The organism is Glutamicibacter sp. NPDC087673 (genome assembly GCF_044743255.1).
In the GTDB taxonomy this organism is placed as follows: Bacteria; Actinomycetota; Actinomycetes; order Actinomycetales; family Micrococcaceae; genus Glutamicibacter.
The window spans coordinates 55,947-169,291 of record NZ_JBIUWB010000002.1 but is presented as its reverse complement, the minus strand read 5'-3'; the positions used below and the strand labels follow the sequence as shown (position 1 = coordinate 169,291).

Annotated in this window: 109 protein-coding genes, 1 tRNA gene and 1 riboswitch (2 of these 111 cut by a window edge); of the genes, 48 read left to right on the top strand and 62 right to left on the bottom strand. The window is 61.3% G+C overall.

What is annotated here, in order from left to right; genetic code table 11:
* Positions 1-98, top strand: the 3' portion of a protein-coding gene (locus ACIOTL_RS05105; RefSeq protein ID WP_400342000.1) for a LuxR C-terminal-related transcriptional regulator. Its footprint begins 727 nt before the window's first position; the window shows 98 of its 825 coding nt (coding positions 728-825); the start codon falls outside the window, past its left edge; its stop codon occupies positions 96-98.
* A 59-nt stretch (positions 99-157) separates the two neighbouring features.
* Here the strand turns inward: ACIOTL_RS05105 and ACIOTL_RS05100 are convergent, their stop codons facing one another.
* From ACIOTL_RS05100 to ACIOTL_RS05090, 3 genes are read right to left on the bottom strand one after another with little or no spacing between them, the layout of a single operon-like run.
* The gene (locus ACIOTL_RS05100) at positions 158-1,030 is read right to left on the bottom strand and encodes a 3-hydroxyacyl-CoA dehydrogenase family protein (RefSeq protein WP_133833586.1); all 873 of its coding nucleotides are present in this window, start codon (positions 1,028-1,030) and stop codon (positions 158-160) included.
* 2 nt (positions 1,031-1,032) lie between these two features.
* The gene (locus tag ACIOTL_RS05095) at positions 1,033-1,827 is read right to left on the bottom strand and encodes an enoyl-CoA hydratase/isomerase family protein (RefSeq protein WP_388022861.1); all 795 of its coding nucleotides are present in this window, start codon (positions 1,825-1,827) and stop codon (positions 1,033-1,035) included.
* A gap of 2 nt (positions 1,828-1,829) precedes the next feature.
* Positions 1,830-3,053: an acetyl-CoA C-acyltransferase gene (locus tag ACIOTL_RS05090; protein ID WP_105656942.1), complete on the bottom strand. Its 1,224-nt coding sequence runs from the start codon at positions 3,051-3,053 to the stop codon at positions 1,830-1,832.
* A gap of 336 nt (positions 3,054-3,389) precedes the next feature.
* Between ACIOTL_RS05090 and ACIOTL_RS05085 the strand changes: the two genes are divergently transcribed.
* The gene (locus ACIOTL_RS05085; protein ID WP_332728231.1) at positions 3,390-4,817 is read left to right on the top strand and encodes an MFS transporter; all 1,428 of its coding nucleotides are present in this window, start codon (positions 3,390-3,392) and stop codon (positions 4,815-4,817) included.
* Positions 4,818-4,889: 72 nt separating this feature from the next.
* On the opposite strand, the gene ACIOTL_RS05080 is transcribed toward ACIOTL_RS05085, so the two are convergent.
* Positions 4,890-6,329, bottom strand: a complete 1,440-nt coding sequence (locus tag ACIOTL_RS05080; protein ID WP_105656944.1) for an amino acid permease — start codon at positions 6,327-6,329, stop codon at positions 4,890-4,892.
* Between the two features lie 185 nt (positions 6,330-6,514).
* Here ACIOTL_RS05080 and ACIOTL_RS05075 point away from each other — a divergent pair, with 185 nt between their 5' ends.
* From ACIOTL_RS05075 to ACIOTL_RS05065, 3 genes are all read left to right on the top strand, one after another.
* Positions 6,515-7,477 carry a 1,4-dihydroxy-2-naphthoyl-CoA synthase gene (locus ACIOTL_RS05075; RefSeq protein WP_181148809.1) on the top strand — a complete coding sequence of 321 codons (963 nt, stop codon included), beginning with the start codon at positions 6,515-6,517 and terminating at the stop codon, positions 7,475-7,477.
* 27 nt (positions 7,478-7,504) lie between these two features.
* The gene (locus ACIOTL_RS05070) at positions 7,505-8,632 is read left to right on the top strand and encodes an AMP-binding protein (protein WP_105656945.1); all 1,128 of its coding nucleotides are present in this window, start codon (positions 7,505-7,507) and stop codon (positions 8,630-8,632) included.
* A 75-nt stretch (positions 8,633-8,707) separates the two neighbouring features.
* Positions 8,708-9,592 (top strand): 1,4-dihydroxy-2-naphthoate polyprenyltransferase, encoded by an 885-nt coding sequence (locus ACIOTL_RS05065; RefSeq protein ID WP_332485940.1) that lies wholly within the window; start codon positions 8,708-8,710, stop codon positions 9,590-9,592.
* Between the two features lie 133 nt (positions 9,593-9,725).
* Here the strand turns inward: ACIOTL_RS05065 and ACIOTL_RS05060 are convergent, their stop codons facing one another.
* Positions 9,726-10,016 (bottom strand): DUF4229 domain-containing protein, encoded by a 291-nt coding sequence (locus ACIOTL_RS05060; RefSeq protein WP_105656947.1) that lies wholly within the window; start codon positions 10,014-10,016, stop codon positions 9,726-9,728.
* A gap of 53 nt (positions 10,017-10,069) precedes the next feature.
* Here ACIOTL_RS05060 and ACIOTL_RS05055 point away from each other — a divergent pair, with 53 nt between their 5' ends.
* Complete coding sequence (locus ACIOTL_RS05055; protein ID WP_105656948.1) at positions 10,070-10,513, top strand: PLD nuclease N-terminal domain-containing protein; 444 nt, start codon at positions 10,070-10,072, stop codon at positions 10,511-10,513.
* Between the two features lie 265 nt (positions 10,514-10,778).
* On the opposite strand, the gene ccsB is transcribed toward ACIOTL_RS05055, so the two are convergent.
* The 5 genes from ccsB to ACIOTL_RS05030 are packed head-to-tail and all read right to left on the bottom strand — an operon-like array spanning position 10,779 to position 15,520.
* Complete coding sequence (gene ccsB / locus ACIOTL_RS05050; protein WP_400341996.1) at positions 10,779-11,843, bottom strand: c-type cytochrome biogenesis protein CcsB; 1,065 nt, start codon at positions 11,841-11,843, stop codon at positions 10,779-10,781.
* Positions 11,836-13,464: a cytochrome c biogenesis protein ResB gene (locus ACIOTL_RS05045; RefSeq protein ID WP_133833583.1), complete on the bottom strand. Its 1,629-nt coding sequence runs from the start codon at positions 13,462-13,464 to the stop codon at positions 11,836-11,838. The genes ccsB and ACIOTL_RS05045 overlap by 8 nt, the downstream gene beginning before the upstream one ends.
* Positions 13,464-14,219, bottom strand: coding sequence for a cytochrome c biogenesis CcdA family protein (locus tag ACIOTL_RS05040; RefSeq protein WP_105656951.1), 756 nt, complete (start codon positions 14,217-14,219; stop codon positions 13,464-13,466). Before ACIOTL_RS05040 ends, ACIOTL_RS05045 begins: the two co-directional genes overlap by 1 nt.
* A gap of 8 nt (positions 14,220-14,227) precedes the next feature.
* Entirely contained in the window at positions 14,228-14,821 is a 594-nt protein-coding gene (locus tag ACIOTL_RS05035) for a TlpA disulfide reductase family protein (protein ID WP_332485937.1), read from the bottom strand.
* Positions 14,822-14,857: 36 nt separating this feature from the next.
* Complete coding sequence (locus tag ACIOTL_RS05030) at positions 14,858-15,520, bottom strand: histidine phosphatase family protein (RefSeq protein WP_105656953.1); 663 nt, start codon at positions 15,518-15,520, stop codon at positions 14,858-14,860.
* A gap of 173 nt (positions 15,521-15,693) precedes the next feature.
* On the opposite strand from ACIOTL_RS05030, the gene ACIOTL_RS05025 reads away from it, so the two are divergent.
* Positions 15,694-16,470 carry a DUF3824 domain-containing protein gene (locus ACIOTL_RS05025; protein WP_105656954.1) on the top strand — a complete coding sequence of 259 codons (777 nt, stop codon included), beginning with the start codon at positions 15,694-15,696 and terminating at the stop codon, positions 16,468-16,470.
* 106 nt (positions 16,471-16,576) lie between these two features.
* Here the strand turns inward: ACIOTL_RS05025 and ACIOTL_RS05020 are convergent, their stop codons facing one another.
* Together ACIOTL_RS05020 and ACIOTL_RS05015 are read right to left on the bottom strand one after the other, a co-directional pair.
* Positions 16,577-17,251, bottom strand: coding sequence for a redox-sensing transcriptional repressor Rex (locus ACIOTL_RS05020; protein WP_286134124.1), 675 nt, complete (start codon positions 17,249-17,251; stop codon positions 16,577-16,579).
* A gap of 27 nt (positions 17,252-17,278) precedes the next feature.
* Positions 17,279-17,524 (bottom strand): glutaredoxin family protein, encoded by a 246-nt coding sequence (locus ACIOTL_RS05015; protein ID WP_332485935.1) that lies wholly within the window; start codon positions 17,522-17,524, stop codon positions 17,279-17,281.
* A 62-nt stretch (positions 17,525-17,586) separates the two neighbouring features.
* Between ACIOTL_RS05015 and ACIOTL_RS05010 the strand changes: the two genes are divergently transcribed.
* A complete protein-coding gene (locus ACIOTL_RS05010; protein ID WP_105656956.1) occupies positions 17,587-18,393 on the top strand; it encodes an HAD family phosphatase in 807 nt (268 codons plus the stop codon).
* 102 nt (positions 18,394-18,495) lie between these two features.
* Here the strand turns inward: ACIOTL_RS05010 and ACIOTL_RS05005 are convergent, their stop codons facing one another.
* From ACIOTL_RS05005 to ACIOTL_RS04985, 5 genes are all read right to left on the bottom strand, one after another.
* Entirely contained in the window at positions 18,496-18,594 is a 99-nt protein-coding gene (locus tag ACIOTL_RS05005) for a 30S ribosomal protein bS22 (RefSeq protein WP_005504750.1), read from the bottom strand.
* 139 nt (positions 18,595-18,733) lie between these two features.
* The gene (locus ACIOTL_RS05000) at positions 18,734-18,958 is read right to left on the bottom strand and encodes a helix-turn-helix domain-containing protein (protein WP_013349804.1); all 225 of its coding nucleotides are present in this window, start codon (positions 18,956-18,958) and stop codon (positions 18,734-18,736) included.
* 256 nt (positions 18,959-19,214) lie between these two features.
* Entirely contained in the window at positions 19,215-20,558 is a 1,344-nt protein-coding gene (gene gdhA / locus ACIOTL_RS04995) for an NADP-specific glutamate dehydrogenase (RefSeq protein WP_105656957.1), read from the bottom strand.
* A gap of 190 nt (positions 20,559-20,748) precedes the next feature.
* Complete coding sequence (locus ACIOTL_RS04990; RefSeq protein WP_332485934.1) at positions 20,749-21,186, bottom strand: metalloregulator ArsR/SmtB family transcription factor; 438 nt, start codon at positions 21,184-21,186, stop codon at positions 20,749-20,751.
* Positions 21,187-21,287: 101 nt separating this feature from the next.
* A complete protein-coding gene (locus ACIOTL_RS04985; RefSeq protein ID WP_181148815.1) occupies positions 21,288-22,457 on the bottom strand; it encodes an acetoin utilization protein AcuC in 1,170 nt (389 codons plus the stop codon).
* 205 nt (positions 22,458-22,662) lie between these two features.
* Here ACIOTL_RS04985 and ACIOTL_RS04980 point away from each other — a divergent pair, with 205 nt between their 5' ends.
* Together ACIOTL_RS04980 and ACIOTL_RS04975 are read left to right on the top strand one after the other, a co-directional pair.
* Entirely contained in the window at positions 22,663-24,096 is a 1,434-nt protein-coding gene (locus ACIOTL_RS04980; RefSeq protein WP_105656958.1) for a TrkH family potassium uptake protein, read from the top strand.
* Between the two features lie 25 nt (positions 24,097-24,121).
* Entirely contained in the window at positions 24,122-24,760 is a 639-nt protein-coding gene (locus tag ACIOTL_RS04975; RefSeq protein ID WP_105657082.1) for a TrkA family potassium uptake protein, read from the top strand.
* 75 nt (positions 24,761-24,835) lie between these two features.
* Here the strand turns inward: ACIOTL_RS04975 and proC are convergent, their stop codons facing one another.
* The 6 genes from proC to ACIOTL_RS04945 form a co-directional block, all read right to left on the bottom strand.
* The gene (gene proC, locus ACIOTL_RS04970) at positions 24,836-25,678 is read right to left on the bottom strand and encodes a pyrroline-5-carboxylate reductase (protein WP_105656959.1); all 843 of its coding nucleotides are present in this window, start codon (positions 25,676-25,678) and stop codon (positions 24,836-24,838) included.
* A gap of 4 nt (positions 25,679-25,682) precedes the next feature.
* Positions 25,683-26,507, bottom strand: coding sequence for a sugar phosphate isomerase/epimerase (locus ACIOTL_RS04965; protein ID WP_332485932.1), 825 nt, complete (start codon positions 26,505-26,507; stop codon positions 25,683-25,685).
* A gap of 54 nt (positions 26,508-26,561) precedes the next feature.
* A complete protein-coding gene (locus ACIOTL_RS04960) occupies positions 26,562-27,581 on the bottom strand; it encodes a Ppx/GppA phosphatase family protein (RefSeq protein WP_105656961.1) in 1,020 nt (339 codons plus the stop codon).
* Between the two features lie 32 nt (positions 27,582-27,613).
* Positions 27,614-30,403, bottom strand: a complete 2,790-nt coding sequence (topA, locus tag ACIOTL_RS04955) for a type I DNA topoisomerase (RefSeq protein WP_133833581.1) — start codon at positions 30,401-30,403, stop codon at positions 27,614-27,616.
* Positions 30,404-30,552: 149 nt separating this feature from the next.
* The gene (locus tag ACIOTL_RS04950) at positions 30,553-31,203 is read right to left on the bottom strand and encodes a helix-turn-helix transcriptional regulator (RefSeq protein ID WP_105657083.1); all 651 of its coding nucleotides are present in this window, start codon (positions 31,201-31,203) and stop codon (positions 30,553-30,555) included.
* 23 nt (positions 31,204-31,226) lie between these two features.
* Positions 31,227-32,579, bottom strand: coding sequence for a methyltransferase (locus ACIOTL_RS04945; RefSeq protein ID WP_400341992.1), 1,353 nt, complete (start codon positions 32,577-32,579; stop codon positions 31,227-31,229).
* 310 nt (positions 32,580-32,889) lie between these two features.
* On the opposite strand from ACIOTL_RS04945, the gene ACIOTL_RS04940 reads away from it, so the two are divergent.
* The gene (locus tag ACIOTL_RS04940; protein WP_105656964.1) at positions 32,890-33,468 is read left to right on the top strand and encodes a GNAT family N-acetyltransferase; all 579 of its coding nucleotides are present in this window, start codon (positions 32,890-32,892) and stop codon (positions 33,466-33,468) included.
* A gap of 54 nt (positions 33,469-33,522) precedes the next feature.
* Here ACIOTL_RS04940 and ACIOTL_RS04935 read toward each other — a convergent pair whose 3' ends face one another.
* Complete coding sequence (locus tag ACIOTL_RS04935; RefSeq protein WP_105656965.1) at positions 33,523-34,422, bottom strand: rhodanese-related sulfurtransferase; 900 nt, start codon at positions 34,420-34,422, stop codon at positions 33,523-33,525.
* 165 nt (positions 34,423-34,587) lie between these two features.
* Between ACIOTL_RS04935 and ACIOTL_RS04930 the strand changes: the two genes are divergently transcribed.
* A complete protein-coding gene (locus tag ACIOTL_RS04930; protein ID WP_105656966.1) occupies positions 34,588-35,244 on the top strand; it encodes a GNAT family N-acetyltransferase in 657 nt (218 codons plus the stop codon).
* 98 nt (positions 35,245-35,342) lie between these two features.
* Positions 35,343-37,673 carry a DEAD/DEAH box helicase gene (locus ACIOTL_RS04925; protein WP_133833579.1) on the top strand — a complete coding sequence of 777 codons (2,331 nt, stop codon included), beginning with the start codon at positions 35,343-35,345 and terminating at the stop codon, positions 37,671-37,673.
* Positions 37,674-37,688: 15 nt separating this feature from the next.
* Here the strand turns inward: ACIOTL_RS04925 and ACIOTL_RS04920 are convergent, their stop codons facing one another.
* The 7 genes from ACIOTL_RS04920 to ACIOTL_RS04890 form a co-directional block, all read right to left on the bottom strand.
* Positions 37,689-38,084, bottom strand: a complete 396-nt coding sequence (locus tag ACIOTL_RS04920) for an Rv3654c family TadE-like protein (RefSeq protein ID WP_133833578.1) — start codon at positions 38,082-38,084, stop codon at positions 37,689-37,691.
* On the bottom strand, positions 38,081-38,416 hold the full coding sequence (locus tag ACIOTL_RS04915) for a TadE family type IV pilus minor pilin (protein ID WP_105656969.1): 336 nt from the start codon (positions 38,414-38,416) through the stop codon (positions 38,081-38,083). The genes ACIOTL_RS04920 and ACIOTL_RS04915 overlap by 4 nt, the downstream gene beginning before the upstream one ends.
* 3 nt (positions 38,417-38,419) lie before the next feature.
* A complete protein-coding gene (locus ACIOTL_RS04910) occupies positions 38,420-38,602 on the bottom strand; it encodes a DUF4244 domain-containing protein (RefSeq protein ID WP_105656970.1) in 183 nt (60 codons plus the stop codon).
* Positions 38,603-38,728: 126 nt separating this feature from the next.
* Complete coding sequence (locus ACIOTL_RS04905) at positions 38,729-39,265, bottom strand: type II secretion system F family protein (protein WP_133833577.1); 537 nt, start codon at positions 39,263-39,265, stop codon at positions 38,729-38,731.
* Positions 39,262-39,942 (bottom strand): type II secretion system F family protein, encoded by a 681-nt coding sequence (locus ACIOTL_RS04900; RefSeq protein WP_133833576.1) that lies wholly within the window; start codon positions 39,940-39,942, stop codon positions 39,262-39,264. The genes ACIOTL_RS04905 and ACIOTL_RS04900 overlap by 4 nt, the downstream gene beginning before the upstream one ends.
* Before the next feature lie 3 nt (positions 39,943-39,945).
* Positions 39,946-41,187 carry a TadA family conjugal transfer-associated ATPase gene (locus ACIOTL_RS04895; RefSeq protein ID WP_400341989.1) on the bottom strand — a complete coding sequence of 414 codons (1,242 nt, stop codon included), beginning with the start codon at positions 41,185-41,187 and terminating at the stop codon, positions 39,946-39,948.
* Complete coding sequence (locus tag ACIOTL_RS04890; protein WP_133833574.1) at positions 41,184-42,308, bottom strand: hypothetical protein; 1,125 nt, start codon at positions 42,306-42,308, stop codon at positions 41,184-41,186. The genes ACIOTL_RS04895 and ACIOTL_RS04890 overlap by 4 nt, the downstream gene beginning before the upstream one ends.
* Positions 42,309-42,395: 87 nt before the next feature.
* Between ACIOTL_RS04890 and ACIOTL_RS04885 the strand changes: the two genes are divergently transcribed.
* The gene (locus ACIOTL_RS04885; RefSeq protein ID WP_400341987.1) at positions 42,396-44,045 is read left to right on the top strand and encodes a bifunctional 3'-5' exonuclease/DNA polymerase; all 1,650 of its coding nucleotides are present in this window, start codon (positions 42,396-42,398) and stop codon (positions 44,043-44,045) included.
* A gap of 6 nt (positions 44,046-44,051) precedes the next feature.
* On the opposite strand, the gene ACIOTL_RS04880 is transcribed toward ACIOTL_RS04885, so the two are convergent.
* Both ACIOTL_RS04880 and nth read right to left on the bottom strand, forming a co-directional pair.
* Entirely contained in the window at positions 44,052-44,729 is a 678-nt protein-coding gene (locus ACIOTL_RS04880) for a CoA pyrophosphatase (RefSeq protein ID WP_105656976.1), read from the bottom strand.
* Positions 44,726-45,520 carry an endonuclease III gene (gene nth / locus ACIOTL_RS04875; protein ID WP_105656977.1) on the bottom strand — a complete coding sequence of 265 codons (795 nt, stop codon included), beginning with the start codon at positions 45,518-45,520 and terminating at the stop codon, positions 44,726-44,728. Before nth ends, ACIOTL_RS04880 begins: the two co-directional genes overlap by 4 nt.
* A gap of 203 nt (positions 45,521-45,723) precedes the next feature.
* Between nth and acs the strand changes: the two genes are divergently transcribed.
* Positions 45,724-47,700 (top strand): acetate--CoA ligase, encoded by a 1,977-nt coding sequence (gene acs, locus ACIOTL_RS04870; RefSeq protein ID WP_105656978.1) that lies wholly within the window; start codon positions 45,724-45,726, stop codon positions 47,698-47,700.
* 130 nt (positions 47,701-47,830) lie between these two features.
* On the top strand, positions 47,831-48,283 hold the full coding sequence (gene aroQ, locus ACIOTL_RS04865; protein ID WP_105656979.1) for a type II 3-dehydroquinate dehydratase: 453 nt from the start codon (positions 47,831-47,833) through the stop codon (positions 48,281-48,283).
* Between the two features lie 9 nt (positions 48,284-48,292).
* Here aroQ and ACIOTL_RS04860 read toward each other — a convergent pair whose 3' ends face one another.
* On the bottom strand, positions 48,293-49,483 hold the full coding sequence (locus ACIOTL_RS04860; protein ID WP_286134139.1) for a MarP family serine protease: 1,191 nt from the start codon (positions 49,481-49,483) through the stop codon (positions 48,293-48,295).
* A 204-nt stretch (positions 49,484-49,687) separates the two neighbouring features.
* On the opposite strand from ACIOTL_RS04860, the gene ACIOTL_RS04855 reads away from it, so the two are divergent.
* Positions 49,688-50,365 (top strand): Crp/Fnr family transcriptional regulator, encoded by a 678-nt coding sequence (locus ACIOTL_RS04855; protein WP_022874282.1) that lies wholly within the window; start codon positions 49,688-49,690, stop codon positions 50,363-50,365.
* Positions 50,366-50,433: 68 nt separating this feature from the next.
* On the opposite strand, the gene ACIOTL_RS04850 is transcribed toward ACIOTL_RS04855, so the two are convergent.
* From ACIOTL_RS04850 to ACIOTL_RS04840, 3 genes are all read right to left on the bottom strand, one after another.
* Positions 50,434-51,348: an NUDIX hydrolase gene (locus ACIOTL_RS04850; protein WP_105656981.1), complete on the bottom strand. Its 915-nt coding sequence runs from the start codon at positions 51,346-51,348 to the stop codon at positions 50,434-50,436.
* 61 nt (positions 51,349-51,409) lie between these two features.
* A complete protein-coding gene (locus ACIOTL_RS04845) occupies positions 51,410-51,886 on the bottom strand; it encodes a RidA family protein (RefSeq protein WP_400341985.1) in 477 nt (158 codons plus the stop codon).
* A gap of 32 nt (positions 51,887-51,918) precedes the next feature.
* Positions 51,919-52,074, bottom strand: a complete 156-nt coding sequence (locus tag ACIOTL_RS04840) for a hypothetical protein (RefSeq protein WP_013349841.1) — start codon at positions 52,072-52,074, stop codon at positions 51,919-51,921.
* A gap of 37 nt (positions 52,075-52,111) precedes the next feature.
* On the opposite strand from ACIOTL_RS04840, the gene ACIOTL_RS04835 reads away from it, so the two are divergent.
* The 4 genes from ACIOTL_RS04835 (at position 52,112) to ACIOTL_RS04820 (ending at position 59,288) form a co-directional block, all read left to right on the top strand.
* Positions 52,112-54,412 carry a transglycosylase domain-containing protein gene (locus ACIOTL_RS04835; RefSeq protein ID WP_105656983.1) on the top strand — a complete coding sequence of 767 codons (2,301 nt, stop codon included), beginning with the start codon at positions 52,112-52,114 and terminating at the stop codon, positions 54,410-54,412.
* A gap of 119 nt (positions 54,413-54,531) precedes the next feature.
* Positions 54,532-55,485 (top strand): metallophosphoesterase, encoded by a 954-nt coding sequence (locus ACIOTL_RS04830; RefSeq protein ID WP_105656984.1) that lies wholly within the window; start codon positions 54,532-54,534, stop codon positions 55,483-55,485.
* A gap of 174 nt (positions 55,486-55,659) precedes the next feature.
* Positions 55,660-57,483, top strand: a complete 1,824-nt coding sequence (locus ACIOTL_RS04825; protein ID WP_133833570.1) for an ABC transporter ATP-binding protein — start codon at positions 55,660-55,662, stop codon at positions 57,481-57,483.
* A complete protein-coding gene (locus ACIOTL_RS04820) occupies positions 57,480-59,288 on the top strand; it encodes an ABC transporter ATP-binding protein (RefSeq protein WP_400341982.1) in 1,809 nt (602 codons plus the stop codon). Before ACIOTL_RS04825 ends, ACIOTL_RS04820 begins: the two co-directional genes overlap by 4 nt.
* Positions 59,289-59,373: 85 nt before the next feature.
* Here the strand turns inward: ACIOTL_RS04820 and ACIOTL_RS04815 are convergent, their stop codons facing one another.
* Together ACIOTL_RS04815 and purD are read right to left on the bottom strand one after the other, a co-directional pair.
* Entirely contained in the window at positions 59,374-60,279 is a 906-nt protein-coding gene (locus ACIOTL_RS04815; RefSeq protein WP_332498200.1) for a phosphoribosylaminoimidazolesuccinocarboxamide synthase, read from the bottom strand.
* A 15-nt stretch (positions 60,280-60,294) separates the two neighbouring features.
* The gene (purD, locus tag ACIOTL_RS04810; protein WP_133833567.1) at positions 60,295-61,581 is read right to left on the bottom strand and encodes a phosphoribosylamine--glycine ligase; all 1,287 of its coding nucleotides are present in this window, start codon (positions 61,579-61,581) and stop codon (positions 60,295-60,297) included.
* 302 nt (positions 61,582-61,883) lie between these two features.
* Between purD and ACIOTL_RS04805 the strand changes: the two genes are divergently transcribed.
* The 4 genes from ACIOTL_RS04805 to purM all read left to right on the top strand — a co-directional run bounded on the left by ACIOTL_RS04805 (position 61,884) and on the right by purM (position 65,446).
* Positions 61,884-62,264, top strand: a complete 381-nt coding sequence (locus ACIOTL_RS04805; RefSeq protein ID WP_105656988.1) for a sterol carrier family protein — start codon at positions 61,884-61,886, stop codon at positions 62,262-62,264.
* A gap of 4 nt (positions 62,265-62,268) precedes the next feature.
* Positions 62,269-62,595 carry a hypothetical protein gene (locus ACIOTL_RS04800; protein WP_105656989.1) on the top strand — a complete coding sequence of 109 codons (327 nt, stop codon included), beginning with the start codon at positions 62,269-62,271 and terminating at the stop codon, positions 62,593-62,595.
* Between the two features lie 105 nt (positions 62,596-62,700).
* The gene (purF, locus tag ACIOTL_RS04795; protein WP_105656990.1) at positions 62,701-64,224 is read left to right on the top strand and encodes an amidophosphoribosyltransferase; all 1,524 of its coding nucleotides are present in this window, start codon (positions 62,701-62,703) and stop codon (positions 64,222-64,224) included.
* Positions 64,225-64,303: 79 nt separating this feature from the next.
* Entirely contained in the window at positions 64,304-65,446 is a 1,143-nt protein-coding gene (gene purM, locus ACIOTL_RS04790; protein ID WP_332485915.1) for a phosphoribosylformylglycinamidine cyclo-ligase, read from the top strand.
* A gap of 245 nt (positions 65,447-65,691) precedes the next feature.
* Here purM and ACIOTL_RS04785 read toward each other — a convergent pair whose 3' ends face one another.
* Positions 65,692-66,582: a Sir2 family NAD-dependent protein deacetylase gene (locus ACIOTL_RS04785; protein ID WP_105657085.1), complete on the bottom strand. Its 891-nt coding sequence runs from the start codon at positions 66,580-66,582 to the stop codon at positions 65,692-65,694.
* Between the two features lie 191 nt (positions 66,583-66,773).
* Positions 66,774-66,992, bottom strand: a complete 219-nt coding sequence (locus ACIOTL_RS04780) for a DUF3073 domain-containing protein (RefSeq protein ID WP_105657086.1) — start codon at positions 66,990-66,992, stop codon at positions 66,774-66,776.
* Positions 66,993-67,214: 222 nt separating this feature from the next.
* Between ACIOTL_RS04780 and ACIOTL_RS04775 the strand changes: the two genes are divergently transcribed.
* Positions 67,215-67,856 carry a septum formation family protein gene (locus tag ACIOTL_RS04775; protein WP_105656992.1) on the top strand — a complete coding sequence of 214 codons (642 nt, stop codon included), beginning with the start codon at positions 67,215-67,217 and terminating at the stop codon, positions 67,854-67,856.
* A 73-nt stretch (positions 67,857-67,929) separates the two neighbouring features.
* Here ACIOTL_RS04775 and clpB read toward each other — a convergent pair whose 3' ends face one another.
* The gene (gene clpB, locus ACIOTL_RS04770; protein WP_400341979.1) at positions 67,930-70,518 is read right to left on the bottom strand and encodes an ATP-dependent chaperone ClpB; all 2,589 of its coding nucleotides are present in this window, start codon (positions 70,516-70,518) and stop codon (positions 67,930-67,932) included.
* A 170-nt stretch (positions 70,519-70,688) separates the two neighbouring features.
* On the opposite strand from clpB, the gene ACIOTL_RS04765 reads away from it, so the two are divergent.
* The 3 genes from ACIOTL_RS04765 to ACIOTL_RS04755 all read left to right on the top strand — a co-directional run bounded on the left by ACIOTL_RS04765 (position 70,689) and on the right by ACIOTL_RS04755 (position 73,174).
* Positions 70,689-71,183 carry a DinB family protein gene (locus ACIOTL_RS04765; protein ID WP_133833563.1) on the top strand — a complete coding sequence of 165 codons (495 nt, stop codon included), beginning with the start codon at positions 70,689-70,691 and terminating at the stop codon, positions 71,181-71,183.
* Between the two features lie 30 nt (positions 71,184-71,213).
* A complete protein-coding gene (locus ACIOTL_RS04760; RefSeq protein WP_133833562.1) occupies positions 71,214-71,681 on the top strand; it encodes an N-acetyltransferase in 468 nt (155 codons plus the stop codon).
* Positions 71,682-71,989: 308 nt separating this feature from the next.
* Positions 71,990-73,174, top strand: coding sequence for a TerC family protein (locus ACIOTL_RS04755; RefSeq protein WP_105656995.1), 1,185 nt, complete (start codon positions 71,990-71,992; stop codon positions 73,172-73,174).
* 73 nt (positions 73,175-73,247) lie between these two features.
* Here ACIOTL_RS04755 and ACIOTL_RS04750 read toward each other — a convergent pair whose 3' ends face one another.
* The gene (locus tag ACIOTL_RS04750) at positions 73,248-73,658 is read right to left on the bottom strand and encodes a YccF domain-containing protein (protein ID WP_105656996.1); all 411 of its coding nucleotides are present in this window, start codon (positions 73,656-73,658) and stop codon (positions 73,248-73,250) included.
* A 126-nt stretch (positions 73,659-73,784) separates the two neighbouring features.
* On the opposite strand from ACIOTL_RS04750, the gene trmB reads away from it, so the two are divergent.
* Together trmB and ACIOTL_RS04740 are read left to right on the top strand one after the other, a co-directional pair.
* The gene (trmB, locus tag ACIOTL_RS04745; RefSeq protein ID WP_133833561.1) at positions 73,785-74,642 is read left to right on the top strand and encodes a tRNA (guanosine(46)-N7)-methyltransferase TrmB; all 858 of its coding nucleotides are present in this window, start codon (positions 73,785-73,787) and stop codon (positions 74,640-74,642) included.
* Positions 74,643-74,692: 50 nt separating this feature from the next.
* A complete protein-coding gene (locus ACIOTL_RS04740; RefSeq protein WP_400341976.1) occupies positions 74,693-75,319 on the top strand; it encodes a GNAT family N-acetyltransferase in 627 nt (208 codons plus the stop codon).
* Here the strand turns inward: ACIOTL_RS04740 and ACIOTL_RS04735 are convergent.
* The 4 genes from ACIOTL_RS04735 to dnaK form a co-directional block, all read right to left on the bottom strand.
* On the bottom strand, positions 75,316-75,744 hold the full coding sequence (locus tag ACIOTL_RS04735) for a heat shock protein transcriptional repressor HspR (protein WP_105656998.1): 429 nt from the start codon (positions 75,742-75,744) through the stop codon (positions 75,316-75,318). The two genes, ACIOTL_RS04740 and ACIOTL_RS04735, sit on opposite strands and share 4 nt — an antisense overlap.
* A gap of 113 nt (positions 75,745-75,857) precedes the next feature.
* Entirely contained in the window at positions 75,858-76,832 is a 975-nt protein-coding gene (locus tag ACIOTL_RS04730) for a DnaJ C-terminal domain-containing protein (RefSeq protein ID WP_105656999.1), read from the bottom strand.
* A gap of 85 nt (positions 76,833-76,917) precedes the next feature.
* A complete protein-coding gene (locus tag ACIOTL_RS04725) occupies positions 76,918-77,499 on the bottom strand; it encodes a nucleotide exchange factor GrpE (protein WP_105657000.1) in 582 nt (193 codons plus the stop codon).
* Between the two features lie 13 nt (positions 77,500-77,512).
* Entirely contained in the window at positions 77,513-79,366 is a 1,854-nt protein-coding gene (dnaK, locus tag ACIOTL_RS04720) for a molecular chaperone DnaK (protein WP_105657001.1), read from the bottom strand.
* Between the two features lie 249 nt (positions 79,367-79,615).
* Between dnaK and ACIOTL_RS04715 the strand changes: the two genes are divergently transcribed.
* Entirely contained in the window at positions 79,616-79,834 is a 219-nt protein-coding gene (locus tag ACIOTL_RS04715; RefSeq protein WP_105657002.1) for a PLD nuclease N-terminal domain-containing protein, read from the top strand.
* A gap of 82 nt (positions 79,835-79,916) precedes the next feature.
* On the opposite strand, the gene ACIOTL_RS04710 is transcribed toward ACIOTL_RS04715, so the two are convergent.
* The 3 genes from ACIOTL_RS04710 to ACIOTL_RS04700 all read right to left on the bottom strand — a co-directional run bounded on the left by ACIOTL_RS04710 (position 79,917) and on the right by ACIOTL_RS04700 (position 84,570).
* Positions 79,917-80,390 carry a small multi-drug export protein gene (locus ACIOTL_RS04710; RefSeq protein ID WP_105657003.1) on the bottom strand — a complete coding sequence of 158 codons (474 nt, stop codon included), beginning with the start codon at positions 80,388-80,390 and terminating at the stop codon, positions 79,917-79,919.
* Between the two features lie 191 nt (positions 80,391-80,581).
* Positions 80,582-82,123 (bottom strand): DEAD/DEAH box helicase, encoded by a 1,542-nt coding sequence (locus ACIOTL_RS04705; protein WP_400341974.1) that lies wholly within the window; start codon positions 82,121-82,123, stop codon positions 80,582-80,584.
* 305 nt (positions 82,124-82,428) lie between these two features.
* On the bottom strand, positions 82,429-84,570 hold the full coding sequence (locus ACIOTL_RS04700; RefSeq protein ID WP_332594639.1) for an MMPL family transporter: 2,142 nt from the start codon (positions 84,568-84,570) through the stop codon (positions 82,429-82,431).
* A gap of 129 nt (positions 84,571-84,699) precedes the next feature.
* On the opposite strand from ACIOTL_RS04700, the gene ACIOTL_RS04695 reads away from it, so the two are divergent.
* The 4 genes from ACIOTL_RS04695 to ACIOTL_RS04680 all read left to right on the top strand — a co-directional run bounded on the left by ACIOTL_RS04695 (position 84,700) and on the right by ACIOTL_RS04680 (position 88,476).
* Complete coding sequence (locus ACIOTL_RS04695; RefSeq protein WP_400288671.1) at positions 84,700-85,212, top strand: MarR family winged helix-turn-helix transcriptional regulator; 513 nt, start codon at positions 84,700-84,702, stop codon at positions 85,210-85,212.
* The gene (locus ACIOTL_RS04690; protein ID WP_133833557.1) at positions 85,209-85,832 is read left to right on the top strand and encodes a LysE family transporter; all 624 of its coding nucleotides are present in this window, start codon (positions 85,209-85,211) and stop codon (positions 85,830-85,832) included. The genes ACIOTL_RS04695 and ACIOTL_RS04690 overlap by 4 nt, the downstream gene beginning before the upstream one ends.
* A 138-nt stretch (positions 85,833-85,970) precedes the next feature.
* A complete protein-coding gene (locus tag ACIOTL_RS04685) occupies positions 85,971-86,480 on the top strand; it encodes a low molecular weight protein-tyrosine-phosphatase (protein ID WP_105657007.1) in 510 nt (169 codons plus the stop codon).
* Positions 86,467-88,476, top strand: a complete 2,010-nt coding sequence (locus ACIOTL_RS04680; protein ID WP_400341972.1) for a chorismate-binding protein — start codon at positions 86,467-86,469, stop codon at positions 88,474-88,476. Before ACIOTL_RS04685 ends, ACIOTL_RS04680 begins: the two co-directional genes overlap by 14 nt.
* Before the next feature lie 10 nt (positions 88,477-88,486).
* Here ACIOTL_RS04680 and cls read toward each other — a convergent pair whose 3' ends face one another.
* Complete coding sequence (gene cls, locus ACIOTL_RS04675) at positions 88,487-89,983, bottom strand: cardiolipin synthase (RefSeq protein WP_286134130.1); 1,497 nt, start codon at positions 89,981-89,983, stop codon at positions 88,487-88,489.
* 166 nt (positions 89,984-90,149) lie between these two features.
* Here cls and ACIOTL_RS04670 point away from each other — a divergent pair, with 166 nt between their 5' ends.
* Entirely contained in the window at positions 90,150-91,025 is an 876-nt protein-coding gene (locus tag ACIOTL_RS04670) for an aminodeoxychorismate lyase (RefSeq protein WP_105657010.1), read from the top strand.
* Here ACIOTL_RS04670 and ACIOTL_RS04665 read toward each other — a convergent pair.
* The gene (locus ACIOTL_RS04665; RefSeq protein WP_332594641.1) at positions 91,022-93,349 is read right to left on the bottom strand and encodes an ATP-binding cassette domain-containing protein; all 2,328 of its coding nucleotides are present in this window, start codon (positions 93,347-93,349) and stop codon (positions 91,022-91,024) included. The genes ACIOTL_RS04670 and ACIOTL_RS04665 overlap by 4 nt on opposite strands.
* Entirely contained in the window at positions 93,346-93,954 is a 609-nt protein-coding gene (locus tag ACIOTL_RS04660) for an ECF transporter S component (RefSeq protein WP_105657012.1), read from the bottom strand. The genes ACIOTL_RS04665 and ACIOTL_RS04660 overlap by 4 nt, the downstream gene beginning before the upstream one ends.
* Positions 93,955-94,019: 65 nt before the next feature.
* A riboswitch (TPP riboswitch) is annotated at positions 94,020-94,141 on the bottom strand.
* A gap of 84 nt (positions 94,142-94,225) precedes the next feature.
* On the opposite strand from ACIOTL_RS04660, the gene ACIOTL_RS04655 reads away from it, so the two are divergent.
* The gene (locus ACIOTL_RS04655) at positions 94,226-94,468 is read left to right on the top strand and encodes a DUF4235 domain-containing protein (protein ID WP_105657090.1); all 243 of its coding nucleotides are present in this window, start codon (positions 94,226-94,228) and stop codon (positions 94,466-94,468) included.
* A gap of 56 nt (positions 94,469-94,524) precedes the next feature.
* Here the strand turns inward: ACIOTL_RS04655 and mnhG are convergent, their stop codons facing one another.
* Genes mnhG through ACIOTL_RS04625 form a run of 6 tightly spaced genes read right to left on the bottom strand, consistent with a single transcriptional unit; the run spans position 94,525 to position 100,848 of the window.
* Positions 94,525-94,929 carry a monovalent cation/H(+) antiporter subunit G gene (gene mnhG / locus ACIOTL_RS04650; protein ID WP_105657013.1) on the bottom strand — a complete coding sequence of 135 codons (405 nt, stop codon included), beginning with the start codon at positions 94,927-94,929 and terminating at the stop codon, positions 94,525-94,527.
* Positions 94,929-95,195, bottom strand: coding sequence for a monovalent cation/H+ antiporter complex subunit F (locus tag ACIOTL_RS04645; protein ID WP_105657014.1), 267 nt, complete (start codon positions 95,193-95,195; stop codon positions 94,929-94,931). Before ACIOTL_RS04645 ends, mnhG begins: the two co-directional genes overlap by 1 nt.
* Position 95,196: 1 nt before the next feature.
* A complete protein-coding gene (locus ACIOTL_RS04640) occupies positions 95,197-95,823 on the bottom strand; it encodes a Na+/H+ antiporter subunit E (protein WP_400341969.1) in 627 nt (208 codons plus the stop codon).
* A gap of 11 nt (positions 95,824-95,834) precedes the next feature.
* The gene (locus ACIOTL_RS04635) at positions 95,835-97,436 is read right to left on the bottom strand and encodes a Na+/H+ antiporter subunit D (protein ID WP_400341967.1); all 1,602 of its coding nucleotides are present in this window, start codon (positions 97,434-97,436) and stop codon (positions 95,835-95,837) included.
* Positions 97,433-97,882, bottom strand: coding sequence for a Na(+)/H(+) antiporter subunit C (locus ACIOTL_RS04630; protein WP_105657017.1), 450 nt, complete (start codon positions 97,880-97,882; stop codon positions 97,433-97,435). Before ACIOTL_RS04630 ends, ACIOTL_RS04635 begins: the two co-directional genes overlap by 4 nt.
* Positions 97,879-100,848, bottom strand: coding sequence for a Na+/H+ antiporter subunit A (locus ACIOTL_RS04625; RefSeq protein WP_400341965.1), 2,970 nt, complete (start codon positions 100,846-100,848; stop codon positions 97,879-97,881). The genes ACIOTL_RS04630 and ACIOTL_RS04625 overlap by 4 nt, the downstream gene beginning before the upstream one ends.
* Before the next feature lie 226 nt (positions 100,849-101,074).
* Here ACIOTL_RS04625 and ACIOTL_RS04620 point away from each other — a divergent pair, with 226 nt between their 5' ends.
* Positions 101,075-102,397, top strand: coding sequence for an MFS transporter (locus ACIOTL_RS04620; RefSeq protein ID WP_400341964.1), 1,323 nt, complete (start codon positions 101,075-101,077; stop codon positions 102,395-102,397).
* Between the two features lie 80 nt (positions 102,398-102,477).
* Here ACIOTL_RS04620 and dcd read toward each other — a convergent pair whose 3' ends face one another.
* Positions 102,478-103,059 carry a dCTP deaminase gene (dcd, locus tag ACIOTL_RS04615; RefSeq protein WP_013349886.1) on the bottom strand — a complete coding sequence of 194 codons (582 nt, stop codon included), beginning with the start codon at positions 103,057-103,059 and terminating at the stop codon, positions 102,478-102,480.
* Between the two features lie 189 nt (positions 103,060-103,248).
* Here dcd and ACIOTL_RS04610 point away from each other — a divergent pair, with 189 nt between their 5' ends.
* On the top strand, positions 103,249-104,109 hold the full coding sequence (locus ACIOTL_RS04610) for a M15 family metallopeptidase (protein WP_400341962.1): 861 nt from the start codon (positions 103,249-103,251) through the stop codon (positions 104,107-104,109).
* A 426-nt stretch (positions 104,110-104,535) separates the two neighbouring features.
* On the opposite strand, the gene ACIOTL_RS04605 is transcribed toward ACIOTL_RS04610, so the two are convergent.
* A complete protein-coding gene (locus ACIOTL_RS04605) occupies positions 104,536-106,242 on the bottom strand; it encodes a fumarate hydratase (protein ID WP_400341960.1) in 1,707 nt (568 codons plus the stop codon).
* A 111-nt stretch (positions 106,243-106,353) separates the two neighbouring features.
* Here ACIOTL_RS04605 and ACIOTL_RS04600 point away from each other — a divergent pair, with 111 nt between their 5' ends.
* The 8 genes from ACIOTL_RS04600 to ACIOTL_RS04565 all read left to right on the top strand — a co-directional run bounded on the left by ACIOTL_RS04600 (position 106,354) and on the right by ACIOTL_RS04565 (position 113,065).
* On the top strand, positions 106,354-106,839 hold the full coding sequence (locus ACIOTL_RS04600; protein WP_105662527.1) for an SseB family protein: 486 nt from the start codon (positions 106,354-106,356) through the stop codon (positions 106,837-106,839).
* 105 nt (positions 106,840-106,944) lie between these two features.
* A tRNA-Gly gene (locus tag ACIOTL_RS04595) sits at positions 106,945-107,015 on the top strand.
* Between the two features lie 69 nt (positions 107,016-107,084).
* Positions 107,085-108,014 carry an AEC family transporter gene (locus tag ACIOTL_RS04590; protein WP_133833550.1) on the top strand — a complete coding sequence of 310 codons (930 nt, stop codon included), beginning with the start codon at positions 107,085-107,087 and terminating at the stop codon, positions 108,012-108,014.
* 87 nt (positions 108,015-108,101) lie between these two features.
* On the top strand, positions 108,102-108,929 hold the full coding sequence (locus tag ACIOTL_RS04585) for an amino acid ABC transporter substrate-binding protein (RefSeq protein WP_105657024.1): 828 nt from the start codon (positions 108,102-108,104) through the stop codon (positions 108,927-108,929).
* 73 nt (positions 108,930-109,002) lie between these two features.
* Positions 109,003-109,668 carry an amino acid ABC transporter permease gene (locus ACIOTL_RS04580; protein WP_105657025.1) on the top strand — a complete coding sequence of 222 codons (666 nt, stop codon included), beginning with the start codon at positions 109,003-109,005 and terminating at the stop codon, positions 109,666-109,668.
* Positions 109,655-110,422, top strand: a complete 768-nt coding sequence (locus tag ACIOTL_RS04575; RefSeq protein ID WP_332485898.1) for an amino acid ABC transporter ATP-binding protein — start codon at positions 109,655-109,657, stop codon at positions 110,420-110,422. Before ACIOTL_RS04580 ends, ACIOTL_RS04575 begins: the two co-directional genes overlap by 14 nt.
* A gap of 18 nt (positions 110,423-110,440) precedes the next feature.
* A complete protein-coding gene (locus tag ACIOTL_RS04570; protein WP_133833548.1) occupies positions 110,441-111,976 on the top strand; it encodes a helicase HerA-like domain-containing protein in 1,536 nt (511 codons plus the stop codon).
* Between the two features lie 66 nt (positions 111,977-112,042).
* A complete protein-coding gene (locus ACIOTL_RS04565; protein WP_400341957.1) occupies positions 112,043-113,065 on the top strand; it encodes a hypothetical protein in 1,023 nt (340 codons plus the stop codon).
* Here the strand turns inward: ACIOTL_RS04565 and ACIOTL_RS04560 are convergent.
* On the bottom strand, positions 113,062-113,345 hold the end of the coding sequence (locus tag ACIOTL_RS04560) for an MFS transporter (RefSeq protein ID WP_332594843.1). It continues 955 nt past the right edge of the window; the window shows 284 of its 1,239 coding nt (coding positions 956-1,239); its start codon lies beyond the right edge, outside the window; the stop codon is at positions 113,062-113,064. The genes ACIOTL_RS04565 and ACIOTL_RS04560 overlap by 4 nt on opposite strands.

Below are 113,345 nucleotides of genomic sequence, written 5' to 3'. Positions count from 1 at the left end.
CCGTCAGAAGCTATCTGGCCTCGGCCGTGCGAAAGCTGGGTGCCACGAATCGCTTTGATGTGGTGTTGCGCGCTCGCAGCCGGGGCCTGATCCCCTAGGCGGCCATTCCGGGGACCCCGGGACCCGGGCTACGGGCGTCGCAACTGGCTTCAGCCGTTTACCAGCTGTAGAAGCCCTGGCCGGTCTTTCGTCCGAGCTTGCCCTGGGCCACCAGGTCCTTGAGGATCTGCGGCGGAGCGAAACGCTCCCCCAGAGTCTCGTGCAGGTACTGGGCAATGCCCAGGCGCACATCCAAACCGACAATGTCGGTGGTCTTCAGCGGGCCGGTAGGGTGCTTGTATCCCAGGACCATCGCGTTATCGATGTCTTCGGCACTGGCTACGCCGTCCTCGACCATGCGCATGGCTTCCAAGGCGATAGCCACGCCCAAGCGGGAAGAAGCGAACCCGGGAGCGTCATTGACCACCACTGCGGTCTTGCCCAGTGCTTGAACCCATCCGCGCGATGCGTCCACCAGGGTCTTATCGGTCTGCTTGCCGATCACGACCTCGATCAGGGTGGAGGCGGGAACCGGGTTGAAGAAGTGCAAGCCCAGGAAGTTCGCGGGACGCTGCAATTCCTTGGCCAAGCCGCTGACCGACAGCGACGAGGTGTTCGAAGCGAGCACCGCCTCGGCGTTCAGTGCCTGCTCCACGGCCTGCAGGGAAGAAACCTTCAGGTCCCAGATTTCCGGAACGGCTTCAACCACCAGCTGCGCGCTGGCGAACTGCTCGTAGTCGGTACTGGTGGAGAAGCGGGACAAAAGCTCTTCGCGGCTTTCGCTGATCTGGCCACGGGCAATGGACTTGTCCACGGATCCGGCTACGCGCTCATAGGCCGCCTGCGCCGCCTCGTCGTCGCGTTCAACAACGAGAACGGTGCTGCCGCTGGTCAAGAAGGCGTGGGCGATGCCGGCACCCATGCGTCCGCCGCCGAGCACGCCCATCTGCTGCGGCAACGCTCCGGTGGTGAAGCTGGTTTGTGCACTCATGGTTACTTCTTCTTTCGATCTAGGAATGCTTGCATGCGGTCGAATTTGGCTTGGGACTCGAAAAGCATGCCCTGGGCCAAGGTATCGATCAACGGATGGACTTCGCGCGGAGCATGGAAGACGGACTTGGTGATGCGCACCGCCAGCGGATCCTGGGCTGCTATGCGATCTGCCAGTGCATCGGCGGCGGCATCCAGCTCGGCAGCCGGATGCAGTTCGGTCACCAGGTTGGCGGCCAGGCATTGCTCGCCGGTGAGCACCTTGCCAGCCAGCAGGATTTCCTTGGCCAGCGGCTCGCCGACCAGTTCCTTCAGCCGCCAGGTGGCGCCTGCGGCGGCCATGATGCCCAGATTCGTTTCCGGGTTGCCCATGCGCAGCTCGGGGGTGCCGATGCGGAAGTCCGCGGCATAGGCCAGTTCAGCGCCCCCGCCCAGGGCGAAGCCGTCCAATGCCGCAACCACCGGCATCGGCAACTTGGCGATCCTGTCGAAGATGCCCGAGTTGATCCCGGCGAGCGCGTCATCCCGGCGGCGTTCGCGCAACTGGGAAATATCGGCTCCGGAAGCGAAGATGCCCTTGCGCCCCTTGGGATTCGCTTCGCTCGCTGCCTCTGCGGGGGTGCCAGCCATAATCAGGATCTTGGGATTCTTCTCCAGATAATCGCAGATGGTGTGCAGCTCGTCGACCATGGCCTGGTCAATGGCATTGCGGACCGCTGGGCGGTGCAGGCGCACCCAGAGGCGGTCATCGGTTTCCGCCAGCTTGAGGGTGGTGAACCCGCTGTTCAAATCGCCCACTTCTAGACGCCTTCCAGCAAGATCGCGGTGCCTTGGCCCACGCCAACGCACATGGTGGCAATGCCCAGCTTGCGCTGCTCGGAAGCCAGCTCCCGTTCCATGCGGCCCAGCAGGGTGATGACAATGCGGGAACCGCTGGAACCCAGCGGATGGCCCAGCGAGATGGCGCCGCCGTCGCGGTTGACGATTCCTGCATCGACCCCCAGCTCGCGCATGCTGGCCAGGGACTGGCTGGCGAAGGCTTCATTGATTTCCATGGCACCGATCTGGTCAATGCCCAGTCCCGCGCGTTCAAGTACCTTGCGGGTCGCCGGGACCGGTCCCATGCCCATGATTTCTGGTTCCAGGCCCGCGGCCTGCCCGTCGACGATTCGGGCGCGAGGCGCCAGTCCGTACTTCTTGATGGCCCGTTCGGAGACCACGAGGATTGCCGACGCTCCGTCGTTCAGCGTCGACGCATTGCCAGCAGTGACGACGCTTCCTCCCTTGACTACTGGGCGCAGGGCGGAAAGCACATCCATGGTGGTCCCTGGCCGTGGCCCCTCGTCGGTGTCCACGATGCTCTCTGCCTTGCGTCCCTTGACAGTGACCGGAACGATTTCATCGCGGAAATGCCCGGCCTCGATGGCGGCAATGGCCTTGGCGTGGGATTCGACGGCGAACTGGTCGCAATCCTCACGCGAGATGTTGTAGACGCGGGCGACTTCCTCGGCGGTTTCCGGCATCGAGAAGGTGGCTTTGCCATCGCGCGAGTACTGGCCGGAGAGGAATTGCGGGTTGGTGAAGCGCCAGCCGATGGAGGTGTCGAAGGTTGCTCCCGGCTTGGCGAAGGCCTTGGAAGGCTTTTCCATGACCCAAGGTGCCCGCGACATGGATTCGGTGCCGCCGGCGATCACGATGTCCGCGGCGCCGGCCTTGATCATGTGGCTGGCCATAGTGATGGCGCTCATGCCCGAGGCGCAGAGGCGGTTGACCGTGATGCCCGGGACGGTCACGGGCAGGCCGGCCAGCAGCGCAGCCATGCGGGCAACATTGCGGTTCTCTTCGCCCGCGCCGTTGGCGTTTCCGTAGATGACTTCATCAACGTCGGCCGGATCGATGCCCGCGTCTTCAATGACTCGGCGAATAGTCAGCGCGGCCAGGTCATCGGGGCGCACAGCACTGAGCGCACCTCCATAACGGCCTACCGGCGTGCGTGCTCCACCTACGAGAAATGCCTCGGTCATCTGTGCTCCTTATGCCAAAATGATTAGTGACCCTCAACACCTAAACTTACCGACCATTCGTTCAATAATAAAGTCGCGGGTCGCCGGATTTTCACAATTGAGCATTTCCAGGCCGCCGGGACCACATGGCCGGGCCACGGGCCAACCCCCGTTCTGTCCGCAATTGCGGGCAATCAATTCCATGTCAGTGGTTGATTTTAGAAATTGATTCGAATAGCCTCTGGTATTTAACCGACTCCGGGGAACTCCCGGATCGTGGACCGCGGCCAAGGCGATGAATTCCTATCTGGCCTTAGGGCGATCGGTCGACGGAAAGCTGAAAACAACGGAGCAGCAATGCAACCGGAACATAGCCAGCCAAACGACAACTCGAATGCACATAATTTCGCTCCCGACCTGGACCATGACATCGGGCCGGACATGAACACGCAAGAAGGCCGGCAAGAAGTTCGCAAGGCCACTGCGGCATCTGCCATGGGCAACATGACCGAGTGGTTCGACTACGGTGTCTATGCCGTGGCCGTCACCTACATCACTGCCCACTTCTTCCCCACCGAGGGCGGCACCTTCATGGCCTTGGCCACCTTCGCCCTCTCCTTCCTGGTCCGCCCGATTGGCGGCCTGGTCTGGGGCCCGCTGGGCGACAAGCTGGGGCGCAAGAAGATCCTGGCCTTGACCATCATCATGATGTCGCTGGCCACCTTCCTCATCGGCATCCTGCCAACCTTCGAAGCCATTGGCGTCGCCGCGCCAATCCTGCTGGTTCTGCTGCGCATGATCCAGGGCTTCTCCACCGGTGGCGAGTACGGCGGCGCGGCAACCTTCATGGCCGAGTATGCGCCGGATCGCAAACGCGGCTTCTTCGGTTCCTTCTTGGAATTCGGCACCTTGGGCGGTTTCGCCCTCGGCACCGCCGTGATGCTGGGCCTGCAGGTGGTGCTCAGCGAGGAAGCCATGATGGCTTACGGCTGGCGCATCCCATTCTTCCTCGCTTTGCCCATGGGCCTGATCGGCCTGTACCTGCGTAGCAGATTGGAGGACACGCCGGTCTTCCAGGAGATGGAAGAATCCGGCGAAGCCCAGCAGGGCGGGTCGCTCAAGGAACTGGTGTTCACCTACTGGCGCCCCATGCTGACCATGACCGGACTGGTCATTGCGCTGAACGTCGTGAACTACACGTTGCTCAGCTACATGCCGACGTACCTGGAAACCCAGTTGGGGCTGGACCCCAACGCTTCGCTGGCCACCATCCTGATCGGCGAGGTGGCCATGATGGCCGTAATTCCATTTGCGGGCTCGCTTTCGGACAAGGTCGGACGCAAGCCAATGTGGTACGCCTCAGTCATTGGCCTGTTCGTCTTGGCAGTACCGATGTTCTGGCTGATGGGCAAGTCCTTCGCCTGGGCCATTGTCGGCTTCGCCGTGCTGGGTCTGCTCTACATTCCGCAGTTGGCCACGATTACCGCGACGTTCCCGGCGATGTTCCCTTCGCAGGTGCGCTTCGCAGGATTCGCGATTACCTACAACATCGCTACGGCGGTCTTCGGCGGCACCGCCGCGATGGTCAATGAAGCGGCCATCAATGCCACCGGTTTCCTGCTCTTCCCGGCCATCTACATGATGGCAGCGTGCGTGATTGGTGCGATCGCCATCAAGTTCATGCCGGAGACCGCCGGCGCTTCGCTGCGCGGCACCGCGATTCCCGATGCCTTGGACACCGGCATCCTCGCTGCGGTGCAGCGCGATGAAAACCGAACGTCCTGAGCCATCCAGCCGCCAAGGGGGCGCATCAGTTGAACTGCTCCCCTTGGCGGCTGGCGCATAATCGCTGGCGGCCTAGAAATCAATGCCCGGCCGGGCGTGCTTGCGAGCAAAATGCCATCCGCCCCACAACAGCAAGGCGAACACCGGAATTGTGGCGATCGTGTACAGCCCCACCGGGAAGACCTCGCCGTTTTCCCCGGTCAAGGTATCGAAAGAAATCAGGACGGTGATAACCAGCAAGGAAATCAATCCGACCCAACCGGTAATGGGCGACCCGGGCATGGGCAGCGAGGAAACAGAGCCCTTTTTCTTGCGCAGCATGAGCTGGCATCCGAAAATCGAGGCCCAGGTGAACAGCACGCCGATGGATGCGGTATTCAAGGCAAGGTCGAAGGCGAAGGAATCTCCGAGCCAGATGTTCAGGATGACGCCGGCAAGATAGACCACGCCCACGGTGATAATGCCGGTCGAGGGAACAAAGTGCTTGTTCATCTTCGCGAGCCACTGCGGAGCATGCCCATTGCCGCTCATGGTGCGCAGGATGCGGCCGATGGAATACAGGCCCGAGTTGCACGAGGACAGCGCAGCGGTAATCACCACCAGGTTCATCGCGCTGCCAACCCAGCCCAGGCCCATCTTCTCGAAGACCGTGACAAACGGGCTGACCCCGGATTCGTATTCGTTCCATGGCAGCACCATGGCCAGCAGGGAGACGCTGCCTACGTAGAAGACCAGGATGCGAACGACCACCGCACGGATTGCCGATGGAACTTCCTTTTCCGGGTTCTCCATCTCGCCGGCGGCAATGCCCACCAGTTCAATGGCGTTATAGGCGAAGATCACCGAGTTCAGGACCAGGATGCTGACGAAGAAACCACGGGGGAACATTCCGCCCTCGCCGTTCTCATCGCCGATGAAGAGGTTGGCCACCGACGCGGTGTGGTCTCCCACCTGTGCGTTGGTCACCACCATGTATGTACCCACGGCCAGGAACAGGACGATCGCGGTCACCTTGATGCAAGCTGCCCAGAACTCGAATTCTGCGAAAGCCTTGGCGCTGAAGAGGTTGATGGCCACCAGCAGCAGCAACGCGCAGAACGCGGAAACGGTTACCGGAACATTCGGGAAGAAATACTGGAAGTACAGGCCGATGGCGATCAGCTCGGCAATGCCGGTCATGATCCAATTCAGCACGTACATCCATCCGGAGATGAAGGCGCCCTTGGGGCCGAAGAGCTCAGCCGCATACGAGACGAAGGAACCGGAAGTCTGGCGGTACATGATCAGTTCGCCCAGTGCCCGCATCAGCAGGTAGGCCAATGCGCCAGCTACCAGATAGGACAGCACCAGCGCCGGACCGGTCGAGGCCAGGCGCCCGCCGGAGCCCATGAACAGGCCCACACCGATGGCTCCTCCGATCGCGATCATCTGGACGTGGCGGCGGCTCAGGGATTTCTTGTAGCCCTCGGCACTGATTTCCGGGGTTGCCGGGCGATGCTGACCAGATGGCATAGATGAACTCCTGACCTACGGACGCGTTCAATGAATCCGTGCAAAAATCGTGAAATGAATCCGGTGATTCACTGGATGGTCCAAGCCGTACGGGCGGGGATTCCACGCGCAACCGCGAGTCGGGCCGTGAAAAGTCTACTCCTCCTTTCTTAGAGTTCCGGACGAAACCGACTAGCATTCATAGGGTGAGTAGCCTGAATAATTCCGCATTGCCCGAGAAGGTCTCCGATGTCTTCGATCCAACGCGCTGGCGCGTGGTCGAGGGATTCGACTTCACCGACATCACTTACCATCGCCAGGTCCAGCGAGCGGCGGATGGAAGCATCGTGCGCGACCTTCCGACCGTGCGCATCGCTTTCGACCGCCCCGAGGTGCGCAACGCCTTCCGCCCGCACACCGTGGACGAGCTGTTCCGCGCCATGGATCATGCCCGCATGACCAGCGACGTGGCCACTGTCCTGCTGACCGGCAATGGCCCCTCGGAAAAGGACGGCGGACACGCATTCTGCTCCGGCGGCGACCAGCGCATCCGTGGCCGTGACGGCTACCGCTATGCCGAAGGCGAGACCCGCGAATCCATCGACCCGGCGCGTGCCGGGCGCCTGCACATCCTGGAAGTCCAGCGCCTGATGCGCACCATGCCCAAGGTTGTCCTCTGCGTCGTCAACGGCTGGGCTGCCGGTGGCGGCCATTCGCTGCACGTGGTCTCGGATCTGACCATTGCCTCGAAGCAGAACGGCAAGTTCAAGCAGACCGACGCTACCGTCGGTTCCTTCGATGCCGGATACGGTTCGGCATTGCTCGCCCGCCAGGTCGGGCAGAAGACCGCCCGCGAAATCTTCTTCCTTGCCCGCGAGTACTCGGCCGATGACATGGTCCGCATGGGCGCCGTCAACGAGTCGGTAGAGCACGAACGCCTCGAAGAGGTGGCCCTGGAGTACGCAGCCGACATCGCCCGCCAGTCCCCGCAGGCCATCCGCATGCTGAAGTTCGCTTTCAACTTGGCCGATGACGGCTTGGCCGGCCAGCAGGTCTTCGCTGGCGAAGCCACCCGCATGGCGTACATGACTGATGAGGCAGTAGAAGGACGCGACGCGTTCCTGGGCAAGCGCGACCCGGATTGGTCCAACTACCCTTACTACTTCTAATCTTCCGCGACGGAACGAGGACCGGATATGGACAGACAACTCTCTGAACTGCTCGCAGCCTTGGCCACGGCGGCCAATGACGGGGGGCCGGCCGTTGAGGTATTGCTCGATGAGAGCAACCCCAACGGCTGGCGCATCGAGTACTTGGCACCACAGGACCTGCCAGGTTTCGAGCAGCCCATGGCAGTGGTGCGGACTTCCGGTTCCACCGGCCGGGCCAAGCGCACGGTGCTCAGCGTTTCGGCGTTGGCATCCAGTGCGCAGGCCACGGCCGAGTTCCTCGGCTTCGAAGGCCAGTGGCTGCTGGCCTTGCCGGTGCACTATGTCGCGGGACTGAGCGTGCTGACGCGTTCATTGTTCGCCGGCACCAAGCCCGTGGTGATGGACACCGAGGGCAGCTTCTCGGCCACGGCATTCACCGAAGCCGCCAATCAAATGATCGACTCCCGCCGGATCACCTCGCTGGTTCCAACCCAGCTTGCCCGGCTGCTGGATAACCCGGCGCCGGAAACCTTGCAGGCGCTGAAGCGTTTCGACGCCATCCTCTTGGGCGGCGCGCGAGCCAGCAAGGACCTGCTGGTCAGCGCCCGACACCATGGGCTGAAGATTTTCCAGACCTATGGGTCCTCGGAAACTTCCGGCGGCCTGGTCTACAACGGCACGGCCCTTCCCGGCGTGCAGCTGGCAGCGCATGAGGGGCGCATCTGGGTCGCCGGCCCCATGCTCGCCGACGGATACGCCAACTCCCCCGAAGCCACCGCCGAGCACTTCATTGAACGCGATGGTGTCCGCTGGTACGTCACCGATGACCTGGGCACCGTTGAAAAACAGCGCTTGAAGATCATTGGACGCATCGATGATGTGATCAATACCGGGGGCATCAAGCTTTCGGCATCGAAGATTGAAGGGCTGCTGGAAGAATTCTTCACGCAGGCAATCGTGGTCCCGGTGCCCGATCCGCAATGGGGCCACAGCGTTGGCCTGGCCTATGCGGGCCCGACCAATACCGCCGATGCCTTCGAAGCGGTGCGCCGGACCTTGGGCAAGGAAGCGGTGCCCAAGCACGTGCGCCACTACCCTCTTGGCTTGCCGCAGCTGCCTAATGGCAAGTTCAATCGACAACTGGTCATCGAAGAACTAGGCGTTCGCGACTAGTCTCGATTCGCCTTGCACGCCTAATCGCGGGAAACTAGAGGGTACGAGTTTCCGCTTGCCCTGAAAGGACAGAAAGTGGCCACACTTTCCCAGTGGGTTTCTGGGGCGCGTTTGCGCACCTTGCCTATCGTCATTGCCCCGGTTGTCATCGGTACCGCAGCCGCGCTGGGCGAAACTGGAACCGTTCATTGGTTCCGTTTCGTCTTGGCTCTGCTGGTGGGCCTGCTGCTCCAGGTCGGAGTGAACTACTCCAACGACTACTCGGACGGCATCCGAGGCACCGATGACGAACGCGTCGGCCCGCTGCGCCTGACCGGTTCCAAGCTCACCGAGCCGAAGAACGTGCGCAATGCCGCTTTCGGCTGCTTCGGGCTAGCCGCCATCTTCGGTCTGGTCCTGGTCATCATTTCTTCCTCGTGGCCGCTGCTGCTGGTAGGCGTCGCCGCGATCTTCGCCGCTTGGGGCTACACCGGCGGCAAGAACCCCTACGGCTACCGCGGCTTGGGCGATATTTACGTTTTCATCTTCTTCGGCTTGGTCGCCACCTTGGGTACCACCTTCACCCAGATCAACCAGCTGACCATGGCTTCGCTGTGGGGTGCCATCGGCACCGGCCTGATTGGCTGCGCCCTGCTGATGGCCAATAATGTGCGAGACATTCCTACCGATAAAGAGGTGGGAAAGATTACCTTGGCGGTGCGCCTTGGCGAACACAATGCCCGCTTGAGCTACGTGCTGATGCTGGCGGTAGCCATCCTCCTCCCTTTGCTGGCCACCAGCGCCTTCCCATGGATGTGGCTGGTCCTGCTCACCTTCGTTCCTGCAGTGGCTCCATCGCTGCTGATGCTTCGCGAGCAGCAGCTGCCAATGCTGGTGCTGGTGCTCAAGCAGACCGGCATGGTCAATGTCGTATATGCGGTGCTCTTCTCCTTGGCTATCGCCATCGAGGTTTTGGCCTAGCCACCGCTGCAGAAGGAAAAACGAGATGGGCTGGCCGGATCAATTGATCCGGCCAGCCCATCTCGTTAATTGTCATGCCGGCCATGCGTGAATGGCTGGCTATGCAGTTCGAGGTGAACCTGCGTGGGGAAATTTACTCGGCGCCAGGGGTCTGCTTGCGCTGTGATTCGTCGAATTCATCCTCAACGGCTTCATCAGCTAGCTGCATCCTGGTCTTGTTTGCCGAGGTCTTGCTGAAAGCGTTGCGGATATCTTCGTTCGCCTTTAGCCGAAGTTTATTGAAGAAAAGGTAGGCCACCGCGAAGGCCACGACCAGGCCAATAATTCCGGAAACGAAGATTGGCCACTTCATACCTAACCAGAGGCCCAAGAAAACGGCTAGGAATATGCCTAGGCGGATAACGGTATATTTCACAAACTGCATAGTCTCAATTCTACCGGTGAACCTGTGAACAGGATTATCACTAGAATGGAAGCATGGTCCGCTTATTGATTTTCGCCGCAGTGGTTTCGGTTGCTTTGACGATTTATACCCTGATCGAATGCGCTCGTGCAGAGCGCCGCAGCATTCGTTCATTGCCTAAGCCTGCGTGGATTGCGGTCGTCATCCTCCTTCCGCTAATCGGAGCCGGTTTGTGGTTCCTCCTAGGTCGCCCTGTTGCGTCAAATGGCACCCCTGCGCAGAAGTCCATGGCTCCGGACGACGATGAGGATTTCCTGCGCCAGCTGGAGGTCTGGCGCCGCCAGCAACAGCGTGAAGCCGACTCGAAAGCGCGTGAGCAAGACCTCACTAAACGTGAAGACGTGCAGAAGGCCGATGGCGAGAAACCAGCCAAGCCTGAGGCCAAGGAACCGAAGCCAGGTGCAGAACGCAAGAACAAGCCAGAAGGCACCGACAGCTCTTCGTCTGAAACCGAATAACCCCCTAGTACTGCCGGGATCCCGGCAACCAGCCCAGCACGCGTGCCAGCGCCGCTGGGCTTTTTCATGCCTCGTGAGAACTTCGGGCATTCTTGCAGGCGGCCAGGGACGCGGGGCTTCCTCTACGGGCGCTGGAGGGGCGGACGGGGGCAGGCGCCGGTCAGTGCCCCGCACTTGAGTACCAGGGCCCGCAACGAACGCTTAAAGTACTGCGAGCGGCCTCCCCGCTAAAGGGAAACCGCTCGCAGTGCTGGATTCTTAGGAACTAGACTCCGGCGTAGGAGTGCAGACCGTCGAAGAAGATATTCACGATGGTGAAGTTGAAGACCACGCACAGGAAACCGATGATCGACAACCAGGCCGAGCGTGGGCCCGTCCAGCCACCGGTGGCACGGGCGTGCAGGTAGCCTGCGTAGACAACCCAGATCACGAAGGACCAGACTTCCTTTGGATCCCAGCCCCAGTAGCGGCTCCAAGCGGCCTCAGCCCAGATCGCACCAGCGATGACAGTGAAGGTCCACATCACGAAGCCGATGGTGTTGATGCGGTAGGCGAAGTTCTCCAATGCGCCGGCACCTGGCACCACGCGCATGAAGGGCAGCTTGTCGTCCTGTCCAGCGGCCAGCCGGTTCATGCGAGCATGCTGTACCAGCTGCAGCACATTCATGGCGAAGCTGATGGCGAACAGTGCCGATGCCAGGACGGCGATGGAGACGTGAATGACGATCCATGGCGACTGCAGGGCAGGAACGAGGTGGCCAACCGGTGTCGGGAAGCCGATGGTGGCACCGCACAGCATCAAGGTGACCAGGCCGGAGATGAAGGATCCCATGAAGCGCAGGTCCTTGAAGATCAGCACCAGCAAGAAGACCAGAGCCACCAGGAATGCACCGGTGGACAGGAACTCGTACATGTTGCCCCAGGGCACTCGGTGCGCGGCTATCGCACGGGAAACCACGGCACCGCCGTGCAGGGCAGCGGCCAGCCACATCAGCACCACGGCAATGCGAGCCGTGGGGCGCTTGGCCGACAACTGCGTGTACTCCATCTTGTCGGTCACGATATGCTCGCCGACGTTGTCGGCACGCACAGCGGCACCCCGGCGCGAACGGGACTTGGTGCCCACGGCGCCGCCGGCGCTAACCAGCAGTTCCTCGTCGCGCTTGAGCGCTTCGGAATCCATTTCGCTGATGGACTTGTTGGTCTTTGCCAGGTCCAAGGCGAAAATGATGAAGACCACTCCGTAGACCATGGCGGCCAGCAGCATGAACAACTGGCTGTATTCACCCAGCGTTTCATTGATTGGCGCTAATGCCCCAGCGTTATCCATTTACTGCTCCTTGGTTCTGCTCCTGGCTTGCCAATGGCCAAGCCTTGTCAAAGATCTTCTGTAGTTCTGCAGCTTCGCGTTCCAGACGCGGATCCTCGCCACGTGCCAGCAGTGCGTACTCGATACTACGCTTGCCGTTTTCTTGTTTCAGCTTCACCCAGACGCGGCGACGCGGGGTGAACAGCGAGACCGCAAGGCCGATCAGCGCCAGACCTGAGAAAATGCCGATTGGCAGCTTGCCCGGGTCATGATTGATGTCCAATGCAACGAAGCGCTTGAGGTCGTCAAAGGTAATCGAGCCCTTGCCGTCGGGCAGCTCGTAGGTCTGCCCCGCTTCGAGGATGATGCCGCCGGCATCCAAATCACGGCTGTTCAGCGGTTCCATCTTCTCCGTGTCCAGCACGAACACGTTTTGCGGGTTGCCGTCGTCAAGGCCCAGATCCCCGAAGTACGAGTTCAGGTGCAGCTGGGGGTTGATGGCGTTGGGATCGCCCGAGATGCCGAAGCCGTTCTCATCCACCAGTGCGGTTGGCAGCAAGAAGCCCTGGAAGCCCAGCTGCGATGGCTCGGCGTCCGGAACCTTCAGCACGAACATCGAGGTGTAGACCGAATCCTGCGGAATGGAAACCGCCGGGCCGGAATAGGAGACATTGCCGTTGCCATCCTTGACGGTGATCACCGGGGCGTAGCCATTGCCGACCAGGTACACGTCACCGCCGCTGATCCGCAGCGGATGGTTGACCTTCAGCTCCTGCTTCACTGGCTCGGCATCGGGCGATTCGCGCACCTTGACGTGGGCGGTGAAGTCCAGCGGCTGTCCGAAATGCGATTCGGATTCGCGGTCGAAGATGATGTCGAATTTGTCCAGCGTCACAGCAAAGGGCGGCAAATTATCGGCATTGAAGCCGGTGCCCGGGGTGAAGGAGTCGTAGGCCACCAGCGAATTCACGAAGGTCTCCCCCTCGACAACCACGCGCTGCCCGGTGTAGCCCAGGGCTCCGCCGATCGCGGCCGAAGCCAGTACGCCCATCAGCGAGATGTGGAAGAGCAGGTTGCCGATTTCGCGGGTATACCCGCGCTCTGCGGCAACCGAGGCCCCGGTGGCATCCTCGCGGCGCTCGACACGGTAGCCGCGCTTCTTCAGGATCCTGAACGAATCCTCGATGACCTGCTGGTCATCGGGCGTATCCGTCTCGCCTTCCAGAATTTCATGCGAGCTGTACTGGGGAAGTCGTTCCAGGCGCACCGGGGTCCTCGGCGGCGGGGTGCGCAAGGCTTTGGCGTGCTTCTTCACACGCGGGATGATGCAGCCAATCAGCGAGACGAACAGCAAGATGTAGATCGCGGAGAACCACACCGATGAATACACTTCGAACATCTGGAAGCGATCCAGCCATGGACCAGCGGTGGTGTGCTGTTCCAGGTACTGGGCTACAGATTCGGGGTTGGCGTCGCGTTGCGGGAAGATCGATCCCGGTACCGCAGCGACGGCGAGCAGCAACAGCAGGAACAAGGCTGTTGGCATCGATGTCAGCTGGGTCCAGATCCAACGCATGGAACCCATGAATCCCAGAGCAGGCGCGTCGCCAGTTCCCTTGGAATTCCGTTGTTGTTTCGCCATTAAATTGGCAACCTCACTTCATTGGCAAACCAGTTTTGCAGTTCTGCTACCCATGTTCCCCACAGACCGGTCACCATGACCAGTCCCAAGGCAATGAGTAGTACCCCGCCCAAACGCATGATGAAAACCTGGTGCTTGCGGAAGAACGCCAGCGCCTGCATGCCGCGCTGCAACCCCATTGCAATCAGGATGAAGGGCAAACCCAATCCGAGGCAATAGAACACAGTCAGGAGCGTTCCACGCCCTACGTTCGCGTCCACACCGGTGGACATGATCAGTACCGCACTCAAGGTGGGGCCGATGCACGGTGCCCACCCCAGGCCGAAGGTCAGCCCCAGAACCGGGGCACCCCACAGGCCTGCGGGCGGTTTCCTGTGGATCTTGCGGTCACGCTGCATCCAGGAGAAGCCGCCCATGAACACGATGCCCATGAAGACCACGACCAGGCCCAATGCCTGGGTGACCCAGGAGCCGTTGAACCTGAGCCACGCGGAGGCCTGGCTGAAAAGCACGCCCGCTGCGATGAAGACCACGGAGAATCCCAGGACAAAGAGCAGTACGCCGGAGACCACGCGGCCGCGCCGGTGCTCCTTCAGATCCGCACCAGTCAACCCGGTGACGTAACCGAGGTAGCCCGGCACCAGCGGCAGGACGCAAGGCGAAAGGAAGGAGACCAGCCCGGCCAGCAGTGCTACTGGGGCAGCCAGCAGCAACGACCCGTCCAGGACGATGTCGGCAAAGGGATTAGTGGTCACTGATCAGCTCACAACTCTTCGGTCAGAGCGGAGTCGATCAATGACTTCAGGGTGCCAGGCTCTACGGCACCGATCACGCGGGCACGGACACGGCCCTGGCGGTCCAGCACCAAGGTGGATGGAACCGCTTGCAACGGGACGTACTTGGTCATCGCCAGCTGGATGTCCCCGGAGGTATCCTGTACCGACTCATAGGGAATCTCGAAAGTGCGCTCGAAGGCCTTCGCCGCTTCGGCTTCATCGCGTACGTTGACGCCAATGAATTCGACTTTCTCGCCGAAGCCTTCAGCGATTTCCTTCAGATCCGGTGCCTCGATGCGGCACGGAGCGCAGGCGGCATACCAGAAGTTCATGACTACGGGCTTGCCCTGCCACTGCGTGAAGTCGATATCGGTGCCATGGTAGGTGGTGGCCTTGAGGGCAACCGGTTCGCTGCGCTTGGAAACTTCGTACTCTTCCACGGCGCCGTCGCCAGCGATGTAGTTCTTGCCGTCGCCGCTGTTTGCTTGCGCGGTCAGCGCATCTTCCTTGCCGCTGCAGGCAGCCAAGGGCACCACGGCGGCGGCAACCATGAGCGAACGCAACATGGTGCGGCGGCTCAAGTGGCGAGGATTAGGCACAGGATCTGTCATTTTGCTTTAGGCTCCAGGGATATTCGCCGCGCCGGCAAGCAGCTCGGGGCACGGTTCGGTGTAACGCACGGAGACCAATTCGTCTCCCTCAAAATCAAAGCTGGTGATGGAAGCCAGGGTGCACTCGCGCTGGCGCGGATCGTGCCACAGCGGCTTCTTCTCGGCGGCGCGGCGCGTAACCCAGATCGGCAGCTGGTGGCTGACGATAATGACTTCCGCTCCTTCGCCGTGCTCGGCGAGGGCGGCCTTGCGGTGCTCATCCATGGCCAGGCGCATGCGAGCAACCTGCTGGGCATATGGTTCGCCCCATGAAGGCTTCAGCGGGTTGACCAGCAGCGGCCAGTACTTCGGCTGACGCAGGTGCTCCGCAACCTTGGACAGCCCTTCCAGCTTGTTGCCGGCTTCGATAACCCGCTCGTCGGTGTGGACCTGCAGATCCAGAGCATTGGAGGTCGGCGCGGCTGTCTGCTGGGCTCGCAGGAGCGGTGAGGCCACCAGACGCACCACGTTGCCGCCTTCTGCTTGGCGCTTGGCAAAATATTCTCCTGCCCCATCGGCCATCTGGAATCCGAGTTCCGAGAGCCCGAAGCCGGGGATCCTGCCGTAGAGCATACGGTCAGGGTTGAAAACTTCCCCGTGGCGCAACAAATGGACGGTCGATAAAGGCATGCCTCCAGTGTCTCAAATATTCGGTGCAAATTAGCCATATTGTGGCCACCGTCAACTATTCACAGGACACGCATTGGAATCCCATATGGAAAAACCATCCTTTCGGAGGGGTTGCTCACAATCGACTGCCACTACGCTTAGTCAATAAGACAGTTCGACCAGAAGGACGCATCATGAGCGACAACGATCCTAACCAGCCGGGCCAGCCCTACAACCCGGGCCCTTCCGGCCAGGGTTCATCGCAGAACCCGTACGGCGAAAACCCCTACGGCCAGCAGCCCTCGCCGTACGGCCAGAACCCGTACGGCCAGAATCCGAATCCTTACGGGCAACCGCAGGCACCGGGCTACGACCAGTATGCCCAGCAGGGAGGTTACGCCGGCGTGCAGCCGCCGACCGAGCGGCCACGGACCTTGGCTATCGCCTTTGGCTTGATCATGCTCGCGGGCATCTTCAGTGCCCTCGCCAGCTGGCTGATGACCAACTCCAACATGATGGCCAACATGATTGGCCAGCAGTGGTCGCTGGTGCAAGAAGAGTTCCAGAACCAGATGCAGAGCACCCCGGGCATGGAGCAGGATCCACTGGTTGAACAGATGATGGCAAGCCCTGAGGCCTTCATGGCCCAGGTCAATTCCATGATGTCGACCTTCGTGATTATCTCCATGATCATCACCTTGGCCCTGTATTTCCTGGTGGGCTTCTTCGTTGGCCGCGGCGTGGGCGCCATGCGAATTATCGCCACGATCCTCGGTGCGCTTTCACTGCTGAATCTGGTGACTATCGTTCCAATGATCAGCATGTTCGCTGACACTCAAGCCGGAATTATCAACGCTGTCTACGTTGTGGGCATCTTGTTGGGCATTGCAGGCGTGGTCTTCGCCTGGTTGCGCCCTTCTTCGCAATACATTGCGCAGCGCCGCCAGGCTCGCCTGGCCGGCTTCCGCTAAACGCATGGCCGAGCCTCTTCGCGAGGCCCTGCAGGGACAATAAAGGCGTAGCCGCTCCATCCACCCAAGGGATGACGCGGCTACGCCTTTTCTCGTCTGCGCGGCTTCAGCCTTGAACGGCGAGGTATGCCAGGATCTGCAATTCAGTGGAAAGATCAACGCGCCGCAGGTTCATGCCCGCGGGTACGCGAAGCGGCATCGGTGCGAACGAGAGCACCGAGCGGACCGAAAGCGCGGCCAGTTCGTAGACCAGGTCCTGCGCAGCATCGCCCGGAATTGCCAGAACAGCGATGTTGATTTCTTCGCGTTCAACCACTGCGGCCAAGTCCGCGATCGCTTCCACGTGCAGCTCGCCGACCGGGCTGCCGACCAGTGCGGGGTCGATATCCAGGATCGCCTTGACGTTGAAGCCACGAGTCCTGAAGCCTGCATATCCGCTGAGCGCGCGCCCCAGGTTACCGGCGCCGAGGATGGCCACACGCCAGTCCTGGTTCAGGCCGAGGGTGCGGCTGATATGTTCTGCCAGTTCGCGGACCACGTAGCCCACCCCGCGGGTTCCGTAGGAACCCAACCAGGAAAGGTCTTTGCGCAGGATGGAGGGGTTCACTCCAGCTTCCTTGGCCAGCACCCCGGAACTGGTGCGTTCCAGGCCCTGGGCTTCCAAGGCGTTCAGCGCGCGCAAGTACTGGGTCAGTCGAGCCAGCGTGGCCTCAGGCAGGACCCGGGCTTCAAGCTCTGACATCTTCGTTCTCCCGCACTTTTCGGTGCTCTTGAAGAGCACAACGCATTTTCATTTATTCGGCAGCGGCTAGCTGCTCAGTAGTCGTTCCAGACGCTGTGCGTCGATGTGCCAGAAGTCGCGGACTTCTCCGTTGATCAGCAGAACCGGCACTTCCTCGTGGTGCTTGGCCAGCAATTCAGGGTGCTGGTCAATATCCAGTTCGGAAAACTCCATATTCAACCGGCCAGTCACCTCGGCCACGGTTGCGCGTGCGGCCTGGCACAGGTGGCAGCCTTCTCGAACCAACAGCTGGATCTGATTCAAAGTACTCACCTGCCTATAATCTCACGAGCCGTAACCGCCCTTAAACTTGGCAATGAAATAAACTGGATCAAATGTCTTCCATCGATCATCACCCCAGCCCGAATTCCGCCCTGGCTCCGGACACGGTCGCCGCTTTCTTCGATGTAGATAACACCCTTGTGCGCGGTGCATCGCTGTATCTGCTGGCCCGGAAACTGCATGAGCGCCGCTTCTTCCAATTCCGCGAAATCCTCTGGTTCGCGCTCAAGCAGTTGCGCTTCGCCGCGCGCGGTGAGCACCTAGGGGACATTCACCAGATTCGCGACCGTGCGTTGATGATGGTCCGAGGGATCCCGGTGTCCGAGATCGAGAAGATCGGCAACGAGATCTATGACGAATACATCGAACCCAAGCTATGGACCGGTACGGTAGCCATTGCTCGCCAGCATCGGACGGTGGGCCGTGAAGTCTGGCTAGTCACTGCCACTCCCCTGGAAGTGGCGAATGTCATCTCGCAACGTCTCGAACTTACCGGTGCATTGGGCACTGTAGTGGCCAGCGAAGACGGTTTCTACACCGGAGCGCTGGCCAGCCCGATCCTGCACGCTGCGGAAAAAGCGCAAGCGGTGCGCACCCTGGCGAAGGCTCGCGGCATCTCGCTGTCGAAATCATGGGCATACTCGGATTCCTACAATGATGTTCCCTTGCTTGAAGCTGTGGGACACCCCGTATGCATCAATCCCGATGCGCGGCTTCGCGCCTACGCCAAGCGCCGCGGCTGGCAGGTCTACGATTTCCGCACCGGCCAGCGAGCTGCCAAACTAGGCCTGAAGGCCGCTGGAGTGCTTGGTGCGCTCTGGGCGGCGCGACGGTCCATTCTGCGCCGTTCCGGCTCTTAGGCCGGCGCTGGGCGGCTTTGGATAAAGCAATCGCCACCGTTCAACAGTTTCACTGTGAAGCGGTGGCGATGATTGCCAAGCGGCAAATGCTCAGAAGTAGATTTACTTCTTATTACGACGCTGGTGGCGGGTCTTACGAAGCAATTTGCGGTGCTTCTTCTTCGACATACGCTTGCGGCGCTTCTTGATAACAGAGCCCATAGTGGTTCCTCACAAACTAAATAAATGCGTCAACCCCAAATGCCTGCTTGCGCGCGAGCCCAAGGACAAGGTTGACCGGACGTTAAACGTTCCTTAACAGATTACCCGCTTTTCGGTCATGCTCTGACCATCGCGCGGACTATCGACCGTAAGAACCGGTACCGTGCTGCGGATCAATGGCCGCGGCATTCAGATATGATTCCACGGCGTTTTCCGGAACGCGATAGGAGCGACCGAACTGAACAGCAGGCAAATCACCGGCGTGGATCAGCCGATAAACGGTCATTTTGGAAACGCGCATCATGTCGGCCACTTCGGCCACAGTCATGAAACGGGCTCCGGCAAAATTCTGTTTATCCGTCATGCGGGATATTCTCCTGACGCTGATCTCTTATTCGTCGCGTTAATTTAGCGAAGATGAACTTACACGACTTTGGATCAACATCGGCGGTTCAGGTTCACGTTCGCTTTGTACTAGTCTAATCGCACTTTTGTAACTTTTGCATCACGAAACACACACGTGACCATCTGAATCACATTTTTTGATGCCTGAACGAGACAATCCGCGTGATTTCACCGGGTCCCCAATGAATTCACGCGGATTGCAGCGCTGCAGATTATTAGATGACGCCCTGTGCGAGCATTGCGTCTGCGACCTTCACGAAGCCCGCGATGTTGGCGCCGGCGACGTAGTTCCCCGGCATGCCGTACTCGTCTGCAGTAGCAGCACAGCTGGTGTGGATGCCGACCATGATCTCAGTCAGGCGACGCTCGGTGTGCTCGAAGCTCCATGCATCGCGGCTGGCGTTCTGCTGCATCTCCAGAGCGGAGGTAGCAACACCACCAGCGTTGGCTGCCTTGCCCGGGCCGAAGAGCACCCCTGCATCCTGGAAGATCGAGGTCGCTTCAGCGGTAGTAGGCATGTTGGCGCCTTCGGCCACTGCGATGGTGCCAGCAGCAACCATCTTCTTTGCGGCCTCAGCGCCCAATTCGTTCTGGGTTGCGCAGGGCAGCGCTACGGTGCCTGCAACGTCCCAGACGCTGCCACCGGCAACGTACTTCACCTTCTTGGTGCCACGGCGTTCGGCATACTCGGAGATGCGGCCGCGCTCAACTTCCTTGATCTGACGCAGCAGATCCAGGTCGATGCCGCCCTCGTCAACGATGAAGCCGGCCGAGTCGGAAGCCGTAACGACCTTCGCTCCCAGTGCCTGCGCCTTCTCGATGGCGTGGATTGCCACGTTGCCCGAACCGGAAACGACCACGCGCTGGCCATCGAAAGTCTGGCCGCGGGTCTTGAGCATTTCTTCAGTGAAGATCACTGCGCCGTAGCCGGTGGCTTCCGGGCGAACCAGGGAACCGCCCCAGCTCAAGCCCTTGCCCGTCAGCACACCGGACTCGTAGCGGTTGGTGATGCGCTTGTACTGGCCGAAGAGGTAACCGATTTCGCGGCCGCCAACGCCGATATCGCCGGCTGGCACGTCGGTGTATTCGCCAATGTGGCGGTAGAGCTCAGTCATGAAGGACTGGCAGAAGCGCATGACTTCGCCATCGGACTTGCCGCGCGGGTCGAAGTCCGAGCCGCCCTTGCCGCCGCCGATGGGCATGCCGGTCAGGGAGTTCTTGAAGATCTGTTCGAAGCCCAGGAACTTGACGATGCCAAGGTAAACCGATGGGTGGAAACGCAGACCGCCCTTGTATGGGCCCAGAGCCGAGTTGAATTCAACGCGGAAGCCGCGGTTGATCTGCACGCGGCCTTCGTCGTCAACCCATGGCACTCGGAAGATGATCTGGCGTTCAGGTTCGCACAAACGCTGCAGGATTGCGGCTTCGGCGTATTCAGGATGCTTGACCGATACAGCTTCAAGGCTGTCGAATACTTCCGTGACGGCCTGGTGGAATTCTGCTTCGCCGGGATTGCGGCGGAAGACTTCGTCGCGAATCGTCGCTAAGTGCTTATCCAAGTTTTTCTCCTCATCACTTGGGGCAGGCACAGGCGCACAAGGGGCCTCATTGCCGGCGTCACTGCCCCGCACACGAGAATGCCATGCTGGGCATTCTGAACAAAATTTTCATGTTATAAAACAGGATTGCGCGCGTAACTTAAAAGATTGACCATATTGCACGGTTGCAGCGCCGAAGACTGGACAAGAGCTAGCGCCGACGCCCGAACCGCGGAAGTTTCTCGAAAAACTCTTGCGCACGTCCAGTAACTTGTTCCAGGCCTTGGCCAACGCGCCGACCGATCTGCTGAGCCGTTGGATTCGATACCGCTGCCAGCTGCCCCTCGGCTTCGGCCTGCGTGGTTGCCAGCTCCTGGCCCTCCAGTTGGGCAGGTACCAAATCGGCGCACCAGCGCACGAGATCTTCCAGCGCTGAGGTATCAATGCTGTAGATGCGCCGCTGCCCGGCAGCGGCCATGCTCACGAGTTCAGCTTCGCGCAGCACCTTCAAGTGCTTGGAAACAGTCGGCTGCGAGATCTCCAGTTCAGTGACCAGAGTGCCCACTGCTTTCGGCTCGTTCTTGAGCGCTTCTATTATCTTTCGTCGGGTTGGTTCAGCCAACGCCGAAAACACTTCATCAATTGCCACACACATAACCCTAACGGCATATGAACGGTTGGCAATCGATTTCCATGCCTAAAATGCTGTGAGGTCTCGCCTCTGTCTCCGTTGGCCGCAGCCATGCGAGGCTAGTCGAACCATGGATCGAGCCCGAAAAGCGGGAATATCTCCTTGCGTGTAGCAATGATGGTTCGGTCTACCGGATCGGCCGGATCATAGCCGACTTCCCAATTGCGCCACCACAGCTGGGCGTCATCGCCCATGAGGTAAGGCATGGCACGGCCGTACCTTTCCAGAACGTAGCGGCGGAAGGTCTCGGGAACATAGGTACGCAACGGCACCGGCTTGCCGGCAACAATCGCCGTCAGATGGGTCCAGGTACGCGGCACGACGGCGGTGACGTTGTATCCCCCGCCTCCGGTAGCCAGCCACCGGCCTTCGCACAGCTCATCTGCCAACTGGGATATGTCCAGGGCCGCCTGGCGTTGCGCATCAACAGACAGCTTCAAGTTGGTCATGTCATCATCACGGTGCGCATCGCAACCGTGCTGGGAGACGATGATTTCGGGCTTGAAGGCGCGTACCAGCTGCGGAACGATCGCATGGAAGGCACGCATCCACCCGGAGTCCCCGGTCATTGCCGGCAGAGCAACATTTACTGCGCTGCCTTCGGCGTTCTTGCCGCCAATTTCATTGGCGAATCCCGTACCGGGGAACAGCGACAGCCCGGATTCATGGATGGAAATGGTCAGCACGCGTTCGTCATCCCAGAAGATCGACTCGGTGCCATCCCCGTGATGCGCGTCCACATCGATGTAGACCACGCGTTGGGCACCCTGTTCCAGCATGCGATGGATCGCGGCAGCAGCGTCATTGTAGATGCAGAAACCGCTGGCCTTGCTTTTCGCGGCGTGGTGCATGCCGCCGGCGAAGTTCACCGCACGGACCACCTCTTGGTCCATGATGGCTTGGGCCGCTGCTACCGAACCGCCAACAATGCGCCCGGCGGCTTCATGCATCCCGGCGAATACCGGGTCGTCTTCGGTGCCCAAGCCGAATTCTTCGGCAACGAGTGTTGGATCCTGGCTCACCCGCCGCACCTGATCGATATAGCTCTGGTCATGGACGGAGCCGATGACCGCATCGTCGGCAATATCCGGAGCCTGTATCGTGACGTTCGGCGCATCGAAGATATCCAGCTCATCGCTGAGTCGATAGGTCAGTTCTAGCCGTGAAGGGTGCATGGGATGCCAGTCGCTGAATTTGTACTTCAGATACTCTTCATCCCACATCACCATGGTGGGCCGTGGGGCATGCTGCGGATCTAACACGATTTCAGGCTACCCGATAGTGACCCAACTCATGAATTCATGGCAGTTTGCGCGGCTTGTCGGGTCTTTAGCCGGGCAACACAAGCGTTTAGCGGTGGAAACGCGTAAATTACTAGAAGGACTTCAAATCCTCATGGCAAAGAACTGTTCCCCAGGAAACGGCGAGTAATAAATGAGCACAGCCAGTGCATCGGGCCCCAGCGCCCGGGCAGCTGAAATGCGCGAACAGCGACGCAAGAAATGGCTGACCGTTCGCATCGCAGTTGCGGACTTCACCGTGCGCTCCCCCGCGCGCTTGACTCTTGGCGCCTTCTTGCTGGCTATCACGTTGTTCACCTCCCTGCTCGCGGCGCCGTTTTCCTCGGCCACGGGGGAAGCCACCGCGCTGCATGACGCATTATTCACCGCTGTGTCGGCAGTTTGCGTTACTGGCCTAACGACCGTCTCCACCGCTGTGCACTGGTCATTCGCCGGTCAGCTGATCATGCTGGTCGCAACGTTCATGGGCGGCCTGGGCATTTTGACCCTGGCCTCCATCATGTCCCTGGCGGTATCCCGCAAGCTGGGCGTGCGAGCCAAGCTGATGGCGCAGAATTCGATGAACAGTTCTGGAGCCTCAGCCCTGGGTGAAGTAAGTTCATTGCTGCGCATCGTGATCCTCACAGCGATCAGCCTGCAGGCGGTCATCGCGCTCTTTCTGATCCCGCGCTTCTACATTCTGGGTGAAAGCGTCCTGTCCGCCATCTGGCATGGAATCTTCTATGCCGTCTCGGCTTTCAACAATGCAGGCTTCACCCCGCACTCCGACGGATTGGTTCCCTACGAAACCGACCTGTGGATCCTGGGCCCATTGATGGCCGGCGTGTTCACCGGTTCCTTGGGTTTCCCGGTGATCATGGTGCTGCTGGCGCACAAGTTCAATATGAAGAAGTGGAACCTGCACACCAAGCTGACCATGCTCACCACCACCATCCTGCTCTTTGCCGGATCCTTCCTGTGGCTGATTTTCGAATGGGCCAATCCCAAGACCATCGGCGGCTTATCCATCAGCGACAAGCTCATTCATGGCTTCTTCGCCTCCACCATGACCCGTTCTGGCGGCTTCAACCTGGTGGATCAGAACGACATCCACCAGGTGACCATCTTGTTGACCGACGCATTGATGTTCGCCGGTGGCGGTTCAGCTTCTACTGCTGGCGGCATCAAGGTCACCACCATTGCCGTGATGTTCTTGGCGATCTTGGCCGAGGTCCGTGGCGATACTGACGCGAAGGCCTTTGGCCGGCAGATTCCGCAAGGCACCATGCGCGTGGCCATCTCCGTGGTCGCCATGGGTGCTTCGCTGGTGATGGTCGCTACCGGCGCACTCGTGACCATCGACGAATCGGTGGGCTTCTCGCGAGCCCTGTTCGAGTCGATCTCGGCCTTTGCTACCGTGGGCCTGAGTAGCGGGGTTTCGCAAGAAGTGCCTCCGGCCGGCAAGTATGTGCTCAGCGCGTTGATGTTTGCCGGACGCATCGGCAGTATTACGCTCGCCAGCGCGTTGACCATGCGCCACCGCAATACGCTGTTCAGACTCCCAGAAGAAAGGCCACTCATTGGCTGACAAGAACATAGACCACAATGCCCCGGTGCTGGTTATCGGCCTGGGCCGCTTCGGTGCATCTGTCGCTGAAACGCTGGTCAAGCAGGGGCGCGAAGTGCTGGCCATTGAGCGCAGCCCGGAGCTCGTTCAGCAGTGGGCCAGCACCTTGACCCACGTGGTCGCGGCCGACGCGACCAATATTGACGCCCTGCGCCAGCTCGGCGCCCAGGAATTCTCCTCTGCCGTCGTGGGCGTGGGTACCTCCATCGAATCATCCGTGCTGATCACCGTGAACCTGGTGGATCTGGGCATTGAGCATCTGTGGGTCAAGGCCATTACGCCCTCCCATGGCAAGATTCTTACCCGCATTGGTGCCAACCACGTCATCTACCCGGAAGCCGATGCCGGTGTGCGTGCCGCGCACCTGGTCGGTGGCCGCATGCTCGACTTCATCGAATTCGATGACGGCTTCGCCATCGTGAAGATGTACCCTCCGAAGGAGACCCAGGGCTTCACCTTGGCCCAGTCCCAAGTCCGCTCCAAGTACGGGGTGACGATCGTTGGTGTGAAGTCCCCGGGCGAGGATTTCACCTACGCCATGCCGGATACCATGGTGACTCGCCGAGATGTCCTGATCGTCTCGGGGCACGTGGACCTGCTCGAGCGTTTCGCAGCACGCCCGTAGGGCACGAGGATCGTGAATACGGCGGTGGCCGGCAACCAATCGGTTGCCGGCCACCGCCGTATTGAATGCTCGTTCCTAGCCGAGCTCTTCACTCAGCTGCGCTGCACGGGCGGCTGCCGCTTGCGTGCCCGCAGCAATAATCTTTGGAATTCCCTGCTCATCGAAGGTGGCGATAGCCTGCTCGGTGGTGCCCTTCGGGCTGGTTACCGCCTTGCGCAGGGTCGCGGGATCCGCGTCAGGGTTCGAGAGCATCTTGCCGGCACCGGCCACAGTGGCACGTGCCAGCGCGATTGAAAGCTTTTCATCCAAGCCCATGGCCACACCGGCATTGGCCATGGCCTCAGCCAGGTAGAAAGCATAGGCCGGACCGGACCCGGAAATTGCCGAGAGCGCATTTTGCTGCTCTTCGTCGATGACGTGCACGTCGCCGGATCCGGAGAGCAGATCGGTGACCAACTTGGTCTGCTCGTCGCTCACGCTTGCCGCCGGGCTGATTCCCACCACGCCGGCACCGACCATCAAAGGGGTGTTCGGCATGGAACGGATGACCGGCTGGCCAGCTGGCAGATGAGACTGCATGCTGCTCAGGGTGATAGCGGCGGCTACGGAAACAACGACCTTCTGCGCGTCCAGCGATCCGGAAATCTCCTCGCACAGTTCGGTGATGCCTACCGGCTTCACGCCCAGGAAGATAATGTCTGCGCTGGCGGCAGCCCGGCGGTTGGCTTCGGGATCTTCCTCGCTGACCAAGACGTTGATGCCCAATTCGCGCAGTTCCGCTACGCGGTTATCGCTTCGCACGGTAGCGGTGATGAGCTGCGGGTCATGGCCCGAGGCGATAATGCCACGCAGGATGGCGCCGTTCATGGAGCCGGCGCCGAGGAAGGACAGGGACAGATTCTTTGTTGCTTCACTCATATGGCTATTGTGTCATTGGCTTGGGGTCGCTGCCGACTGTTAAGTGCTGGCGGGCAAATTCTAGGGTCTTTCCCAGCCATTCTTCTTTTTGCCCGGTGTTCCGAGCTTTGCGTGTGGAGACCTCGACCGCTACGGTTCCGCTCCAATTGGCATCACGCAGATATTGCAGCGTTTCGGCCACCGGTTGGGTGCCCAGGCCTGGCACAAGGTGCTCGTCTTTGCCGTTATCCAAACCATCGCACAGATGAACGTGCGCCAGTCGCTGGCCCAGGTCCTCGACGGCTTGGCGCGAATCCATATTGGCAATCGCCGCATGGGAGAAATCCCAGGTCACATGCTGGTAGTGCTGCGGGACTGGGTTCCAGTGCGGAAGGTACATTTTCGCTTCACGGCCCCGGGCACGCCATGGGTACATGTTTTCCACGGCGATTTTCATCCCCGTGGTCTCAACCAATCGCTGCACGCCTTCGGCGAATTCTTCGGCGTAGGAGCCCTGCCACCTGAATGGCGGATGGGCGACAACCACATTTGCGCCGACCGCTTGGGCCAGGATGACCGAACGTTCGATCTTGGCCCAAGCAGAGCCCCACACCTGCTGGGTGAGCAGCAGTGTCGGTGCGTGGATGGCCATGATCGGCAGTTGGTACTTGTCCATCAAGGCTTTGAGCGCGGTCGCAGATTGGCTGGCTGCGTTGCCGGTAATCAGCACTTCCAGCCCGTCGTATCCCACGTCCTTGGCCATCGCGAAGGCGTCATGGACGGTCAGCGGATAAACTGACGCGCTAGAGAGGGTGACTGGCACCTTCATTGTGCTCTTCTGGTCTTCCATGCTCTTGCCTCCTGTTACCGTGTCCACTGTGCGGGCACCGCTTAGCCAAGAAGGTTAGCTGCTGGGTTTGGCGAGAAATTTGTACTTCTCGTTATCCAGAGCTACTTCCCCAACTCCAACGCTACTACTGAGCGGTGTCGCAGAGTCAAACATCACGTGATCAAAACGTCGCAGCATCAAGCCTTCACGAATCGCCCAAGGGCAAATCCGCACAGATTTCAGTTTCAAGGCATTCATCGCTTCGTGAGCGACAATCGCCCCGGCAAGCAGTTGCGGGGCGCGAATCTCCGAGACACCGGGCAATTCTGCCCGTTCAGCCCAGCTCATCGCGGTCAATCGGTTGGTCCACAATTTCAATGCGTCACGATTGAGCACGCGCTTAACATAGGGGCCTTCCGTGCTCGGCGCGGCTCCGGTGATGCGAGCCAGCGAGCGGAAAGTCTTGGAAGTAGCGGTGGCCAAGGTGGGCTTGCCATACTGGCGCAGCTCGGTAGTCGGGTCCGTGAGAACGTCACGCACGTACGTACGCAGTTCCTTGACTTCCTTGATGGACGGCAGGTCGTTAGGAAGCCATTCGCGGGTCAGCCGGCCGGCACCCAGGGGCACGGAGAAGGCTGTTTGCGGGAACTCGTCAACGCCCAAGGCCAGCTCCAGCGAGCCTCCGCCCATATCCAGGTTCAGGATGGATTCCGAAGACCAGCCAAACCAACGGCGTACGGAGTAGAAGGTCATGCCGGCTTCTTCTTCGCCGGTCAGTTCCATCAAGCTCACGCCTGTCTCGACTTCGACGCGTTCCAGGACGGCAGCACCGTTGGAGGATTCGCGAATCGCTGAAGTGCAGAAAGCCATGAAGTCCTCAACCTGGTGGTTTTCGGCGAACTTGGCGGCTTCCTTGATGAAGGAGATCAGCTCGCGCTGGCCCTCTTCAGTTATGGCGCCATACTCATTGAGGTAGCGCACCAAGGACAAGGGTCGCTTGTGCGAGGCATAGGGAACCGGGCGGGCTCCCGGATATGCATCGACGAGCAACAGGTGAACGGTATTCGAACCGATATCCAATACACCGAGTCTCATGGTGCGCTCCTCGTTAGGCCTGGCAAGAAAGACTAGTCAGTCTTTTTCGCGGTCGTCTTCTTGGCCGTAGCCTTCTTCGCCGGGGTCTTCTTGGCTGCTGGCTTCTTGGCCGGCGCCTTCTTTGCCGTGCGCTTCACCGGTCCGCGGGCACGTTTGTCGGCCAGCAGCTCGATAGCCTGCTCGCGTGTCAGTTCCTCCATGGAGGTAGTGCGCGGAACAGTGATGTTGGTGACGCCGTCGGTGATGTATGGACCGAAGCGGCCATCCTTGACCACGATGTTCTTCTCGCTGGTCGGGTCCACTCCGAACTCGGCCAATGGCGGTACCGCGGCACGACGGCCACGCTGCTTCGGCTGCGCGTAGATCGCCAGCGCTTCGTCCAAGGTGATCGTGAAGATCTGCTCTTCGCTCTCGATCGAGCGCGAATCGCTGCCCTTCTTCAGGTACGGACCGAAGCGGCCGTTCTGCACGGTGATCTCTTCGCCGTCAGCGTCAGCACCCAGTACACGAGGCAGGCTCATCAGCTTCAGGGCATCTTCCAAGGTCACTGATTCGACAGTCATGGACTTGAACAGCGACGCGGTGCGCGGCTTGACCTTGGTTGGCTTCTTCGGCGGCTTCGGCTTGCCATTCTTGTAGTACTCGACCGGCTGGGCCGCCAATTCCTCTTCGGTTGGCTCCGGGATGATCTCGGTGACGTAGGCGCCGTAGCGGCCATCCTTGGCTACGATCTGGCGACCGGTTTCCGGATCAATGCCCAAGTGCATTTCGGAGACCTGCGAGTTGGCAAAGAGCTCCTCTGCCTTTTCGGCAGTCAGCTCATCCGGGGCCAGATCCTCAGGCACGTTGGCGCGCTGCGGCTCGGTGCCTTCCTCGGCGCCTTCCGGGATGGCACGTTCCAGGTACGGGCCGAACTTGCCCACACGCAAGGTGATGTCGTCGGTGACCTTGATCGAGTTGATCGCACGGGCGTCGATGTCGCCGAGGTTATCGACCACATGCTTCAAGCCTTCGGATTCGGTCTCCGCGCCCTTGCCGAAGTAGAACAGGTTCAGCCAGTCGGTGCGGGCACGATGGCCCTTGGCGATCTCATCGAGATCATCTTCCAGGCGGGCGGTGAAATCGTAGTCCACGTACTTCGCGAAGTGCTCTTCGAGCAAGCGGATCACCGAGAAGGCGATCCAGCTCGGCACCAGGGCGCCGCCTCGCTTGGTGACATAGCCGCGGTCCATGATCGTGGAGATGGTTGGCGCGTAGGTCGACGGGCGGCCGATCTCGCGCTTTTCCAGCTCGGCCACGATCGAAGCTTCGGTGTAACGAGCCGGCGGGGAGGTTTCGTGGCCTAGAGCGGTCAGCTCATCGCCGGCCAGCTGCTGGCCCACAGCCAGCTGCGGCAGGCGGGCTTCGGCATTCTCTGCCGCGGCTTCCAGGGCCTGTTCGTCCTTGCCCTCCTCATAGGCGGAAAGGAAACCGCGGAAGGTGATTACGGTGCCGGAGGCCGAGAACTCGGCCACGCGCTGATCGCTGGCGGTGCCCTGCAGCTTGATGGTGGCGGTGAAGCCCTTGGCATCGGCCATCTGCGAGGCGACGGTGCGCTTCCAGATCAGCTCGTACAATGCGTACTCGTCCTTGGACAACGAGGAACGCACGTCCTTCGGGCGGCGGAACATGTCACCGGCCGGGCGGATTGCCTCGTGGGCTTCCTGCGCGGCATCGTTCTTCGCCTTGTAGACGCGCGGCTTGGCTGGAACGGAATCCGCGCCATACAGTTCGGTTGCCTGCTTGCGCGCGGCATTCACTGCCTCGCCTGAGAGGAAGACCGAATCGGTACGCATATAGGTGATGTAGCCGTTTTCATACAGCCGCTGAGCGATCTGCATGGTGATCTTGGAGCTCCAGCGCAGCTTGCGGGATGCTTCCTGCTGCAGCGTGGAGGTGGTGAAAGGGGCGGCCGGACGACGGGTGTACGGCTTGTCCTCGACGGAGGTCACCGCAAAGCCGGTGTCCGACAGGTTCGCCACCAGCGACTGGGCCGACTCCTGATCCAGGTGGGCCAGCTTATTGCGGGTGGTCTTCAGCTGGCCGCGGTCATCGAAGTCACGGCCGGAGGCGACACGGGCGCCGTCCACTGCCGAGAGCTTCGCTGCGAAGCCTTCGCCTTCACTGGTGGCGAAGTTGCCCTTCACATCCCAGTATCCGGCGGGGATGAAGGCCATGCGTTCGCGTTCGCGCTCGACGACCAAACGGGTTGCCACGGACTGCACGCGGCCTGCGGACAGCCCGCGAGCCACCTTGCGCCAGAGCACCGGTGAAATTTCGTAACCATAGAGGCGGTCCAGGACACGGCGGGTTTCCTGGGCGTCGACGAGGTCGGTATCGAGCTCGCGCATGTTTTCCAGTGCGCGGGCGATGCCTTCCTTGGTGATTTCGGTAAATGCCAGGCGGCGTACCGGAACCTTTGGCTTCAGGACCTGCAGCAGGTGCCACGCGATGGCTTCGCCTTCGCGGTCCGCATCGGTTGCGAGGTAAAGTTCGTCAGCTTCTTTGAGCTTCGCCTTCAGTTCGGAAACGCGCTTCTTCTTGTCCGGGTAGACCATGTAGTAAGGCTCAAAGTCGTTGTCCAGATCGACAGCGAACTTGCCTACTGAGGTCTTTTTCAGCTCGGTTGGCAGTTCTGAGGGCTGCGGAAGGTCGCGGATATGGCCCACTGAGGCATCCACGTCAAAGCCTTCACCCAAATATTTGGCGATCGACTTCACCTTGGCAGGAGACTCCACGATTACGAGTTTCTTACCAGTCTTTTCCTTGGCCTTGGGGGGCACAGCACTCCTTTAGACAACACGGACCTTGGACACCCATTTCCGGGCCCTGATCGATCCGCCATCGCAGCTTCGTTCTTCATGCCTACTCTATAAGCACATTTCCCGATGATCTTACACCGAAGAATCTGCGCTCCCTGAGCCGGGCATACTTATGATGATGCCTCCCCCATGCTCTGGTATTCGGGAAGCAATGAGATTAAGTAGAACATACGCCGCGAATCAATACTGCGTTCCTCGGCTGTTGCCTGTGCCTCGTATTCGTAGACCAGATCCAGCATTCTGCGGTTGAACTCGCGTTGCTTGGCTTCCGAGAGGAAGACCAAACCGCTAGTCAGCATCGGCGGACGATCCGGGTCCGGAGCGATTCCGGTCTTCGCTTCTGCCTCGCGCCGCTGGACTTCAGCATTGAGCCGGGTGCGGAATGCGTTCAATTGCACGTTCAAGTACGCAGTTTTGGCGTTCGCCGAGTCGATCTGCGTGTTCAGCTCTAGCCGTTCACCAGCCGCTCGCCACCGCCGCTCGCGTGCGTCTCCTTCGCTGGCAGCACGAATCACGTACCCGTACTTCTCCAGGGCCCGGAGGTGATAGCTCATGGCGCTAGGTGTCAGCGCACACAAGGATGCAAGTTCTGTAGCGGTGCGGGTGGTCTGCGAAGCAAAGAGCTCATCCAAGACGATCAGTCGAGCGTCATGGGCCAACGCTCGAATCGCCTGAGGGTCAGTGATCGAGACAACTTGTGGGATTTCCGCCTCATCGCGCGAGGCGGCCCCACCTTGTTCCTCAATTGTGTTCCGTGTCATAGGGAAAAACTTTAGCGCTTGTTTCACATTTTCTGAAGCAGGCCATGTCGCAAGAGTCGCTTCACTGCTTCATAAAGCAGGTCCGCGAAGTCTTCTTGCCCTTCTCCAATCAAGGAATCCAACGCGTTGACTAGTTGCGATACCGACAAATCACCATCGCAGGCGGAAACAAATCCTGCCTGCGCGGTATCAAGCAATTCAGTACGGCGCAGCCCTGCCCCCTGCCGCAGCAAGATCACGCCGGGGTGCTCCGCCCCCGGACGCTGATGGCGCTCCTCAGTAACATCCTCGGCCACCAGCAGGTGCCAATCCTTGAACCCTTCATTGGCGGCGGCCAGCTGGTCGGACATGGCAATGTCCCGCTGCAGGGTCGGGGCCAGCGGCTGTTCCACCTGGTGCGAGATCTGCTCGTAGCGCTGCAGTACCGGATGGCCTGGGGCTGGACGGCGGAAGTACACCAGACCGAAGCCGATGGCACCCACGCCGCGGGACTCGAAGTCATCGAGGTATGCGTTGTAGGCGGAGATGTATGAAGTGCTGTCCTCGGTCTGGGAAGCGTCGCGCAGCCATGTCTCGGCGTAGCCGCTTGGCGTTGTTTGCTCGCGCTCGATCACCCATACGTCCAGCTGGTCGCCGAACCACTGGCGCACGCGGGCATCCCACGGCTGGTTGGATTCATCATCTAGGCGAGGAATCTCCCAGTTTGACAGCATTTGCATGCAGCCACCCGGCGCCAGGAAGCCAGGAGCCTGCTCGATCAAGGTGCTCACCAGCGTATCGCCGGCCATCCCGCCATCACGGTAGGTGAACCGGTCCTTGGCGCGCTCGTTGCTGCTTCGCGGGGTAATCACGAACGGCGGGTTGCTGGCGATCAGGTTGAAAGTGGATCCAGCCACCGGATCGAACAGGCTTCCCTGGAGCAGGGTGACCCGCGATTCGAGGTTATCCGGATCCAGCTCCAGGGCCTGGTAGTTGAGCATCAGGTTGAAGCGGGTGAAGCCCAGGGCTCGGGCCGACAGGTCTGTGGCCGTAACATGCTCCGCGTGCGATAGCAGATGGAACAGCTGGATGCCGCAGCCGGTACCCAAGTCCAGTGCGCGCTCGACCTTTTCGCGGATCGTGATCTGCGCCAGGGTCAGGGACGCCTGGCCAATGCCCAGCACATGGTCGGTGCGCAACACGCCGGGACGCTGGTGGGCACCCAGGTCGTGGGCCACCCACAATTCACCGTCAGCATCGGAGGAATGCAGCGCCAGGGCAATCTTGGCCCGGTAACCGGTAGCCCAGGACTCGATCAGGCCCAGCTTGAGCAATCCGTCGGTCTTCAATGTCGGGAAGGCGGCATTGATGGCCGCGTCTTCCTGGGTCTGGCCCATTTGGAAGAGGCGAACCACACAGGCAAGCGAGCTATCTGGCCTGCTACGATCCAGGTTTCGCAAGGCAGGGTGGAGCTGGTCGCGGGCAAATGCTGCCGCAGCTTCCTCACCAAGCAGCCCCGCAACATTTTCATAGTTGTACCCGACATCAGTGAGGTCTTTGGCTAGCGAGTCGATGAGCAGTTGATTGTAGCTCTGGGGAGCGTCATCAATGGAAGAAAATTCAGCAGCATTCACACCTCCAAGTCTACCGAGTAACTCAACGGGTGATAGCTAGGCCAGGCAAACTACGGCGACCTATGATGTGGGCATGACCCAAGTAACGGTGACCTATCTCCAGCAACTCGACTCCGCTGATGTCATTCGCTCGGCCAAGTCCTTGCCCGAGGACGCCCGGATCGAGCTGGCCAAGGAGATCACCCCGGAATTTTCGCGGTTTCTGTATCAGAGCGTGGGCAGCGAATTGAACTGGTCTGACCGCCTGGGTTCGACCCGAGACCAGTGGGACGAAGTGCTCCGACGCCCGGGCTCAGAAACCTGGGTGCTCTACCAGCACGGTGCTCCCCAGGGGTACGTGGAGCTCGTCACGGAAGTCGCGGACGCCGGCAGCGAGGTCGAGATCTTCTACTTCGGCTTATTTCCCGAAGCTACCGGCCGCGGCCTTGGCGGGGTGCTGCTCAGCGAAGCACTGCAACAGGCCTGGGCCCTGGGTTCACGATGGCCGCAGCTGCCTGAGGTCAGCCGGGTATGGCTGCATACCTGCTCACTGGACGGACCGGCGGCGCTACCGAACTACCAGGCGCGAGGGCTGAGAATCTACCGGACCGAGGTGGAACAGGTCGACGTCAAGGATGCGTCGCGCGGAATGTGGCCGAAGGTGACCGCATAGAAAACGCGGCCTGGACTTATGGAAAGTCCAGGCCGCGGTTGGTGAAAGCTGAAGTTAGGCGTCTACGGTGCTGCAGTCTGGGCAGCGGCGCAGTGCTTCGTCCTTTGCGCAGTCCTCGCAGAACAGGCGCAGGTTGCGGCAGGCCGGGTCCGAACAGTTCTCGAACTTGTTGGTTGGACCTTGGCAGCCCACGCATTCACCGATGGTGACAGCGTCTTCGGAGAATTCGGTATGCATGCGCTTATCGAAAACGTAGAGAGAGCCTTCCCATAGGCCTTCATCCCCGTACTTCTCGCCATAGCGGACGATGCCGCCCTGCATCTGGTACACCTCTTGGAATCCGCGTTTGACCATCAAAGCCGAAAGCACTTCGCAGCGAATGCCGCCGGTGCAGTAGGTGACCACCGGCTGGTCCTTCAGGTGGTCGTACTTGCCCGAATCCAGCTCGGCAACGAAATCGCGGGTGGTGTCCACTTCGGGGACAATCGCGTCCTTGAACTTGCCGATCTGCGCTTCGAATGCGTTGCGGCCATCGAAGAAATGGACCTTCTCGCCGGTCTTCTTCTTGTTGTCAACCAGCTCGTGAAGTTCTTCGGGGCGCAAGTGGGTGCCACCACCGACAACACCGTTCTCGTCAACTTCCAGTTCGCCAGGAGCGCCGAAGGTCACGATCTCGTCGCGAACCTTGACGGAGATACGCGGGAAGTCTTCTGCCGAACCTTCCGACCACTTGATATCCATCTTCTTGAAAGCTGGCAGTTCTCGCGTGGCCTTGACGTAGGCCTTGACTGCGGAGATCTCGCCACCAACGGTGCCGTTGATGCCGTCTTTGGAGATGATGATGCGTCCGCGCAAGCCCCAGCGCTCCAGCAGCGAGCGCTGCCAAAGGCGGATTGCCTCCGGGTCTGGGAGCGGAGTAAAAGCGTAATACAGAACAATACGATGAATGGCCACCCTACAATGTTAGTAGCTTTTGGCCGCGAAACGCCGAGGAAAAGAGCAATGTCACATTGATCTTTCCCGAAAATATCGAGCTCTCGGCCAGTGCAATAGTTCCAAGTAGGCAACGATTAGTTCAATGTCAGCTAATTCCTAGGAAAGACAAGGTAGGGTCAAATTATGGCATCAAACGCAAGCGATGAACTGATTGGCACCTGGGTAGCAGGCTGGGCTGGGGCTCGTGGTTATGAAACCCGCAACGAAGGACGGGTCCACGCTGCGCTGCGCCACGACACCACTGAAGACTGGGAATACGTCATCTATGGTCCCTCCAAAGAGGAACTCGCAGCAGTAGCCGAGACCCTGACGAAGCACCCGAACCGTCGGCTGACGGCTTTCGACGACTCCGCCGAGAATCTGGTTGCCATTGCGGCTGAAGTAGGCCTGCAGGTCACTGCCGATGACGAAGCACTGATGGTCACCGAACTAGCCGTGCACGACGTCGAGGTCCCACTGCCTGCAGACGGGTTCGTCTTCCAGATTGAACGCGATGGCACTCATGCCTACGTTTCGCTGCATCCCGAGGACAACCAGGAAGTCGTTGCGGCATCCGGCCATGTCTCAGCAGTTGGCGGATACGCAATCTTCGACCGCATCATCACCGGCGCCGATTTCCGCCGCAAGGGCCTAGGTACCCTGATCATGCGTGCGCTGGCTTCGCTGGCTCAAGAACACGATGTTGATGAAGGCCTGTTGATCGCTTCGGTCGATGGCCAGCAGCTTTACGCTTCGCTGGGCTGGACTTCGCTGGGCAAGGTTGTCATGTTCAAGGCCTAGGGCCTCCAAGATTACTCTTATCGCCGTGCTTGACGCTTCCGCGTCAAGCACGGCGATAGTCTTTAACTCCAGCAGTTCTCGGTCCGGAAGGCGTCCTCGTGAAGTCAGTGCGTTCTCTCTTAGATCCCTATGACCGGACCAATGATCCCGATGCTGTGGTGCACCGCCGCACCAGGACTGCCAAAGACGAGATCACCAGCCAATGGCCAGCGTGGCTCAGCGCTGAACTAGTTGGGATATTCCAGGGACTGGGCATCCAACAGCCTTGGCTACACCAGGCCCAAGCAGCCAACCTCATCCACGAGGGCCACCACACCATAGTTTCCACCGGTACCGCCTCAGGCAAGTCCATGGCCTACCTGATGCCAAGTCTGGAACAGTTGTACCAGGCGAAGGACAGCGGATTCAACGATGCTGATGCCGGTGCATCGGTGCTTTATATCTGCCCAACCAAAGCACTGGCAGCCGACCAGCTTTCCGCTGTGGAGTCCCTAGGCGTTCCCGGGGTCCGAGCCGCTCCCTACGATGGCGATACCGACCAGGCCACCCGTGCTTGGGTACGCCAGCACGCCAACTTCGTCTTCACCAACCCAGATATGCTGCACCGCGGCATCCTGCCCAACCATCCGGCCTGGTCCAGATTCTTCAAGCGCCTTCGCTACATCATTATCGACGAGGCCCATTCCTACCGTGGGGTCTTTGGCGCACACGTAGCCAACCTGATGCGCCGGTTGCGTCGCATTTGCGCCTATTACGGCAGCTGCCCGGTCTTCATCGGTGCGTCCGCGACGAGCTCAGACCCCGAAGCATCCTTCGGGCGTCTCATTGGGGCGCCAGCTCAGGCGGTGACCAACGATTTCTCCGCCAGCGGTGAACTGGTGATGGCCTTGTGGGAACCTCCGATGAGTGATCACCGCGGTGAAAACGGTGCGCCGGTACGGCGTACCGCCATCGCCGAGAGCGCTTCGATCCTCACCGATCTGATGGCTGATCATATTCGAACCATTGTCTTCATCAAGTCCCGCCGCGGTGCTGAAACAATCGCAACGCTCACCCGCAAGCATCTGGAAAAATTTGCACCGGATCTATCCGTCCGGCTTGCAGCGTACCGCTCGGGCTACTTGCCTAATGAACGCCGTGAGGTGGAAAAGCAATTGCGCAGTGGCGAGCTGCTGGGTGTCACCTCAACTTCGGCGCTGGAACTGGGTATCGATATTGCGGGGCTGGACGCGGTAGTGGTGGCTGGGTGGCCAGGCACCCGCGCATCGTTCTTCCAGCAAATCGGCCGTGCCGGACGTTCGGGCCAGGATGCGCTGGCGATCTTTGTCGCAGCTGAAGATCCGTTGGACACCTACCTGGCACATCATCCCGAAGCCATCTTCGATTTGGGTGTCGAAGCGACAGTCTTTGATCCGCAGAATAAGTATGTGCTTAGCGGCCACCTCTGCGCCGCCGCGCAAGAATCTCCCCTGCGCCCGGAGGAGTTGGAAATTTTCGGTCCGCAGACCGAACAGCTTCTGGATTCGCTGGTGCAACGCGGCTACTTGCGCCGGCGCCCGGCTGGATGGTTCTGGACGCATCCGCAACATGCGGCAGGGATGTTCTCCATTCGGGCCGATGGCGGTGGACCAGTGGACATCATCGATGCGGAAACCGGCGCTCTGCTAGGCACGATGGATTCCCCGCAAACGCATTATCAGGCGCATCCCGGGGCCATCTACGTCCATCAGGGTGCCAGCTACCATGTGGAAGAACTTGATGAGCAGAACCACGTGGTGATCGTGACTCGGGTGAATCCTGATTACTACACCACGGCGCGTGATCTCACCACGGTTGCCATTGATTCCGAGGAACGCAGCCGTAACCACCGAGAACTGACGATTCATTTCGGTGAAGTCACTGTGACCACCCAGGTCGTGTCTTTCCAGCGGAAGTCGGTGGCTTCTAATGAAGTGCTGTCCGAAGAACCGTTGGAGCTTGAAGCCCGGGATCTGAATACCAAGTCCATTTGGTTCACCCTGACCGAGCAGCGATTGCTTCGAGCTGGTTTGGAGGTAGATCAGTTCCCCGGAGCCTTGCATGCTGCCGAGCATGCCATGATCGGGTTGCTGCCGCTGGTTGCTACCAGCGACCGTTGGGATATCGGCGGAGTATCCACTGCGCTACACATGGATACCGGCCATCCGACAATTTTCGTCTATGACGCGCAGCCTGGCGGTGCTGGATTCGCCGAGCGTGGTTTCGAGCGCTTCACCGATTGGATCCGGGCCACCCGGGATGCCATCGAGGCCTGCGAATGCCAGCACGGCTGCCCAAGCTGCGTGCAGTCCCCCAAGTGCGGTAACCGCAATAATCCATTGGACAAGGCTGGAGCGATCTTGCTGTTGACGGCCGTGCTTGACGACGTGGAGCCAGCGCACCACCGCTAACCGCTTCCGCCATGCTCACCGCCCCGGTGCATCCAGTGGCGGTGCTCCCGCCCGTGCCTGGGCTTCGGCCAGATACAGTTCTATGCCCAGGGCACGGAATCCGACAGGAACGTTAGTCGTAACGCGCACCGACTGGCCGTCGGGTTCCACCGTGCATGCTGCCAGCAGTGCACCGTTGGATTCGGCCAACAACGCCGCAACTGTGCAGGGGTCCCCGGGGCGCAACCCGCGGGCCGTATCCGCAGCAGCCAGCGCCGACAGATCGGCGGCGCTGGCAGCCTGCATCGCGGCTCGGGTTGCTGCAACCCATGCTAAAACGGCACCGGCAATTAGCAGTGCAACAACCACGAGCGCTGTTGCCATGACCGTTCCGCTACCCTGTTCGCTTCGAAGGCTCCGCCGCTTTTTCATTCGACGGCCACACTGGCTTGTCCATGGATTTGAAGGCTGCCAACGATTGGAAGGCTCACCGATTTGCTGACGTGAACCTGCCAGTAGCCGTTGGCTGTTGAGAGCGAGAAACGGGCTTGGCTTCCTGCCAGCCTCACGCCGCTGGCGCGAGCGGTTGCATCGTCCTCGCCGCGGGCCAATTCCCTGGCCATGGCACCGGCTGCCTGCTGAACTTGGATCTGCTGGATCCCGACGACACCCAAGCACAAACCCAAGGACAGCATCATGGCAACCGCGGGTAGCAGCACCGCAAATTCGGCGGTACTGCTACCCGATTCGTCGCTGAAGCTCATGGCCTACAGCGACAGCGCTTTAGTAATCAGGCCCATCAGCATGCCACGTACGTCGCCGCTGGACAGGATGCTGATCAGCAAGCCGGCAAAAGCCACGGCAGCCAGCGTGACCATAGCAAATTCGGCGGTGGTGGATCCCTGCTCTTCTCGCAGCAGATCCCTGATTTCCCGGAACCGTCGGTTCATTGTGTTGTCCTTTCTAGACTGTCATCCCCGGCGTCGATACCGTGGATGTTGTGCTTCTACCATCGGCGAGCGCCGCGGGCAGCAACATGGGTTTCCTACGAGCTGGGCATAACCTTCGGCCGGGGATTACTGGTAGCTGGGGAATAGCGCGATGATCAGTGGAACCACGCCCAGGGCGATGAAAGCCGGCAGTGCGCAGGCCCCTAGAGGCAGTACGAGCCTGGTACCGAATTGTGCTCCGAGGCGCGCGACTTTCTGTGCATGTTCACGGCGTTGCAGAATCGCGGTATTTCGTAGCAGATTGGCTGCCGGCGCTCCGGTCATGTGGGCAAAGTGCAGTGCTTTCCGCAGCGGGTCGAGCCAGGGCGGAACGGCTTCCCAGGCTTTGTCCCACGCCATGTTCATTTCCAAGCAGCGCGCTACGCTGCGCAGCACCGCGCACTGTTCAATGCTGTGACCGAGCAGATCGAGGATCTCGGTGATGGGCATCCCCGAGTCCAACAGGCTGGCGCTCAGATCCAGGATCAGCTCGACAGGTTTTTCATCTTCCTGCCGTCTTTTCCCAAGGCACTGCGGCGCCTTGCCTTCTCGACTTTTCGAGTTGGGCCGTCCTAATGCCAAAGCGATGGAAAGCGCCCCTAGAAGCAGAATCAGAACGATCATGACAGTGCCTGGCTAGTGGTTGCCTGCATGAGCCGCCGGCACCAGATCCGGTTGGCGATCCACAGCAATGCTCCAATGAGCACGCTGAGTTGCGCCGCCCATGATCGGCCTATTGTGCCCAGAACATCAATGCCCACAAGCAGACCGAATCCAAACCCGACTAGTGGAAGCCATGTCAGCAACTTAGTCGTTGCTTTCGGGCCAGCCATAGCCGCCTCGAATGCTTGCTGGGCTACTAGGGCGCATTCGAGGTCTTCGGCTAGCCGTTCCAGCACATCGGCAAGGCTTGCGCCGCTGCGTTCGGAGAGTTCCAGGCACCAGTGCAGTCGTCGCACCGCTGGACCTTGTCCCTGCTCCGCCGGAAGACCGGGTCCGGGAGCGCTGTTGCTTAGCCGATGCGTTGCTTGGAGGTCTTTGAGCGCTCGGATGATGTTCCCGCTGTCGTCCTCGGCCTCCAGCAACGCATCAACTGCGGGATGGAAATCCAATCCGCTTCGGAGCAGCGCCGAGAGTTCACGAATGATGCGGGCATCGGTGCTCAGTACCTGGTCATCGTCCGTGTGGCGTTCCGCCCCGCGATCCCGGAGCCTGCGCAGGGAACCCGCTTTGATTTTGCTTGCCGGGTGCGCGGGGATCCACAGCCACAAGGCCAGTGCGCCAAAGATGAGGATCAGCATTGGTCAACGCTCCTTGGCGTGCTCATCGCCTAGCGCCTTGACAATGGTGCACGTGAGCGATGGGCCAAATCTGTTCGCCAGGAAGTTGTGCCCGTAGTCGGCCAGCGGTTCGGCGGCGTCCAGGTCTATCAGGCGCCGCATGTGCATCTGGCCATCGCTACCGGTGTCCAGGCATCCAAGGGCCACCGGTCCGCGCTGCCCTTGGCTCCCCCTGTTCATGTGAATGACAAGATCCAAGGCGCTGGAGGCCTGCAACGAAGTCGCCTGCACGCTCCATCCGGCGAGCGCACCCAGCGCCGCCAAGCGGGCCGGAACTGACTGCGGGTTGTTGGCGTGCATGGTGCCTGCGGCTCCCTGATGCCCCGTGTTCATGGCTGCCAGAAAATCGCGTATTTCCTCCCCACGGCATTCGCCAACGACCAGACGGTCAGGGCGCATGCGCAGGGCTTGGACAACCAAATCCTTCAGCTGCACCTGGCCGGCAGATTCGACGTTGGCCGACCGGGTTTGCAAGGACACAACATGCGGGTGCGGTACATGCAGTTCTTGCGAGTCTTCCACGATGACCAGACGGTGCCGCGGATTGGCTTCGGCAAGCATGGCTTGCAGGAGGGTAGTTTTGCCGCTGCCTGTTCCTCCGGTAATCAGGAAGTTCATCTGGCGTTCCACGATGGCTTGAAGCAGCGGTAGCCAGAACCCGTTCGATCCTTCCAGGACGGTGCCCAGTTCGAGCTGGGCACTGCGCTTGACGCGAATCGAGATCAGCGGTCCGGCTGTGGCAATTGGAGGCAGTACAGCGTGGACGCGGTAATTCTTCAAGCTCATGTCCATGAACGGGCTAGCTGAATCGAGCCGTCGGCCCGCAAGGGTTGCAAGATGGACGGCCAGGGTCCGAACCTGCTCTGGGGAAGAAAACCGGAATTCGGTGGGCTGCAGGCCGGCCGGAGAATCCGTCCAGACCATCCCTTGCCCGTCGACCAGGACATCGGTCACCTCGGGCCGCTGTGCGAAAGGCTCGAGGATTGATAATCCTGCCACTTCGTTCTGCAGCGATTCCAGCGATTGTGCGGCACCTTGGGAACCCAGAGCCGCGCCGGAGTCGTGAACGGCTCCTGCCAAGGCAATCGCATCAAGCTGCCCGCCGGTGAGCAATGCGCGTTCACGCACGGATTCAAGGATTTTGGCATCCAGCACAGGCCCGCCCGTTGATGGGTTGGCGTTGTGGCTATGCCGGCCCGGGCTCATGGGTGCTGCTCCTTCATTTGCGGTATCAGGCAGAGGTTGGACAGGTGCTGGCGCAATGCCCGGGATTTGAAACTGTCGTATAATTGGCCGCGCTCGATCGCTTTGCTGATCCGGGGAAAATCGGGGAAGGCACCAAGAATCTGAGGAAAACCCGCAGGGGTGCTGCGTAGTTTCTGTTCCCCGCACAGCACCACTTCCCCAGAGGCTGGCACGGTCAGCGAACTGACAGTGGCGATATTCCGGTCTATGAATTGGTTCAGTGCCAGCCGTTGCGGATGCGGTGCGCGCCCGGCATCCACTACGACCAGATCGAATCCTTGCCGGGCGGCGGCCAGCAGGCGGATCACCAGCTGGTCCTCCAGCTCATGCGTTCTGCTTGCCTGGGACCAGGTCAAGATCGCGGTATCGCGAAGCTTCGGCAGCGTTTCAGCCAGTTGATGAGCAGCAAGCGCGCCACCGGATTGCCGCAATTCTTCCCATCCAATTCCCGTTGGCGGTTGGGTGCAAACCAGCGGCCAAGCGCCCTGGGAATGCGGATCCAGATCAATCATGGCGCTGCGAAGACCACTTAATGTCCCGGCATGCGCCAGCAACAGGGCCAGGGTCGTTGTTCCCAGCCCGCCTGCTGTGGAATGCAGTGCCAGTGTGTGTCCATGCCCTGCCCTCATGGCCCATAGACCCAGGTACTCGCCGAGCCATTGGCTGGCCGAGGGCAAAACTGCCACCCTTGCCTTGGGAATTCTGCTGGCCAAGCTCCACACGATGGCCTCGCCATCTTCCAGACCGACCAGGACATCCACCGGCCGGCTCGTATTTTCGGCTAGTGCTGCCATGTCGCTGCCCCACAGCACCGGCCCAGAACCATCGGCGGGCAGCAGCTGCGGGTCGGTGCATTTGTTGATTCTCACCGCCGCGCCGACCGCGATCACTGCGCATCGCTCAATAATCCGTGCATCGTTGCTCACGATGGTGCAGATCGGTTCATCTTCCGCCGTGTGGTCAGCCGCTGCCGGCCTCCTGGTGCTGTTCGGAGGCGCCTGCGCGAAATCCAGTTCAGTCATCACGAATCGTTGGGTGTCCTTCAGCGGTTTAGCCGATGAGGACTCTGATAGCCATTTCATGCATCGAGCGTGGCATCTGCCTAATCATTTGCGTGCCGCTCGCCAACCAACTGGGGATATCGGCCGCTGGCACGGCACAATAGATCCATGAGTGCCATCGCTTTCCTTGCTGCCGATCCTGATGGCTATGCCCTGATCGATCTTCGCGACCAGTATTCTGGCAACTCGCTGCAGCCGGTCGTCTCGGTATCCCGGGATGATTTTGCCGGATTTGTTGCCGAAATCGAAGCACGGCATTCGCCCCGATGGGCCATGCTCCGCACCACCCCGTGGATGCAGCCACTTGTTTCTGCGGGTGTTCATCTGGCCAAGGCCTGCATTCTCTCCTTGGCCCAACGCATCTTGCACCGCTCGCCGCTGAGTGAGGAAAAGCTCGAAGACTTCGATCTTGAACGACCAGTTCAGGCTCACGAAAGGGCCAACCAGGATGCGCTCTTTGCCGCCCCGACCTCCGGCGAATCCCTTTCCGAGCTCGTAGCCATGTACGTTGCCCAGCGCAAGGCGTTGCCGCAGGATCCCAGCACCCGTCAGCGTCTGGAATTATTGATCCACGCCGAATCGGTAGGTGCGTTGATTGCCTGCGAGATGGAAGCGGCCGGTTTGTCGTGGGATGAAGCCGGACACCGCGCCCTGCTGCGCGAGCAATTGGGCGAACGCGTATCCGACTATGGACGGCCGCCGAAACTCGCGGCCAAGGCCCAGCAATTGGCCAAGGCATTAGGCAGTCCCGGGCTCAACCCGGATTCGCCGCAGGAGCTGTTGCGCGCCCTGCATAAGGCCGGTTTCGCGGTGAGCTCGGTGCGGGCCTGGGAACTGGAGCAGATCAAGCATCCATTGATTTCTGAGGTTCTTGAATACAAGAAACTCTCGCGTCTTGCCAGCACCCATGGTGATGCGTGGTTGGATCAATGGGTGAAAGGCGGCCGTTTCCATCCGCATTATGTGCTGGGAACGGTGACTTCAGGACGCTGGGCCGCTTCTGGTGGCGGGGCGCTCCAATTGCCGCATTCCATCCGGCAGGTCGTGCGCACCCGTCCCGGCTCGACGTTTGTGGTGGCCGACGGGAGGCAACTGGAACCTCGAATCCTGGCAGCTATTTCCAATGACCAGCAATTGCAAAAAGCAGGCCAGCAAGATGACCTGTACCAGTGGCTGCTCGATGCCCAGCTCGTGGCTTCCCGAGATGAGGCCAAGCTGGGCATGCTCTCGGTCATCTACGGCGGTGGCGGCGGTGCTTCAGGTGCAGTGGGTGCGGCCCTGACCCGCAGTTTTCCCACCGCCATGCGTTTTGTCGAACAGGCAGCTCTTGCCGGCGAGCAAGGTGAAGGCGTGCGCAGTTTCCTCGGCCGCGGCTGCCCGCCAGCCGATGAGCAGTGGCTGCAGGCGCAGAAAGCTACCAACGATGAAGCATCGCAGCGGGCTGCTGACGGCGCGGCGAGAGCCCGCGGCCGGTTCACCAGGAACTTTGTCGTACAGGCGACCGCCGCGGAGTGGGCTTTGGTGTGGATGGGCCACGCACGGCACCTGATCCATCAGGCCGGGTGGAGCCAGACCTGCCGCCAGGTGTTCTTTGTCCATGACGAAATCGTCTTTGAATGCCCCACCGAATTGGCTGGGCAACTGCAGGAGCTCATCCGGCATGCGGCCATGCTCGCCGGGCGTTCCCTGTTCGGCCAGGCCTCGCCGCGCTTCCCGGTCAGTGTTGCGATCTCCGGGAACTACGCGGATCCGAAGTAGCCGGCTTCAGGCCATGCGCAGTTCACGGCGGTTGTTCCACGGCTGGGTCCAACCCAGCTCGTTGAACAGCCTGTCCAGCACGATCGCGGTGAAGCCCCAGATGATCCGGTCTTCAAAATCGAAGGCCGGGGACTTGAACTTCTGATTGCCGCGCTGCACCACGCCGGTCAGGCGATTCCTCGGCTCCAGCAGGTGCGCCACCGGGGCGCGGAATACGCCGGCGCTTTCGGCCGGGTCAGCCGGATAAACCCTGGATTCGGTATGCCACCAGCCAATCACCGGGGTGACCAGGAAGTTCGAAACCGGCAATTCGGTTTCCCCCAAGGTGCCCAGGACCTCGATCCCGGAGGTGTCCACGCCAGTTTCCTCCCACGCCTCGCGCAAGGCGGCGTCGGCAACGCTCGAATCCTCCTGGTCGATCCCGCCTCCGGGGAAAGCGATCTGGCCCGCGTGCTTGCGCAGGGTCGCGGCGCGCTCCACGAACAGCACGTCCAGATCGCCGGCCCGGGAGTGCGGCTCCAGGGCCGCTTCGCCGGCAGCACCGAACAGGATCAGGACCGCGGCACGGCGCGCAGCACCGAGCTCGATATCGCTCATCACCCATTCGCTGGGCAGTTTCTGCGTTGCCCCGACCTGTGCCGTGTGGCGGGCAATTACTTTTTCCAGTTCCAAGCGCGCGCTCATGCGTCCAATCCGTATCCTTCAGCCCTCAGCTCGCGGCGGGTTGCGCCGGCGATCATTTTCGCCAGCAATTCTTCCCGTCCTGGTGCGAGCTCATACTTGAGCAACGCTGTGGCCTTGGCAGGTATTTCCTCGCCGATGCCGAACGAGGGGCAAAGCTTGGCGATGGCGCAGGCCCCGCAGGCAGGTTTGCGCGAGTGGCAGACGCGGCGGCCATGGAAGACCACGCGGTGGCTGAGCATCGTCCAGTCGCGTTTTTCGAACAGTTCCCCCACCGCGTGCTCGACCTTGACCGGATCGGTTTCATCGGTCCACCCAAAGCGGTTGGCCAGGCGCCCGAAGTGGGTGTCCACGGTGATTCCGGGAACACCGAAGGCATTTCCCAGCACGACGTTGGCGGTTTTGCGTCCCACCCCGGGAAGCTTCACCAGCTCTTCGAGCTTGGCTGGCACTTCTCCGTCAAAGCGTTCAACCAAGGCGGCGGATAGCCCGAGCAGGGAGTCCGTCTTGGCGCGGAAGAAACCGGTGGGGCGGATCAGCTGCTCAAGCTCGCCCCGTTCGGCTTGGCTCATTGCGTGGGCGTCCGGGAAACGGGCGAAGAGCGCTGGAGTGATGGCATTGACCCGCACGTCGGTGGTCTGCGCGGAGAGCACGGTGGCTACCAGCAGTTCGAAGGGGTTCTCGAAGTCCAGTTCGGGCACCGCGTAGGGGTAGGCCTTCGCCAGTTCCCGGTTGATCTTGCGTGCCCGGCGCTTCAGCCCCAGCTCGGTTTCGTTGTCCAATTTCTTCGCCACGCTTTAGATCGTGTCATGAGGGCGTGAAGTTTTCACCCTTGGACACCACCTTGGCGTGCTGTTCATCGCGTGCAGCTAACCGCTCGGCGCACAAATTACCCCATTTCCCCTTTCCCGGTGACACAAAGCACACCGGCCCTGCTGGAGGATGTAACTTTGATCACAGGGAAATATTTGTGACTACGCGGAAGGACGCGAACCCAGTGAGTGATTCGAAAACCTTGGATAACCTGTCGACCGAAACCCGTTCCTTTGCCCCGAGCAAGGACTTCAGCGATCAGGCCATCGCAACGCAGGCCCGCTACGACGCAGCCAAGGCAGACCGCTTGGGCTATTGGGCGGACCAGGCACGCCAGGTACTGACCTGGGACACCGATTTCACTGAAACCTTGGACTGGTCGCAGGCACCGGTGGCCAAGTGGTTCGTCGGCGGCAAGCTCAACGCGGCCTACAACGCGCTGGACCGCCATGTGGAAAACGGCCTGGGCGACCGCGTCGCCATCTACTTCGAAGGCGAGCCGGGCGATACCCGCACCTACACTTACGCGCAGCTGACCGAAGAGGTCAAGAAGGCCGCCAACGCTTTCGAATCCCTGGGCGTGGCCAAGGGCGACCGCGTGGCCGTCTACCTGCCAATGATCCCGGAAGCCGTCATCACCATGCTGGCCTGCGCCCGCATCGGCGCCATCCACTCGGTGGTCTTCGGCGGCTTCTCCGCCGACGCGCTGCGCAGCCGCATCGATGATGCGGACGCCAAGCTCGTGGTCACCGCCGATGGCACCTGGCGCCGCGGCAAGCCGTCCTCGCTGAAGCCGGCAGTCGATGCGGCGCTGGAAGCACCGGGCCACACCGTGGAAAACGTTCTGGTGGTCAAGCGCAACGGCGAGCCCACCGAATTCGGCGCACTGGACAAGTGGTGGGATGACGTCGTCGGCACCGCCGCCACCGAGCACACTGCGGTAGCCCACGACTCCGAGCACCCGTTGTTCGTGCTGTATACCTCGGGCACCACTGGCAAGCCCAAGGGCATTGTGCACACCACCGGCGGCTTCTTGGCCCAGGGCGCCGTGACCCACCGCGACACCTTCGATTTGCACCCGGAAACCGACGTGTACTGGTGCACCGCGGACATCGGCTGGGTGACCGGCCATTCCTACGTCACCTACGCGCCGCTGGTCAACGGCGCCACCCAGGTGATCTACGAGGGCACCCCGGATACCCCGCACCAGGGCCGCTGGTGGGAACTGGTGGAAAAGTACGGCGTCACCATCCTGTACACCGCGCCCACCGCAATCCGCACCTTCATGAAGTGGGGCCGCGAGATCCCCGATGGCTACGACCTGTCCTCGCTGCGCGTGCTGGGTTCGGTGGGCGAACCGATCAACCCGGAAGCATGGATGTGGTACCGCGATGCCATCGGCACCAACAACGGCAAGAACGGCGAGCGCAAGGAACACCCGGCCCCGATCGTGGACACCTGGTGGCAGACCGAAACCGGCGCGCACATGATCGCTCCGCTGCCGGGCGTCACCGCAACCAAGCCGGGTTCGGCCCAGGTGGCCGTGCCGGGCATCGCCATTGACGTGGTGGATGAAGCCGGCGAATCCGTGGCCGACGGCGAGGGCGGCTTCCTCGTCATCCGCGAGCCGTGGCCAGCGATGCTGCGCGGCATCTGGGGCGACATGGAACGCTACAAGGACACCTACTGGTCGCGGTTCGAGAACATGTACTTCGCTGGCGACGGTGCGAAGAAGGACGCCGATGGCGATATCTGGCTGCTGGGCCGCGTGGATGACGTGATGAACGTCTCCGGGCACCGCCTGTCCACCACCGAGATCGAGTCCTCGCTGGTCGCCCACCCATACGTGGCAGAGGCCGCCGTGGTGGGAGCGAAGGACGAGACCACCGGCGAGGCCGTGGTGGCCTTCGTGATCCTGCAAACCGAGCCGGCGGAAGGCGAGGATGTGGTGGCGACCCTGCGCAACCACGTGGGCAAGGACATCGGCCCGATCGCCAAGCCGAAGCATGTGCTGGTGGTTCCGGAACTGCCTAAGACCCGCTCGGGCAAGATCATGCGCCGCCTGCTCAAGGACGTGGCCGAGGGCCGCGAGGTCGGCGATGCCACCACGCTGTCCGATTCAACGGTGATGAGCCAGATCGCGCAGTCCATGGGCAAATAGCCTCAGCACGCCCCAGTGCAGCAAGCCGCCGTTCGTCCACACCGCTGGTGTGGACGCACGGCGGCTTCTTGTATTACGGGGCCAAAGAATTCGGGCGGGAATTTCCCGGTTGTGTAATAGATTTGAGTTCATGACTGAGAACGCATCGAACACCATCTTGCTGCTCAACGGCCCCAACCTGAATCTGCTGGGCACCCGGGAGCCGGAAATCTATGGCCACGACACCCTGGCCGATGTTGAGCAGCTGGCCCGGGAAACCGCTGCGGCCCTCGGCTTCGAATTGCGCGCCTTGCAGTCCAACCATGAGGGTGTGCTCATCGACGCGATTCACGAGGCCCGCACTACCGCAGCCGGCATCATCATGAACCCCGGCGCATTCACCCATACATCTGTGGCTATTGCCGATGCCATCAGCGGCGTGCAGTTGCCAGCCATCGAGGTGCACATCTCGAACGTGCACAAGCGTGAAGCGTTCCGCCACCATTCCTTCATCTCGCCGGTAGCCAGCTCGATCATCATCGGTGCGGGCGTGCACGGCTACAAGCTGGCGGTTCAGCAGCTCGCGCATTTGCTGGGCAAATAGCCGCAAGCCCTAGCCGGTGACGCAGTCGCCTGTTTTGATGCTGGTGCGCCGATCGCCGCCCAGCTCCATGGCGTTCTCGATCTCTTCGAGGCTCAGGGCGAAGCCGACCTCGTCATCGCTGCGCGACTTGGCGAAGATCAAGCCCACCGCGTCGCCGGATTCATCCAGCAGCGGTCCGCCGGAATTGCCCTGGGCTACTTCCGCGGTGAGCTGGTAGACAGAGATTCGAGATGGGTCCGCGCCATAGATATTGGCAATGGAGACGAAGGCACGGGAAGCGATCAAGGCTCCGCGGATCTGCTGCGGGCCGCCCGCTGGGTGCCCGACAAAGGTTGCCGAGTCGCCGCGCATCAGGTCATCAGCGGCGAGGTCGATAGGCTCTGCCTCCAGCCCTTCGACGTAAAGCAGCGCGATGTCGGCCTTGGGATCGAAATAAACAACCTTTCCGCGGTGAACTTCGTCACCGCCGACCTCCACGGTTGCCGCGCTCAATCCGGCGACCACGTGCGCGTTGGTCATGACCAGCTCGTGGTCGACAACGAAGCCTGAGCCGGTCAGGTTCACACCGCATTGCACCGCGGTACCGGAGATCTTGGCGGCCGATTGGGCAGCGGCCAGCTGCAGGTCGTTAGCTGCCCATTCGGTGTTGGCCGGCGCCTGGACCGGGGGCGCGAAAGGCTCCAGGAATGCGGGGAGGGTTTCGGCGATCACCTTGGAGCGTGCGGTGGAAATCGCGGCATCGACAAACTCGGGTGTCAGGCCACGAATCGAGTCGATCATCTTGGACTTGCTGATCTCCAGCGAAAGCCTTGGAATACCCATGCTTGAAGTGGAAAAGGCCAAGCCACCGATGATTGTGGCGGTAATGAACACCGACAGCACGCCACCGGCAATGCGGTCCGCGGCACGCAGGAAATCGACATTCATCCAGTGGCGGATGCGGGTTGCAATCACCCGTCCCAGAGCTTGCCCGAGAATGATCAGCACGGCTGCGGTAGCTATCATCAGGCCGACCCGCCACCAGGGGTTCGTGGCGAAGGTGGAAACCAGCGGGATGGCGAAGAATGCGGCGACGCCGCCGACAATCAGGCCGAGCATGTCGCCAATGGTCAGCAGAAAACCTCGACGAACTCCAACAACGAAAAACGTCAGCAAAACAGCGCAGATGACTACGTCGAGCCAGCTGAAAATTCCGAGCACCAAGACCCCAGTTCATTCATAAAGTTCGTATAGACCCAAGGTACCCTTAGAAGCTGATGGATTTCTGCGAGCAGATTCGCGAGTTTTAGTCGAATGTGCGTGATTTTCAACATTTTCTTGGTTAAACCACGTGTGGAAACTGTCACATTGTTACCGAATACGGCACAATGAAGTAAGCGCCTACTACTGTTGACAGGAGATTTAATGGATATCGAGGTACTGCGTCGCGCGCCACTGTTTGCGTCGCTTGGTGATGAAGTATTCGCCGCGCTAACCGAAGAATTGACCGAGGTTGATCTCTCCCGCGGCGCATCGGTGTTCCGTGAAGGCGATCAGGGTGACCGTCTGTACTTCATCGTTTCGGGCAAGATCAAGCTGGGTCGCACCTCTTCGGATGGTCGCGAGAACCTGATTGCTGTTCTTGGCCCAGGCGAACTGTTTGGCGAGATGGCATTGTTCGATCCACACCCACGCAACGCAACTGCAACCGCCGTGTCCGAGACCCGCTTGGCGGGCCTGAGCCACGAGAACATGCGCAAGGCTATCTTGAACTCCCCTGAGGTCTCGATCCAGCTGCTGCAGGCTCTGGCTGCACGTCTGCGTCGTACCAATGAGTCCCTGGCCGATCTGGTCTTCTCTGACGTTCCTGGCCGTGTTGCCAAGGCTCTGTTGGATCTGGCTGACCGCTTCGGTCGCCCAGCTACCGACGGCATCCTGGTTGCCCACGAACTGACTCAGGAAGAGCTGGCTCAGCTCGTTGGTGCTTCCCGCGAAACCGTGAACAAGGCTCTGGCCGAGTTCGTGCAGCGCGGCTGGCTGCGCCTGGAAGCACGCGCCGTCGTGATCCTGGATATCCAGCGTCTGCGCCAGCGCTCGCGCTAAACCGCAGTGATGCAAACAGGCCGGGAATCCTTCAAGGATTCCCGGCCTGCTTTGTTTAAGTTCTGCTCTCAGTGCCCGGCAGTAGTCTGCCATGGGCGGGAGGATTCAGCGCTCATGGAGCCAAGGACTTCCAGATAGTAAATGCCATCGCGCACCAGCAGGTCCGGATGCTTGAGATTCAACGAACGGGCCCGCGAAAGGTAGGCGACCACTCCATTGGCCTCCGCCATGGCTTCCAGGATCATTTCCACCGCCGGGTAGCTAATCTCCGAGAGCGCGAGGTTCACTGTGTTGGGTTGGCCAACGCTGTCCCCCAGCTCGCTGGTGCTGCGTTTGGCCAATATTTCCCCGGCGGCACACCAGCGCCCCCATTTGCCTTTGCCGCGCAGCAAGGCAGCCTCCTGGCGGTTGGGCACGGTGGCAGTGAAGTACCAGGTGTCGAAGCGGCGCAGGGCAAAGTTCGGGTTGAGCCAGTGGGATACCGGACGCAAAAGGTCTGTGCGCAAGCCCAGTCCGCGGCGGCGCAGGAATTCGTCGAAGGCCAGGTCCTGTCCGGCGATTGCTTCGCGGGCGGTCATCCAGTCTTCTGCATCGGTCATTTCGACCACGGATTGCTCATCGGTGCCGGCCAGCAGGATTCCGGTCTCTTCGAAAAGCTCGCGAATGGCGCAAACGATGTATGCCTGCGCCAACTGCTGGTCCAGCATGTCCATGCGCTTGGACCATTGGGACAGGCTCGGACCGAACCATTGGTAGGTGGCACGGTCGCTCGCCTCGTGGCTGCCGCCTGGAAAGGCCACGTTGCCCAGTGGGGAGCCCCCGGGGCGATAAGTCAGATAGGTCTCCACGCCGTGGGAAGAATCCCTCACAAGGCAGATGGAGGACGCGCGCCGCGGGGTGCGCGGCGTGCGCGAACCGAAAGAGAACCAGTTTTCGGCGGTGGCAATTTGATGCGGTGGCAAATCAAAGAGCCGGCGCACCATACCGCTGCGCGGCCCCGCCGGGAATGCCCGTCGGGACCGCGCAGCAGGAATCTGGCTTGAATTACTCAAATTCGGCGATGACCTCGACCTCGACAGGTGCATCCAGCGGCAGAACGGCAACGCCGACGGCCGAGCGTGCGTGCAAGCCTGCATCGCCGAGTACCTCGCCGAAGAACTCCGATGCCCCGTTGATGACGCCTGGCTGTCCGGTGAAGTCCGGTGCCGACGACACGAAACCGACAACCTTCACGATGCGCTTAATGCGATCTAGATCACCAATTTCGGCCTTGATGGCGGCTAGCGCGTTAAGCGCAGCGGTCTGCGCCTGGGCCTTCGCCTCCTCGGCCGAAACCTCGGCACCAACCTTTCCAACGGCTGTGAGTTCACCCATAATCAGCGGAAGCTGGCCAGAGGTGTAGACATAGTTGCCGGTGGTAACGGCTGGCAGGTAGGCGGCTACCGGCTTTGCCACAGCTGGCAAGGCATGACCGAGCTCGGCCAGACGAGCCTCGACACGCGGGGAAGTAGCTTCTTGCATGGGATTTCTCCTTCAGTAAATGTTGTTGCTAGTTACGCTTTCGGACGCTTCATGTAGGCCACTGGAGATGAGCCGTTGGGGCCTGGAACCACGGTTACCAGCTCCCAGCCATCGTCACCCCACTGGTCCAAAATCTGCTTCGTAGCGTGAATCAAGAGCGGCAAAGTGGCGTATTCCCATTTAGTCATACTCGATACGTTAGCGCGTCCTTGTAAACTAGTGGGTATGGCAGCCAAGAAGTCCCCTTTTTTTGATACCGCTACCACCCTGGGAAAAGTCGTTGCATTCTTCGGAATCAGCGCCCTGTGTGGTGTGCTCGCAGCAGGCATGCTCGTGCCCATTGCAGCTATCGCAAAAACCGGTTTGACCACCGGTAACAACATCGTCAGCGCGCTCCCGAGCTCGTTTGAAAAGCTCCCCATCCCGGAGCCTTCCACGATCCTTGACGCTGATGGCAAGGCCATTGCGAACTTCTACCAGCAAAATCGCCAGCCTGTGAAGCTAGATGACATCTCGCCAAACATGCGCAAGGCGATCATCTCGGTGGAAGATGAGCGTTTCTACGAGCACAAGGGCATCGACCCCAAGGGCATCGCCCGTGCAGTAGTTGGCAACCTCACCTCTTCGAGCCGCTCTGGTGCTTCCACCCTGACCCAGCAGTACGTGAACAACCTGCTAGTGAATAACCAGGTGCTCACCGGTTCGGACGAATCCACTGTTTCCGGCCAGAAGGGCTACTCGGATAAGATCCGCGAGCTGAAGTACGCGGTGGCCATCGAGAAGGAAATGTCCAAGGACCAGATCCTGGAGGGCTACCTGAACCTGGTGCTCTTCTCGGGTCGCGAGTACGGCGTGCAGGCTGCCGCTCAGCACTTCTACTCAACCGATGCCAAGGACTTGAACGTGCAGCAGTCGGCCATGCTTGCCGGCATGGTCCAGCTGCCAAACGTCTACAACCCGATCAACAACCCTGAGCGATCCATCGACCGCCGCAATAAGGTGCTGGGCAACATGTACCGCACCGGCGCAATCACCAAGAAGGAATACGACAAGGCGGTGAAGTCGGACCTGGAACTGGATCCGCGCACGTCCCCTTCCGGTTGCACCGCGGCCAAGGAAAATGCCTACTTCTGCGACTACGTCACCAATCTGATCCTTTCCGATGACACCTATGGCAAGACCAAGGAAGATCGCGAAGGCCTGCTGTACCGTGGCGGCTTGACCGTCAAGACCACCCTGAACAGCAAGCTGAACAAGAAGGCCGCCAAGGACGCAGCGAAGGCTATCGATCCAAAGGCCAAGTCCAACACCGACATTTACTCCTCGATCGTTTCGGTCGAGCCGGGCACCGGCAAGATCCTGACCATGGCGCAGAACACCACCTACGGTCCGGAAGTCAAGAACTCGGGCGAGAACACCTATTACAACTTCGCTGTCGAGCGTTCCCTGGGTGGCGCTGGCGGGTTCCAGGGTGGTTCTACCATGAAGCCGTACACCACCTTGGGCTGGCTGTCCGAAGGCAACCGCATGTACGACAAGATCAATGCCAAGAAGCAGGTTTTCGTACCCGGCTCCAAGTGGCGGGCATCTTGCCTTCCCGGAGGAACGACAACTGTTGGTTCTAATTGGGAACCGAAGAATGCATCGCCTGGCTTCTACCGCTCGATGACCGTGGATACCGGCCTGTACTGGTCGATCAATACCGCGACCGTGCAGGAGGCCTACAAGACCGACCTGTGCACCATCGCCGATTACACCAAGAAGCTTGGCGTACTGGATCAGGGCGCCAAGGGCGGCCCTGCCCCGATCTCGCCTTCGAACCCTTCGTTCATCATCGGCTCGGCAGAAATCACCCCGCTGTCCCAGGCCGCCGCATTCGCTGCATTCGCCAACAAGGGCGAGTACTGCGAACCACGCGCCATCAACAGCGTGACCGACAAGGACGGCAACGAGTACAAGGTCAAGAAGGAATCCTGCTCCCAGGAAATCGACCCGACCTACGTTGCCGATCTGAACGGCACCCTGAAGAAGATCGCCACCAACCGCGTCTCCAAGGGCCGCGTCGACGGCCCAATCGCTGGCAAGACCGGTACCAACAACTACGCGTCCTCGACCTGGTTCGTCGGCTACACCACCGGAATTTCCACCGCCACCTGGGTCGGCCGACTCAAGGGCAAGGCCGGCGAAGAGAAGAACCAGATGCACGGCGCGATGGTCAACGACAAGAAGGCCCCTTGGATGGTCGATTCCTCGACCTTCGCCGCCCCGCTGTGGGTGGACTTCATGGAGGAGGCCGTGCACGAATACGAGCGGAACAACTTCGGTTCGGCCCGTCGCCAGCCGCCTCCGCCAAAGCCGAAGGAAGAAGACGATTCCAAGTCCGACTCGGATGAGAAGGACAATGACAAGGAAGAGTCGAAGGAAGATTCCAAGCCTAAGGAAGAATCCTCGCCGAAGCCCGACTCCGATAACAAGGGCAACGGAAACGGCAATGGAAACGGCAACGGCAAGAAGTCCGATGACTAGCTGAATATTCGAAAGGCCGCGTTCAACTTTGGTTGGACGCGGCCTTTCGGTTTAGATTGGCATAGGAGAACTCCACCAGAAGTTGCCTCCGGGCTTGAAAGGACGATGGCACAGAAGTCATGGTTGAACAGAATAATTTCGCTTCGGCATTACGTCATGCCAGCGGTACTGCGGCCCTTGCCGCCACCGGCGCTCTGGCCATCGGCGGAGCTCTGGTGGGCTATGGCATGCTGGAGGCCCAAAAGTTCGGGCTGCGCCACGAATCGCTTAAGGTCCTGCCCCGCGGATACGGCGACATCAAGGTCCTGCACCTTTCGGACATCCACATGGTTCCAGGGCAGGAAGCCAAAACCCAGTGGCTGCGCGGTCTGGCTGATCTGAAGCCCGACTTTGTCATCAACACCGGGGATAACCTCAGCCACCGCAAGGCCGTGCCGGCTTTGATCAAGGCGCTGGAACCGCTGATGGCTTTCCCTGGCGCCTTCGTTCCCGGGTCCAATTGCTACTACGCTCCGAAGCTGAAGAACCCGTTCAGGTATTTGGCTCCTTCCACCGGAACTCCCAACCCTGCCCCGCGGGACCAGTTGCCGTTCGAAGAAATGCACCGGGCCTTCGGCGGAGCCGGCTGGATCAACATGTCCAACCGTGCGCATTCCACGGTGCTCAATGGCCTGCGCCTGGATCTTACCGGCGTGGATGATCCGCACATCGACCGGGACCTCTTCGCTGGCTGGCCGCGTGGTTCCTCCTCAAGCAGCCAGGCGCCCCACGTGCGCATTGCGCTCACCCACGCGCCCTACCAGCGGGTTCTTGACCAATTCACCGAGGCGAAGGCTGATGTCATTTTCGCTGGCCACACCCACGGCGGCCAGGTGTGCATCCCGGGCTATGGCGCATTGGTCTCCAACTGCGATCTGCCTACGTGGCGCGCCCGCGGCCTGAGCGATTGGGAATACAACGGCAACACCGTTCCGTTGAATGTTTCCGCTGGCGTGGGCACCTCGCGCTTCGCTCCGATTCGCTTCGCCTGCCCGCCGGAAGCCATCATGGTTACCCTGGCTGCCCGCGACTAAGCCACGAAATTTCTTCGGGTAATCCCCGGTCAAGCACCTTCTTGGTGCTCGACCGGGGATTATTTGCCTCCAATGTGAAGCACTTCTTTCCAATAGTTGCCTATTGATTGAATTATCCCAACTACTGCCGGTAGTCTGTAACTCTGTCAAACTTCTGGATGAATGCGGGGTACCGTGGCTCAAGCTCAACAGGCCGGTTCGAAAGATCCGGTCCCGCTCTCCGCAACACTGAAACGGCTTGCTCCATTCGTCAAGCCGATCTTCCCCCGGCTCTTTTGCGGTTTCCTCTGCGCGCTCGGCGCCGGAATTGTCGCGCTGGCCATCCCCCAGGTGCTCGCCTGGCTGGTCAATGTCGTCCTGCATCGTGATGGGGCAGCCTCGGAGGTGTGGCTCTCTGTTGGCATCGTTGCCGCATTGGGCCTTGTCGAAGCCCTGCTGATCTTCCTGCGCCGCCAATTCGTGCTGAATCCCGCAGCAGGCCTTGAAGCGCAGATGCGCATCCGCTTCTACAAGCACCTGCAGCGCCTGCCCGTGGCGTTCCACGAACGCTGGGGCTCGGGGCAGCTTCTCTCCCGCTCCATGTCGGATCTCTCCTTGTTGCGCCGCTGGCTCGCGTTCGGCGCGATGATGCTGGTTGTTGAAACCGTCACCGTCATCACCGGGCTGGTGCTGATGTTCACCCATTCATGGATCCTGGGACTGCTCTACCTGCTGGGATCTATCCCGATTGCCATCAAGGCCTACCGTTTCCGCAACGACTACCGGGCCGCCAGCCGCCGCAGCCAGGACCAGGCTGGGGACCTGGCCACCGCGGTGGAAGAATCAGTGCACGGCATCCGCGTCATCAAGGCCTTCGGCCGCGGGCCGCATGTCTACGCGGGCTTCAGCGCCCAGGCAAAGTCCCTGCAGGAAACCGAAATAACCAAGGCCAAGACGCTGGCCAGCTTCCTGCTCACCGTCGTTGCGGTGCCTGAAACCATTCTGGGCATCGGCCTGCTGATCGGCATTGCCCAGGTCGCCAACGGCACGCTGAGCGTCGGCTCGCTGGTGGCCTACTTCGCCATCGCCGCGGTCATCGCCGGCCCCGTCGAGGGCATGGGAATGCTGCTGGGCATGACACTGAGCACCAAAACTGCGCTGGACCGCCACTTCGAGGTCATGGATTCAATCAATGACATCGATTCCCCCGCGCAGCCCCGGGTCCCTGCAGAACGCGATGGCAGCGTGAAGCTGGAGCATGTGCGCTTCGCCTACCCGGATACCGCCGGTACCCACCGGCCGATCCTGGCCGACATCAATCTGGAGATCCGTCCCGGGGAAACCATGGCCCTTGTCGGCATCACCGGTTCGGGCAAGTCCACCTTGCTGAACCTGGTTCCGCGCCTGCATGAAGCGACCTCCGGCGAGGTGCTCATCCACGGACAGGACGTCAAGGACTGGGACCTCCAGGAACTGCGAACCGAGATCGCCGTGGCTTTCGAGGACACCACCTTATTCTCCACCTCCATCCGCGGCAACGTGCTGCTCGGCGCCCCGGAAAACCTGGATGAGCAGCAGCGCGAAGCCCTGCTCGCCGAAGCCCTGGACGTCGCCCAGGCGCAGTTTGCCTACGCGTTGCCCGAAGGGGTAGACACCTTGATCGGCGAGGAAGGCCTGTCGCTATCGGGCGGGCAGCGCCAGCGCATCGCCTTGGCCCGCGCCATCGCAGCGCGCCCGAGCGTGCTGGTCCTCGACGATCCGCTGTCCGCCCTGGATGTGCGCACCGAGGAACTGGTCACCGAGAGGCTGCGCGAAGTCCTGGCCGGAACCACCACGCTGATCGTGGCCCACCGGCCCTCGACCGTGATGCTCGCCGACCGCGTGGCGCTGCTGCGCGATGGCCGCATCGACGCGGTGGGAAGCCACGCCCACCTGTTGAGCACCAATGAGCATTACCGATTCGTCATCGCCAGCCTGGATGACGAAGACCAGCCAGCCACCGTGGAGGTCTCCCGATGAGCAAGCCACTGGGCGTCGCCAATGAAGACGCCATCAAGCTCTCTGCCGCCGAACGCAAGGTCGTGCGGCAACGTTCCTTCCGGCTGCTGGCCTCGCTGGCCGTGCCGCAGAAGAAGCTTTTCGTCCTCACCGTGGTGCTGGTGCTGTTCTCCAACGCGGCCCGCGTGCTGCTTCCGGTGCTGATCGCCTTCTCGATCGACTGGACCCTGCCGCAGGTGCGCGAAGGCAACTGGGGTGCCCTGGGGATGACCGGGGCCGGATACATCGTGTGCGCCGTGCTCAGCGGCGTGCTGCTCTCCTGGTACATCACCAGCGCGGCGAAGATCTCCCAGGCGATGCTCCTGGATCTGCGCCAGCAGGTCTTCCGCCATACCCAGCGGCTGAGCCTCGAATTCCACGAGAACTACACCTCCGGGCGGATCATTTCCCGGCAGACCTCCGATCTGGAAACGCTGCGCGAGCTGCTCGATCAAGGCGTCTCGGAACTGGCCTCCTCCTGCGTGTTCGTGGTCTTCACCCTGGTCTCGATTTTCTTCCTCGACTGGCGCAGCGGCCTGGTGGTCTGCGTGGCCGTCCTTCCGGTAGCGATCCTCTTCTTCTGGTACCAGCGCCGCTCCGAGCTGCTCTACCGCGAATCCCGCGTGGTCTCGGCCAAGGTCATCTCCACCTTCGTGGAAACCATGACCGGCATCCGCGCGGTCAAGGCCTTCCGCCGCGAGGAAGCCAACGACGCGAACTACTCGGATCTCGCGGAGCAGTACCGGGTGAACTCGGTGCGTTCCTTCAACCTCTTCGGCGTCCTGCAGCCGGGACTGGTCCTGATCGGCAACCTGACGGTGGCGGCATTGCTCGCCTACGGCGGATTCCGCATCATCGACGGCACCATGCAGGTCGGTGCGATGGTGGCCATCCTGCTGGCCTCCAAGCGCCTGTTCCAGCCAGTCGAGCAGATCGCCATGTTCTATTCCTCGCTGCAGTCGGCCACCGCCGCCCTGGAGAAGGTTTCGGGGCTGCTGGAGGAAGAACCGACGGTGCGCGAGCCTGCGGCCCCTCGCACCATCCGCAAGGTGGCCGGCGAGCTGGTCTTCAAGGATGCGGTCTTCGGCTACGGCGAGGGCCCGGTGATCATGGAGGAATTCGACCTGCGGATCCCGGCGGGCCAAACGGTGGCCGTGGTAGGCCAGACCGGTGCCGGCAAGTCCACGCTGGCCAAGCTCATTGCCCGCTTCTACGACCTGCGTTCGGGCACCTTGGAACTGGATTCGGTGCCGATCAACGAGCTGTCGAACAAGGAACTGCGCCAGCACGTGGTGATGGTCACCCAGGAGGCGTTCCTCTTCTCCGGATCGGTGGCCGAGAACATCGCGCTGGGCCGGCCGGGCGCCTCGCCGGAGGATATCGAGTACGCCGCCCGTGCGGTCGGCGCCCACGAGTTCATCTTGGATCTGCCTGAGGGCTACGGCACCGACGTGAACAAGCGAGGCGGACGGGTCTCGGCCGGCCAGCGCCAGCTGATTTCCTTTGCCCGCGCCTTCCTTGCCGATCCTGCGGTGCTGATCCTTGATGAGGCCACCAGCTCCCTGGATATCCCTTCGGAACGGGCAGTGCAGCGCGGACTGCAAACCCTGCTGGGCAACCGCACCGCGCTGATCATCGCGCACCGCCTGTCCACCGTGCAGATCGCGGACCGCGTGCTGGTGGTCCACGATGGCAAGATCACCGAGGACGGCACCCCAGCGCAGCTGATTGCCGATGAGGGGCGCTTCGCGGCCCTGCACAAGGCGTGGAAGGACTCGCTGGTCTGATCCCGTCCAGGACAGCGCAAAGCCCTCCGCAGATCACTTCGATCAGCGGAGGGCTTTGCCGTGCGTGGTTGTTCTTCGCCTGCGCCTAGGCGCTGAAGACCTGGCCGGTGAGCCGTTCGTAGGCCTCGATGTAGCGGGCACGGGTCTTCTCGATGATTCCGGCTGGCAGCTGAGGCGGTTCTTCGCCCGAGTTCTTGTCCCAACCCGATTCGGCGGAGGTCAGCCAGTCGCGGACGAACTGCTTGTCGAAGCTGGCCTGCGCCTGGCCCGGCTTGTAGGATTCGGCATCCCAGAAACGCGAGGAATCCGGGGTCAGCACCTCATCGCCCAGGGTGATCTCGCCGGTGGCCGGATCAGCTCCGAACTCCACCTTGGTATCGGCCAGGATGATGCCGCGCGCGCGGGCGATCTGCTCGGCCTGCTCGTACAGGGCCACGGTCTTCTCCCGCAGCGCCTCGGAAACTTCGGCGCCAACGCGTTCCACGGTCTGCTCGAAGGAGATGTTCTCGTCGTGCTCCCCCACCTCGGCCTTGGCCGATGGGGTGAACAGCGCCGGTTCCAGGCGCGAGCCATCCACCAGTCCTGCCGGCAGTGGCAGCTCGCACACGGTCTGCGAGGCCTTGTACTCGGCCAGGCCCGATCCGGTCAGGTATCCGCGGGCGATGCACTCGATCGGGTACATCTCCAGCTTCTTGCACACCATCGCGCGTCCGGCCACCTCGGCTGGAACATCGGTGGAGATGACATGGTTGGCGAAGTCGCCCAGCTGCTCGAACCACCAGAGGCTGAGCTGGGTCAGCACCTTGCCCTTGTCCGGGATTTCGCTGGCCAGCACGAAGTCGTAGGCGCTGATGCGGTCGGAGGCCACCACGAGGACACGGTCGGTGCCTTCGAAGCTGGCGCCCGCAGGCACGTACAGGTCGCGTACCTTGCCCGAGTAGTAATGGTCCCAACCTTCTAGGTCGAGCACTTCAGTCTGGAATCCTGCCATGAGTTCTGTAGTCCTCTACTTGCTTTCGTTGGCGATGGCGATTTCGCCGCGTTCGGCCTTCAACGCAATGTCGGTGCGCGACTGGGCACCGTCCCAGCTGATCTCGGCAACCCCGGCGTACGCTGCGGCGCGGGCCGCGGCGAGGCCATCGCCCAGGCCCACCACGGCCAGTACGCGGCCACCGGAAACAATGATGTTCCCTTCAGCATCCGCGGAAGTTCCGGCATGCATCACGTGCACGCCGTCAATTCCGTTGGCTGCCTCCAGCCCGGAGATCACCGCTCCCTTGACCGGGGTGTCCGGGTAGTTCTCGGCGGCGATGACCACATCAACTGCGGTCTGCGCGGACCAGGTCAGCTGCTCGGCATCATCGAGCCGGCCCTTGGCGGCAGCCAGCAGCACACCGCCCAGCGGAGTCTTCAGCCGGGCAAGGACAGCCTGGGTTTCCGGGTCGCCGAAGCGGGCATTGAACTCGATGACGCGGATGCCGCGCTTGGTGATCGCCAAGCCGCAGTACAGCACGCCGGTGAATGGGGTGCCGCGCTTTTCCATTTCGCGCAGGGTCGGGTAGGCGACGCGGTCCATGACCTCGTCGACGAAGCTCTCCGGCAGCCATTCCAGCGGCGAGTAGGCACCCATGCCACCGGTGTTCGGGCCTTCGTCGTTTTCGAAGATGCGCTTGAAGTCCTGTGCCGGGGCCAGCGGAACAGCATGCTTGCCATCGCAGATGACAAACAGGGAAACTTCTGGGCCATCGAGGAATTCTTCGATCACTACGGTTCCGCCGGCGGCAAAACAGGCTTCTGCGTGCTCCAGCGCTTCGTCGCGATCGCCGGTGACCACGACGCCCTTGCCGGCGGCCAGGCCATCGTCCTTGACCACGTACGGCGCACCGAAGTCATCCAGCGCGCTGGCGGCTTCCTCGCGGTTGGTGGCCACATGGGCCATGGCGGTGGGAACCTCAGCGGCAGCCATGACGTTCTTGGCAAAAGCCTTGGACGCTTCGAGCTGCGCGGCAGCCTGGGTCGGGCCGAAGACCGGGATCTGCGCTGCGATCAGCGCATCGGAAACACCGGAAGCCAGCGGCGCTTCGGGGCCGACGACCACCAGATCGCTGCCCAGTTCCCGGGCGAGCGCGACGACTGCGGCAGGATCCTGCGCATCGATCGCGTGGGTAGTGACGTCCTGTGCGATACCGGCGTTGCCGGGGGCGCAATGAACTTCGTTGACGTAGGGGTCTGCACTCAGTGCACGGACAATTGCATGCTCACGGCCGCCTGGGCCAATAACCAGTACCTTCACCCGGTCGAGTTTACCGGAGATCCAGCGGGTCAACCGCGTCTATGACGCGCAGGCATTAGCCGCAGGCCCCGTCCATCTGGCCGCCCGCCTGGCACCGGGCCGAGGGGCGAATTCGGCGCCAGCAAGCCCAAAGCGCCCCCTGGAAGTCTTCGGCACAGCATCATGCCGGCATCCAACCGGCGCTGCGTTGGCTGAACTAGAGTTGGCATGGCTGGATTTCTCGGTTTTCCAGATCCACAGTAGATGCCCAGCGCACGCAAATATGACGTTTCTCCGTCATTGAGAGAAAGTGGAATCGACCCATGGCAATCAAACGGCGCGTTGATGAAACCGCTGGCCGAGCGGCCCTGCGCGAATGGTCCGGAACCACGCAGGGACAAGGAAAAATAGCCCGCCCGGTGCTCGCCACCGCGGTGCGCTTTTCGCTGGAGGAGCTGGCCTCCCGCGCCGAGGGCAACTCGGTCGAGGTACGCGTTCCGCCCTTCGGTGTGACTCAGTGCATAGCGGGTCCCCGGCACACCCGCGGAACACCTCCGAATGTAGTCGAAATGCCTGCTGAGCTCTGGCTTTCCCTTGCTACTGGGCGTATCGGCTGGGCCGAGGCCTTGCAGACTGGGCAATTGCATGCTTCGGGACTTAGGGCAGACTTGTCAGCGCACCTACCACTTATTGAGTACCCTTAAGGGTATGGAGCAACACCCCGCTACCCCGTCTTCTGCCGATCAGAGTGTTGAAGTGCATATTCACTCGTCGCCCAAGTTCTGGCCGTTCATTTTGACTTTCGCGGTCCTTGGCGCGCTAGCCGGTCTCATCATTGGCCTGCTTGGCGAACCATCGCAGGATTACACCCGCACCTCGGCGTCCGGATTCTTCGCCATATTCGGTGCAGGCCTGGGCGTAGGCATCGGCGCATTGGCGTATGTGATTGTTGATCGCGTGACCTCACGCAAAACCACCAAGCATCTGGCAGTTCCTCTGGCCGAGGACACTGACTCCAGCGGACTACAAGGCTAGGCAGCTTTTCTCCTGAATTAGAAGAGCAGGCGGCCGCGCACCTGGCCGCCACCCACCACATTTTTGGTCGGTGTCGACCAACTGGAACATGAGAGAATAACCAACATGGCGCGTGGCGATGGATTCTTAAATCACGACCTGCTTCCAAACGAAAAGGGGCCGCAGGATGAATGCGGCGTTTTTGGCGTTTGGGCTCCTGGCGAAGAGGTCGCAAAACTCACCTATTACGGCCTGTATGCCCTGCAGCACCGCGGACAGGAATCCGCTGGTATTGCCACGAGCGACGGTGCGCGTATCAACGTCTACAAGGACATGGGCCTGGTCTCCCAGGTGTTCGACGAGAATACGCTGAACTCCATGGCCGGCCAGCTGGCTATCGGCCACTGCCGCTACTCGACCACCGGTGCCAGCCACTGGGCCAATGCGCAGCCGACCTTGGGCCCGACCCAGGCCGGTACCGTCGCCCTGGCCCACAACGGCAATCTGACCAACTCCGCTGATCTGGCCGATATGGTCTCCGCCAAGCAGCAGGCCGAAGGCGGCAAGGTCCGCGGCGAACTCGCCCAGGGCAACACCACCGACACCGCCTTGGTCACCGCCTTGCTGGCCGGTTCCGAAGGCCAGTCGCTGGAAGAAACCGCGCTGGAGCTGCTGCCGAAGATCGAAGGCGCCTTCTGCTTCGTCTTCATGAACGAGGACACCCTCTACGCAGCCCGCGACCCGCATGGTGTTCGCCCCCTGGTCCTGGGCCGGCTGGACCGAGGCTGGGTTGTTGCTTCGGAGCAGCCTGCACTGGCTACCGTTGGCGCCTCGTTCATCCGCGAAATCGAACCCGGCGAAATGATCGCCATCGACGAGAACGGCGTGCGTTCCACCCGCTTCGCCGAAGCCACCCCCAAGGGCTGTGTCTTCGAGTACGTCTACCTGGCTCGTCCCGATGCTGCCATTGCCGGCCGCTCGGTCTACGAATCCCGCGTGGAAATGGGCCGCCAGCTGGCCCGCGAGAACAGCGCGGACGCGGACATCGTGATCCCGGTTCCGGAGTCCGGCACCCCGGCCGCCATCGGCTACGCCGAGGAATCGGGCATTCCATTCACCCACGGCTTCGTGAAGAACGCCTACGTGGGCCGTACCTTCATCCAGCCATCGCAGACCCTGCGCCAGCTGGGCATCAAGCTCAAGCTCAATGCGCTGGAAACCGTGCTGCGCGGCAAGCGCGTCGTGGTGGTGGATGATTCGATCGTCCGCGGCAACACCCAGCGCGCGGTGGTGCGCATGCTGCGCGAGGCCGGTGCCGCCGAGGTGCATGTGAAGATCTCCTCGCCTCCGGTCAAGTGGCCTTGCTTCTACGGCATCGACTTCGCCTCGCGTGCCGAGCTGATCGCCAACGGCGCTGCCGTGGCTGAGATCGCGACCTCCATCGGCGCGGACTCCTTGGCCTACATTTCCGAAGACGGCATGATCGAAGCGACCCGCCAGCCGCGCGAGCGCCTGTGCACCGCGTGCTTCACCGGCGAGTACCCGATCGCCTTGCCGAACGAGGAGCGCCGCGGCAAGAACCTGCTGGAGCGCAGCAACCAGGGCGGCTGCGAGCCAGGTCCTGATGCCGAGTTCGAAACCAACAGCTAATCCCCTCCACGATCCCAACCATCTCGTTGCAAAGGGCGCCGGAAATGCGGCGCCCAGAACAGAAAAGGAACCGACTGCCATGAGCGGCAATGATCAGCAGCCAACTTCCATCACCTATGCCGGTGCCGGCGTTGACGTTGAGGCCGGTGACCGTGCCGTTGAGTTGATGAAGGGCGCGATCAAGGCAACCCACACCGCGGGCGTTGTCGGAGGGGTCGGCGGCTTCGCCGGGCTCTTCGATGTATCGTTCCTGACCGGTTACAAGAAGCCGTACCTGGCTACCTCCACCGACGGGGTGGGCACCAAGGTTGCCATCGCCCAGAAGCTGGACATCCACGACACCATCGGCCAGGACCTGGTCGGCATGGTGGTCGACGATATTGTCGTGGTGGGCGCCAAGCCGCTGTTCATGACCGACTACATCGCCACCGGCAAGGTCGTCCCGGAGCGCATCGCGGATATCGTGCGCGGCATCGCGGAAGGCTGCAAGCTGGCCGGCACCGCGCTGGTTGGCGGCGAAACTGCGGAGCACCCGGGCCTGCTGGCCGAGGACGAATACGATGTTGCCGGTGCTGCTACCGGTGTCATCGAAGCTGACCAGCTGCTGGGCCCGGAGCGCGTGCGGGCCGGCGACGTCGTCATCGGCATGGCGTCCTCGGGCATCCACTCCAACGGCTACTCGCTGGTGCGCCGCGTCATCGCCCACGCCAAGTGGGAGCTGGAACGCGAAGTTGCAGAGTTCGGCAAGACCCTGGGCGAGGAACTGCTGGTTCCGACCCGCATCTACACCACCGCTTGCCTGGATCTGGTGGGCGAGCTGAACGACGGCGAGAACTTCGGCGTGCACGGCTTCAGCCACGTCACCGGTGGCGGCCTGGCTGCCAACCTGGCTCGCGTGCTGCCCCAGGGCCTGATGGCCCGTGTGGACCGCTCGACCTGGTCCCTGCCAGCAGTCTTCTCCACCATCGCCCAGCTGGGCAACGTGCCGCAGCCTGACCTTGAGCGCACCCTGAACCTGGGTGTGGGCATGGTTGCTGTTGTTGATCCAGCTGTAGCTGATCGTGCCGTAGAGCTGCTGAACAAGGCTGGCATGGGAGCTTGGGTCATGGGCGGCGTCGAGAATATCGATCCAGCGGCAGCCGATGCCGGACTGGACTACGTCCAGGGAGCCAAGGGCGTTGACGGCGGCGCAGTGCTGCTGACCGGCAACTACGCCAAGTAGTACTCGCAGGATCCGCTTCCTTGCCGATGCGCCGCACTGATCCCAGTGCGGCGCATCGGTTCTTTAACGCCATCGCCATGCGAATGGGGATGCAGAGTTGACCGGAGCCCTCTTGCCCGGCTTCCAGGCGCCAGGCAATGCTGCCGGTGGTGCTGCACCAGTACGAGCTTCCTGCCGGGCTGAGTGCCCAGAGCAGCATTTGGCACGCTTCATTGGTGTCCCTTGCGGGACGAAATACCGGCCTGCTAGTCCAGTTGCTTCAGGGCGTGCTCCAAAGGCACACGCCAGCGCCAGGTTGCTTTTTGTTCACCGCGGACGTGGCCGTTGGTAATCAGCGCCACCGGCAAATCCCGCTTGACGAAGTTCAACAGGATCTTGTACCCGCTCATCACTGCAAGGGAGGAGCCCAGCACCAAGAGCGATGTGGATTCCGCTTCCAGTGCCGCAATGCGTTCCTTGCGTTCAACCGGAACGTTCTCGCCGAAATACACCACATCAGGCTTCAGGGCCAGCGAGCCGCAGCTCAAGCAGGCCACCATGTTGAACCGGTCAACCAGATACTGGGGCAGCTCCACATCCCCATCGGGGTTCACCGCGCTGGGGTCGATTTCCACGGCTTCCAAATAGCCTTCGTTGGCCGCCTGCAGGCGCAGATCAAAGTCATTGCGGTTCTCGCTGTACCCGCAGTCCAGGCAGCGGACGATCGACAAGTCGCCATGGACCGGAATGACCCGTTTGGATCCGGCCTGCTGGTGCAGCCCGTCAACGTTCTGCGTAATGATTCCACTGATTTTCCCGTGCTCTTCCCACTGCACCAAGCGCTGGTGAATGTGGTTAGGCTCGGCTTTGTCCATATGGCGCCAGCCGACGTAGCCACGGGCCCAATAGCGCTGCCGGGCTTCAGGACGGAATCGGAATTCTTGATAGGTCATCGGCCGGTGGCGCTGCAATGAACCGTTGGGTCCCCGGTAGTCGGGGATTCCGGAATCGGTAGAAACACCGGCTCCGGTGACCACCAGGACCCCGCCAGCGGAAAGCATTTGGCGCACCCCGGCACGCGCTTCAGCTTCCGGGGATTCAGGTGCCTGCTGCTCGACAATGCGCTGCATCGACCGGATGGCCGAATGATGCGCCATCTGGATGGATAGCTCTTCTGGAGTGCTCACGTTCCACCTAACAATTACTGGGCACGACAAAGGCCGCAACGACTAAAAGCTAATTTAGCTTAGTCGCTGCGGCTTGTCGCAAAATGTACTGAAGAGCTGTACCACTCAATGCTTAAGGTGTGGCACTCTGAGCCAAGGACTCCCGGCATCAGAAGACGAGGCTACTCGTCTTCGTCATCTCCCGAGTACTTCTTAGTCAGCTCGTCGTATTCCGAATATTCTTCGTCATACGATGAATCATTACGCTCAGTGTTCTGAGCATGATGATCGGACTGAACGCCCAACTCGCGTTCAAGTGCCGAAAGGTCAGTGGACGGCGAGTAGTACTTGATATCTCGCGCCTGACGCTGTGCTTTAGCCTTTTGACGGCCGCGCCCCATGGCGTGACCCCCTCTTTTCAGTAGAGTCGGGAGGTGGTCCACCTTGAAAAGATGAAGGCCCCCGAATATGTGATCAGTTCTTTCGTAATTAAAGGTTAACACGATTCACCGGCGAGCGCTGAATGCAACACCCTCCGAAACCGCTAGACTGTCGATTAGTCCAACGACTATGTATTGAGCCGGCGAGCGATCGCCCGACCCAACCACGAAGGAGCTCAACAGGTGGTGGAAAACAATCTGCCCGAGCCGCAGGCGGCTTTGCCGCCATTGCAGCCAGAACCGGAGAAGCCCAAGCGTCAAAGTGCCCAATGGGCCTTGATGATTGTCGCCGTTCTCGCACTGGCCGCGGCAGTGGTTTTCGTGGTGTTGAGACTAGTGGATCCCCCTGCTTCGCCAACTGCGAACAACGTGGAGCGCAACGAGAATCCAGGCCTCGACGGCATTGTTGCCACCGAGATGCCTCCAACCCAGTTGGAGCAAGGCGACTGCCTGCGCGGATTCAATTCACCACTGGATCCGCAGACGGTCGTAACCTGTGATTCCTCCCACAATGCCCAACTGATCGGCATCTTCCAGGTCACTGGCGAGGAGTACCCGGGAGCCAACGTGCTGCTCACCCAATCCGAAGACCTGTGCAAATCGGTGTCACTGGATCCTCGTGCAGGGCTGGACTCCACCTGGACCTATCACTTCTCGCGTCCCTCGGAGAGCACCTGGGGCCAGGGCGACCGCACCGTTTCGTGCTTCCTGAGCCTGTCCGAGGGCGACGTCCGCAACTCGTTGCTGCCAGAGGGCGCTACGGATGGAGAATCGGAGAACTCCGAAGAGGAGCCGTCCAAGGCACAGGAGACCACCGACAGCTAAGTCTGCGTTCAGGAAAAATGGCGAGGGCATGAACGGGATTCCATCCGTTCACGCCCTCGCCATTGCCAGGCTCCTAGGCCTTCTTGGCAACTTTGAGCTTGTCGCCAACTTCGTCCAGGGTGACCCCTACAGTATCCCCGTCCTGCACCGTTCCAGCCAGGATCTCCTTGGCCAGCCGGTCTCCGATCTCGCGCTGCACCAGGCGGCGCAGCGGACGAGCGCCGTAGGCAGGATCGTAACCGGTCAGGGCCAGCCAATCGCTGGCGGCCTGATCCACCTCCAGGTTCAAGCGGCGGTCGGCCAAGCGCTGTGCGAGCAGGTCGATCTGCAGCTTGACGATGCTGCCCAGCTCTTCGATGCTCAATGGGTCGAAGAGGATGACCTCATCGAGACGGTTCAAGAACTCCGGCTTGAACGATGCATTGACCACGCTCATCACCGCTGACTTCTTGGCCTCGTCTTCCATGCTCTGGTCCACCAGGAACTGGGAACCCAGATTCGAGGTGAGGATCAGAATGGTATTCCTGAAGTCCACGGTGCGGCCCTGGCCATTGGTCAGCCGCCCGTCATCGAGCACCTGCAGCAGGATATCGAATACTTCCGGATGCGCCTTTTCCACCTCGTCCAGCAGAATCACCGAGTACGGGCGGCGGCGCACAGCTTCGGTCAGCTGCCCGCCCTCTTCATACCCTACGTAGCCCGGAGGGGCACCGACCAGGCGCGAAACCGCATGCTTCTCCGAGTATTCGGACATGTCGATCCGCACCATCGCCCGTGGATCATCGAAGAGGAAGTCAGCCAGGGACTTGGCCAGCTCGGTCTTGCCGACACCGGTAGGACCCAGGAACAGGAAGGATCCGGTAGGCCGGTTCGGGTCGGCAATGCCGGCGCGGGTACGGCGAACGGCGTCAGAGACAGCGGCAATAGCCTGCTTCTGCCCCATCAGGCGCTGCCCGATGATTTCTTCCATATCCAGCAACTTCTGGCTTTCGCCCTGCAGCATGCGCCCGGCCGGAATACCGGTCCACGCCGAGATGACTTCTGCAATGTCATCCGCGGTGACTTCCTCGGCAACCATGGTGTGCGTATCGGCCTTATCGGCTTCGGCAGCTGCCGCCGCATCCAGTTCCTGCTGCAGCGTTGGGATCTCCCCGTAGAGCAGGCGAGAGGCCTGCTCCAGGTCGCCCTCGCGCTGGGCCTTGTCGGCCTTGCTGCGTAATTCGTCGAGCCTGACCTTCAGGTCACCGACGCGGTTCAAGCCAGCCTTCTCGGCTTCCCACTGGGAGTTCAGCGCGTCCAGCTGTTCCTTCTTGTCGGCCATGTCCTTGCGCAGCGCATCCAGGCGTTCCACCGAAGCTGGATCCGTTTCATCGGACAGCGCCAGCTCCTCCATGGTCAGCCGGTCCACCTCGCGGCGCAGCTCATCGATTTCCTCCGGAGCCGAGTCGATCTCCATGCGCAGGCGGCTAGCGGCCTCATCAACCAGGTCGATGGCCTTGTCTGGCAGCTGGCGGCCGGAGATGTACCTGTTGGACAGCGTGGATGCTGCCACCAAGGCGGAGTCCGCAATGGAAACCTTGTGGTGCGCCTCGTAGCGCTCCTTCAACCCACGCAGGATGGCAATGGTGTCATCCACGCTGGGCTCACCGACATACACCTGTGCGAAGCGGCGTTCCAGGGCGGGATCCTTCTCGATGTTCTCGCGGTACTCGTCCAAGGTAGTAGCACCAATCAAGCGCAACTCGCCGCGGGCGAGCATTGGCTTGAGCATGTTCCCCGCGTCCATGGCGCCTTCGGAGGCTCCGGCGCCGACCACGGTGTGGATCTCGTCAATGAAGGTGACAATCTGGCCGTCCGAAGCCTTGATCTCTTCCAATACCGACTTCAGCCGCTCTTCGAATTCGCCACGGTACTTGGCGCCGGCGACCATGGCGCCCAGATCCAGCGAGATCAGGGTCTTGCCACGCAGGGATTCCGGCACGTCGCCCGCGATCATGCGCTGGGCAAGCCCCTCAACTACAGCGGTTTTGCCAACGCCTGGCTCGCCGATCAGCACGGGGTTGTTCTTGGTTCGGCGGGAGAGCACCTGGACCACGCGGCGGATCTCGCGGTCGCGGCCGATGACTGGATCCAGCTTGCCCGAGCGCGCCAGGGCGGTCATGTCGGTGCCGAACTTCTCCAGGGACTGGAAGGTGGCCTCCGGATCCGGATTATCGACCTTGCGGTCGCCGCGGATGGTGGGCAAGGTGCCCACCAGCAGTTCGCGGGTGGCCCCGAATTCGCGCAACGCGTCGCCGGCCTTGGTCTGGTCTGATGCCAAGGCGATAAGCAGGTGCTCGGTGGAGACATGGGTGTCCCCCATTTCTGCGGCAGCCGCTTGGGCGTTGCTCACAACCTGCAGCAGCTGTCGGGAGTACTGGGCTTGGGCCACTGAACTGCCGGAGCTGGAAGGCAATGCGTTGATGACAGCGCTTGCCTTGATCGAAAGCGCGTCGACATCCAATCCGGCGGTCTTCAGGAGGGCGACTGCGACGGAGTCGCGCTGGTCCAGCAAGGCCTTCAGCAGGTGCGCAGGTTCAATCTGCGGATTGCCTGCGGTTGAAGCGTTCATCCCGGAAGCCGAGAGGGCTTCTTGGCTCTTAGTGGTGAGTTTGGTGTCCACGCGCATCCTTTCTCTAATTGGGTGAACCCATAAACTTGAGTGTACTTAACTCAACTCTACTCGCACTCTTCGTATTCCAGCTAGAGCAAGATTTTCGAAAGATTTTCCATTTCACTTGCCCCAGAGGCAAAATACCTTGTCACTGACGATTTGCCGACTTAAGATAAGGCATGGCCAACCCGGATTCCAAAGACATTTTTTCACTGACCCACGATGATATGGTCCAAGTTTTCATCGATCAGCACCGGCAGATGCTGCTTTCCTGCACCGGCGGACTGAGTGAAGCCGAAGCCAGATTGAAGTTGGTTGAATCCAAGACCACGCTGCTCGGGCTGGTGAAACATGCGATCTTCGTGGAACGGGTCTGGTTCGGTGAAGCAGCCACCGGCCGGAGCCGTGCAGAGCTGGGCATTGCCTCTTCGCCCAGCAAATCATTCGACTTGGAGGCTTCCGACACCATCGATTCGATTCGGCACGAATATGCCCAAGCCATCGAACTGTCGCATCAAGCAGTCGAAGGCAAAACAGGAGATGACGTCTTCTCAGGCAACCGGCGTGGACCGCTGCCGCTGCGCTGGATCCAGCTGCATATGCTGCGTGAACTGGCACAGCATTGCGGACACGCAGATATCCTGCGTGAACAAATCCTGGCCGCGCGGAAATAGCGTGCCGCCCTCAACCGGTAGACTCCGGGCATGCCATTAGAACTCCACCCGCTTCCCGCTGAAGAATTCCATTCGTGGATGGCACGAAGTACCGCCGAGTACGTATCGGACCTTGTTGCCGCTGGCAGTTCCCAGCACAAGGCGCAGGAAGATGCAGACCGGGCCATGACCCGGGCCTTTCCCACCGGATTGCCAAGTTGCACCAATGCGGTATTCACCCTGGAGCATGGCATTTTCGGCGATGTGGGCTATGTCTGGATCGGCCACGACACCTCAGGCGATCCGGCTTCATGGTGGGTTTGGGACATAGTTGTCGATCCCGGGCACCGCGGCAAGGGGTTCGGACGCCAGGCCATGAATTTGGCCGAAGAATACGCCCGTGCCCACGGCGCACGTACCCTGGGGCTGAATGTGTTCGGATTCAACCAGAGCGCTCGCGGCCTCTATGAATCGCTTGGATATGAAACCACCAGCATCAAGATGCACAAGTCGCTCTAGCAGCGCCTAGTTCCTGCCCCTAGCCCACGTTGCTCCAAGCAAAGTGCATTCTTCGAATTGCTATTGACGCCTACCCAACTGCACAAAGACAAAGTACATTACAGATCATCATGACATCCACGGACCAAGATTTTTCCAGAAGCATCGCATCAGGATAAGCTGGTAGAACGTAAGGGAGTATTCATAATCGTTGAATCCGTCAATACGCAGGACTTCATGGTCCTGCCGGGTTTTGCGGCCAGCCCCGGGGTCGGTGAAGAGACTTACTCAGATGCGTTCGCGCGCTACTTACGAAAGCAGGAATCCCTATGGGAGTTTCCCCTATGATTTGGGGCATCACGATTGTCGTGATTCTCGCCCTTCTGGCCTTCGACTATTTCTTCCACATCCGCAAGGCCCACGTTCCATCGCTGCGTGAAGCAGCGATCTGGTCCAGCATCTATGTTGGCTTGGCCCTCGTTTTCGGTGTGCTGGTGCTGGTCTTCGGCGGAATCGACATGGGTGCCGAGTACTTTGCCGGCTACATTACCGAGAAGGCCCTGTCGGTCGACAACCTGTTCGTCTTCCTGATTATCATCGCCAGCTTCCGCGTACCCCGCGAAGACCAGCAGAAAGTCCTGCTCTTCGGCATCGTCTTCTCGCTGATCGCACGTACCGCCTTCATCTTTGTCGGCGCGGCGCTGATCAACCAGTTCGCTTGGGTCTTCTACCTGTTCGGCCTGATCCTGCTGTTGACCGCAGGCAACCTGCTGAAGAAGGATGACGAATCCGATGAGGCCAACAACTTCATCATCCGGATCGCCAAGAAGCTATTCCACACTACCGACAACTATGACGGCGACAAGCTGTTCACCAAGATCGATGGCAAGAAGGTCCTGACTCCGATGCTGCTGGTCATGGTGGCCATCGGCGGTACCGATATTCTCTTCGCTCTGGATTCCATCCCTGCGATCTTCGGACTCACCCAGAACGTCTACATCGTGTTCACGGCTACCGCCTTCTCGCTCATGGGACTGCGCCAGCTCTACTTCCTGCTCGACGGATTGCTGGACCGCTTGATCTACCTGTCCTACGGGTTGGCAGCAATCCTGGCATTCATCGGCGTGAAGCTGATCCTGCATGCACTGCACGAGAACAACTTGCCATTCATCAATGATGGTGAGCACGTGATGGTCATTGAAATCAGCACCGGCCTGTCGCTGAGCGTCATTATCGGCGTCCTGGTGCTGACAATTCTCGCTTCGCTGTTCAGCAAGGCAGGCAAGGCCCAGACTGCCATCGGCAACCTGCGCCGCCATGCCAACAGCTACAACGACCTGAGCTACACCTCGGACGCGGTCGAACGCGAACGCATCTACCGCGCCTTGGTGGAGGAAGAAGCGTATGTGAAAACCATGGAAAAGAAGTACCGCGACAAGGCCAAGGACGTGGACAAGATCCGTGTCGAGGTCGCCGAAGCGCACCGCCAGCACGATGAGTACCTCAAGAGCTGATCAGGTTCGTACATAAAGCGAATGGCTGCCAACCCCATCAAGGGTTGGCAGCCATTCGCTGTCTTGGCGCAGCCTAGCGGCGAACACCGCCGATGAAATAGTCCGAAGGCACAATGACCTTGCCCAGAGGCATCAGGGAAACCGGGATCATCTTCAAGTTTGCGATCCCCAGCGGGATGCCGATAATCGAAATGAACATCGGGATCGCGGTTACCACGTGCCCAACGGCAATCCAGATACCAGCAAAAATGATCCAGATGATGTTGCCCAGGGTGGAGAACGCGCCTACCGGGCCGTTGTCGACCACGGTGCGGCCAAACGGCCACAGCGCATAGCCGGCAATGCGGAACGAGGCGATGCCGAATGGAATGGTCACGATCAGCACGCAGCAGATGATGCCTGCCAACACGTAGCCCAAGGCCAGCCACAGGCCGCCGAAAAGCAGCCAAATAATGTTGAGAATACCGCGCACTAAATCAGTCATGGTTATATTCTCTGTCTTTTGCCTGTTTTACTCCATCGGGGATCCCCCCGATTTTCTTCTAGGGGTGTCCAATCCCCTACCGTTCGGCAAGCATCGAAGCAGCTTGCTCGGATAGGATTAATCATCATGAGCGAATCGAGCGAGCAGCAGCGCCCAGCCCACGGCACTGCCCCTAGGAACCCAGACCTTTTCCGTGCCGAGCCGGTATCCTTCGTGCGCCGCGGCAACCGCCTGCAGGGCCGCCGTGCCAGCGCCTGGGAGCGCAATGCCGATCAGTACGTCATTGAGCCGCCCCGCAAGATCGCCGACACTTCGGTTGCCGATGACTTCCAGCTCGATCCTGCCGAGGCTTTCGGACGCACCGCACCGCTGATCGTGGAGATCGGCACCGGCCTGGGCGAATGCATCGCCAACGCCGCCAAGGATGATCCCGAGCGCAACTACCTCGCCGTTGAGGTCTACCGTCCGGGCCTGGCCCAGCTGATGCTGAAGGTCGAGTCTTTCGGCATCACCAACGTCCGCGCAGTGCAGGCCAATGCCCCAGAGGTTCTGGATGTCATGCTGGACGAGAACAGCGCCGATGAGATCTGGATCTTCTTCTCAGATCCATGGCACAAGCCGCGCCACCATAAGCGTCGCCTGATCAAGGCCTCGTTCCTGGACAAGGTCTCCCGCGTGCTCAAGCCGGGAGGCACCCTGCGCTTGGCCACCGACTGGTCCAACTACGCCGAGCAAATGCGCGAAGTCCTCGAAGCCCATCCGGACTTCGAGAACCAGCATCATGGCAATCTGTCCGGCACTGAGAGCAACCTGACCAAGGTGCGCCGCGAGGGCATGGAAGGCTTCGACCCCGAGCCAGAATTCACAGATGCCCAGGGTGGCTGGGCCCCGCGTTTCGAGCGCCGGATCCTGACCAGCTTCGAAGGCAAGGCGCTCAAGGCTGGTCGTCTGGTCTTCGATCTGGCGTACACCCGCATCGGCTAGTCGCCGAAATAAAGCATTGAAGAGGCCATGGAATCCCTAGGATGGATTCCATGGCCTCTTCTTCTGCGCAAAGTCTGCACTACGCCCAAGCTCCGAGAATGGACTATGCCGGGGTGCGGCTAGAACAATTGTCAATGGACCACGCCCCGGATCTGATCCAGCTCGCAGCCAACGGCCAGTTGGATGAAGCGTGGTTTGCTACCACTCCATCGGCCGAATCCATGCGCTTGGATATCCAGCGCCGCTTGGCATTGCAGGAAACTGGCGAGATGGCTCCCTTTGCGATCATCGACCTGTCCACCGGCAAAGCGGTGGGGGCCACGACTTACTTGAATATCGACGCGGCAAATCACCGCGTGGAAATCGGCTCAACGTTCCTGGCCATGCCAGCCCAAGGCACCGGGATCAATCCAGCTGCCAAGTTCATGCTGCTGCGCCGGGCTTTCGAGGAACTGGATTGCTATTCAGTGGCTTTCTGCACGCACTGGCACAATGCCGCTTCACGCGCCGCGATTGCACGGCTCGGCGCCAAGCAGGATGGCGTGCTGCGCAATCACAAATATGATCCAAAGAGCGGCACCCTGCGCGATACGGTGGTGTTCTCAATACTCCCGCACGAATGGCCTGCCGCGCGCACCCAATTGGAAGCGCGCTTGGCCCGGCACGGACGGATCTAGCGTCCGATAGCGCGGCGCGCGGTAAACAGCGTCACGGTCGGTTCACGGCGTTCAGGGCGCATGCCCCTAGCCAACGAAACGATGTCGCCTCCAGCGGTGCCCGCAGCGAAGATGCGAGATTGGCCCTGGCGTACGGCGGAAAGTTCTTGGCGAAGCCCATTGACTTCGGTTTGCAGATAGGCGACTTGATCTTGCAGGTCCAGGATGCGCTTGATGCCCTCGAGCGAGACGCCTTCCTTGCTCAGGGCCTGCACCTGGCGCAACAGTGATACGTCGCGCTGCGAGTAGCGGCGTTGCTTTCCGCTCTGGCGGCTGGGCGAAACCAAACCAATGCGGTCATACTGGCGCAGCGTCTGCGGATGCATGTCTGCAAGTTGCGCGGCGACGGAAATGACGAAGACAGGTCGCAGGTACTCCCCGTTCACGTTGCTTCTACCACCTTTCTGCAAGGACCTTGGATTCGGTCCCTATTGCCTTCGAGTCTATCTTCCCTGCCCAGCCAATTCGATGACGGGGCAGGGAAGACAGCCTATTGGGTTCAGAGCTTGGCTTTGGCAGCCAAATCCACTCGTGGATCCTCGCCCTCGGTGGCTGATGCGAAGTCCTCCACGGCCTTCTTTGCAGCATCCGAGAGGTTCTGCGGAATCGCGACATCCAGGACGATCAGCAGATCGCCGGTGGCCTTGGAGGTCTTCACGCCGCGGCCCTTCAGACGCAAGGTGCGCCCGGAGTTGGATCCAGCGGGAACCTTCACCGCAACGGAATCCCCGTCCAGGGTCGGTACGTGGATCTTTGCTCCAAGCACCGCTTCAGCGAAGGTCACCGGCACGTGGATGCGGATGTTGTTCTCTTCGCGCTTGAAGAACGGGTGCTCGCTGACCTTGACCTTGACCAGCAGGTCGCCGTTGCCGGCAGCACCAGGCTGGCCCTTGCCGCGCACGCGCACCGACTGGCCATCCTTGATGCCCGCCGGTATGCGCACGTCAATGACCTCGCCATTCTGCTCGCGCAGGCCAATGGTGGTGCCCTTAATTGATCCGGAGAAGGAAATCGTGGTGCTCGCCGTGCGGTCAGCACCCTTGCGCGGTGGTGCGCTCTGGCCGAAGCCGCCGCCACCGAAACCGCCGCCACCACCGAAGAGGTCGGAGAAGTCCGGCTGCCCGCCGCGGCCACGTGGGCCCGCTCCGCCGCCTCCGAAGAGGTTGGAGAAGATGTCCTCGAAGCCGGCTTGCCCGCCGGGGCCGCCCGGTCCGCCACCAGCAGAGAATCGCGCTCCGCCGCCCATGGCACGGATCGCGTCGTACTGCTCGCGCTCTTCCTTGTCCGAAAGCACCGAGTTGGCTTCGGAGATGTCCTTGAATTTCTTTTCAGCGGCCGCATCACCCTGGTTGGTATCCGGGTGGTACTTGCGCGCAAGCTTGCGGTACGCCTTCTTGATGTCCGCCTCGCTGGCGTCCTTGGAGACGCCCAGAATGGCGTAAAAGTCTTTTTCGATCCAGTCCTGACTTGCCATCAGGGCCCCATCCTTTCAGTGCCAATTCGACACTGCCCACTGTCGAAGACTCGGCAGTGGGCAGTATCGATTGTGCTATTCGTGGCTATTCGCCGGTTGCTACCAGCACCTGAGCTGCACGCAGGATGATGGTTCCCTTGCGGTAACCGGTGCGCAGCACCTGTCCCACGTGGTCGGCTGGAATCTCGTCAACAGCCTGGCGAAGCAGGGCTTCGTGGATGTTCGGGTCGAATTCCACGCCGGCCTCGTTGATGCGCTCCAGGCCATGCTGAGCCAGAATTCCATCCAGCTTGTTGGCGATCGATGCGAACGGGCCGTCGGCGAGGTCGCCGTGGGCTCGTGCCGCATCGATGTCGTCAAGCACCGGAAGCAGGGTGTTGAGCACGGACTGCACGGCGTTTTCACGCGCTACGGCCCGGTCGCGTTCCACGCGCTTGCGGTAGTTGACGTATTCGGCCTGCAGGCGCAGCAGGTCGTTGCGCAGTTCGGTTTCCACCGCACCGGCCTCTTCCGGCTGCGCCGAATCGGCTTCAGCGCCAGCAGCAGCTTCGTTCAGGATCGCCTCGGCCTGACCCAGGGCGTCAGCGGTTGGCTGCTCGTTGGCGGCCTCTGGCTGGTTCTCCGGCTCCTGGCCGGAGTTCTCGTTCTGGTCCTTTGCCTCGGACATATTCCTAAACTCCTTACTTCTTGTCGGCTTCGTCTTCGTCGATGACCTCGGCGTCGACGATGTCTTCATCAGCGTTCGGTGCCTGCTCGCCCTCAGGAGCCTGGGCGCCCTCGGCCTGCGCGTTGGCGTAGATTGCCTCGCCCAGCTTGGTCTGCGATGCCTGCAGCTTCTCGAACGCGGCCTTGACCTCGTCGTCGTTGTCCTGCTTCTCCAGGGCAGCCTTCAGGGCGTCGACGTCAGCCTGGACCTCGGTCTTGACCTCTTCAGGCAGCTTGTCTTCGTTGTCCTTGATCAGCTTGTCCACGGAGTAGGCAGCCTGCTCAGCGGCGTTACGGGTCTCAGCGGCCTCGCGGCGTGCCTTGTCCTCTTCGGCGTGTGCTTCAGCTTCCTGGACCATGCGCTCGATGTCTTCCTTGGACAGCGAGGAACCACCGGTGATGGTCATCGACTGCTCGGTGCCGGTGCCCTTGTCCTTGGCGGATACGTGCACGATGCCGTTGGCGTCGATGTCGAAGGTGACCTCAACCTGCGGGATGCCGCGAGGAGCCGGTGCGATACCGGTCAGCTCGAAGGTGCCCAGCGCCTTGTTGTCGCGGGTGAACTCGCGCTCGCCCTGGAAGACCTGGATGGATACCGAAGGCTGGTTGTCCTCGGCGGTGGTGAAGGTCTCCGAACGCTTGGTCGGGATCGCGGTGTTGCGCTCGATCAGCTTGGTCATCACGCCGCCCTTGGTCTCAATACCCAGGGACAGTGGGGTGACGTCGATGAGCAGAACGTCCTTGCGCTCGCCCTTCAGCACGCCTGCCTGCAGCGCTGCGCCCACGGCGACAACCTCATCTGGGTTCACGCCCTTGTTCGCTTCCTTGCCGGCCAGGTCCTTGACCAGTTCAGCAACGGCTGGCATGCGGGTGGAACCGCCAACCAGGATCACGTGGGCGATGTCCGAAACCTTGACGCCTGCCTCGGCGATGACGTCGTTGAATGGCTTGCGGGTGCGCTCCAGCAGGTCCTTGGTCAGGTCCTGGAACTTGGCACGCGAGAGGTGCTCGTCCAGGTGCACTGGGCCTTCCGGGGTCACCGAGAGGTACTGCAGCGAGATGTTGGTGCTGGTAGCCGAGGACAGTTCCTTCTTGGCCTGCTCAGCAGATTCCTTCAGGCGCTGCAGCGCAATCTTGTCCTTGGACAGGTCCGCGCCCTTGGCCTTGGCCTGGGCCAGCAGCCAATCCACGATGCGCTGATCCCAGTCGTCGCCGCCCAGGCGGTTGTCGCCTGCGGTGGAGCGGACCTGGATGGTCGAGAAGCCGTCGTCGTCCTTGCCGACTTCCAGCAGGGAAACGTCGAAGGTGCCGCCACCGAGGTCGAAGACCAGGATGAGCTCGTCTTCCTGGCCCTTTTCCAGGCCGTAAGCCAGCGCAGCTGCGGTTGGCTCGTTGACAATGCGCAGGACGTTCAGGCCGGCGATCTCGCCAGCTTCCTTGGTGGCCTGGCGCTCTGCGTCGTTGAAGTATGCAGGAACGGTGATCACCGCGTCGGTGACCTTCTCGCCCAGGTACGACTCAGCGTCGTTCTTCAGCTTCATCAGGGTACGAGCCGAGATTTCCTGAGCGGTGTACTTCTTCTCGTCAACGTCAATGGTCCAGTCGGTACCCATGTGACGCTTGACCGATGCGATGGTGCGGTCGATGTTGTTGACGGCCTGGCGCTTGGCGATATCGCCAACCAGGACTTCGCCGCTCTTCGAGAAAGCAACGATCGACGGGGTAGTGCGGTTGCCTTCCGCGTTTGCGATAACGGTTGGCTCACCACCTTCGAGCACGGAAACTACGGAGTTGGTGGTTCCTAGGTCGATACCTACGGCACGCGACATAATGGCTCTCCTTTGCCTTGGTTGAAAGTACTAACGCTGAGGACATTTATCCTCATTGAGCGTTCTGCACTCAAGTTTACTCAGCCGCTTTCGACTGTCAAGTCAACTTGAGCGAAGGTGACTCAACTTTGCGTTCTGCTCATTTCAACTGCCGTGGTGAGAGAATAATTCCCATCCTGAAAAAATTTTTCATTCATCCGCTTTCAACGCTTCCAGCGGGCGGGAAAAGCGGCAGCTAGGAGCCACCTCATGGAAACGAAGCGCAAGTTCCAGGATCTGCCACCGGGCGGAAAGATCGCGGTCGCCTCTGCGGCAATTGCCGAGCTGACCTTGATGGTTGCGGCACTGCGGGATTTGTACAAGCGCCCCGCCGAACAGGTCAAGGGTCCAAAGCCGGCATGGGCAGCGGCCAGCATGATCAATTTCCTTGGCCCCATCGCCTATTTTGCTTTTGGACGCCGCAAGTAATCCCTTGGCATTCCATAGCCACTGGAAAGCAAGCCGTCCTCGTTGGTTCGAGGACGGCTTGTTCGCTTTCAGCGAGTTCCGGTTAGCCCATCAGGCTAATTCCCCGGGCAGCCAGAACGCCAAACGCGGTGCCCCACAAGATAATCGAGATGATCTGCCAGATGATCACCTTCTGCTTATTGGCACCGAAGGAGACCAAGGCAGCCGAGGTCACCTGCGAAGGCAGGATGGTCTGCCCCAGAAGGCTCACCCCGGCAATGCCGTATTTATCGAAAGCTCGGCGCAGCTTCTCGAACTTGCGTTCCTTCTTCTCCGAGTCCTTGCCCTTGCGAACCTTGTTGCGCACGGCGTGGGCGCTGTTGACGAACAACAGCATGGAAATCACGTTGCCGATCACGGCGGTGGCGATGGCAGCAACCACCGGAACACCGATAACCACGCCAATGGCCGAACCAAAGTAGGACTCGATCAGCGGAATGGCAGCTAGCAAAGCAACCGCCAAGAACTGTAGCGGTTCTGGGAAGGACGCGGCGAAATTCTGCAGGGATTCAATCATGGCTGGTGCTCCTGAAGAGGTGAAGGTTAATCGGCGACTCGTTGCTTCAATCCTATGTATCGCCTAGTCGAAACGGGATCAGCCAGCAGATCTAAACTTTTGACGCGCAAATTCCCGGGTTTAACGCAAAACTCCCCCGCATCCATTGGGATGGATGCGAGGGAGTACTCCGCAAGGATTAGTGCCAGCGCCTAGTTGCCGCGACCAGCTGGGCTCGATGCGCGACGCAGGCCACGCGAACGGCCACCGGTTGCACCGCCAGCGGCATTGCGGCCGCCGGTTCGCGGTGAGCGCGAAGGGCTCGACGGGCGTTCAGCGTTGGCACCTCGTGCGCCGCGGGCTGGACGGTCGGAGTTCGCACCGCGGGCGCTGCGCGCTGGACGCTCGCCCTGGCTAGCGCCGTCACGTTCCGTACGGCGGCGTTCGCCGCCACGGCCCTGGGCTTCGGCAGCTGGCTTGGCGCCACGCGCCGGGCGCTGGCCGCGGCCACCGCGGCCGGCACCTTCACCGGCAGGCTTGCTCTTGGCAGGATTGCGCTTCTGCTGAACCGGAGCAACGTAGGCAACCGGCTCGGCAACTTCGCCGACGACCTTGGCCACAACCGGAGAATTCAGGTTGACCTTTTCGAAAGGCACCTTCAGTCCGGCCTGCTTCAGCAAAGTCGAAACGTCGCCCTGCTGATCAGGGGTGCAGATGGTCACTACAGTTCCATCCGAACCCGCACGTGCGGTACGGCCGGAGCGGTGGGTGTAGGCCTTGTGCTCTGCTGGTGGATCTACGTGGACAACCAGCTCCACACCATCAACGTGCACGCCACGAGCGGCTACGTCGGTGGCGACAAGAACCTTCGCCTCGCCTGAAGCAAAAGCAGCAAGGTTGCGGTCACGGGCATTCTGCGAGAGGTTACCGTGCAGGTCTACCGCCGGAACGCCAGCCTTGGACAGGGTGAGCGCCATCTTCTTGGCGTGGTGCTTGGTGCGCATGAACATGATGCGACGGGCAGTGCCCTGGGCCAGAACGCGGATCAGGTCCTTCTTATCATCGTTGCCGATGACGAAGACGTGGTGCTCCATGGTGTTCACAGCGGCCTTGGGTGCATCCACCGAGTGAATGGTCGGGTTGCTCAGGTAGCGCTTGACCACCTTGTCCACACCGTTGTCCAAGGTAGCGGAGAACAGCATGTGCTGGATGCCGGTTGGCATGCGGTCCATGATGCGGCGAACTACAGGCAGGAAGCCCATGTCGGCCATGTGGTCGGCTTCATCCAGCACGGAGATTTCCAGCTGGGAGAGGTCCACGACCTTCTGCTTGATCAGGTCATCCAGGCGGCCCGGGCAGGCGATGACAATGTCCACGCCCTCATTCATGGCCTTTTCCTGGCGGCTCTGGGCCACGCCACCGTAGATCACGGTGGTACGCAGGCCTGCGGCCTTTGCCAGGGGGTCAACGGTCTTGGCAATCTGGGTCGCCAGTTCACGGGTTGGAGCCATGATCAGCGCGCGTGGGAAACGGGCCTTGCGGCGCTGTGGGCGATCTGCCAGCCGAGCTACCAGGGGCAGCGAGAAGGCCAAAGTCTTGCCGGAGCCGGTCTGGCCGCGGCCCAGGACGTCGCCGCCGGCCAAGGTCGACGGCAAGGTGGCTTCCTGGATCGGGAAAGCGGCTTCGATTCCGCTGGCAGCAAGGACCTTCGACAGGTATTCGGGCACGCCGAGGGCGCTAAAAGTTACGGACATATTCAAACTTTCTCTCTGATTCGCACGCCTGTTTCAGGCGTTGGGTTTCGCCGAGCCAGGAGGAAGTCCGCAACATGCAAGGCCAAGGAAGGCCTGCTGCCAAAAGTGGACCGGCGGAGGTTTTCCGGGCGATCCACAGGAGGGAAATCTAAACTGTCGACGCATGCGCCACAGAATTTTCCGGTGACGCACAAGTATCCATACTACAGTGCAAAAGCGGGGCCCGTCTGTGAGCGGCCCCGCTTTGCACTGCCGCCCCGGGAGACGTTCACCACTAGGGCTCCCGGGACAGTCCACCGCGCTGCCTAGTTCAGCTCGAATTCCTTCTTCGCCAATTTCGAGGGCCACCAGACCTTAGGTCCGATTTCTTCGACCAGCGCCGGCACCAGCAGGCTTCGCACGACGAAGGTATCCAAGAGCACCCCGAAGGCCACGATGAAGCCCAACTGGCCCAGGAACATGATTGGCACCACACCCAGTGCGGCGAAGGTAGCGGCAAGCACCACGCCGGCGGAGGTAATCACGCCGCCGGTGACCTTCAAGCCCACCCGCATGCCCTCACGGGTTCCGCGCTTCAAGGATTCCTCGCGCACACGGGTCATCAAGAAGATGTTGTAGTCAACGCCCAGCGCCACCAGGAAGACGAAGCCGAACAGCGGTACGGATGGATCGGCACCCACGTAGCCGAAGACATTGTTGAAGACCAGCGCACTGACACCCATCGCCGTGCCGTAGGACAGCACGGTGGTCAGGATCAGCAGCACCGGAGCCAGAATGGAACGCAGCAGCAGCATCAAGATCAGCAAGATGGCCAGGAGGGTAATCGGGATGATCTTGAACAGATCCGCGATGGCCGTCTCGTTGGTATCGAGCTGGGTCGCAGTGGTGCCGCCGACCAGCGCGTCGGCGTCGACCGCATGCAGCTGCTCGCGCAGTTCGACCACGGTCTGCTTGGCGGCATCCGAGTCGGCCGCATCGGCCAGCGTCACCGACATCAGGTTGCGGCCTTCGACGCTCATTGGCTCGGCCCCGCGGGCGGCCATGGCCGGTCCGCCGTCTTCAGCCTGCAAGTAGGCCGAATCCACGCCGGTGACATCAAGGGCCTTTTCCAGGGCCGTCTGCGCTTCGGCTTCATCGACAATCACCGTGGCCGGGGATCCCGAGCCGCCAGGGAAGTGCTCGCCCAGGGCGATCTGCCCGTCACGCGACTCCGAACCGCCTACCACCAGCTCGCTCTGCGGCACGCCATGGGCCTTGAGCTGGGTCATGCCCAGCGCTCCCACGGCGAGCACCAGAGCGGTGATGATCCAGATCGGGCGCGGATGGCTGGCAACGAACCGCGCGATGCGGCCCCACAAGCCTTCCTTCTCCTGGCCTTGGGCGTCCACGGCCGCCGGCTTGGGCGGGAAGGGCCAGTAAGCGGCCCGTCCCAGCAAGCCGAGCACCGCCGGCAGGAACGTCAACGCGGCAATGATCGAGAAGATGATGCCCGAGGCGCCAATGGGTCCCAGTGCCTTATTGGAGTTCAGATCGGAGAACAGCAGGCACAGCAGGCCCACCGTCACGGTGCCGCCCGAAGCGACAATCGGTTCCAGCGAGCCTTTCCATGCGGAAGCCACGGCCTGCCACTTGTCCTGGCCGGCCATGAGCGCTTCCTTGTGCCTGGCCACGAACAGCAGCGAGTAGTCGGTAGCCGCACCGATGACCAGGATGGACAAGATGCCCTGGGCCTGGCCGTCGAGCCGGATCCAGCCTTCGGATGCCATGAAGTACACCGCGACAATTGCCGCGCACAGCGCGACGACCGAGGTGAGCAGCACCGTGAAGGGAAGCAGGATCGAACGGTAGACCAGCAGCAGGATCACCAGCACAGCTACCAGGGCCACGCCCAGCAGCACGCCGTCGATGCCGCCGAAGGCCTCGACCAGGTCGGCGCTGAAGCCTGCCGGCCCAGTGACATAGGCGGTGGTGCCTTCGGGCTTCTCGGCGGCCAGGAGCGAACGCAGCTCTTCGACTCCGGTATCGGCCTCCACCTCGCCGGAGACCGGAACGATGAATTCAGCGGCCTTGCCGTCTTCGGAGAGGAAGGGCCCGGTGATCTGCCCGTCCAGATGCGTGAAGTCCTTCAGCGCCTCGCCGATCCCTCCAGCAGTTTCCTTGCTGACCTCGCCATCGCTGGTGAGCAGGACCACCGCTGGGATTGCTTCGGTGGAGCGGAATTTATTCTGCCATTCCAGGGCTTCGGTTGCTTCGGCGGTGGCCGGGAGGAAGGAGGTCTGGTCGTTGGTCTGGACCTCGGAAAGCTTGCCGAAGGTCGGGCCGCCGATTCCTGCTACACCCAGCCAGAGGATGATCAGCAGGGCGTAGATTCCTGCCCTGATGCCGATACCCTTCTTGTCCAATCGCTTCTTGCCCGATGGCTGGTCGGTTTTCGCTACATGCGCCACTGATCCGTCCTCACTCGTGATTGCTGGCGGTGGATCAAAGGGCGATCCGAATGCCATACTACAAGACTTACTTCCATCGTAGAAATACTTCCCAGGCTATTAAATGCTTTTCCGACTAGGATTGCGCCTATGAGCGCAAGAGAACAGCACAATTTGGTCATGCTCCTGCAGGAATTCGGCCAAGCCTCGGACCGCTACGTTGAGTCCACCGGAGCACTTTACGCAACGCACCGCACGGATATGAATGCGCTGTCGATCATCATGAAATACGAGCAGCGCAGCCTTCTGCCTTCCCCGCGCGACCTGAGCCGCGACCTGCAACTGAGTTCCCCGGCTACCACCGCCATGCTCGACCGCCTGGAAAAACTGGGAATGATCGAGCGCCAGCGCTCGGACCGGGATCGCCGTGTCATCCGCATCGCCATGACACCCAAAGCCCGCGGCAAGGGCATGGAAATGTTCATGCCGCTAGGTGCCAAAATGCGGGAAGTGATCAGCCACTACGACGAGCAGCAGCTGCAGGTCATAGCCCGCTTCATGGCAGAAGCCGTCGCCGGCGTGGACAGCGCGCGCGAAGAAGTCGTAACACAGCGGGCAACGAAACCAGCCAAGAGCGGGACGGACACTAGCCTTAAGCAGTGACCCTTTCACTCTGGATATCCCTTCTCAGCGCCTGCATCGTCATCAGCTTCACCCCCGGCGCCGGAGCCATCAACACGATGAGCAATTCAATGCGCCAAGGCTGGCGTGCTTCCATTTGGGGCGTGCTCGGGCAGCAGATCGCCTTGCTGATCCACGTGGTGATCGTTGCCGCAGGAGTCGGTTTGCTCGTGGCCAGCTCGCCGTTGCTGTTCGCCATCATCCGCTACGCAGGCGCTGCCTATCTGGTGTATCTCGGTATCCGCATGCTGCTTTCCAAGCCGGAGGTCGCCTCCGATGGAACCAGCACCGGGCACCGCCTGACCCGCTGGTCCATGCTCAACCGGGGCATCCTGGTCAACCTGCTCAATCCGAAGGCCATCGTCTTCTTCTTGGCTTTCACCCCGCAGTTCATCCGCACCGATCAGCCGCTCCTGGCCCAATACGCCATCTTCATCGGCACGGTCATCGTGGTGGACATCGCGGTGATGTTCTTCTTCTTTGCCGGCACGGCCCGCACCTTCCAGCGCTTCACCGCGACCTACCGCGGCGCCAAGCTGCTGAACATCCTCTTCGGCGTACTGTTCATCCTGGTCGCCGCGCTCCTGCTGCTCATGCACTAGCATTTTCGCCCGCTCTTGCCGTAGAACTCCTAGCCGTGAACCGATTCCCGGGCCAATTTCCGAATCGTTGCCGATTTGTTGCCGGGAAACGGGCGCGTAGCTATCGATCGAATCGCCTTGTGCCCATAGACTGATGCCATGTTCCGGATAATGATCGTGTGCACGGGAAATATTTGCCGTTCGCCTATGGCCGAGTACATGCTCAAGAATGCGCTCAAGGATGCCGAGGTCTCGCAGGTCGAGGTCATATCGCGAGCCATCACCGACGGTGAAGTCGGCAAGCGCATCGATGAGCGTGCTGCCAGTACTCTGCGCAGCCATGGCCTTGATGCATCTGAGCACATTGCCGCCCAGATCGACTCGGACGAAATCGCCAAGATGGATCTCGTACTGGCGATGGACACCGACCACTTCGAGGAACTCGTTCCCGAATTGGCCGAAATCGATCCGAGCGAACGTCCGCAACTGCGGATGTTCCGTTCCTTTGATCCGGGAACCGCGAGCTCCCCGCACGACCAGCAGGGCATCTATGACCCCTGGTACGGTGATGCCGGAGACTTCCGCGAGACCTGGAAACTCATTTCTGCTTCCCTGCCTGCCCTTGTAGATTACGTGCGGAGTAACATCGCCTCTCGTGGAAACCGCTAGACCAACGCTGATTGCCATTGACGGGCGTTCCGGATCCGGCAAAAGCACCTTTGCAACAGACCTAGCGAAATACCTGGAAGCCACCGCCTCCGTAGCTATTTTGCGCCTTGAAGAGCTCTACCACGGTTGGGACGGGCTGCACCGGTCCTTCGATCTCTACCACCGGATCCTGCCTCAGCTCGCAGCAGGCAACACGATCACCTACCCCACCTGGGATTGGGCCGCGGGTGCCCTTGGCGCATCCAAGAACTTCACTCCGGCCGAGGTAGTGATCATCGAAGGCGTAGGAGCGATCCATTCCGACGCCCGAGAATTCCTCGACATCGGGATCTGGCTGGAAGCACCCGAAGGCTTCCGCCGCGACCGGGCGCTGGCACGCGATGGACAGGCCTACCGTCCGTACTGGCAGATGTGGGCCGAACAAGAGGAACGCTACCTGCTGGCCCATCAGCCGCACGCCGCAGCAACCCTGCTCATTGATGCCGCTGACGACCAGGACCCCATCGAGATCTGGGCGCGTTCCTGCCGCTACCTGCCGGCCATGATGCGCCAGCTTTGCCTCCGCTCCAACCAGTCCCCCATTGCCCCAACCTTCCGCCAGAGCTACGAGGCGCCAGACGATACGGCGTCACTCTTCGAGGAACTGGCCCGGTCCCTTCCGCATGCCGCACTATTGGAATCAACAAGCCATAAGCTCAACGACCCGTTGGGACGCAACCGCTACTCGGTGATCGCGCTTTCGGCGGCAGAACAGCCCCCGGTACTGAGCGCCACCAGCCACGGCACGACCGTCAGCCTGCCCGGAGCGCAAGTACGGCTGAGCGAGGATTTCTTCCGCGCGCTGGCAGGCCTCTGGCCTGCCGGAACCACCGCTAAAGTCGGCTACCCGCTGCCGGCATGGGTGGGGTACCTCGGTTATGAGCTCAAGCGCGAGCTCGGCGCCGCGGATCTGCAGGCAGTGGTTGAACCCGGGCGGGTGCGCCCCGATGCCCAGTTCTTTGCGCCGGATACCGTGGTGGTCATTGACCATCAAGAAGGCCAGATGCATCTGCACAGCATTAGCGAACCGGCAGCAGCGCTGAGCATCCTGTTGGGCAATCCTCCAGAACTGCGCGCCCACCACCCGTTGCCTATCCCGCAGTTCAGCTGCGCGGATACCGAAGCCGGTTACAAGCAGAAGATACGCCAGGCCCAACGCGAGATCTATGAAGGCAACACCTACGAAGTTTGCCTGACGACCGAACTGACGGCCCATGCCGAACTGTTCGATCCGTTCGAGGCCTACTGCCGGATGCGCCGCTCCAGCCCTGCACCGTTTGCCCACTACCTGCGTTTCACTGATCTGCAAATCGCCAGCATTTCACCGGAACGGTTCCTCGCGCTGTCCAAGGACGGGCAGTTGCGGGCCGAGCCGATCAAGGGCACCCGGCCGCGTGGCGAAAATGAAGAATCAGATCTCGCGTTGAAGCATGATCTGGCCACCCATCCCAAGGACCGGGCCGAGAACATCATGATCGTTGACCTGTTGCGCAACGACCTGTCGCACCATGCGGTTCCCGGGTCGGTGAAGGTCGCCCGGCTGTGCGCGGTGGAAACCTACGCGACCGTGCACCAGATGGTCTCCACCATCGACGCCACGCTATCCTCCCCGCAGCTGGCCGCCGAAGCCCTGCGCGAAGCCTTCCCGCCGGGCTCCATGACCGGTGCACCGAAGCTGTCCACGATGAGCATCTTGGATGAGCTCGAAGAGCACCGTGCCCGCGGCCTGTACTCCGGGGCCGTGGGGTATCTGGGTGCTGATGGTGCCGCCGATTTCTCCGTGGTGATCCGAACCCTGGTATGCGACCGGCTAGCTGACCAGTCATGGCGGTTGAGCTTGGGCCTTGGCGGGGCAATCACCGCTGATTCGGTGCCCGCTGAAGAGTGGGACGAGGTCATCACCAAATCCCGCGGCGTCCTTCAAGCACTGGGCGCCAGTTTCCCGCAAGACACTTAAGCCAACTGAATTATTGCAAGGTGGCCGTCAAGCGAGCCACGTTGTCGATCCAGCGTTGCATGCGAGGACGGCGGCGCCACTGCGAGAGGGTGATTTCCGAGGAAATCCCGCGGTAGTGGTTCTGCACCTGGTTAACCGCATCGACCATTTCCTTGCCCAGCAGCATCACGGAAATTTCCATGTTCAGGCTGAATGAGCGCATGTCCATATTCGAGGATCCCACCACGGCCACGTCGTTATCCACGGTGAAGCACTTGGTATGCAGCACCATCGGTGCCGGGTAGCGGTGAATGCGCACGCCGGCTTCCAGCAGCTGCTGGTAGTAGGACTGCTGCGCGTGGTGCACCAGGAACTGGTCGCCCTCTTCGCAAACATACAATTCCACTTCTACTCCGCGCTGGGCGGCAGTGGTGATGGCATAGAGCAGCGAATCGTCAGGAACGAAGTACGGGCTGGTGATTTCCAGGCGTTCGGAGGCCGAATAGATCAGCGTATTGAACAGCCTGAGGTTGTTCTCGGTACCGTATCCGGGGCCGCTGGGCAGCAGCTGCGCCAGGGTGGAACCGGGACGTTCCTCATAGGCCAGCGGGTGGCGGGCCTCAGCCATATCCATCAGCACTTCCTGGTCGTCGTCCTCCTGCCACCAGTCGGTAGCGAAAGTGACGTCGAGGCTGCGCACCAGCGGACCTTCGACCCGGAGCATCATTTCAACCCATTCGCGGCCCACCTTATGCGAGGACTCGCGCTTGTAGCCGGGTTCAATCAGGTTCTGGCTTCCGGTGAAGGCCACCTCGCCATCAACAACGAGGATCTTGCGGTGGTTGCGCAGATCCGGGCGGCGCCAACGACGGCCAATCAGGTCGATGGGCAGCATCGGGCGCCAGTTGATACCGGATTTCTTCAGCCGCTTCTTGAAATCCTTGTAGCCCTTGACGCGCAAGGTTCCCAGGTGGTCGAAGAGCAACCGGACGTGCACGCCGCGCTCCGCGGCCGCTTCCAGCGCATCGAGTACCGGTCCAACATAATCCGGGTCATCGCCCATGATGTAGAACTGGATGTGCACATAGCGGGTGGCGTTATCGATTTCCTTGCGCATGGCATCGAGCGAAGCCCGGTAATCGGAGATGACCTCTACCTGGTTGCCGCCTTCCAGCGGCATGGCACCAAGATTGCGGTTGAGCATGACTGCCGATTCGACCCATTCCTCCTGGGAATGGAATTCTTCGGGCAGCTGCATGTGGCTCGTGGCCTTCATGATTTCATCGTGCGCACGCCGCTGCTTTTCCAAGCGGCGGCGCGACAGGTGCGGATTGGCGAAAAGCCAGTATGCGACAAGTCCCACAACGGGCAGGAAGAAGATAGCCAATAGCCATGCCATGGCGGTGGTGGGGCGCCGGTTGCCCGGAACGATGCCGATCATGAAGTAGCGAACCGCTAGCTCTATTGCGACCAGCACGCTCCAGAGAACGCCGCCAATCTGCAAGAAGACTTCATTACTTGGCCACACTCGGGCACCCCCTTGGCTACACCCCGCGAATTCGGCATTATCGGCCTCTGATCTGCGATGTACAGGCCAAAATCCTTCGCTTAGCTTATCGAACATTGCCGGACTTGTCTGAATCTCCGCCTGCAGAAATCGCGCAGAAGACGCTGGGGTTCGATAATCTGTCTTTATGAGCTCACTTGTATTCTTGGATCCGGCCTATCCGGCTGGTCGTCTTGCAGACATCACTGCACCGCAACTTCTGGTCACAGCACAGGGAGTCACGCGAGGTGATGGCATCTTTGAATCGATGCTCTACACCAACCAGGCCGTACGCAAATTCGAAGCGCACCTGGCACGCTTGGCGACCTCGGCTGAAGTTGCCGACTTGGCCATTCCCGATGCGCGCAGCTGGTTTGCCGCGGTAGATACCGCTGTGGCCGATTTCGATGCCACCGGCGGCGCTGAAGAAGCGGTGGTCAAGCTGGTCGCCGCGCGCGGCGAGCACGACAATGATCCTGCCATTTGCTGGGTCACCGTGACCCCTGCCCCGGCTTTGGGCAGGGAACAGCGTGAAACCGGTGTGGATGTCCTGATGCTGGATCGCGGCTACGACTCGAAGCTGGCCGAACGTGCGCCATGGCTCATGATGGGCGCCAAGACCCTTTCCTATTCGATCAATATGGCCGCCCTGCGCTACGCGCACAAGCACGGCGCCCATGATGTCATTTTCACCTCCGCCGACGGGATCATCCTGGAAGCTCCGACCTCGACCGTGCTGGTAGCCCAGCGCGATGGCGAGACCAAGCGGCTGCTGACCCCGATGCTTGAAACCGGCATCCTGCCAGGCACCACGCAAAGCGCCATTTTCGACGCTGCGGCCCAGGATGGCTGGGAGCTGGGCTACGGCCCGTTGCGCCCGGAAGACCTGTATCAGGCCGATGGCGTGTGGCTGGTTTCCTCCATCCGCCTGCTGACCCCGGTGCGCACCATCGATGCCAAGCCGTTGCGCCTGGACGCTGAGCTCCATGAAGAGCTCAGCGCCCTGAGCGAAGCAATCCGCTAGGACCACACCAAGTTGTAGGTCCCTGCCAGCACGGCCGCAGCCATTGCGGCCGTGCCAAACAGGATCCCCGTGGCCAGCACCATGCCATCACGCCAGGTGAAGGTGGCCGTGCGAATCCATGTGCGCTTGGCCGTGCCGAACCCCTTGGCCTCCATCGTGGTGGCCAACCGTCCGGCGCGGCGAATCGCTTGCACCAGCAAGGCCAGCACCTGACCCAGGGTTGCCTTGATGCGTTGGCCCACGGTGCCGAAGTTCCCGACACCGCGAGCGCGCCGGGCCAGCGTGAGCGTGGTGAATTCTTCCACCATCAACCCGAGCAATCGCATGCCGGCCAAGGCCCCGAGCACAAACCGGTGGGGTACCTTCAGCTGCTGAGACAGCGCCCCGCCCAAATCGCTTGGATTCGTGGTGGCCAGCAGCAAGATGCACGGGATGGCCAGCGCGAAAGCGCGCAGTCCGGTGGCAATGCCCCCGGCCACCGATCCCTCGGTGATGCTGAAGGCGCCGAATTGGGCGTAGACCATGCCGCTATCCTGGCCCACCAAGGCGATGCCCCACGCCGCAAGGATTCCGGCAATCAGCAGTGGCCACGCGCGCTTGAGGAATTTCAGCGGGCTCAGCCCTGCCAGGGGGAAGAACACCACGGTCGCCACGATCACGACCAGCGCCGAAACCCAATCCAAGGTGGTGATCAACGGCAGTGTTGCCGCAGCCACCGCACCGAGCTTGGCCAGCGGATTGATCTTCGCCAACCAGCTATGCCCTACCGGCGCATCAAGCACCGGCCCCTGTCGCGGGGTACCAGCTTCCGGGGTGCCGGCAGTGAGCACCAGGTCCCTTGCTTTGAGCACCGAGGCAAAGTGATCGTCGTGGGTCACAGCAATGATCGCGGTGCCCTGCTGCAATTCCTCAACCAGCAGCCCGGCCAGTTCTCTCCACGTATTCGCATCCTGCCCGAAGGTCGGTTCGTCGAGGATCAGCACCTGGGGGGATGCGGCCAGAACAGTGGCCACGGACAAGCGCCGCTTCTCGCCCCCGGAGAGAGTGAACGGGTTCGCGTCTGCCAAATGCGCCAGGCCCAAGCGTTCCAGCAACGCGTCCACGCGCGCTTGGACCTGGGCCGGCTCGTATTTCGGCGCATCGGCGCTGCTGGCCTGCGCGCGGCTGGGAGCGAAAGCCAGCTCTTCCCGAACGCTCTGGGTCACGAATTGGTGTTCGGGTTCCTGGAACACCGAACCGATCCGCCCAATCAATGCACCGGCCTTCCAGGCAAACGGGGAGTTGCCCAGACCGTCGGCCAGTTGCGCGGTGGCCGCCAACCCGCCGTCGGCCGGGACGAGCAATCCGCCCAAGGTCAAGGCCAGCGTCGACTTTCCAGCGCCATTCTCGCCGCGAATCACCGTCGCGGTGCCCGCTTGCACATTCACGTCCACCGCTTGGGTGCGCGGTGCCGTGGCGGTGCGGGCGGATACCAGCTGCTGCGCTTCCAGCAGCGTGGCACCGGCACCGTTCGTTGCCCGGGCCACCTGCGGGAAGTAGCCTGGAATCCACAGCCCGGCAGCAGCCAGCTCCTCGCGCACCGTTTCATCGGTGTACAGCTGCTGCGGGTCCAGATCGTGCGCGACTCCCCCACCGGGCTGCAGCACGATAACCCGGTCCACATGCTGCGCCCAGGCTTCAATCCGGTGTTCCACGACGACCAGCGTGGCACCGGAAAGCCGGGCGGCGTTCAGCACCGCATCGCGCAAGAGCTCAATGCTCTGCGGGTCCACATTGGCAGTCGGTTCATCGAGCAGCATGACGCTGGGTTCCATGGCCAGAATGCCGGCCAAGGCCAACCGCTGTTTCTGCCCGCCGGAAAGTTGCTGGGTGCGGTGCTCGAAGGACAGCGCACCCAGACCCACAGCGTCCAGCACTTCGGGGATCCGCTGGCGGATCAGTTCGGGATCCATTCCGAGGTTCTCGGCGCCAAAGGCCACGTCATCGGCGACCCTGCTTTGCACTACCTGGGTTTCCGGGTCTTGCTGCATCAAGCCCACCGGGTGGCTCCGGATGAAGGCATCGCTGCCATCTATGAGCAGCCGGCCAGCGACCTGATCGTCCTCATCCGCTTCCAGCAACCCGGCCATCGCGTGCAGCAAGGTTGACTTGCCGGCGCCCGATGGACCGACCAGCAGCACCTTCTCACCGGCGTGGATCACAAGGTCCAGTCCCGAGATGGCAGGATTCTTCCTCTCGGAGTGCTGCCAGCCGAACCCCGTTGCGGTGATGGCGGCACCGCGCTGGGTCAGCGAGGCTGCGCCGGAATTGGCAAAGGAACTCATTTTGCGCTTTCCAGGTGCGCACGCCGGCTCGGCAGGGCGCTCAATGCACCGGTCTTCGCCAGTCCACGCGTGGCCAACCAGGACAGCAGCCCTGCGACGACTACGCCGGAAATACCGGTGGCGATCACGTGGAAGATCTTCATTCCGGCGGTGTACTCAACGTAGTAGGCCAGGATGTAGGCCTCGGAAATGCCGGCGAACAAGCCGGCGAACAAGCCGGCCAGCAGCGCCACGCCCAGGTTCCACTTGCGGTAGCGGAATGCTGCGAAGACCAGCTCTGCACCCAGGCCCTGGACCAGGCCGGAGATCAGTACGGTCAAGCCGTAGTGCGAGCCCAGCAGCGCTTCAACTACGGCGGCCAGCAGCTCGCAGTAGATTGCGGCGCCTGGCTTGCGGATGATCAGTGCGCCGAGCACCGCCGGGAAGAGCCACATGCCGGTGAGCAGCGCGGTGGCTGGCGGGAAAGCCGCAAAGGCGAGTGAGAACAGGCCATAGCCGGCACTCCACGCCCAGAAAATAACCCCTGAAGCGACGGCGATCACCGAGGCGACGACGATATCAACTACACGCCAGCCGGTACGCTGCTTCGAAACTGTTTCGTTCATTGCTGGTCCTCCTGTGGAAAGGAGGGGAGATGGACGGAATGAGGGCATACTGCCGCGCCTATCCGCATCCGAGATGCTCGACTTCCTTCGCCGGTACTAGCCGGGGCAGGTTCGAGGGTCTGCGATCTATCGCACTCTCAGCGTCTTGCGACTTTTTTAAAAGTCTGACGCTCCCCTGTCGGAATAATTACTGCTCCCCCACCATACCGCAGGTATGCTGGGCAGAGGAACGATATGTCAAGAGCTTGATCGCGAGGAAAAAATGGATAAAGTGCAGAAACTTGCCACTACCGGTATCACCGTTGGCGCTGGCATGCTCGGCGGCAAGCTGGTTGATTTCCTTTGGTTGAAGGCAACCGGCAGCAAAGCACCACGCAAGGGCACTGAGGAAGCAGCGGAAGCTTCTTTCCGCCGTGCCTTGGGCTTCGCAGTCGTTTCGGCCCTGGTCGCAGCAATCCTGCAGACCGTGGCTGATCGCAGCGCCAACAAGGTTGTTGCCAAGTTCACCAAGTAAGCTTCGGCGTTGAGCCAAAAGCGGGAGCCGCCCAGAGGGGCGGCTCCCGCTTTTTCTCAATCTTGTTCGTCTGGCGATCCGGTCTTGGAAACCGGGGTGGTTCCGGTCGGCGGTGTTCCGTTGACCTTGTTGACCACGTGGCTCAGCTCATCGGAGAACAGGGTTTCCTTGGCAGCGTGCTTGGTCCGGTAGCCGGAACGGCCAATCATGTGGGCCGAAACCGGTGCGGTCAATAGCTGCATTCCCCAGGCCAGCACGAGTACCGGCACCACAGCCCAGCTGCGCAGGTAAATGGCCAGTCCAGCGAAAATCAGCAGGAAGCCGAGTACCTGCGGTTTGGTCGCTGCATGCATGCGGGTGAGCATGTCCGGGAAGGTCAGCAAGCCGATGCCTGCGATCAATGACATCAGGCAGCCAAGGATCAGCAGGACGGCAACGAGGACATCAAGGAAGATTTCCATTAGGCGTTCCTCTGATCCGAAACAAAGCGCGAGACGGTCACCGAACCGATGAACCCGAGCATGCAGGCGGCCACGACGAACAGCAAGTAGTCGGTGTGCTTGTGCAGCACCATTTCCAGGCACAGCGCGGCGGAGATGATCAGCAGCATCACGTCCAGGGCCAGCACCCGGTCAAGGATTGACGGCCCCTTGGCAACACGGACCAGGCAGGCGACAGCACCGAGCCCGAGCATGATGCCGCAGATCCAAATGACGATATCCAGCATGTTACCCCTTCCTCGCATCAAAGTTCGGTCCGCATTCGCTCTTGATCGCTTCGTACTCGTCTCGGCTGCCGATAGCCATGATCAGCCGGCGTTCGATGTCCCGGATGCCGGAACGCGCCTTCTCCACGTCCGCAGGCGACTCGATGTCGATGTAGTGCAGGTACAGAGTCGACGAGCTGCGGTCCACGTCGATCACGAAGGAGCCCGGGATCAGCGTGAGCACGTGGCCCACGGTCATCACGATCAGGTCCGAGTCGGTGCGCAGCGGGACCGCAATGACCGCGCTGCGGGTGCGCTTCCCGCGGACCAGCGCCAGCCAGGCCACGTGGACGCTGGCCGCGAAGACCTGTCCGAGGAACCAGATGAACAGCTTCAGGCAGTACCAGGCATTGATCCGGCCCGAAAGGACCACCGGCGGCAGCGGGAACAGGTTCACGATCAGCAGCGCGATGATCACGCCGAAGACCATGTTCCCCAGGGAGAAGTCCTGCCAGAGAGCACCCCAGACGAAGAGCAGCAGCAGAAGCAGCGGCCATTCCTGCTTGAGTGTCGCGCGGTGGCGCACGCCGGAGGTATCCAGCGCATCGTCAATGCGCTGGTCACGCGGTTCAAAGTTCTTGTTCGGCATCATCCCTCCAATCAGAATGGCAAGATCGAGCTGATATACGGTTCGCGGGCGATCAGTTCCGCAGCCACCCGCTGGCAGAATTCGAAGATCGGCCCGGCAAAGATGGCCAGGGCGATGCCCGCAAGCACCAGCGAACCGGTGGCGTAGCGCATGCCCCACGGCAAGGAGTCGGCTTCCAGCTGCTTGGCCAGCTTCAACCCCAAGCGGGGGTTCTGCGCGCCGCCGGCCAACGTCTCGTCGGCGACCTGCGTCGCTTCGGCCACCAGGTCCTGGTTGGGCACCTCGGCATCAGCGGCACGGCGCCAGAACACACGGGCCCACACGCGGATGATCGCCATCAAGGTCAGCAGGCTGGTCAGCAATCCGGCGCCGATCACGACCCAGGTCAGCGGATCGGCATCCTGCGCGGCCGCATGCAATAGCCCGAATTTGCCCAGGAATCCGGAGAACGGCGGGATGCCGCCCAGATTGATGGCCGGGATGAAGAAGAGCAGGGCCAATGCCGGGGAAAGCTTGGCCAGCGAGCCGAGCCGGGTGACATTCGAGCTGCCGGCACGGCGTTCGATCAGTCCCGCTACCATGAACAGCGAAGTCTGCACGATGATGTGGTGGCCCACGTAGTAGATGGTCGCGGCGATGGCCAGCGGCCCGCCCACGGCCACGCCGAAGATCAGGTAGCCGATGTGGCTGGTGAGCGTGAAGGAAAGCATGCGCTTGAAGTCCGTCTGCGCCAGTGCACCGAGGATACCGATGACCATGGTCAGCGCGGCCACCACCAGCAGTCCGGCGTTGACCGAGCCGCCCGGGAAGAGCAGGGTTTCGGTGCGGACGATCGCGTAGACGCCCACCTTGGTCAGCAACCCGGCGAACACCGCGGTCACCGGGGCCGGTGCGGTCGGGTAGGAGTCCGGCAGCCACAGGGACAGCGGGAAGACCGCGGCCTTGATGCCGAAAGCGATCAGCAGCAGCACATGCAAGATCAGCTGCGGGCCCTGGCCCAGTTCGGGCAGCTTCACCGCCAGGTCAGCCATGTTCACCGTGCCGGTGGCCGCATAGGTCATCGCGATGGCCATCAGGAAGATCACCGAGGAAACCACGGAAACCACCACATAGGTGGTACCGGCGCGGATGCGCTCGGCGGTACCGCCCAAGGTCAGCAGCACGTAGCTGGCGGTGAGCAGGATTTCGAATCCGACGTACAGGTTGAAAAGGTCAGCGGCCAGGAAGGCGTTGGACACTCCGGCCAGCAGGATCAGGTACGCCGGGTGGAATATCGACACCGGTCCGGGCTCGTCCCCGTCGGCCAGGCCCTGGCTGGTGGCGAAGAGCAGCACGGCCAGCGAGACGACGGTGGAGACCAGCAGCATGAAGGCGCTGAACCCGTCGACCATCAGGGCGATGCCGAAGGGCGACTCCCAGCCGCCAATATGGATGGCATAGCTTTCCCCGCCCCATACGGCGGCGAGCATTCCCGCTTCGAGCACCAGGGTCAGGCACAGGATGCCGATGGTGATCAGGCGCTGCAGGCGGACCTGGCGGCGGGCCAGGAAGGCTGCCCCGGCGCCGAAGATCGGCAGCACCACGGCCAAAGGGGCTAGATCCAGGAAATTCACTCTTCCCCCTCGCGCACTGGGCGTCCTTCTTCATCGACGAATTCGGTCGTATCCTCGGCCACTGGCGAGTCTTCTTCCTCGTCGTAGGCGGTCTTCTGGGACACCTTGATATCTTCGGTGTCATCGGTGAGCTCATCAGCGCTGGTCAGGGTCCAGGACCGGTAGATCATCGCCAGCAGGAAGGCGGTCACCGCGAAGGTGATCACAATGGCGGTGAGGATCAGGGCCTGCGGCAGCGGGTCCGAGTACGAGTCGGCCGCCGCATCCGGCTTGAACAACGGCGCCGCGCCCTTGCGCCCGCCGCTGGTGAGGATCAGCAGGTTGATGCCGTTGCCCAGCAGCATGATGCCCAGCAGCACCCGGGTCAGGGTGCGTTCGAGCACCAGGTAGAAGCCGGCCGCCAGCAGCACGCCGGTGACTACGAGGAAAGTGATGTTCACGCTCATCGGCCAACTCCAGTCCGGGAGGCCTGGATCTCGTCGTGGCGCTCCACCGGGCTGCGGCCCTCGGAGAGCGAATCAATCTCACTGCCCAAAGAACGCAGCACGTCCTGCACGAGGCCAAGGACCACCAGATACACTCCAATGTCGAAAATCGTTGAGGAAACGAACTTGTGCTCGCCGAAGAACCAGAATTCCAGGGCGTAGGTGGTGAAGATGCCATCACCCAGCAGCAGCGGCACGATGCCCGCCAATCCGGCTAGCGCTATGCCTCCGCCGATCAGCATGCCCGGAGCGATGCGCATCGACTCGGAAAGTTCCACGCGGCCGCCGGCCAGGTAGCGGATGGTCAGCGCCAAGCCGGCGATCAGCCCGCCAGCGAAGCCGCCGCCCGGGGTATTGTGCCCGGTCAGCAGCGTGTACACCGACATGATCAGCACCGTGTGGAAAATCAGCCGGGTGACCACTTCAAAGATGATCGAGCGGCGCTCGGCGACCAGGGTGCTGCCAGCCATCAACCAGTCCTGGTTGGAGCTGGAGGCAAAGCGGCGGGCAATGCGCAGCTCGGTTTCCTTGGAGTCCTTGCTGCCCATGGCTTCGGAACCCGCGTCGATGCTGCCCGGTGCCACCTGGTGGGCCCGCACCCGGTTGCCGAAGCTGCGCCCGGCGAAGATCAGCGAAGCCACACCGGTGGCAGCCGCTGCCAGCACCGTGATCTCGCCGAAGGTATCCCACACGCGCAGGTCCACCAGGGCCACGTTGACGATGTTCTTGCCGTAGCCCTCGTAGTAGGCCAGATCCGGCCAAGCCAGGGAAATGCGGGCCTCGTTGCGGGCGGCCATCATCGCGATGGCAATGTAGACGACCATCACGGCCAAGGCGATCGACAGGATGGCCCGGCCCCACTTGATCCGGGTCAGGCCCACCCACAGTCGCTTGGGCAGGGCGCGCAAGGCGAGCACGAAGGAAACCAGCACGATGGTTTCCACCAGCAGCTGGGTCAGCGCCAGGTCCGGGGCGCCTTGCAGGGCGAAGATCGCGACCATGCCGTAGCCGGTCACCGAAACCATCAGCACCGCCATGAAACGCTTCGGCGCGGTAATGGAGACCACTGCACCGGCGATGATCACCGCACCGATCAGCAGCTGGGCCGGGTGGTCGGCGATGATCCAGTTCGTTGGCCACGGGGTGTAGACGGTCAGCGCGATGGCCAGCGGGATCACCAGCACCACGACCAGGATGACGCCCAGGTAGAAGGAGAGCGAACCACGCTGGGTGCGACCGGTGATCCAAATGGCCACCTTGTCCAGCACGTTCACCGACATGCGGTAGATTTCCTCGGCCGAGGTGACCATCCGGCGCAGCGGTGCGCCGGTGTCGGTGCGGTGACGCAGCCAGAAGAAGCACAGGCCCAGGCCCACCGAAATGGCGCTCAGCCCCAGTGCCGCGTTGAAGCCGGCAAATGGCAGCAGGTGCATTTTGCCCGGTCCGCCCTGCGCGGCCGACCAGTGGATGGCCAGCGGCTCCACCAGCTGCGGGTACAGGCCCAGGAACAGCGTCGCCGCCGAAAGAACCAGCAAGGGCGCCAGGAAGATCAGTGTCGGGGCCTTGCACTGCAATGCAGGCAACTTCTTTTTCTTCACGCCGAAAGCCCCGAAGAAGAAGCGCAGCGAGTAGGCCATGGTCAGCGCCGCACCCATCAGGATGCCGACGAGCGCGGCCATCCCCCACCCGGTTTCCAGGTGCAGGGCCGATTCGTAGACCGCTTCCTTGGCAACGAAGCCGAACAGCAGCGGCACGCCGGCCATGGACGCCGCGGCGATGCCGGTGGTCGTGGCCAGTATCGGCATGGCACGGCGCAAGCCGCTGAGCTTGCGGATATCGCGGGTACCGGTGTTGTGGTCGATGATGCCCACGCTCAGGAACAGCGTCGCCTTGAACAGGCCGTGGGCCAGCGTCATGGCCAGTGCGGCAAAAGCCGCTTCGGGGGTGCCGAAGCCGAAGACCGCGATGATGAAGCCCAGCTGCGAGACCGTGCCGAAGGCCAGGATCAGCTTCAGGTCGTATTGCTTGAGCGCCCGGTAGCCGCCGATGAGCATGGTGAGAATACCGATGCCTACGGTCATGGGGACCCACAGGGTGGTCTCGGCGAAGCCCGGAGCCAGGCGGGCGATCAGGTAGACGCCGGCCTTGACCATGGCTGCCGCGTGCAGGTACGCGGACACCGGAGTCGGAGCGGCCATCGCACCGGGCAGCCAGAAGTGGAAAGGCACCAGGGCCGATTTGGAGATCGCCCCGACAATAATCAGCGCCACCGCAACATCGGTGAAGGCCCCAAAGGCCACCAGTTCATCGGCCGATGCCATGATCTCCGAGAGCTGGTAGCTGCCGGCCGCCGCGCCGAGCATCAAGATGCCGGCGAGCATCACCAGTCCGCCAAGGGTCGTGATGATCAGGGCGTTCATGGCTGAACGGCGCGCGGTGATCAGGGCCTGGCTGAAACCGATGAGCAGGTAGGAAAGCACGCTGGTGATTTCCCAGAAGATGAACATGATGATGATGTCATCGGCCGTGACCAAGCCGGTCATGGCTCCGGCGAAAGCGACCATCTTCGCCGCGAAGCTGCCGATCTGCGGATCATCATTCTTGAAATAGCGGGCGCAATAGAACAGCACCAGCGCGCCCACGCCGAGGATCAGCAGCAAGATTGTCGCGGCCAAAGAATCCATGCGGAAATTCAGGGCGATATTCAGCCCGGGAATCCATTCCATTTGAACCGATGGCGGCGCATTTGGCGCACCATTGGCCAGGGAATTATCGGCAGAAAGCACCGCCGGCATGCGGGTCAGCAACCAGATGAATCCCACTGCGGGCACGGCCGCCACAACGTAAAAACCGTTTCGTTTCAAGGCCCGGAATATTAATGGGCATAAAACAGCGGTGGCAAACAGCGCAGTGAGAATTATTAGCACGCTTTTCCTCTGTCGGCTGGTGGTGGGCAGAGTATCCAGAGCACTTCGAAAAGCGCCTGCATCTGTAATTTTATCAGCCGTGGCCTGCCTGCAATCGCACGAATGTGCCCTTTAAGGAATATTCCCTGCGTTTTCCGCGACCAGCTGATTTTCCAAGCTAGCCGCTATTCTCCAAAAGGTCGTTCCTATTCATCGCCTGATTACCTGTTGCAGGTACGATGCCAGCATGGGAATCAATCAGGTCGAACCGTCGGCGATTCGTGAAAAGTGGCTTAACAAGTACACCTGGGCGTGGGCCAGCTGGGACTGGGGCCAAGCCGCGATCAACGCTGTCATGATCACTTTCGTGTTCACCGTCTATCTCACCAGCGAGCTATTCGGCGACACCGACCATGCGTCGCTGGTCCTCTCGCAGGCACTGGCCATCGGCGGCCTGGCCATCGCCCTGCTGGTGCCCGTCACCGGGCTTCGCGCCGATGTTGCCGGGCGGCGCAAGCTGTGGATCGTGGTCAACACGCTGGTTCTCGTCGCCATCTGCGCGGCCTGCTTCTTCGTCTACCCCGACCCTTCCTACCTCTGGTTCGGCGCGATCCTCGTCGCGGCCATGTCGGTCTTCGGCGAATTCGCCGGCGTGAACTACAACGCGGTGCTGAACCAGATTTCCACCAAGGCAACGGTCGGCAAGGTCTCCGGTTTCGGCTGGGGCATGGGCTACGTCGGCGGAATCCTCGCCCTCGCCCTGGTGCTCTTCCTGTTCGTGCAGCCAATCGTGGACTGGCCAGGTGCCAGCACCGAAGAATCGTTGAACTTGCGCTGGGTGGCAGTGTTCTCTGCCGCTTGGTGCTTGCTCTTCGCGCTGCCGCTGTTCTTCGTCATCCCCGAAGCGCCACCGAGCACCTCGAAGAAAATCCCGCTGATGCTTACCTACAAGGTCCTGTTCAACAACATCAGGGAACTGTGGCGCAGCGACCGCAACCTGCTCTTCTTCTTCTGCTCCTCCGCCGTCTTCCGCGACGGGCTGGCCGCCATCTTCACCTTCGGCGGCGTCATTGCCGCGGGCACCTTCGGTTTCGAACTGACCGAAGTGATCATCTTCGCGATCGTCGGCAATGTCGTTGCGGCCCTTGGCGCGGTGCTTGGCGGCCGCATCGATGACGTGGCAGGCCCAAAGGCGGTCATTGTCGGTTCGCTGATCGGCCTGCTGGTTGCCGGCGCCGGAGTCTTCTTCTCCCCCGAAGCCGCGGGCTTCTGGATCTTCGGCCTGCTGCTGTGCTTGTTCGTCGGACCGGCACAGGCAGCTTCCCGCTCCTACCTCTCGCGCTTGATTCCCGAAGGACGCGAAGGAGAGCTCTTCGGGTTGTACGCGACCACCGGTCGCGCCGTGTCCTTCCTGGCACCGGCGTTGTTTGCCGGGGCCATCGCCATCGCTACCCCGCTGGTGGCATCCGGCCAAGCCCAGCGTTACGGCATCCTGGGCATCCTGGTGGTCTTGGCGCTCGGCCTGCTCCTGCTCCTGCCAATCCGGTCGCCCAAGAAGGTCACCGCGTAGCTTCCAGCCGCAAACGGCGCTGTCCCCCAACAAGTGTTGGGGGACAGCGCCGTTTGCGGGATCCTGAGCGGTACTGCCGCTTAGTTCTCGATGATGGTCCGGTGGAAGTTCAGGTGGCTGCGCGAAGCCGTGGGGCCACGCTGGCCCTGGTAGCGGTTGCCGTAGGGTCCCGAACCGTACGGATGCTCGGTGTCCGACGTCAGCTTGAAGAAGCACAGCTGGCCGATCTTCGATCCCGGCCACAGCTTAATGGGCAAGGTGGCCATGTTGGACAGTTCCAAGGTCACGTGGCCGGAGAACCCCGGATCGATGAACCCTGCGGTGGAGTGGGTCAGCAGGCCAAGGCGGCCCAAGGAGCTCTTGCCTTCCAGCCGGGCGGCCACGCCGTGGCCCAAGGTCACCACTTCGTAGGTCGAGCCGAGCACGAATTCGCCCGGGTGCAGGATGAATGGCTCATCGGGGTCGACCTCGACCAGGCGCGTCAGTTCATCTTGCTCCACCGAAGGATCGATGTGCGCATACTTGTGGTTATCGAAAAGCCGGAAGAACCGGTCAAGTCGAACATCCACGGATGCGGGCTGGACCATCTGCGGGTCAAAGGGCTCTAGCCCAATCTCACCGGACGCTATTTCTCGACGAATGTCACCATCTGAATACAACACGCGTATAAATTTATCCTGACTTTCCCCGGCAGCCGAACTATTAGGCCAATTATGTACAGTGAGTCGAGATCACTGGCCGCCTCCTGTTCACCAGCTGGTCGCAGATTTCCCACCAATTACCCAGCGTTTCCAGCTATCGTTAAGCTGGGATTTCCCATCATCGCTCCGCAACTCAAGGGTTTATTCAACATGCGCCTAGCCTCCGCGCTGACTGGCACCGTACTCGCATCGGCATTGCTGCTCTCCGGCACCGCCGCACTCGCTGCGCCGGCCGAGGATCTGCCTGCCGTCGAGAGCTCGCAGCTGTCGAAGGCATCGAGCCCCTTGGCCTTGATCAACCCCACCACGAAGCTTTCGCCGGAGGACTACGTTCCCGGCAAGCTAGTTGGTGTTGCCGGCAGCTCGATGACCCTGCGTCCTGAGGCGGCAGAGGCCATTGAAGCGTTCATTGCTGATGCGCGCGCTGCCGGCCATTCGATCAAGCTGCTGAGCGCATACCGTTCGTACCAGCGCCAGGCGGTCTTGTTCAACCAGTACCAAGCCAAGTACGGCACCGCTTATGCCGAACGGATTTCTGCGCGCCCCGGAACCAGCGAGCACCAGCTTGGTTTGGCCGCAGACCTGGGCTACACCGATAGCCGTGCCGAATTGAAAGCCGAATTCGGCCAGACCCCGGCCGGCCTGTGGATTGCCGAGCACGCGGCGGAATACGGTCTGATCATCCGCTACCCCCAGGGCAAGGAAGAGATCACCGGCTACAAGTACGAGCCGTGGCATGTGCGCTATGTCGGCGTCGAGCATGCCGAAGCGATGCTTGCTTCCGGAGCGGAAACGTTCGAAGAGTACCACCAGATGCTGGCCGCCTCGATAGCGGAGGCCGAGCAAAGCGAAGCAAAGGCAGCTATCGAGAAAGAACCCGCGAAAGCCAAAGACGAAGAGCCGCAGGAAAAATCCAAGAAGGCCGGCGAAGATGTGGTCGTGGACGAGGACTTGATGGTCCTGCGTTTCCTTCCGCCGTACCGCGACTGGGGCTTCGGCTTCACCCAGTAGTCCGGTCTGGAACAGGCCGCTGCCAGGTCCACCAGAACCGCCGGAACCACGAACATTGTTGCTGCGAGTCGCCAATTCGCGGCTCTGCCCGAATCCGCTGGGCGTTGGGCGGTGCCCGAATCAGGGTGCAGCGGGGCATCCAGTACTAGCGTCCAATATTAACTAGTGCCCGGGACGCGAAGCAGCAAGTTCACACGAAGTAGCCTCGTCAGCACCCTGCCCCTCTGCGCTTCGCGCAAGGGGCTTCCCTTTTGCGGGAGCATCCTGGAATCTGCCCTCCGCACCGGCATGCAATCCCGGGAACGGTTTTCCAGGTTGCGTGCCGCCGGACGGCATGAAAATGCTCCCCAAAAGTTGCTGGCTTCTACAGTCCAACTTTTGGGGAGCAGTTCATGGCAGGTGGTTCCTGCCCAGAGCGCTGGAGAATTACTTCGCGCGCACCGGAATGCCGGTGAAGGTCGGCTTCAAGGTCTCGGCGAAGAAGTCCTCGCCCTTGTCATCGACAACGATGAAGGCCGGGAAGTCCTCGACCTCGATCTTCCAGATCGCTTCCATGCCCAGTTCCTCGTATTCGAGCACCTCGACCTTCTTGATGCAATCCTGGGCCAGACGTGCCGCCGGGCCGCCGATGGAGCCCAGGTAGAAGCCGCCGTGGGTGTTGCATGCGTCGGTGACCTGCTTGGAGCGGTTGCCCTTGGCCAGCATGACCATCGAGCCGCCGGCAGCCTGGAACTGGTCCACGTAGGAGTCCATGCGGCCTGCGGTGGTTGGGCCGAAGGAACCCGAAGGCATGCCTTCTGGGGTCTTGGCAGGACCTGCGTAGTAGACCGGGTGGTCCTTGAGGTACTGCGGCATTTCCTCGCCAGCATCCAGGCGTTCCTTGACCTTGGCGTGTGCGATATCGCGGGCCACAACCAATGGACCGGACAGCGACAAACGCGTCTTGACCGGGAACTTGGTCAGCTCGGCCAGGATTTCGCTCATCGGCTTGTTCAGGTCGATCTTGACCACCGAAGAGCCAGCGGTGCCGGTGACGCCATCGGTCTCGTCGTCGTGCGCGGCCAAGGCCGGGTGGTCCTCCGCCGGCATGAAGCGGGCTGGATCGGTTTCCAGCTGCTCGACGAACAGTCCCGCTTCGGTGACCTTGGCCAGCATCTGGCGGTCAGCCGAGCAGGATACTGCGATGGCCACCGGCAGCGAGGCGCCGTGGCGAGGCAGGCGCACCACGCGCACATCGTGGCAGAAGTACTTGCCGCCGAACTGCGCGCCAATGCCGAAGTGGCGGGTCAGCTCAAGGACCTTGTCTTCCAGCTCGGTGTCGCGGAAGCCGCGGCCGGTCATCGCGCCTTCGGTCGGCAGCGAATCCAGGTACTTGGCCGAACCGTACTTCGCGGTCTTCAACGCCATCTCGGCCGAGGTGCCGCCGATGACGATGGACAGGTGGTACGGAGGGCACGCGGCGGTGCCCAGCGAACGCAGCTTCTCATCGAGGAACTTCAGCATCGAGTTCTCGTTGAGGATCGCCTTGGTCTCCTGGTACAGGAAGGACTTGTTGGCCGATCCGCCGCCCTTGGCCATGAACAGGAACTTGTAGCTGGTGTCAGCGCCGTCCTTGGTGTTCGCGTAGAGGTCGATCTGCGCCGGGAGGTTGTTGCCGGTGGCCTTCTCTTCCCAGGTGGTGATCGGAGCCAGCTGCGAGTAGCGCAGGTTCAGGCGGGTGTAGGCATTGTAGATGCCGCGCGAGAGCGAGATCTCGTCCTGCTCTTCGGTCAGCACGCGCTGGCCGCGCTTGCCCATGACGATCGCGGTACCGGTGTCCTGGCACATCGGCAGGATGCCGCCGGCGGCGATGTTGGCGTTCTTCAGCAGGTCCAGGGCGACGAACTTGTCGTTCGGGCTGGCATCCTCGTCGTCGAGGATATTGCGCAGCTGCTGCAGGTGGGCCGGGCGAAGGTAGTGCGAGATGTCGTGCAGCGCGGTCTCGGCCAGCTGCTCCAGTGCCTGCGGCGCGACCTTCAGGAAGTTCTTTCCATCCGGGCCGGCGACAACTTCGACACCTTCGGAGGAAATCTTGCGGTACGGGGTGGTATCTTCGCCAATTGGCAGAAGATCCTCGTAACGGAATTCAGGCATGCTCAGTCCTTGATTCAATCGTGTGTGCTCATCTGCCATTTTAGGCCTTTACCCCGAATTAACCGCATTCGGCGTTTGCACCTGGGGGTTTATCGCGACATGCTGTAGTACATGAGCAACGAGAACACCTCCGCCGCCGCTGAAGGCCAAGAACCAGACCAGGTCCCGGATGCGATCATCGAAACGCCAATGGACAAGCAGCGGGCACAGCCCAAGACGCATTTCGAAATGATGCTGCAGGCCGGGCTCAACAAACCTGAGCTGTCCGGCTCGGTCATCGGCGCTTTCATGAGCGCCGAGGTGTATTTCCTCTCCCGTGAAGAGGTCACCGGCGAGAACAAGAATGCCCAGCCGATGATGCTGACCAACCCTTCCGGCGAGGCCGTGGTAGCGGTCTTCACCACCTTGGAGCGCATCCCTTCCTCGTACATCGACATGGCGCCCTACGGCGTGAAGGTCCAGGGCGCCACCGTGGTGCGCGCCTTGGAGAACACCGGCTTCGTAGTGAACCCCGGCGACGAGCTCAGCTTCGAGGTCCCGGCCGATGGGGTGGCGATCCTGCGCGAGCAGCTGCTCAACGAGAAGCCCTCCGAATAGGCATTGCGTAACTTTGGCCACGATTTTCCGTGCCGTTTTCCGGTGCGCGGGATTCGTGGGATATGCTTTTGATGCCCGGGCCGTCAATAGGCCGCTCGGTGCACTGCGGGCGTAGCTCAATGGTAGAGCGCTAGCTTCCCAAGCTCGATACGCGGGTTCGATTCCCGTCGCCCGCTCAAGCGAACGCCGGGGCACCAATGGTGCTCCGGCGTTGTTGGTCTTCTGATAGCCAGCGAAGGAGCACGATGACCGGAGTCCTCGAAGGCTTCTCCATCATTTGGGTTGTCATTCTCGTCGGCTACTTGGTGGGCCGCACCGGGGTGCTGGGCGAGCAAGGCCGCCATGTGCTCAGCCGGGTCACCTTCTTCGTGGCCAGCCCCGCCCTGCTGTTCACCACCTTGGCCGAGTCCGATCCGGTTTCCGTGCTCGGGCCGCTGCTCTGGGTTGCCGCCCTGTCCGCGGCGCTGACCGCGGTGCTCTACTACCTGGCGACGGCCCGGATGCTCAAGCGCCCGGCCTCGGAAAGCATCATCGCGGCAATGTCCGCCTCCACGGTGAACTCCGCCAACTTGGGCCTGCCCATCGCGTTGTACGTGCTCGGCGACATGTCCTACGCGGCACCGATCATCCTCTTCCAGTTGGCCCTCTACCAGCCGATCAATCTGGCGATGCTGGATGCCACCACCTCGCGGCACCGCACCACCCCGATCGCTTTGCTGCTGGCCACCGCGAAGAACCCGATGATCATCGGGTCGCTGCTCGGCTTGGCCGTCGCGCTGACCGGCATCGAATTGCCCTCCATCGTGCTCGAACCGATCGACCTGATCGCCGGCGCCTCGATCCCCGCCATGCTCATGGCTTTCGGCATCTCCTTGGTGGGTTCCAAGCCGCTGGAAAAGAAGTCGGGCCGCCGCGCCGATGTGCTGATCGCCGCCGGGGCCAAGCTGCTGCTCCACCCGTTCCTGGCCTGGGCACTGGCCTACTGGGTATTCAATCTGCGTGGCGAGCTGCTGGTGGCGTCGGTCATCATGGCCGGCCTGCCAACTGCGCAGAACATTTTCGTGACGGCCATGCGCTATGACCACGGGGTGGTAATCGCGAAGGACACGGTCCTGGTCACCACCATCTGCGCGATCCCGCTGATGATGCTGCTGGCGATCGTCCTCGGAATTTAGCGTAACTTCCACCTGCAGGAATAAGCGATCATCACTAGAGTGTTCAGTAGGACAACAGCTTTTATCCACTCCCCTAGCGAGGTCACCATGAAGCGCACCGCACCACTGCTGGCTACTGCCGCAATTATCGCCCTGTCACTGAGCGCCTGCGGCTCGGCAGGCCCATCGACCTCCGCAAGCGAATCCGGTGGCGCCAAGTCCTCGGCGGACACCGGAGCCACCTTGAAGAAGGTCCAGGATTCGGGCGTGCTGACCGTGGGCACCGAAGGCACCTACCGCCCGTTCTCCTACCACGAGGGCAACGAGCTGACCGGCTACGACGTCGAGGTCATCGAAGCCGTCGGCGAGAAGATGGGCGTCGAGGTCAAGTTCCAGGAAACCCAGTGGGACGCGATCTTCGCCGGACTGGATGCCGGGCGTTTTGATGCCATCGCCAACCAGGTCTCGATCAACCCGGAACGCGAAGAGAAGTACCTGTTCACCGAGCCTTACACCGTCTCCACCGGCGTGGTGGTGACCAAGAGCGATAACAGCGAGATCACCTCTTTCGAGACGTTGGAAGGCAAGACCACCGCGCAGTCGCTGACCAGCAACTTCTACGAGACCGCCAAGGCCGCCGGCGCGAACGTCGAGCCGGTGGAAGGCTGGGCCCAGTCGATCACCCTGCTCAAGCAGGGCCGTGTCGATGCCACCGTGAACGACAAGCTGACGTTCCTGGATGCGCAGAAGACCAACCCGGATGACAGCATCAAGATCGCTGCCGAATCCGAGGAGAAGAGCGAATCCGCTGTAGCCCTGCGCAAGGATTCCACTGAACTGGCCCAGGCCATTGACACCGCGCTCGAGGAGCTGCGCGCCGAGGGGGAACTGGCAAAGATCTCCGAGAAGTACTTCGGCGAAGACGTCAGCAAGTAGCAAACACTATAAGTAGACTGGCTCCACACGTAAGAACGCGTGGAGCCAGTCTCATTTGCGCAAAAGGTAGCCCATGGATTCGAAATGGCAGTTATTCCTCGACTCGCTCGGGCCGTTAGCCCTCGGGGCGATCACGGCAACCATTCCGCTGGCCCTGATCAGCATGGCCTTGGGCCTGGTCATCGCCTTGCTGATGGCGCTGATGCGGATCAGCAAGAACCGGGTCATCTCCTCGATTGCCCGGATCTACATCTCCATCATTCGCGGCACGCCGCTGCTGGTGCAGCTGTTCGTCATCTTCTACGGCATGCCTTCGGTGGGCCTGACCATCGACCCGTGGCCTAGTGCCATCATCGCCTTCAGCCTGAACATCGGCGGTTACGCCGCTGAAATCATTCGTGCCGCGATCCTCTCGGTCCCCCAGGGCCAATGGGAAGCCGGCTACACCCTGGGCATGTCGCGCACGCGCACCCTGTACCGGCTGATCTTGCCGCAGGCCACCCGGGTGGCTGTGCCGCCGCTGTCGAACTCCTTCATTTCCCTGGTCAAGGACACCTCGCTGGCCTCCACCATCCTGGTCACCGAAATGTTCCGCAAGGCCCAGGAAATCACGGCCTCCACCTACGAGTTCCTGCTGCTCTATTGCGAGGCCGCAGCCATCTACTGGGTCATCTGCCTGGTGCTCTCGGCTCTGCAAAACTCTGTTGAAGGAAGGCTTGAAAAGTATGTCGCCAAGTAATTCCGCCCTGCTCTCCGTCACCGCCCTGCATAAGGCCTTCGGCGAGAACCAGGTGCTCCAGGGCATCGACTTCACCGTGCATTCCGGTGAAGTGCTGGCACTGATTGGCCCGTCGGGCTCTGGCAAGACCACTGCCCTGCGTTGCCTGAACGGCCTGGAAATCGCCGATGCCGGCACCGTCGGATTCGCCGGCGGGCCGGAAGTTTCCTTCAGCGCCGGGATGAAACCCAAGGCCGCACAGATCCTGCGCAAGCGTTCGGCGATGGTGTTCCAGGGACATCACCTGTTCCCCCATCTGACGGTGCTGCAGAACGTGAGCATCGGGCCGATCGAGGTGCAAAAGCGTCCCAAGGACCAGGTCCTGGCGCAGGCGAAGAAGCTGCTGGCCCGCGTGGGCCTTGAAGCCAAGGCCGACGCCTACCCGAACTCCCTGTCCGGCGGCCAGCAGCAGCGCGTGGGCATTGTCCGCGCGCTGATGCAGCAGCCGGATCTGCTGCTCTTCGACGAACCCACCAGCGCACTGGATCCGGAGCTGGTCGGCGAGGTGCTCACGGTCATCAAGGAATTGGCCCAGGAGGGCTGGTCCATGGTGCTGGTGACCCACGAGCTGGCCTTCGCCCGGGATGTGGCCGACACCGTGGTGTTCATGGATGGCGGGGTGGTCGTGGAGACCGGTCCGGCGGCCCAGGTGCTCGGCACGCCTGCCAACCCCCGCACCCAAACTTTCGTCCAGCGTCTGTTGCACCCGTTCTAAAAGCAATAGAGTGAAGCCATGACCCAGGAAACGAATACTTTGCTGACCAGCCTCGTTGAAGGCTACAACTTCGAATCCGATTGCTTGGAGCTCGGGGCTGCACTGATCGGCGGCAAGGCCGAGCCAACCGCGCAGGTCCGCCTGCCGTTGAAAATGCTCAACCGCCACGGCCTGATCGCTGGTGCCACCGGCACCGGCAAGACCGTCACCTTGCAGACCATGGCAGAACAGCTCTCCGTGGCCGGGGTTCCGGTTTTCCTCGCCGATGTCAAAGGCGATCTGAGCGGCCTCGCGCAGCCTGCCGAACCGTCGGAGAAGCTCAGTGCCCGACTGGCCGAGCTCGGCCACGAATTCGTTGCGCGCACCAACCCGGTCGAGTTCCTCAGCCTGGGTGGCAATGGGCAGGGCGTCCCGGTACGCGCCAGCGTGGACGCCTTCGGCCCGATTTTGCTGGCCCGTGTCCTGGAACTGAACGAAACCCAGGAAGAATGCCTGCAGCTGATCTTCCATTACGCCGATTCCAATAAGCTGCCGCTGGATGACCTCAGCGACCTGAAAGCTGTCATCAGCTTCCTGCTCAGCGACGACGGCGCCCCGGCGCTGGCCGCCCTGGGCGGCGTCTCCTCATCCACCGCATCGGTGATCCTGCGCGGCATCACGATCATGCAGACCCAGGGACTGGACCAGTTCTTCGGGCAGCCGGAGTTCGATACCGCGGACTTCTTGCAGGTGCGCGACGGCGCGGGCGTCATCAACATCCTGGAACTGCCCTCGGTCAGCTCCCAGCCAATGCTTTTCTCCACGTTCCTCATGTGGCTCCTGGCCGACATGTTCGAGGACCTGCCAGAAGCCGGGGACCTGGAGAAGCCCAAGCTGGTGTTCTTCCTCGACGAGGCCCACCTGCTCTTCAAGGATGCGACCAAGGCGTTCAGCGATGCGATCATCAACACCGTGCGCCTGATCCGCTCCAAGGGCGTGGGCCTGTTCTTCATCACCCAGTCCCCGACCGACCTGCCCGATGAGGTGCTCGGCCAGCTGGGTAACCGCATCCAGCATGCGGTGCGCGTGTTCACCGCCAAGGACCAGAGCGCGCTCAAGCAGATCATCAAGACCTTCCCAACCGGTGAACTGGACCTGCAGGAAGCACTGACCCAGGCCGGTGTCGGCGAGGCTGTGGTCACCGTGCTGGGCGAGAAAGGTGCACCGACCCCGGTAGCGTGGACCAAGATGTCCTCGCCGGGGTCCAACATCGGCCCGGCCTCACCTGAGGTGATGGCCCAGGTCCGTGGCACTTCGACGCTGGCTGCGCAGTACAGCGCCGCAGTGGATCGTGATTCTGCCCGCGAAATGCTCGAGGCCAAAACCCGGGCCGCGGCGCCGGCGCCAGCGACTGCTCCCGAGCCGGCGAAGGAGCCCCGACGGGAAAGCGCCCCACGCCAGAGCCAACCGCGCCAAGAAGAGAACCCGATGATGGACATGGCCATGGGCGCCGCCAAGGTGCTTGGCCGCGAGCTGATCCGCGGCTTCTTCGGCAACCGCAAGCGCCGCCGTTAGTAATACCTGGCTCTTCCAGCACGCCGTTTTCGGTCTGGGCCCGGAAACCAGATAGCCTAGCTACTGATGAACACTCGTAATTCCACGCCGATCTCCGCTGCCCGCCTGGCTCTTCGCTGGGCATTGGCTGCAGCGGCTGTCGTCGTTCTGGTCATTGCCGGAACGATCGCCGCCAACCGTACGCTCTTCTCCCCCCAGCACCAGGTGCAGGCACTGCAGCAGCATCTGGCCAGGGGCGAAGGCGCCGAAGCCCTGGGCCTGATGCAGGCAAAGGTCCCGCAGGGCGATGCTGTTGCCCTGGATGGGGACGTGCTCAAGCGCACCCAGGCCGGAATTACGGATTTCACCACCGACAAGGCCCAGGCGGTAGAGGGCGATGAGCAGTTGCGCACCGTCACCGCGCATTACAAGGCCCACGGCGTGGACAAGGAATCGACCTACACGCTGCGCCATGCCGGCAAATCCTGGCTGCTGTTCGACAAGTGGGCCTTCGAGCCAAGCACGCTGCCCAGCGTGAAGATCAAGGCCAACACCGTCAACGAGGTCACGTTCAACGAGCAGAAGATCCCGTTATCGGCTGGCGTGAGCACCCTTCCGGTGTTCTACCCCTCAATCCTCGACGCGAGCTTCAGCACCAAGAACTTTGCGGCCGACACCCGCGGGATGGTGGTCACCAAGCCTGCCAAGGAGCCGGTGGAGATCGCGCTGAAGACCGAACCGACCAAGGAATTCATCGCTGCCATCAATGCCAAGGTGAAGAACTACCTCAACGAGTGCGCCAGCGAGCAGGTGCTGATGCCTGCCGGATGCCCGTTCGCCTACAGCACCTCGGCGCGCGTGGACCCGGCAACCATCGACTGGTCCATCGCGAAGTACCCCACCATTGAAGTGAACTACTACAACGGCGCCTGGGTGCTGTCCCCGCTGAAGGCCACCGCCACCTTGACCCTGACCGAGCAGGATCTGCGCACCGGCGCCAAGGCCAAGAAGACCGTCAAGGATGACTACTCCTTCACCGCGCAGCTGACCACCAGCACCACCGAAGTTTCCGTGGTTCCGGTGGCCGGCGGCGAACAGGTGGCCGGCTAGCGTCCGAGCAGTTCGCGGAACTGGCTGCGCAGCGGCACCGCGTTGGTCTTGAACTTCTGCCAGACCACCAGCGCTGCCAAGCTGGCGGCCAGCGACAACCCGGCGCCAATGGTCACGGCGATCTGGATCCCGAACAGTTCAGCGAACCAGCCGATCAGCGGCGAGCCGATGGGCGTACCGCCCATCACCACCATCAGGTACAGCGCCAGCACGCGCGCCCGGTACTCCGGGGGCACCGAGGTCTGCACCATGGTGTTGCAGCTGTTCAAGAAGGTCAGCG

Bases quoted from the DNA above. Each gene is read 5' to 3' on its own strand.
- ACIOTL_RS05100 (WP_133833586.1), bottom strand. From the start codon at position 1,030: ATGAGTGCACAAACCAGCTTCACCACCGGAGCGTTGCCGCAGCAGATG.
- ACIOTL_RS05090 (WP_105656942.1), bottom strand. From the start codon at position 3,053: ATGACCGAGGCATTTCTCGTAGGTGGAGCACGCACGCCGGTAGGCCGT.
- ACIOTL_RS05085 (WP_332728231.1), top strand. From the start codon at position 3,390: ATGCAACCGGAACATAGCCAGCCAAACGACAACTCGAATGCACATAAT.
- ACIOTL_RS05080 (WP_105656944.1), bottom strand. From the start codon at position 6,329: ATGCCATCTGGTCAGCATCGCCCGGCAACCCCGGAAATCAGTGCCGAG.
- ACIOTL_RS05070 (WP_105656945.1), top strand. From the start codon at position 7,505: ATGGACAGACAACTCTCTGAACTGCTCGCAGCCTTGGCCACGGCGGCC.
- ACIOTL_RS05060 (WP_105656947.1), bottom strand. From the start codon at position 10,016: ATGCAGTTTGTGAAATATACCGTTATCCGCCTAGGCATATTCCTAGCC.
- ACIOTL_RS05055 (WP_105656948.1), top strand. From the start codon at position 10,070: ATGGTCCGCTTATTGATTTTCGCCGCAGTGGTTTCGGTTGCTTTGACG.
- ccsB (WP_400341996.1), bottom strand. From the start codon at position 11,843: ATGGATAACGCTGGGGCATTAGCGCCAATCAATGAAACGCTGGGTGAA.
- ACIOTL_RS05045 (WP_133833583.1), bottom strand. From the start codon at position 13,464: ATGGCGAAACAACAACGGAATTCCAAGGGAACTGGCGACGCGCCTGCT.
- ACIOTL_RS05030 (WP_105656953.1), bottom strand. From the start codon at position 15,520: ATGCCTTTATCGACCGTCCATTTGTTGCGCCACGGGGAAGTTTTCAAC.
- ACIOTL_RS05025 (WP_105656954.1), top strand. From the start codon at position 15,694: ATGAGCGACAACGATCCTAACCAGCCGGGCCAGCCCTACAACCCGGGC.
- ACIOTL_RS05010 (WP_105656956.1), top strand. From the start codon at position 17,587: ATGTCTTCCATCGATCATCACCCCAGCCCGAATTCCGCCCTGGCTCCG.
- ACIOTL_RS05005 (WP_005504750.1), bottom strand. From the start codon at position 18,594: ATGGGCTCTGTTATCAAGAAGCGCCGCAAGCGTATGTCGAAGAAGAAG.
- ACIOTL_RS05000 (WP_013349804.1), bottom strand. From the start codon at position 18,958: ATGACGGATAAACAGAATTTTGCCGGAGCCCGTTTCATGACTGTGGCC.
- ACIOTL_RS04985 (WP_181148815.1), bottom strand. From the start codon at position 22,457: ATGGTGATGTGGGATGAAGAGTATCTGAAGTACAAATTCAGCGACTGG.
- ACIOTL_RS04980 (WP_105656958.1), top strand. From the start codon at position 22,663: ATGAGCACAGCCAGTGCATCGGGCCCCAGCGCCCGGGCAGCTGAAATG.
- proC (WP_105656959.1), bottom strand. From the start codon at position 25,678: ATGAGTGAAGCAACAAAGAATCTGTCCCTGTCCTTCCTCGGCGCCGGC.
- ACIOTL_RS04965 (WP_332485932.1), bottom strand. From the start codon at position 26,507: ATGGAAGACCAGAAGAGCACAATGAAGGTGCCAGTCACCCTCTCTAGC.
- ACIOTL_RS04960 (WP_105656961.1), bottom strand. From the start codon at position 27,581: ATGAGACTCGGTGTATTGGATATCGGTTCGAATACCGTTCACCTGTTG.
- ACIOTL_RS04950 (WP_105657083.1), bottom strand. From the start codon at position 31,203: ATGACACGGAACACAATTGAGGAACAAGGTGGGGCCGCCTCGCGCGAT.
- ACIOTL_RS04945 (WP_400341992.1), bottom strand. From the start codon at position 32,579: ATGGGCCAGACCCAGGAAGACGCGGCCATCAATGCCGCCTTCCCGACA.
- ACIOTL_RS04940 (WP_105656964.1), top strand. From the start codon at position 32,890: ATGACCCAAGTAACGGTGACCTATCTCCAGCAACTCGACTCCGCTGAT.
- ACIOTL_RS04930 (WP_105656966.1), top strand. From the start codon at position 34,588: ATGGCATCAAACGCAAGCGATGAACTGATTGGCACCTGGGTAGCAGGC.
- ACIOTL_RS04920 (WP_133833578.1), bottom strand. From the start codon at position 38,084: ATGAAAAAGCGGCGGAGCCTTCGAAGCGAACAGGGTAGCGGAACGGTC.
- ACIOTL_RS04915 (WP_105656969.1), bottom strand. From the start codon at position 38,416: ATGAGCTTCAGCGACGAATCGGGTAGCAGTACCGCCGAATTTGCGGTG.
- ACIOTL_RS04910 (WP_105656970.1), bottom strand. From the start codon at position 38,602: ATGAACCGACGGTTCCGGGAAATCAGGGATCTGCTGCGAGAAGAGCAG.
- ACIOTL_RS04905 (WP_133833577.1), bottom strand. From the start codon at position 39,265: ATGATCGTTCTGATTCTGCTTCTAGGGGCGCTTTCCATCGCTTTGGCA.
- ACIOTL_RS04900 (WP_133833576.1), bottom strand. From the start codon at position 39,942: ATGCTGATCCTCATCTTTGGCGCACTGGCCTTGTGGCTGTGGATCCCC.
- ACIOTL_RS04895 (WP_400341989.1), bottom strand. From the start codon at position 41,187: ATGAGCCCGGGCCGGCATAGCCACAACGCCAACCCATCAACGGGCGGG.
- ACIOTL_RS04890 (WP_133833574.1), bottom strand. From the start codon at position 42,308: ATGAAATGGCTATCAGAGTCCTCATCGGCTAAACCGCTGAAGGACACC.
- ACIOTL_RS04885 (WP_400341987.1), top strand. From the start codon at position 42,396: ATGAGTGCCATCGCTTTCCTTGCTGCCGATCCTGATGGCTATGCCCTG.
- ACIOTL_RS04880 (WP_105656976.1), bottom strand. From the start codon at position 44,729: ATGAGCGCGCGCTTGGAACTGGAAAAAGTAATTGCCCGCCACACGGCA.
- aroQ (WP_105656979.1), top strand. From the start codon at position 47,831: ATGACTGAGAACGCATCGAACACCATCTTGCTGCTCAACGGCCCCAAC.
- ACIOTL_RS04855 (WP_022874282.1), top strand. From the start codon at position 49,688: ATGGATATCGAGGTACTGCGTCGCGCGCCACTGTTTGCGTCGCTTGGT.
- ACIOTL_RS04850 (WP_105656981.1), bottom strand. From the start codon at position 51,348: ATGGTGCGCCGGCTCTTTGATTTGCCACCGCATCAAATTGCCACCGCC.
- ACIOTL_RS04845 (WP_400341985.1), bottom strand. From the start codon at position 51,886: ATGCAAGAAGCTACTTCCCCGCGTGTCGAGGCTCGTCTGGCCGAGCTC.
- ACIOTL_RS04840 (WP_013349841.1), bottom strand. From the start codon at position 52,074: ATGACTAAATGGGAATACGCCACTTTGCCGCTCTTGATTCACGCTACG.
- ACIOTL_RS04835 (WP_105656983.1), top strand. From the start codon at position 52,112: ATGGCAGCCAAGAAGTCCCCTTTTTTTGATACCGCTACCACCCTGGGA.
- ACIOTL_RS04830 (WP_105656984.1), top strand. From the start codon at position 54,532: ATGGTTGAACAGAATAATTTCGCTTCGGCATTACGTCATGCCAGCGGT.
- ACIOTL_RS04820 (WP_400341982.1), top strand. From the start codon at position 57,480: ATGAGCAAGCCACTGGGCGTCGCCAATGAAGACGCCATCAAGCTCTCT.
- ACIOTL_RS04815 (WP_332498200.1), bottom strand. From the start codon at position 60,279: ATGGCAGGATTCCAGACTGAAGTGCTCGACCTAGAAGGTTGGGACCAT.
- ACIOTL_RS04805 (WP_105656988.1), top strand. From the start codon at position 61,884: ATGGCAATCAAACGGCGCGTTGATGAAACCGCTGGCCGAGCGGCCCTG.
- ACIOTL_RS04800 (WP_105656989.1), top strand. From the start codon at position 62,269: ATGGAGCAACACCCCGCTACCCCGTCTTCTGCCGATCAGAGTGTTGAA.
- purF (WP_105656990.1), top strand. From the start codon at position 62,701: ATGGCGCGTGGCGATGGATTCTTAAATCACGACCTGCTTCCAAACGAA.
- purM (WP_332485915.1), top strand. From the start codon at position 64,304: ATGAGCGGCAATGATCAGCAGCCAACTTCCATCACCTATGCCGGTGCC.
- ACIOTL_RS04785 (WP_105657085.1), bottom strand. From the start codon at position 66,582: ATGGCGCATCATTCGGCCATCCGGTCGATGCAGCGCATTGTCGAGCAG.
- ACIOTL_RS04780 (WP_105657086.1), bottom strand. From the start codon at position 66,992: ATGGGGCGCGGCCGTCAAAAGGCTAAAGCACAGCGTCAGGCGCGAGAT.
- ACIOTL_RS04765 (WP_133833563.1), top strand. From the start codon at position 70,689: ATGGCCAACCCGGATTCCAAAGACATTTTTTCACTGACCCACGATGAT.
- ACIOTL_RS04760 (WP_133833562.1), top strand. From the start codon at position 71,214: ATGCCATTAGAACTCCACCCGCTTCCCGCTGAAGAATTCCATTCGTGG.
- ACIOTL_RS04755 (WP_105656995.1), top strand. From the start codon at position 71,990: ATGGGAGTTTCCCCTATGATTTGGGGCATCACGATTGTCGTGATTCTC.
- ACIOTL_RS04750 (WP_105656996.1), bottom strand. From the start codon at position 73,658: ATGACTGATTTAGTGCGCGGTATTCTCAACATTATTTGGCTGCTTTTC.
- trmB (WP_133833561.1), top strand. From the start codon at position 73,785: ATGAGCGAATCGAGCGAGCAGCAGCGCCCAGCCCACGGCACTGCCCCT.
- ACIOTL_RS04740 (WP_400341976.1), top strand. From the start codon at position 74,693: ATGGCCTCTTCTTCTGCGCAAAGTCTGCACTACGCCCAAGCTCCGAGA.
- ACIOTL_RS04730 (WP_105656999.1), bottom strand. From the start codon at position 76,832: ATGGCAAGTCAGGACTGGATCGAAAAAGACTTTTACGCCATTCTGGGC.
- ACIOTL_RS04725 (WP_105657000.1), bottom strand. From the start codon at position 77,499: ATGTCCGAGGCAAAGGACCAGAACGAGAACTCCGGCCAGGAGCCGGAG.
- dnaK (WP_105657001.1), bottom strand. From the start codon at position 79,366: ATGTCGCGTGCCGTAGGTATCGACCTAGGAACCACCAACTCCGTAGTT.
- ACIOTL_RS04715 (WP_105657002.1), top strand. From the start codon at position 79,616: ATGGAAACGAAGCGCAAGTTCCAGGATCTGCCACCGGGCGGAAAGATC.
- ACIOTL_RS04710 (WP_105657003.1), bottom strand. From the start codon at position 80,390: ATGATTGAATCCCTGCAGAATTTCGCCGCGTCCTTCCCAGAACCGCTA.
- ACIOTL_RS04705 (WP_400341974.1), bottom strand. From the start codon at position 82,123: ATGTCCGTAACTTTTAGCGCCCTCGGCGTGCCCGAATACCTGTCGAAG.
- ACIOTL_RS04695 (WP_400288671.1), top strand. From the start codon at position 84,700: ATGAGCGCAAGAGAACAGCACAATTTGGTCATGCTCCTGCAGGAATTC.
- ACIOTL_RS04685 (WP_105657007.1), top strand. From the start codon at position 85,971: ATGTTCCGGATAATGATCGTGTGCACGGGAAATATTTGCCGTTCGCCT.
- ACIOTL_RS04670 (WP_105657010.1), top strand. From the start codon at position 90,150: ATGAGCTCACTTGTATTCTTGGATCCGGCCTATCCGGCTGGTCGTCTT.
- ACIOTL_RS04665 (WP_332594641.1), bottom strand. From the start codon at position 93,349: ATGAGTTCCTTTGCCAATTCCGGCGCAGCCTCGCTGACCCAGCGCGGT.
- ACIOTL_RS04660 (WP_105657012.1), bottom strand. From the start codon at position 93,954: ATGAACGAAACAGTTTCGAAGCAGCGTACCGGCTGGCGTGTAGTTGAT.
- mnhG (WP_105657013.1), bottom strand. From the start codon at position 94,929: ATGGAAATCTTCCTTGATGTCCTCGTTGCCGTCCTGCTGATCCTTGGC.
- ACIOTL_RS04645 (WP_105657014.1), bottom strand. From the start codon at position 95,195: ATGCTGGATATCGTCATTTGGATCTGCGGCATCATGCTCGGGCTCGGT.
- ACIOTL_RS04640 (WP_400341969.1), bottom strand. From the start codon at position 95,823: ATGCCGAACAAGAACTTTGAACCGCGTGACCAGCGCATTGACGATGCG.
- ACIOTL_RS04630 (WP_105657017.1), bottom strand. From the start codon at position 97,882: ATGAGCGTGAACATCACTTTCCTCGTAGTCACCGGCGTGCTGCTGGCG.
- ACIOTL_RS04620 (WP_400341964.1), top strand. From the start codon at position 101,075: ATGGGAATCAATCAGGTCGAACCGTCGGCGATTCGTGAAAAGTGGCTT.
- ACIOTL_RS04610 (WP_400341962.1), top strand. From the start codon at position 103,249: ATGCGCCTAGCCTCCGCGCTGACTGGCACCGTACTCGCATCGGCATTG.
- ACIOTL_RS04605 (WP_400341960.1), bottom strand. From the start codon at position 106,242: ATGCCTGAATTCCGTTACGAGGATCTTCTGCCAATTGGCGAAGATACC.
- ACIOTL_RS04600 (WP_105662527.1), top strand. From the start codon at position 106,354: ATGAGCAACGAGAACACCTCCGCCGCCGCTGAAGGCCAAGAACCAGAC.
- ACIOTL_RS04590 (WP_133833550.1), top strand. From the start codon at position 107,085: ATGACCGGAGTCCTCGAAGGCTTCTCCATCATTTGGGTTGTCATTCTC.
- ACIOTL_RS04585 (WP_105657024.1), top strand. From the start codon at position 108,102: ATGAAGCGCACCGCACCACTGCTGGCTACTGCCGCAATTATCGCCCTG.
- ACIOTL_RS04580 (WP_105657025.1), top strand. From the start codon at position 109,003: ATGGATTCGAAATGGCAGTTATTCCTCGACTCGCTCGGGCCGTTAGCC.
- ACIOTL_RS04575 (WP_332485898.1), top strand. From the start codon at position 109,655: ATGTCGCCAAGTAATTCCGCCCTGCTCTCCGTCACCGCCCTGCATAAG.
- ACIOTL_RS04570 (WP_133833548.1), top strand. From the start codon at position 110,441: ATGACCCAGGAAACGAATACTTTGCTGACCAGCCTCGTTGAAGGCTAC.
- ACIOTL_RS04565 (WP_400341957.1), top strand. From the start codon at position 112,043: ATGAACACTCGTAATTCCACGCCGATCTCCGCTGCCCGCCTGGCTCTT.